Origin of the sequence: Sphingomonas sp. Sph1(2015) (assembly GCF_001970915.1) — a bacterium.
Classification (GTDB): Bacteria; Pseudomonadota; Alphaproteobacteria; order Sphingomonadales; family Sphingomonadaceae; genus Sphingomonas; species Sphingomonas parapaucimobilis.
On the sequence record NZ_MQUI01000001.1, the window covers coordinates 114116 to 225093 of the forward strand.

Below are 110978 nucleotides of genomic sequence, written 5' to 3' on the forward strand. Positions count from 1 at the left end.
TTCCTGACGGTGCTGGGCATGGGGCTGTTCATCCACTGGATGATTCCCGCCATGCCCTATGCGGTCGCCTTCGCGCTGGCCGCCGTGGTGTCGCCGACCGACCCGATCGCGGTGTCCGCCATCGCGCAGAAGGTGCCGATCCCGAAGCGGATGATGCACATCCTGGAGGGGGAGTCGCTACTGAACGACGCCTCGGGTCTGGTCTGCCTGCGCTTCGCCGTCGCCGCCGCGCTGACCGGGGCCTTTTCGCTGACGAATGCCGGGCTGACCTTCGTGTGGATGGCGGTGTCGGGCGTCGGGCTGGGCGTCGCCATCGCCTGGGGCACGATTACCGCCAAGAGCCTGTTCGCGCGGCGGTTCGGCGACGACAGCGGCTCGAACATCCTGGTCAGCCTGCTGATCCCCTTTGCCGCCTATCTGGTCGCCGAACATGTCGAAAGCTCCGGCGTGCTGGCGGCGGCGGCGGCGGGTATCGCCATGTCCTTCACCAATGTCTCGTCGGGGGCGAAGGCCGCTACCCGCATTCGGCGGCAGGCGGTGTGGGACATGCTGCAATTCACGCTGAACGGCATCATCTTCGTGCTGCTGGGCGAGCAGTTGCCGCAGGTGTTCGCGGGTGCGCGCGACACGGTGATGCTGACCGGCCATGACTCCTTATGGTGGCTGGGCCTCTATGTGCTGGCGATCGTCGCCGGGTTGGGGGCGTTGCGCTTCGCCTGGACCTGGGTCGCGCTGCGCCTGACCCTGTTCCGGCAGCGCGGGACGCCGGGCCGGACCAGCCCGCCGCGCCGGGTCATCACCGCCATGTCGGTGGCGGGCGCGCGCGGCGCGATCACGCTGGCGGGCGCACTGACCCTGCCGCTGACGCTGGGCGACGGCACGCCCTTTCCGGCGCGCGACCTGGTGATCTTCCTGGCGTGCGGCGTCATCCTGTCCTCGCTGGTCATCGCCAGCCTGACCCTGCCGCTGCTGCTGCGCGGCCTCGCCCTGCCCGTGCAGGACGGCATGAGCGAACTGGACCATACCCGCGTCGCCGCCGCCAAGGCCGCCATCGCCGAACTGGAGCGGCTCCAGCACGAAATGGCCGAGGGCCGCGACGATGCCGACCAATATGTCGAGATCGCCTCGCGCCTGATGGACGGCTATCGCAGCCGGATCGACACGCTGGAGGGTGATGTCGATCCCGATGCCAAGCGACTGGAGGATGTCGAAAGGCGGATGCGGCTGGCCGCGATCCGGGCCGAGCGGCGGGTCGTGTTCGAACTGCTCAACACGCGGGCGATCGGGTCCGAGACGGCGCAGCGGCTGGGGCGCGAACTCGATCTGGTCGACACCCGCCTGTCGGCGCAAGCCTGACCGCCGCCGCGATCTTTCGCCTTGCGTCGGGCCGCGAATTATCGTGTCACGGCAACGGGGTTTGCATCGACAAGGGGGTAAGATGCGGGAGGAAGAAATGCGGGGGGAAGAGGCAAGGGCCTGTCTGAATTGCGGCACGGCGCTGGTCGGCCATTATTGCCACGCCTGCGGCCAGTCGTCGCACATCCACCGCACGCTGGGCGCATGGTGGCATGATTTCAGCCATGGTGTCCTGCATATCGAGGGACAGGTGTGGCGGACGATGGCGATGCTGGTCACCAGGCCGGGGGAACTGACCCGTCGCTATATCGCGGGAGAGCGACGGCGTTTCCTGTCCCCGCTGGCGCTCTATCTGTTCAGTGTCTTCCTGCTGTACATCGCCTATTCGGCCCTCGGGGGCTTCGCGACCTTCCATGCGCCCGGCACGCAGGAGGCCGCAACCGAGCTGCGCGCCGAGGTCGCCAAGGTCGACCGGCGTATCGCGGCGATCGACCGCGATCGCGCCGCGGCCGTCGCCGCCAAACGCGACACCGCCCTGCTCGACAAGGAACGGGCGGAGCTGGTCGACCAGAAACAAGGCATGGACTTCACCGCCAGCGCCATGACGCTGGGCGCCGGAAACGAAACCCATTCCGGTCCGGGTGAACATCAGGAGCAGGTCATCACCGGCTGGAAATCGCTGGATGCCAAGATCGTCCATGCCGTTCGCGATCCCGAATTCCTCCTCTTCAAGATGGAGGCGAACGGTTACAAATTTTCCTGGGCGCTGATCCTGTTGTCGATGCCGTTCATGCGCCTGTTCTTTCTGTGGAAGCGCGGGCTGGCGATGTTCGACCATGCGGTGTTCGTCACCTATTCGCTCAGCTTCGTCAGCCTGCTGATGGTCGTGATGATCCTGTGGACGAAGCTGGCGCATCTGCCGGGCGTGGCGCTGCTGATGCTCGCCTTTCCCGTCCATCTCTTTCTCCAGATTCGCGGCGCCTATCGCCTGGGTCCGGTGTCGGGCCTGCTGATGACGCTGGTCGTCTCAATTATGGCGGCGGCCGTCTTGCTGCTCTGGATCATCGGCTTGCTGGCGCTGGGCATGGCGCACTGACCTGCCAATCCATTGCAGGCACAACGGGATAGACGATCATACCAGAAAATGGGTGGACGCCCCCCGTTCACCTCGCCATGATACCAAAACATACCATGAGAATACCGGCGCACGACAAGCCGGTGATGACGGGGGTGACGGATGGCGAGAAAGAGCCTGGCGCGATCGGGGACCTGCCCCGCCGTCGTCGCGCGTCCGCGCCATGCGCCCCTGTCTGGTCCAAGCCATAGTCCTGCATCCTGCTTATGGTCGGCCCGACCCGGCGCAGCGATGCCGCATTCGGGGAAATCGCTGTGAAACATCGTCTCGGTCTGATCCTGGCCGCGCTCGCCCTGCCCTTCCCCGCTTTGGCGGCACCCAAGACGGTGGCGACGCTCGACCGCTGGCAGGTGCGGATCGACCCGAAGGACGCCAGCGCCGCCAGCGCCCACCCGCAGGCAGCGAACTGGATGGCCGCGACCGTGCCGGGCAGCGTGCAGCAGGACCTGATCGCCGCCAACATCGTCCCCGATCCCTATAAGGGCGCGAACGAGGCCCCGATCCAGTGGGCGGGCCTGACCGGGTGGCAGTATCGCACCAATCTGGACGTGACGCCGGAGATGCTGCGCCGCGACCACCTGGATTTGGTGTTTGACGGGCTGGATACGTTCGGCACCGTCACGGTCAACGGGCAGCGCCTGTTGTCCGCAGACAACGCGCATCGCCGCTGGCGCACGGATGCCAAGCCGCTGCTGAAGGCGGGTGCGAACGAGATCGTCGTCACCTTCGCCTCGCCGATCAAGACGCTCCAGCCGATGGTGCTGGCCGAGAAGCATCCGCTGCCCGGCGAATATGACTCGCCCTATGGCGACGAGCCGAAGGGCGTTCAGACCTCCCCCTATATCCGCAAGCCGAAATACCAATATGGCTGGGACTGGGCACCGCGTATCGTCGATATCGGCATCTGGCGCCCCGCCCGCCTGGAAGCGTGGGACGCCGCGCGCATCGACAATCTGCGCATCGAGCAGGAGGCGCTGACCGATGCCGAGGCGCGCATCCTCGCCCGCGCCTCGGTCGTCGCGGACCGTGCGCAGACGGGGCGGATGGACGTGACCGTCACCGGCCCCGATGGCAAGCGCATCCGGGTGCGCCGTGATGTCGCGCTCCAGCCGGGCGAGAATGACGTGCTCGTCCCCGTCGCGATCACGAAGCCGCAGCGCTGGCAGCCAGTCGGCTTCGGCGCGCATCCGCTCTACACGGTCAATGCCGCGCTGGCGGGTGCGGATGCGGTCGAGAAGCGCACCGGCCTGCGCACCGTCGAGCTGGTCCGCAAGGACGGCAGCTTCGGCCTGAAGATCAACGGCAACGTCATCTTCGCGAAGGGCACCAACGTGATCCCGTTCGACGCCTTCCCGTCGCGCGTAGCCGCCGCGACCGAGCGTCAGATGCTGGAAAAGGCGGTGGCCGCCAACATGAACATCGTCCGCATCTGGGGCGGTGGCTATTATCCCGAAAACAGCTTCTACGACGCCGCCGACGAGCTGGGCCTGATGGTCTGGCAGGACTTCATGTTCGGCGGCGCCGTCACGCCCCCCGACGCGAAGTTCCGCGAGAATGTCCGTATCGAGGCCGAGGAACAGGTCGCGCGCCTGCAATCACACCCCTCGCTGGTCATCTGGGCGGGCAATAACGAAGTGCTGTCGGGTTGGGAAAACTGGTCGGATCGCAAGGCGTTCAAGAAGGCGGTCGGCCCGGACGAGCAGGAGCGGATCGGCACCGGCATGGCGGTGCTGTTCGACCGCGTGCTGCGCGATGCAGTCATCAAGAACTCGCCGGGCATCCCCTATTGGCCCGGCTCGCCCTCGACCGATTATGAGGGGCCGACCGACACCGACAAGGATGGCGACCGCCATTTCTGGGACGTGTGGTCGGGTTCCAAGCCGGTCGAGCGCTATACCGACAGCTGCCCGCGCTTCATGTCCGAGTACGGCTTCCAGGCCTTCCCGGACCTGTCGACCATCGCGACCTTCGCCGATCCGGCGGACTTCCGCATCGACAGCCCCGTCATGAAGGCGCACCAGAAGTTCCTGGCGGGTGAAGGCAATGACCGCATCACCTTCTATCTGAAGCAGAATTTGCGCGACCCTCGCGACTTCGCCGATCTCGTCTATCTGTCCCAGGCGATGCAGGCGCGTGCGATCGGCCTCGCCGCGCGTCATCACCGCGCCTGCCGCCCGGTGACGCTGGGTTCGCTCTATTGGCAGCTCAACGACAGCTGGCCCGCGATCAGCTGGTCGAGCATCGACTGGACCGGACATGACAAGATGCTCCAGCACGAGGTCCGCCGCTTCTTCGCGCCCCAGACCATCGTCGCGGAGACAAAGCCCGGCGCGACCCGCATCGCTTTGGTGTCCGACGCCACGGCGCCGAAGCCGCTCGGCTGGCGGGTCACCGGATACGGCATGGACGGCCGCAAGCTCGGCTCGCAATCGGGCAGCGTGACCATGGCGGCCGCCTCGGCCAGCGATGTCGCGATGATCCCCGACGTGACGCTGTTCGCGAACGCCGCGCCGCAGAGCAGCTATGCCGTCGCCGAACTGTTCGACGGCGAAAAGGTCATCGCCCGCCAGATCATCGAGCGAAAGGTGCCGCGCGACATGGCCTACCCCGCGCCGGGCATCACCGCGCGCTGGTCGGGCAAGCAGCTGACGCTGACGACGCGCAACCTCGCGCGGCAGGTACAGGTCAATTTCGGCACCATTGCCGCCGAACCGTCCGACGACGGATTCGACCTGTTGCCCGGCGAGAGCATCACGCTCACCATCCAGAGCGACGCGGACGCCGCCACTTTGGCGCGCGAGCTGAAAATCTACACCCTCGGTCCGAAGGACGCCCAGTGATCCCCTTCCTCCTCCTCGCCGCCGCCGGTCAGGCCGCCACTCCCGCCCTTCCCCCGGAAGCGCAGAAGCTGACCATCGCGCAAAAGGCGGCGCAGCTGGTCAACGAAGCCCCGGCCGAACCCGCGCTCAACCTGCCCGCCTATGACTGGTGGAGCGAGGGGCTGCACGGCATCGCGCGCAACGGGCCGTCGACCGTCTTTCCGCAGGCCATGGGCATGGCCGCGACCTGGGACCCCGCGCTGATCCAGAAGGTCGGCGATGTCGTCGCCACCGAAGCGCGCGCCAAGTTCAACGCTCAGCCGCTCAACGCCGATCGCGGGCTGTATCAGGGGCTGACCATCTGGTCGCCCAACATCAACATCTTCCGTGATCCGCGCTGGGGCCGGGGCCAGGAAACGTACGGAGAGGACCCCTTCCTCACCAGCCGCATCGGCATCGCCTTCGTCCGCGGCCTGCAAGGCCCCGACCTGAAGCATCCGAAGGTCATCGCGACCGTCAAGCATATGGCGGTCCATTCCGGTCCCGAGGGCGGGCGCGACAGTTTCGACGTGATGGTGAGCCCACGCGATCTGGAGGCGACCTACCTGCCCGCCTTCCGCGCGACCGTGACCGAGGGCAAGGCGCTGTCGCTGATGTGCGCCTATAACGCCATTCACGGCACGCCGGTCTGCGCCAATCCGATGCTGCTGACCCAGCGGCTGCGCACCGACTGGGGCTTTAACGGCCTTGTCGTGTCGGACTGCGACGCGGTCGGCAATATCTGGATGTTCCACCATGCCCAGCCCGATGCGCCTGCTGCGGCGGCGGCGGCGCTGCGCGCGGGCACCGACCTGAATTGCGGCAACGCCTATCGCTCGCTGCCCCAGGCTGTCGAGCGCGGCCTGATTACCGAAGGTGAGATCGATACCGCGCTCGCCCGCGCGCTGGCGGTGCGGCGGATGCTGACCGTGGATAGCCCCTGGAACCGGATCAAGGCGAGCGAGGTCGGCACGCCCACCCACCGCGCGCTGGCGCTGGAGACGGCCCGCAAGGGCATCATACTGCTCGACAATCCGAACGACCTGCTGCCGCTCAAGGGTAAGAGACTCGCGGTGTTCGGCGCGGATGCGGATGATCTGGGCGTGCTGGAGGGCAATTACCACGGCACCGCGATCAATCCCGTCACCCCGCTCGTCGGCATCCGCGCGAAGTTCGGCCGCGATGTCCGCTATGCGCAAGGCTCGGTGCTGGCCGAGGGCGCGTTCGTCGGCGTGCCTGAAACCGCGCTGTCGGCGAACGGCAAGACCGGCCTGACGGTCGAGACGATGGGCGCGAACGGCCAGTGGTCGGTTGCGGGGCAGGACCGCCGCATCGACTTCAACTATACCAAGACCGCACCTTTCCAGCGTCGCTGGACCGGCACGCTGACCCCGCCGGGGCCGGGCCAGTATAAGCTGCGGCTCGACGGCCCCGCCTGCTGGCACGCCTGCCCGGCGCATGACGCGGTGAAGCTCTATATCGACGACCAGCTGGTCGTGGACGATGTGATCGGCGGTAAGAAGCTGGAAACGACCATCGACGGTTCGGCCCCGCGCCGTATCCGAGTCGAGATCGACCATAAGGGTGGCGATGAGGGCCTGCGCCTGCAATGGCTGCCCCCCGCCGAGGCGCTGACCGCCGAGGCGTTGAAGGTCGCCGGGACTGCGGATGTCCTGATCGCGGTCGTCGGCCTGTCGCCCGATCTGGAGGGCGAGGCGCTGGGCGTCTCGGTCCCCGGCTTCGCGGGCGGCGACCGGACCGAGATCGTCCTGCCCGAGCCACAGCGCAAGCTGCTCACAGCACTTCAGGCGACGGGCAAGCCGGTGGTCGCGGTCGTCGTCTCCGGATCGGCGGTGTCGCTGGGTGACTTCAAGCCCGCCGCGACGCTGGCGGCCTTTTATCCGGGCACCGAGGGCGGCACCGCGCTGGCCGAGATTCTGGCCGGGGACGTCAACCCGTCGGGTCGCCTGCCCGTCACCATCTATCACTCGACCGCCGACCTGCCCGCCTTTGCCGATTACGGCATGAAGGAGCGCACCTATCGCTACTTTACCGGCAAGCCCGCCTGGGGCTTCGGCCATGGCCTGAGCTATACCAAGTTTGACTATGGCCAGCCGACGGTGACCGCGAGCGTCGCGGTCGGCCAGCCCGTGGATGTCGCGGTGCAGCTGCGCAATACCGGCCAGCGCGCCGGTGAGGAAGTGACCCAGGCCTATCTGGTCCCGCCCGCCACCGGCGAGAAGCTGGTGCTGACCGACCCCGTGCTGCAACGCCAGCTGGTCGGCTTCACCCGCGTCGCCTTGAAGCCGGGCCAGGCGGGCACGGCGCGCTTCACCATCGACCCGCGCATGATGAGCCAGGTCTGGCGCGACGGCACCCGCCGCATCCTGCCGGGCACCTACAAGCTCTACATCGGTGGTGGCCAACCCGGCGACGGTGCAGGGCAATGGACCCAGTTCACCGTGACCGGCCAGGCGCAGGACCTGCCCAAGTGACCCCGAACCGTCGTCAGTTGATGGCGGGGGCAGCGGCCCTCGCCGCCACCCCCGCCTTCGCCGCCAGCGGTTTTGTCAGCAAGCGCCCCGCCGTCGCCGAGCGCCGTTTCGTGTCCAAGGCGGTCGAGGCGGAGATCACCCGCGTCTCGAAGATGATCGCCGATCCCGAACTCCGCTGGATGTTCGGCAATTGCTATCCCAACACGCTCGACACGACCGTGCTGTCGCTGGCGCAAGTGAACGGCAAGCCGGACGCCTTCGTCATCACCGGCGACATTCCCTGTCTGTGGCTGCGGGACTCGGCGGCGCAGCTGCGGCCCTATCTACACCTCGTGAAGCGCGATCCGGCGCTGGGGCGTCTGTTCCGCGGGCTGATCGGACGGCAGGCGCGCTCGATCCTGATCGACCCTTACGCCAACGCCTTCATGCAGGACCCGACCGCCAAGACGAACCTCGGCTGGGCACTGCACGACGATACCGAGATGAAGCCCGGCGTCGCCGAGCGGAAATGGGAAATCGACTCGCTCTGCTACGCGATCCGGCTGGCCTATGGCTATTGGCGCGAGACGGGCGACACCACGCCGTTCGACGCCGAGTGGAAAGCCTCGGCACGGCTGATCGTGAAGACCTTCCGCGAGCAGCAGCGGAAAGAAGGCCCCGGCCCTTACCGCTTCCGCCGCTCCGCGCCCGAGCCGACCGAGACGCTCTATCGCGGCACCGGCCTGCCGACGCGTCCCAACGGCATGATCCATTCGGGCTTCCGCCCGTCGGACGATGCGTGCCTGTACGGCCAGTTCGTGCCCGCCAACCTGTTCGCGATGACGACGCTGCGCGAACTCGCCGCGCTGTCGAACGCGGTCGGCGAACCCGCCCTGGCGCAGGACGCCACCCTGCTCGCCGCCGAGGTCGAGGCCGCGCTCAGGCAATTCGGCACGATGACCCTGCCCAGCGGCGAACGCGTCTGGGCCTATGAGGTCGACGGCTATGGCAATGCCGTGTTCATGGACGACGCCAATGTGCCCTCGCTGTCGGGCCTGGCCTATCTCCGCTGCGTCGATGCGGCCGATCCCCTGTGGCAGCGGACGCTCGCGGCCTGCTGGAGCAAGGCCAATCCCTGGTATTTCGAGGGCAAGGCGCTGACCGGCATCGGCGGCCCGCACACCGGGCCGGGTCAGGTCTGGCCGATGTCGATCATCACCCGCGCGCTGACGTCGACCGATCCGACCTTGCTGCGGTCGAGCCTTGCCATGATCCGCCGCTCGCACGGAAATACCGGCTTCATTCACGAAGGGGTCGATATCGATGACCCCACCAAGTTCACGCGCGACTGGTTCGCCTGGGCCAATGGCCTGTTCGGCGAACTGATCGTCCATGTCGCGGCCACCAGGCCGGAAGTTTTGCGGGAGACGTTTGCATGATCCTGAGCCGCCGCTCGCTCCTTGCCGGAACCGCGCTTGCCGCCCTGCCCATTCGCGGCGTTCTGGCCCGCCTGCCCGCGCTCCCGACCGCGCCCAACCTGTTCGTCGGCACGGGCGGCGATGGCCATACCTATCCGGGCGCCGTCCTGCCCTTCGGCATGGTGCAGCTGAGTCCCGACACCGATGTCGAGCGCTGGGACACCTGTTCGGGCTATCATCACGGCGACGGCTCGATCATGGGGTTCAGCCATACCCACCTGTCGGGCACGGGGATCGGCGACATGCTGGACGTGCTGGTCGTGCCGACGCGTGGGGACCTGAAGCTGGTGCCGGGACCATTGTCCGATCCCGATGCGGGATATCGCCAGCGCTACTCCGAAGAACAGGCCCAGCCCGGCTATTACCGCGTCAAGCTGGAGTCCGGCGTCCTCGCCGAACTCACCGTGACCGAACGGACCGGCTGGCATCGCTATACCTATCCCAAGGGGCCGGGCCATGTCCTGGTCGACCTGTCGCACCTCGTCCTCGACAAGAGCGACGAGAAGCCGCTGATCACCGATGCCGAAATCACGGTCGAGCCAGACGGCACGATCACCGGCACGCGCCGCGTGTTCCGCTGGGCCAAGGGGCGGCGCATCTTCTTTGCGATGCAGCTGTCGAAGAAGCCGAGCCGCATCCAGCTTTATGGTGACGGCGACGCACCCGCGAGCGGCACCGCCGTCAAGGGCAACCGCCTGAAGGCCGCCCTGTTCTTCGACGAACTGGGCGATGCGCCGTTGCTGATTCGCTGCGGCATCTCCGCGGTCGACGTTGCGGGTGCCAAGGCCAATCTGGCGGCCGAGGCGAAGGACTGGAATTTCGACCGTGTGCGCGAGATGGCGCAAGGGCGCTGGATCAATATGCTGGGCGGCATTCGGGTCGAGGGCGGCACCGAGGACCAGCGCACCATCATGGCCTCCGCCAATTACCACACGCTGATCGCGCCGACGCTCTTTTCGGACGTGGACGGCCGCTATGTCGGGCTGGACGGGCAGGTTCATACCGTACCGGCCGGGCAGTCCGCCTACAGCACCTATTCCACCTGGGACACGTACCGGGCGCTTCACCCCTGGCTGATCCTGACCCAGCCCGCCCAAGCGCAGAAGCTGATCGAGGACGTGATCCGCCAGACCCAGCAGAGCGCCTATGGCCCGCCGGTCTGGACGCTGCAGGGCAAGGAGACGGGTATCATGATCGGCTGGCACGGCACGCCGATCATGGCCGAGGCGATGGTGAAGGGCATTCCCGCCGACTATGCCGCCGCCTGGCCGGGCATCGCCAAGCGCAGCTTCGACTTCGCCGCGCCCGACATGGACAACTCCAAGGGTCGCGACCTCTACGACGCCAAGGGCTATGTCCCCGCCGACAAATGGTGGGAAAGCGTCAGCCGGACGCAGGAATATGCCTATGACGACTGGGCCGCGTCGCACATCGCGCGCAAGGTAGGAAAGACGGCCGAGGCCGATCGCCTGCTCAAGCGCTCGGGCAATTGGCGCAACGTCATCGATCCCTCGATCAACTTCGCCCGGCCGCGCTTCAGCGACGGCAGCTGGTGGAAGGATTACGACCCCGTCCAGCTGGGCCATATGCCCAAGCCCTGGTGGCGCGACTATACCGAGGCCAATGGCTGGCAGGCGACCTTCCTCAACCAGCATGACGTCTATGGCCTGATCCGTCACATGGGCGGCGACGCGAAGTTCGAGGCCAAGCTGGACGAGCTGTTCAGTGCGCCCTCGACGCTCCCGAAAAATGCGCCACCCGACATTTCGGGGCTGGTCGGCCAGTATGCGCACGGCAACGAGCCGGACCAGCATGCCGCCTATCTCTATGCCTATGTCGGCGCGCCCTGGAAAACCCAGCGGATGGTCCGCCGCCTGCTGACCGAGATGTACAAGAACGCGCCCGACGGCATCATCGGGAACGATGACTGCGGCCAGATGAGCGCGTGGTTCCTGTTCTCGTCGCTGGGCTTCTATCCGGTCGATCCGGTCAGCGGCGCCTATGTCTTCGGCGGTCCGCTGTTCGACCGTGCGCAGGTGACGGTCGGCGGCACCAAGACGCTGGTCGTCGAGGCGAAGGGCAATCGCCCGGACACGCCCTACATCCAGTCGGTGACGTGGAACGGTCGCCCCTGGACCAAGAGCTGGATCGACCATGCCACCCTGTCGAAGGGCGGCACCCTGTCCTTCACCATGGGGGCCAGGCCGAACCCCGCCTTTGGCCGCGATCCCAAGGATCGCCCGCCCTCCTTCGACCACCAGCCCGCCTGATCCCTCCCGGAGCCGACCCGACAATGACCGATTTCTCCCGCCGCGCCGTCCTCGCCTCCGGGCTCGTCGCCTCCGCCACGCCAGCCTTTGCCAGGGGGCAGGCCGGTGCGCCCGCGCCCTATGGTGCGGTCCCCTCGGCGCGGCAGTGGCGCTGGCACCAGCGCGAGCAATATGCCTTCATCCACTTCGCCATGAACACCTTCACCGACAAGGAATGGGGGTATGGCGACGAAGACCCCAAGATGTTCAACCCGTCCGACTTCAGCGCGGACCAGATCGTCGGGGCGGCCAAGGCGGGCAATCTGAAGGGCATCATCCTGACGGCGAAACATCATGACGGCTTCTGCCTGTGGCCGACCAAGCTGACCGAGCATTGCATCCGCAACTCGCCCTATAAGAACGGCCAGGGCGATATCGTCCGCGAAATGTCGGACGCCTGCAAGCGCGCCGGGCTCGCCTTCGGCATCTATCTCTCGCCCTGGGATCGCAACCGGGCCGATTATGCCCGTCCTTCCTATGTCGACTATTTCCGCAAGCAGGTGGTCGAACTCTGCACCGGCTATGGCGAGTTGTTCGAATTCTGGTTCGACGGGGCCAATGGCGGTGACGGCTATTATGGCGGGGCGCGCGAGACGCGGCAGATCGACGCGCCCAAATATTACAACTGGCCCTCGATCATCGCGCTGGTCCACCAGCACCAGCCCATGGCCTGCACCTTCGATCCGCTGGGCGCGGATATCCGCTGGGTCGGCAATGAGGACGGGATCGCGGGCGATCCCTGCTGGCCGACCATGCCCAACCACCCTTATGTCCAGTCGGAGGGCAATTCGGGCGTGCGCGGCGGGGCGCTGTGGTGGCCCGCCGAGACCAACACCTCGATCCGGCCCGGCTGGTTTTATCACGCGGACGAGGACTCCAAGGTCCGCTCGCCGGAAAACCTGGTCGGCTATTTCGACACCTCGGTCGCGCGCGGCACCAATATGAACCTGAACCTGCCGCCCGACCGGCGCGGGCGCATCCCCGATCAGGACGTCAAGATCCTGAAGAGCTTCGGCGACGCGATCCGCGCCAGCTTCGCGACCGATCTGGCGCAAGGGTCGGTGGCGAGCGCCAGCCATGTCCGCGGCAAGGGCTATGAGGCCGCCAGGGTGCTGGACGGCCAGCGCGACACCTATTGGTCCGCCCCCGACGGCGTGACCACGCCCAGCCTGACGCTCGATCTGCCGCCGGGTCGCCGTTTCGATCTGATCCGCATCCGCGAATATCTGCCGCTCGGCGTGCGGGTCACGCGCTTCGCGGTCGATGCGGAAGTGAACGGCAAGTGGCAGCAGCTTGCCGAGCATGAGTGCATCAGCGCGCAGCGGATCATCCGCCTGCCCCAACCCGTCACCGCGCGCCGCGTCCGCCTGCGCATCGTCGACGCGCCGGTCTGCCCGGCGATCAGCGAGGTTTCGCTGTTCCAGAGTGTCGCGCCGGTCCCCGTCCCCGCCATCGTGTCGAGCGATCCGACCGTGCTGGCGACGACCGGCTGGACGATCGTCTCGGCCACGGCGCCGGGTGCGGAGAAGCTGCTCGACAACGACGCCAAGACCATCTGGGTTCAGCCTGCGCCCGTGGCGGGCAAGCCGGCCAGCGTGACCGTCGACATGGGCCAGGTGCGCGACGTCGCGGGCTTCAGCCTGACCCCCTCGCGCCAGGTCATGATCGACGCCGCCCCGCCGCGCGGTTACGTCGCGGAGACGAGCGTCGACGGCAAGAGCTGGACCCCGGCGGGCGCGGGCGAGTTCTCGAACATCGCCTATGCCCTTTCCACCCAGCGCCTGCCCTTCACCAGCGTCCGGCCCGTCCGCTATCTGCGGCTGACCTTCGCGGAAATGTCCAAGCCCGCCGCCAAGCTGGCGATCGCGGGGATCGGCGGCTTCACCAAGCGTTAGGCCCGGTTTCCTCCCCTTGCGGGGGAGGAATGGGTTCATCGATCACACACTCCCATAAAAATCCGCCGAAACGGGATGGCATTTGCCTTTTGTGCGTTGCAACATAACGCAACGCAGAAGGAGGTACGCCATGACCGACCGTCTCGAACCCCAGGTCCCGCCCCGCCCCCGCATCGCCCTCGCGCTGCAAGGCGGCGGCGCGCACGGTGCCTATGGCTGGGGCGTGGTCGAGAGGCTGCTGGACGAGGATATCGAGATCGTCGGGGTCAGCGGCGCCAGCGCGGGGGCGATCAACGGCGCGGCGGTTGTTTCAGGCTATGCGACCGGGGGCGCGGCCGGGGCGAAGGCGGCGCTGGAGCGGCTATGGGGCCATGTCGCCGATGCCTCGCCGCTCGCCCCGCTCGATGTCGGCGCGCTGGGCGGTCCGTTTTTCGAGCCGCTGCTGCGCAAGTCGCTGGACATCGCCAAGCTCTCCAGCCGCTATGTCGCGCCCTTCCTGCCCGGCGTTCGCGATATGCGTGCGCTGCGACAGGCGGTCGCGGAAAGCATCGACCTGGACCTGCTCGCCCGCCAGACGCGCCTGCCCTTCTATGTGGCCGCGACCCACATCGCGAGCGGATCGGCGCGGCTGTTCACCGGCGAGGACGTGACGCTCGACGCGCTGATGGCTTCGGCCTGCCTGCCTGAGCTGTTCGCGGCGGTGGAGATCGAGGGCGAGCAATATTGGGACGGCGGCTTCACCGCCAACCCCGCGCTGGAACCGCTATTGACCGAGGCGATCGACGCGACCGACATGATGATCGTCCAGATCACGCCCTTCACCGTCGAGGATATCGGCGGCTCGGTCGGCGAGGTCATGCGCCGGGTCAGCGATATCAGCTTCAACGCCTGTCTGCGCCGTGATCTGCGCACCTTGTCCGAAATCCAGGATGTCGCCCGCGCCGAAACGTCCCGCGATCCGCGGATGCAGGCGATCGCGCGGGTCAACCTGCACCTGCTGTCGCCGCCGGACGAACTGGCGGGGCCATCGGGGACGAGCAAGGTCGACACACGCTGGTCGGTGCTACAGGATTTGCGCGAAATGGGCCGCGCACAAGCCGAAGGCTGGCTGTCCGCCAACCGCGACATGCTGGGCCGCGCATCATCCTTCAAGGGGCTGCCCGAGGATATGGTGCGGCGCTGAACCGCATTTTCCCGCCTTTTGCGTTTTTACAGTGATGGCGGGCGGAACACTGGCCCGATGTGCCTGTTCTGACAGGCCGGGATGGGCGGACCAGTGATATAAGGACAGGAGCGCCCGACATGGCGAGGTTCCAAGGCAAGATCGTGATCGTCACCGGCGCCGCGTCGGGCATCGGCGAAGGGGCCGCCCGCCGCTTCGCACAGGAGGGCGCGACCTTGGTGCTGGGCGACACGGACGGTGCGGGCCTGCACAAGCTGGCCGACGAACTCGCTCCCGCGACGGTCGCGACGCGCGAAACCGATGTATCCAAGATGGCCGATTGCGAGGCCCTGGTCGCTCTGGCCATCGCGCGGTTCGGACGGATCGACGTGCTGGTCAGCAATGCGGGCGTCGATCATCTCGGCAAACTGGACGAGGGCGACTTCTCGGCCTTTGCCAAGGTCATCGAGACCGATCTTTACGGCGTGGTCCAGATGGCCCGCGCCGCGATCGCGCATTTGCGCCAGTCCACGGGCTGCATCATCAACATGTCGTCGGTGTCCGGGCTGGGCGGCGACTGGAATCACAGCTTCTATTGCGCCGCCAAGGGGGCCGTGACGAACTTCACCCGCGCGCTGGCGATGGACGAAGCGGCGAATGGCGTGCGCGTCAATGCGGTCAATCCGTCACTGACCTACACCCCGCTGACGGCGGGCATGAAGGAACAGCCCGAGTTGATCGCGAAGTTCGAGGAGCGCATTCCAATGGGCCGGGGCGCGCAACCCGAGGACATCGCCGGGGCCATCGCGTTCCTGGCAAGCGAGGATGCGCGCTTCATCACCGGCGTGAACCTGCCCGTCGACGGTGGCCTGAGCGCCTCGAACGGACAGCCACCGCTCAGCTGATCTTTGCCATTATTGATATTGATCAAGAAACCCCGGACAAACTGACAACCATGTCAGTCGGCTGCAATCTTTCCTCTATCCGGTTGGGAGCCAATCAATATTTATAACGTTGTCGCTCCATAACGAAAGGGGCGAGATTGTTTATCCTGCATCTGGCACTGGGTGGGTGCCTGAAATCGCCACCTGTCCATTATGGCATCACCGCCGATACGGGCGGCCATATTGCCTATATCCTGGACGCTGCCGCCGCGCAGGCAATGAATATTGATACGCATCAAGTCTCCATCGTTACCCGGCTGTTTGAGGAACCGGGCCTGCCGCTCGATCATGCCCGCGCCACCGAGCGGCTCTCGCCCAAGCTGACCATCGATCGGATCGCCACCGCCAATCGTCGCTATCTGGAAAAGGACGCGTTGGCCGACGACCTGGCCGCCTTCACCGAGTCCTTCTGCGCGCACCTCGCCCGACTGCCGCGCCTGCCCGATGTCATCCATGCGCATTTCTCCGACGCCGCCGCCGTGGCGGCCGAGGCACGGCGGCGCTTTGCCATCCCCTTCGTCTATACGCCCCATGCGCTGGGCATCGACAAGCGCCGCCATCACGGCCCCTCGCCCGCGCTGGACGGCCGCATCGCCGCCGAACGTACCGCCATCGCCAGCGCCGATGCGCTGATCGTCTCGACCGAGGACGAGGCGCAACGCCAGGTCCAGGCCTATGGCATTCCCGCTGGCGGACGGATCCATCGCATCGCGCCGGGCGTGCCGAACCATGAGGGCGGTCGCCCCGATGGCCCGACGCTCGCCGACCGGCTGGACGAATGGCTCGACGATCCGGCCAAGCCCATCCTGCTCGCCATCGCCCGCCCCGTCGCCAAGAAGAATCTGGGCGCGCTCGCCCGTGCCTATGCCGCCTCGCCTGCGCTGCGGCAGGCCGCCAATCTGGTGATCCTGGCGGGCCAGCATGACGGTCCCGGATCGGCGGAGGAACGCGCCGTACTGGCCGAGTTGCTGGTGCTGGCCGACACAGCCGCGCTTCGCGGCCGCATCGCCCTGCCGCCACGGCATGACGGGGATGACGTCGCCGCACTCTATGAGCGCGCGGCGACGGGTGGCGTCTTCGTCAACGCCGCGCTGCACGAACCCTTTGGCCTGACCCTGATCGAAGCGGCGGCGGCGGGCGTGCCCGTGGTCGCGACCCGTCATGGCGGCCCCAGCGAGATCGTCGCCGCGCTGGACCATGGCCTGCTGGTCGAGCCGCGCGACGAGGACGCCATCGCGACCGCCTGCCTGTCCATCCTTTCCGATCCCGACACCCATAAGCGGATGAGCGCGAATGGCCGATCGGGCTCCACCCTCTATGCCTGGGACCGTTACGCCATGGAATCGACCGCGCTCTACGCCCATCTGCCGCGCACCCCCGGCCTGCTCGCCAGCGATATCGATCATACGCTGACCGGATGCCGGGTCGGCGCGCACGACTTCGCGGCATGGCGTCAGGCGAGCGACCTTCCCTTCGTCGTCGCCACCGGCCGGTCCTTCGCGATGGCGCGGATCATCCTGTCGCAATGGGGCATTCCCGAACCCGATGCCTTCATCACCGATGTCGGCACGCGCATCATGCTGAAGGGTCAGCGCGGGTGGCAGGAATGCCCCGAGTTCGCCACGCGCCTGAACGAGGGTTGGGACCGCAAGGCGGTGGTCGCCGCGCTCAAGCCGCTACGCCTGCGCCCGCAGCCGCGCGACACGGCCGGGCCGCACAAAGTCAGCTATTTCGGCACCGCCGAGGATGCCGCGCGCGTGCGCGAGACGCTGGCCGAACAGGGGCTTTCCGCCAAGACCGTCTTTTCGCACGGACGGCTGATCGACGTGCTGGCGCCGCTGGGCGGCAAAGCGGCGGCGGTCGCGGCCTATGCGAAACGGCTCGACCTGCCGATGGGTGCGTGCGTCGCGGCCGGGGACAGCGGCAATGACGTCGATATGCTGGACGCCTGCGGCCATGCGATCGTCGTGGGCAATGCCGGGCACGAACTGGCCGACCTGCCCGAGCGTGACGGGCTGATGCGGGTCACCGCGCACCATGCCAATGGCGTGATGGAGGGGCTGGAGCGGCTGGGCCTGACCGCGCCGATGCCAAGCCAGGCGACGGCGGCGTGACGCGCCCCTTCGGCTATTTCGTCCATCATCAGGGGCGGGGCCATGCCGAGCGCTGCGCCGCCATCCTGAACGCGCTGCCGCCCGAGCGACCCGTCACCATCTTCTGCGCACGCGACGACATCTTCCCCCCGCTGCCGCCGCATGTCGAGATCGTCACCATCCCCTCGCTCTTCGAGCCGACCGGGCTGGAGGCGGGCGCGATGGACACGGTGCCGACGCCGGAGACGCTGCACTGCGCGCCGCTCGGTTGGCCCGGCATCCGCCATGCCATGGCGGTGATCGCGGGTTGGTTCGACCGCGCCGACCCCGCGCTGATGATCTGCGACGTGTCGGCCGAGATCGCACAGCTGGCGCGTATCTGCTCGGTTCCGCATGTGAAGATTCTCCAGCATGGCGACCGCAGCGATGCCGGGCACCGCGCCGCCTATGACGGCGCCGCCGGGCTGCTCGCCGCGTTCGACGAGGCGCTGGCCCAGCCCGAATGGGACCCCGCGATGCGCGCCAAGACCTGCTTCGTCGGCGGGCTGGGTGTCGACACCCGCATCCCCGAACGCGAGCTGGCGCGCCAGCGGATCGGCGTGGGCGCGGACGAGGAGATGATCCTGGTCCTGTCGGGCGGCGGCGGGGGCGGCTTCGCCCAGGCCCCGCTCGGCGTCGGGGCACGCAGCCGCCCCGGTGCGCGCTGGATCACCATCGGCCCGGTCGCGCGCGACTGGCATGCCACCGAGCCCGCCAATATCGAGCATCGCGGCTGGGTCGACAATCCGGCGGACCATGTCGCCGCCGCCGACCTCGTCATCGCCTCGACCGGCAACACCACCTGCCAGCAGATATTGGCCGCTGCCCGGCCCTGGCTCGCCATTCCCGAATGGCGGTATTTCGACGAACAGCATCGCAAGGCGGAGGCGCTGGCCACGGCCGGCGTGGCCTGTGTCCGTCCGCATCTCCCCTCCTCGGCCCAGGCCTGGAATGCGGCGCTGACCGAGACCCTCGGCCAGCACTGCCCCGTCCTGCAGCGCGCGATGATCGCCGACGCGCCCGCCCAGGCCGCTGCCGACTGGCTGGAGGCGCTGTCCACGCGGCTCTGGCCGATCGATATGAACCCATCTTCCCTGACCCAATCCACCGGAGCCCATTCATGATCTCGGTCGTCACGCTCGCCGGGGGCCGCCCCGAACATCTGCGCAATGTCGTGATCGGCCTGACCCGCCAGACGATGCGGCCTGCCGAGCTGATCGTCGCGGTCATTCAGGACACGCCCTATGACCTGCCGGACGCGCCCTTCCCCATCCGCCAGATGATGGTGTCCGGCCCGCGCCTGCCGCTGGCGACCGCGCGCAACATGGCAGCGAAGGCGGCGGTCGGTGACAAGCTGGTCTTCCTCGACATGGACTGCATCCCGACCCCCGACCTGCTGGCCGATTATGATCGCTACCTGGATCAGGAAGACGGGCTGTTGATGGGCGAGGTCATGTACCTGCCCGGCGGCGCGACGGCGGGCGAATGGCGGTACGAGGATTTCGCCGGGGTGGCGGTCCGCCACTCCGACCGGCGCGGGCCGCCGCCTCACGGCATCGAGCGGTGCGAGGATTATCGCTGCTTCTGGTCGCTCAACTTCGCGATGCGGCGCGACACCTTCCTCAAGACCGGCGGGTTCGACGAGCGCTATGCGGGCTATGGCGGCGAGGATACCGATTTCGGCAAGGTGGTGGACAAGGCGGGCGTGCCGATCGCCTGGATCAAGGGCGGGCTGGCCTATCATCAATATCACCCGCACCACATGCCGCCGGTCCATCATATCGACAGCGTGGTCCGCAATGCCGAGCTGTTCGAGGCGAAATGGGGATACCGCACCATGGGCCATTGGCTGCACGCTTTTCGCCTGATGGGCCTGATCGACGATACGCCCGGCCGCCCCATCCAGATACTGCGCCGCCCCGATGAGAACGACCTCGCCCTGACCGGGCAGCAGAGCCACCAGCCCTATGCCAATACGGCCAGCGTCATCCGTCTGCTGGAGGAGCGCGAGGCTGCCCGGGTCGCGGCATGAGGATCGCCCTTCTCGCCCATGTCCGCCAGCCCATCCGCCAGCCTTTCCTGGGCGGCATGGAAGCGCATGGCTGGTATCTGGCCGAGGGGCTGGCGGCGCGCGGACATGAGGTGGTGCTGTTCGCCAGTGGCGACAGCGACCCGCGCTTCACCCTCGATCCGGTCCTGCCGGTCCATTACGAAGCCGTCTTTCCCTGGGCCGAGCATCGCGGCAAGCCCGAGCTGATCGCGCATGTCGATGCGGGCTATGCCGCCGCCTGCGATCGAATCGCGCGGGGCGGGTTCGACGTGGTGCATAACAACAGCCTGCACCGCTTCCCGCTGGAGCAGCGCCGGACCGCGCAGGTCCCGACCGTCACCTCGCTACATGTGCCGCCCTATGACGCGCTCCATCATTTCGTGTCGATCAGCCCCAGCCCGACCCACAGGCTGACCGTCACCTCCGCCCGCCAGTTGCAGGCCTGGTGGCCGAACGGCGCGCCGCCCGAGGCCTCGGTCCTGCACAATGCCATCGACCCGGCCGCATGGCCCTTTGCCAAGCAGGGCAATGGCGAAGCGGTGTGGTGCGGGCGGATCACCCCCAACAAGGGCACGCATCTCGCCATCCGCGCCGCGCAGGAAGCGGGCGTCGCACTGACCCTGTTCGGCGCGGTCGAGGACCCGGACTATTTCGCCGCCGAGGTCGAGCCGCTGCTGGGCGGCGGCATCCGTTATGGCGGGCATCTCGACGGCACGGGCCTGGCGCGGGAACTGGGCCGCGCATCGGTGTTCCTCTTCACCCCCTGCTGGGACGAGCCGTTCGGACTGGTCGCGATCGAGGCGATGGCGTGCGGCCTGCCCGTCGCCGCATTCGATGCGGGCGCGGCGCGCGAAGTCGTGGGCGAGGCCGGATGCATCGCCCCGGCCGGGGATGTCACCGCGCTGGCCGACGCCTTGATCCGGGCCATGGCCATTCCGCGCCACACCGCCCGTCGCCGGGTGGAGGCGCATTTCGCCCGCGACCTCTGGCTCGACCGTTGCGAGGCGCTTTATGCCAGCGTCCGGAGCGCCTTGCCGAGTGCCATCGCGGCGTGAGCGAGGATGATGTGATCGCAGGCCAGAGAGAGGCACTGCTCGACCTGTATCGCCGCCATATCACGCCGGGAGAGCCCTATGCGCTGGTCGATTTCCCCGACCATCCCAATGTGGGGGACAGCGCGATCTGGTTGGGGGAGATCGCGCTGTTTCACGCGGTCGGCGCGGGTGATTCGGCCTATATCTGCCGCTGGGACGATTTCGACGAAACGGCCTTCCGCGCCGCCTGCCCCACCGGGCCGATCCTGATCCATGGCGGCGGGAATCTCGGCGACATCTGGCCGCATCACCAGCAGTTTCGCGAACAGCTGATCGAACGCTTTCCCGATCGCCGGATCGTCCAGCTGCCCCAGTCGATCCACTTTCGCGACCCAGCCCATCGCGACCGCTTCGCCGCGCTGGTGGACAGGCATCCGGACTTTCATCTGTATGTCCGCGACACGGCAAGCCTCGATCTGGCCCGCCGCCATTTCCATTGCCCCAGTACGCTCGCCCCCGACTCCGCCTTCGGCCTGGGCCGCATCGAGCGACCGGTTTCGGCGGATTGCCGCGCGCTGATGCTGCTCCGCTCCGACGCCGAACGCGCGGCGCGTGACGACACGCCGTTGTTGAGCCTGCCTGATACGGTCGCCTTGGACTGGCTCGACGAACCGCCGGTGGCGGCGTCCGCTCCGACCGAGCGGGCACGGGAGCGCGTCGAACGCGGGCTGAAGCTGCTCGCCCGCGGGGAGCGGATCGTCACCGATCGCCTGCACGGCCATATCCTGGCCCTGCTGCTCGGCGTCCGCCACGTCGTGCTGGACAATGACTATGGCAAGCTCGGCGCCTATAGGAGCGCGTGGACGGCGGAAAGCCCGCTCGTCCGACAGGCCCGGTCTTCGCAGGAGGCGGCGGAGATGATCGCGGGATGATCGATATCAGCCTGCTGATCTGCACCCGCAACCGCTGCCGCAGTCTCGCCGCCACGCTCGCCTCGGTCGATGCCGCCGCCCGGCATCCGGGCAGCGGCGCCGTCGAACTGATCCTGGTCGACAATGGCTCGACCGATGCCACGGCGGCGGTGATCCGGCACTGGGCGATAGACAGGCCCTTTCCCGTGCGTTTGCTGTCGGAACCGCTGCCCGGCCTAGCCCGCGCCCGCAACCGGGCGCTTCGGGCGGCGCGGGGGCGGATCGTCGCGATGACCGACGATGACTGCGTACTGCACCCCGATTATTTCGCGCAAGCGGCCCGGGCCTTTGCGGGGCAGCCCGCCCCCGTCATCATCGGGGGGCGTATCCTGCGCGGCGACCCCGCCGACCTGCTGCTGACCGTCAAGCTGGAGGATCATCCGATGATCGCCGAGCCGGGCAGCTTTCCCGGCGGCTTCGTCATGGGCGCCAACCTGGCCTTCACTGCCGATGTCGGGCGCATGGTCGGGCCGTTCGACGAACGCTTCGGGGCGGGTGCGCCATTCCGCGCCGCCGAGGATACCGACTTCCTGCTGCGCGCGCAGGCGCTGGACCTGTCGATCCGCTATGACCCCGGCTTCGTGGTCGACCACCATCATGGCCGCCGCCGGGAGGACGAAGCCGTCGCGCTTCTCGCGGGATACGGCTTTGGCGACGGAGCGCTTTACGCCAAGCATGTCATGACCGACAGCCGGGTCCGCCGCTGGCTGGCGGCGGACGTCCGCAACCTGCGCGAGCGCTTTGCCGGGCCGGTGCCGACGATCCGGCATTTCCACGCCTTTCGTCTGCGCCATGTGCTGGCGGGCCTTGCCGCCTATGGCCGCACGGCGTTCAGAAATCCGCGCTCAGCCTGACCCCCACGGTGCGCGGACGCAGCGGCGTCGAGACATTGCGCCGCCCCAGCAGGAACGGATTGCCATAGGCGAAGCGATTGCCCCGCTCGTCGAGCAGATTGTCGAGCGTCAGCGCCAGAGCATAGCCGCCCCGCCGTGCGGTCAGTCCCAGATTGGCGACACCGTAACCGCCCTGCCGCACGTCGAACATGTCACCGACGCCCAGCACCGACGGTCCCACAAAGGCCAGCTCCCCGCGCGTCGACAGCACCGTATCGCGGCCCAGCGAGACATTGCGGACCAGCCCCAGCCGGGCCGAGATGCTGGGCGTCTCCGGCAGGCGGTGGTTGCTGGCGCGGCTGAGCGCGGCGGTCGAACCCGTGACCTCGTTGTCGGTCACGAACATCGCCGCGGTCAGGTGCCAGTCGCGCTGCGGCACCCATTCGATCCAGCCCTCCAGCGCGTCGACGCGGGCGTCGCCGATATTGCTCGTCACCGGCTGCCCCGACCGGTTGAGCAGATCGGCCTGGATCGCCTTCCAGCGCGCGTGCGACAGGCTGACCGAGGCCGACAGTCCGGTCGCGCCGCGACGCACATGGCGCAGGCCCGCCTCGACCATCTGGATCGAGTCCGCCTCGAAGTTCGCGACCCGCCCGACGCCTGCCGCGACGGCCAGGCCGCCGGTGCGGAAGCCGGACTGATACCGCCCGAACGCGGTCCAGTCACCGCCCAGCGCCCAGGAAAATCCGAAGGTCGGATCGACCCGCGTGGTCGACCGCCCTCGTACGAAATTCCTGGATCGCGGCGTGATCGACGGTTCGCCGTCGACCCGCGCGGCGGTCACGCGCCCGCCCAGCGTCAGCCACAGGCGGCCGGTTACGGGCTGGGTCGCCTCGCCGAACACGGCACCGCTGCGCGTGACGTTGGTCACGCCGATCACCGGCCGCACCCCCTGCCGCAGGGTCAGTGACCGCCCCATCACCGACTGGTCCGACACGAAATTGATGCCGACCACCCAGGACCCGCCGCCGGGCAGCCGTCGCGACACACGGCTTTCGTGCGAGAACAGGGTCTTGCCGCTGTTCAGCTGATAGGATCCGCGCGGCAGGATGGTGCTGGCGTCGAACTGCTCGAACGACGCGCCTTTCACCAGGCCCGAGGCCGAGACGAATTGCAGCCCGCTTGCCCAGTGTTTGGACAGGAGCAGCCGCCCGAACCGCATATCGCTCCAGAATGGCTGGGCGATCGCCGAGCGGCTGGCCAGCACATCCTCGCCAAGCACATATTGTGCGTCGCGCGACACGATCGACTGGGTGCCGCCGCCCAGCTCGGCGTGCCAGCCGCCCCCGACATTCCAGGCCAGCGTGCCGCGCAAACCGCTGGTCAGGACCCGGTTGATGTTGCGCGCGCCGGTCCGCAGATTGTCGATATAGCCGCCATCGACCGCGTGATAGCCGACCAGCCGGACGCCCAGCGTATTCGCCAGCAGCACCTTGTTGGCGACCGCCGCCACGTCGTTGCTCGCCGCCCCGCCCCCGGTCAGCGCGCCACCCCATTCGATCCGTCCGCCGTCGCGGGTCAGCGAGACCGGGTTGGAGGTCAGGCGAATGATGCCGCCGATCGCACCCGAGCCGTGCAGCGCGCCCTGCGGCCCTTCGGCAATCTCGACCTCACCGATATCGTAGAGTTTCAGCCCCGGATCGGGTCCGGCAAAGGCAATCTGCACTTCGTCGAGATACAGGCTGGCGGTGGACTCGGTCGCACCGTTGAAGCTGCTGTCGGCAATGCCCCGGATGAACAGCTTGTTGCGCCCCGGCCCCAGCGCGGTGGTCTGAAGGATCGGCGTCTGGCCTGCGACATCGCTGAGGTCGATCGATCCGTTGGGCAGCGCAACGCCGCGCCCGATCACCGATACGCTGCCCGGATAGCGGGCCAGCTCGGTGCCCTGCTTGCTGGCAGTCACGATGATGTCGCCGGTCCGGCCGACAGGCGGCGGAGCGGCGGGCGGAGGACGGCTGGCGGATGGGGGACGCGGCGATCCGACGATACGGAAGCTGACGGCATCGATCGCGATGGCACGATAGCCGGTCCCGCGCAGCAATTGCGCCAAGGCTCTGGCGGGCGGCGCGCCGGTGGTCAGCGCGCGGGTGCGGACCTCCCCCAGGCGGGGATCGGTGGCGACGACGGTGATGCCACCCTGCCGCGCCAGTTCGCGCAGCGCGAAATCGAGCCGCGCCGGGGCCAGGACGATCCGACCGGGTGCCGCTGCACCGATGCTCTGCGCCCGACCGGCGACGGGCAAGGCAAGGGCAGTCGCGACCAACAGGCCGCGTTCAATGAACCCCGTCCGACGCCCGCAAAATCCAGTCCCCACCGCTCTGGCGCCACTCCGCTCCGATCAGCTTCGCAAGACGTGGAACGTCCCGGCTGGCGTCGCCCGTCACCCGGACCAGCCCGGTGACGCTGCGTTTCGCCAACGGCCCCTCCACCGCGATGCGCATGCCATAGGCGGATTGCAATCGTGCAGCAATCGTGTCGACCGTATCGCCGTCCAGATCCAGCAGGCCGCGACGCCAGCCGCCGACCATCGCCGGATCGACCTGCACGCGACGCAGGCTGCCCCGCGCCTCGTCCAGCCGTGCCCCCTGCCCGGCGGTCAACTGCACCGTCTGCCCACGGGGTGCGAACGCCACCGCCCCTTCCGCGACCGTCACATCCAGCCGAGCCCCCTCACGCCGGACGTTGAACACGGTCCCCACATCGCGGATGGCAACGTCGCCGGAGCGGAGTTCGAAAGGAGCGGAGGCGTCGTGCCGAACGCGGAACAGCGCCTGTCCGCTCTCCAGCGTCGCGACCCGCATGTCGTTGCGGTCGAGCCGAAGCCGCGATCCCCCCGCCAGTTCGACCTGCGTGCCGTCGTTCAGGGCAATGACCCGCGTCTCGCCCGGCCGGGTCTGTTCGACCCGGATGTCGGGGTGCGCCTGCATCAGCACCGGCCCCGCGATCAGAGCGACGGCGGCCGCGACGCCGCCGATCAACCACCAACGACCCCACCCCCTGTTGTCGTTGGCAGCGACCGGAGCCGCCAGCGGCGGCTCGGCGATGACGGGTTCCGGTTCGGCCACCGGGGCGACCAGCAAGGCATCGGCCATCGCCACCGCGTCATAGGCGCGCGCATTGGCCGGGCTGTCCTCCAGCCAGGTCGCAAAGGCATCCCATTCGGCCGCGCTCATGTCGCGCTGCCGGACGTGCCAGTCGATCGCCTGTTCCTCCCGCGTCACTCGTCCCCGCTCCTTCCACTGTCAGGACGACGCCGACACGCCTGATCCGCACCCTCCAATTCACGATTTTCTTGCAAAAATTGATAGGCGCGGCGGAGCAGCTTTTCGACGGCGCTGACGGTGATGCCCATCCGTTCGGCAATGTCGCGCTGCGGCCGTTCCTCGAAGCGGAACAGGGTAAAGGCCTCGCGCATCCGGTCGGGCATCCGGGCGATCATCGCATGGGCCTGGGCCAGCTCGCTGCGGCCAGATGCGATCCGTTCGGGATCGGCATATTCGGCGGATTGCGGCTGGACCTCTTCCCACGCCCCCTCCCGCACGCCGCGCCGGGCGGCGGCAATGCGGCGGTCGGTCGCCAGATTGGTCGCCATGCGGCAGAGAAAGGGAATGGGCTGCTCGATCTGTCCGGCGTCCAGCCCCGATACGCGCAGCCACAGGTCCTGAAGCGCATCCTCCGCTTCGTCGGGCGAGCCGAGCCGGGCGGCGAGCAGGCGACGCAGCAGCGGGCGCGCCTCCATGAACCGGCCTTCCAGACCCTGATTACCCAAAGACCGCCCTCGTGTCAGGCGGCGAAGGCCAGCCCGCGTTGCGCCGCCATGTCAGACACCGAAACGGCGCGCAAGACATCGGCTTCGTCGCGCCGCGCCGCCGCGATCACGTCGCCCGCCCGCTTGCCCGCACCGGGATGGCACATCACCAGATGCTCCGCCCCGCCATGGTCCAGAAAGCGCGGCAGTGCCTCGGCAAAGCGCCCGTCGAACCCGTAATGCCCGGCAAACCCCTCGTTGCAATGCAGGCCCGCCGCTTCCACCGCGCGGGTCAGGCCGCGCGAATGATAGGCGCTGCCGATCGCTTTGCCGCGCCAGGGCCGCCCCAGCAAGCCGATCAGCCGGTCTTCGCAGGTACGCACCCACGCGTCGGGCGCGCGCCGCCGGGTGATCGCCAGCACGATCGGGCGAACGCCGGGCAGCGCGTGCGAATGCTGATGCCCGTCGACAAAGGCGGGCGGACGGCCCATCGCCGCCTCGAAACGGTCGAACTGCGCCTCGACCTCGCGGGTGATCTCGGCCGGGTCGAGCTGCCCGCGCGACGCCAGTCGCGTCAATGGATCGATCCCCGGCATCACCCCGTCATGGGTAAAGCCATTGGGGTGGATCGGCGCTTCTTCGGTCAGGGTCAGGTGCAGGCCGATCTGCGCGCTCTCCGGCACCGAACGCAGCATCACGCTGTCCTCCATCCAGTTCGGACGGAGGGTCATGCAGCTCGTCGCGTTCAGTTTTCCCGAGCGCAACAGCTCGGCAATGACCAGACTGTCGTCGGTGGAAAAGGCGAAATCGTCAGCGCAGAGAATAAGCCGGTTCACCCACGACCCCCGCCAGTTGCTGATAGGCCCGCTCGCGCATCCGCTCGGTCGTGAGCCGCCGCGCGCGCAGTCGCTTCGCAAGGAAATCGTAGAAGAACCAGTCCCCCGCAAACGGCGCGGCCACGCTGTAGACCAGCCGCTCGGTCAGCGTCCAGCGGATCGACTCCCGGTCGCGCTCGCGGTCGGACGGGACGCACCAGAAGCCATCGGCATAGGCCATGGTGCCGTGGCGCATGACGCGGTGGATGACCTCATGATCCTCCAGCACGTAATTCCAGCGGCGCGCGTCGAACCCGCCCGCCGCCTTCAGCGCCTCGGTGCGAAAGGCCTGGCCCGCCCCGCCCGCATGGCACTGGCGCGGCAGGAAGCGCGCCGCCAGCCGGATCGCGGCGGACTCGCGACGACGCTCCGCTTCCCCGTCCTGGGGGGCGATGAAATAGGCCCCGGCGACGACGCAGCCCGGCCGCTCCAGCAGGGCTTGCGCCTGCGCCAGATAATCGGCCGGATAATAAGTGTCGGCATCGCAGGTCGCGACGAAGCGCGTATGCACATGGTCGAGGCCGAGGTGCAGCGCGTTGATCTTGCCGGGCAGGCCCTGGTGCAACAGGATATGATCGAGCCCCAGCCGCTCGCAGGTGTCGGTCGCCACCCGCGCGCTGGCGTCGAGCGAGCCATTGTCGACCAGCACGAGACGGAACCGCACCGTCTGCGCCGCCAGGCTCTCCAGCGTGGCCGCCAGATCGCGCTCTTCGTTGAAAAAGGGCACGACCACGGTCCAGCACGGCGCGACATAGGCGCCCGTCCGTTCCGTCTTCCCCGCCTGAGCCCAGGCTTTGGCATTCCGCCAAGCCGCGCCTTCCGCATCGAGCAGCATTACCCCACCCCGCCCTTAAAACGACCAAGTCACCCGGTTGCCGAAGCCCCCGCCCGGCGGCGGCCAGCGCCGCAGCCAGAGATGTTCATGGCTAAGACGGAGCAATCCCCACCAAACCGGACATGGTGGCTGAAAATATTTTCACTCGGCCGGGAACCATGTCGATTTTCTTTGCGAAGGCCCCGGTGTCGATGACATGGGCGAGCCGCACCGGGCGGATCCGTGGGGTTTCGTTTCGCCCGTCGCCCATTCTCCAACAGGGTTCGAGATGACGGAAATGACGCCCGCCCGCCCGGCTTTTTCGATGCCGCTTAGGTTCAATCTGTACCTGAACCGGCCGATCGGCGCGGCGCTGGTCCTGCTGGCCTTTGCCGTGCTGACCCGGATGCGCGACTTCGGCAATCCGGTCGCCCATGTCGACGAGCAATATTATCTGCTGGTCGGCGATCGCATCCTGCACGGCGCACGGCTCTATGTCGATCTGTGGGACCGCAAGCCGCCGGGGCTGTTCCTGTTGTTCGCCAGCTTCCGCCTGCTGCCGGGTGACGGGTTCCTCGCCTATCAGCTGGTCGGCGCGGCCTGCACCGCGGCTACCGGCTGGCTCGTCTGGCTGGCTGCGCGGCGCATGGGGCTAGGCTTTCCGGCGGGACTGGCGGCGGGGGCCGCCTATATCCTGTGGCTGCCGCTGCTCAGCGGGGGAAGCGGCCAGTCGCCGGTCTTCTACAATCTGGCGATGACCGCCGCTGCGGTGCTGACGCTGGAACTGCCGCGCCTGGCCGAGCGGCGGGCGGTCGGCGCGATCATCGTCAGCGGCGCCATCGCCTGTCTGCTGGCGGGCATCGCGATCCAGATCAAATATACCCCGCTGGTCGAGGGGGCGTTTTTCGGCCTTGCGCATCTCTGGTATCTCTGGCGGGCGCGGGCGGGCGTCGTGGTTGTGGTGCTGGCGGCACTGGCCTGGATGGTGCTCGGGCTGCTGCCCACCGCGCTGGTCGTGCTGTATTTCTGGCTTGGGGATACAGCGGCATTCGACGCCTTCTGGTTCGCCAATTTCACCTCGATCACGCTGCGGCGCGGCTATCCCGCGGCCAAGATCATCGGGCGGCTTGCCGGGATCGGCGGGCAGTTGCTGCCGCTGATCGCCTGTGCGCTCTATAGCTGGCGCCAGGGGCCGAAGCATCCGGCGCTGACGCTGACCCGCATCTGGCTGGGCTTCGCACTGGTTGCCTTTGCGATGATCGGGGCATTTTTCGACCATTATGCCCTGCCGCTGGTCGCCCCGCTGGCGCTCGCCGCCGCCCCGGCCTTTGCGCTCAGCCGAAAGGCGGTGGTTGCGGTGTTCACGATCGGGGCCGCGCTGTTCGTCTTCCACTCCGCCACCAACGACCCGGGCGAGGGCGACGGCATCCGCCGCATGGCGAAGGCGATGGCGGCGGTGGACGGGCGCGAATGCCCTTATGTCTTTGCGGGCGACTCCAGCCTTTACCATCTGTCGGGCGGCTGCATTCCGACCGCTTACGCCTTTCCCTCCTCGCTGGCCTATGAGGCGGAGCGCGGCGCGATCGGGATCGACGAAAGCGCCGAGGTCGCCCGCATCCTCGCCCGGCGTCCGCCCGCCATCGTGACGCTCGACGATCCCTTCTCGCCCTGGAATGCCGCGACCCAGGCCCAGGTCTCCGGCGCTTTGGCACGCGACTATCGGCTGGTCATGGCGGTCCCGCGCGAGGAGCGGCATGAAATGCTGTACGTCCGCCGCGACCTGCCCGTTCCGCCAGCGAAATAAAAGGCACGGTCGCGGTTGTTTTTGCCATCGCCGCCGCCCATCTCCCGCGCCGGACAAAGCTGGAGCCAAGAGCCATGAGCGACGACGCCTATACCCCGCCTGCCATCTGGACCTGGGACAAGGAGAGCGGCGGGCGCTTCGCCGCCATCAATCGTCCCGTCGCCGGGGCGACGCATGACAAGGACCTGCCGGTCGGTGAGCATCCGCTCCAGCTCTATTCGATGGGCACGCCCAACGGGGTGAAGGTCACCATCCTGCTGGAGGAACTGCTCGCCGCCGGTCATGCGGGGGCGGAATATGACGCCTGGCTGATCAGCATCGCCGATGGCGACCAGTTCGGCAGCGGCTTCGTCGCGGTCAATCCCAATTCCAAGATTCCGGCGCTGGTCGACCGGCGGGGGGCCGAGCCGCTCGCCATCTTCGAGTCCGGCGCGATCATGACCCATCTGGCGGAAAGCTTCGGCGCGTTCCTGCCGACCGAACCGGCGGCCAAGGCGCGAGTCCTGTCCTGGCTGTTCTGGCAGATGGGCAGCGCGCCGTTCCTGGGCGGCGGCTTCGGCCATTTCTATGCCTATGCGCCGGTGAAGATCGAATATGCGATCAACCGCTATGCGATGGAGGCCAAGCGCCAGCTCGACGTGCTCAACCGCCAGCTGGAGCATAACGCCTTCGTAGCGGGCGACGAATACAGCATCGCCGACATGGCGATCTGGCCTTGGTACGGGCAGTTGGTGCTGGGTGATCTCTACAACGCCGCCGAGTTTCTTCAGGTTCAGGAATACCCCCATGTCCTGCGCTGGGCGCGCGAGATGGCCGCCCGACCGGCGGTGAAGCGGGGACGGATGGTCAACCGCACCTTCGGCGAGCCGTCCGAGCAGCTGCGCGAACGCCATGACGCCAGTGATTTCGAGACGAAGACGGCGGACAAGCTGGGCTGAAACTTGTCCTCCCCTGCAAGGGCGAGGTGGCAGCCTGAAGGGCTGACGGAGGGGGATCTTCGCGAGGCGCATCATGTGCTGCACGCCCCCTCCACCATGCTGCGCATGGTCCCCCTCCCCGTAAGCGGGGAGGATTTGCAACGTGACGCCCGCATGTCATCTGCCGCGAATGGCTTGATCCCTGCCGCCGACTGCGCCTTAAGTCCTGCCATGCTCCCTCGCCTTCCCTTTCCGCGCCCGCTGATGGCGGTGGCGCTCGCGGCGGCCGCCCTGGTCGAAAGCCCGCTATGCGCCGCGGACCCCGCGCCCTTCGACCTGCCGGGGCCAGCCTTGCGTATTTCCGTCACGCGCGGCGACCGCACACTGCCCATCGCCGAGGTGCCCAACCTCGCCACCGGCGACCGGCTGACGATCGAGGCGGACCTGCCGCGCGACCAGCGGGCGCATTACATCCTCTTCTCCGCCTTCCTGAGCGGCGCGACCAATCCGCCGCCCAAGGACTGGGTGAAGTCGGCCGAGACCTGGAAGCCCAAGGACAAGGACCGCCGCCTGACCCTGACCGTGCCCAAGGGCGCACGGCAGATGGCGCTGTTCCTGGTGCCGGAGACGGGTGGCGCATCGGGCACCATCGTCGATGCGGTGCGCGACCGGCCGGGCGAGTTCGTCCGCGCGGTGCAGGACCTGAACCAGGCCTCGCTCGACCGTTCGCGGCTGAACGCCTTTGTCGCGGCGATCCGCGCGCAGGAGAACAGCCACCCCGAGTTTCTGCGCACCCTCGCGCCCGCCCTGTCCAACAGCCTGGCGATCAAGCTGAACCCCGACTGCCTGGCCAAGGTGATCGAGTTGCAGGCCGCCTGTCTGCTCGAAAACCAGGAAAATCTGGTACTGGCCGACATCCATAGCAGCTCGATGACCGACACGCTGATCGGCGCGCCGACCGATCTGGCCTTGCAGGTCAGCTATACGCGCGAAGCCGGACTGGGCTATTACAGCCCCTATATCGCCGTGGTCCGCGACATTGCGCGGGTGTTCGGCGCGTTCGGCAATCCGCAATTCGGCTATCTGCCCACATTGGCGACGCGCGACGGCGACCGGATGGCGCTGCTGCTCAACGCCGCGCCCTCCTTCGCCAAGCCCAAATCGGTGCTGGTCGCCGCCATGCCCGCCATCGACGCGGCCAGTCCGCCGCGTCTGCGCGTCACCGGCGACGTCCCGCTCTGCGGGGCGCGGCCGGGCCTGGTCCTGCCGGTCGAGGGTGCGCCGCTGATTTACTCGACCGCGTTCGCGCGCAACATGATGGTGTCGATCACCGCCGCCGACGGCAAGCGGCTCGACCTGCCCGTCCGCGCGCGCGCCGATCGCGGGGGTTATGTCCTGACCGATCCGCTGCCTTCGGGCGCCTTGTCCGGCAAGGTGTCCGCCAAGCTGCACGGCGAATGGGGCTTCGACAGTTTCGAGGGGCCGAACTTCACCCTGCAATTCCCGGGCAGCGGGGAGTGGCGCACGGACGACAGCGGACAGAGCCTGGTCGTCGGGCGTGACAACAGCGTCGCGCTGACCGGCCCGGCCGCCGCCTGCGTGACCGGCGTGACGATGCGCAGCGGCTCGGCCGCCCCGCAGTCGGTGCCCTTCACCTTGCGCGGCGCGGACGGGATCACCGTCACCCTGCCGTTGAAAGCGGCGCGGGCGGGCGACGTGACGCTGGAGGTCCAGCAGATCGGGGACGCCGCGCCGCGCACGGTCGGCTTGCGCGCCTTTTCACCGGCCAGCCGGATCGACACCGTGACGCTGGCCAGGGGAGACCGCTTCGCGACGCTGACCGGACAGCGGCTGGACGAGATTGCCGGGGCCGAGATCGGTGACGTCCGTCTCTCGCCCGACGGCCTTACGCGTGAGGGCGATACCGACCGGCTGGTCGTCACCGCCGCCGATGGTCGCCAGCCCTCGGGCACGAGCGCAAAAGTCCGGCTGACCGATGGGCGCACCCTGTCGGTGCCGATCACCACCGCCCCGCCCCGCCCCGCCGCGACGCTGATCGCGCGCAGCCTGACCCCCAAGGCGGCGGCGGGCGCGGTGACGCTGGCCACCAAGGACGAGACGATCCTGCCCGACAATAGCCGCCTGACCTTCTCGGTTCGGGCAGGCGAAGGCACCCGGCTGGCCCCGACCGACGCGATCGAGGTCGGCACAGCGGATGGCAGCGCGTCGGTGACGCTGGAGGGCGGACACGACGTGCGGCTGTCCTCGCCCGACATCGCTGTCGCGACACTCGATCCGGCACGGCTGGGTCCGGCGGCGGCGGGGGCCTTACGCTACCGGGTGGTGCGCGGGGGCATCAAGGGCGACTGGAGTCCGCTCGCCACGCTGGTGCGGCTGCCGGGGATCGATGCGATCACCTGTGCCGCCGACGGATGCCAGATGGCGGGGCGCGACCTGTTCCTGATCGACCGGGTGGCGGCGAGTGCCGATCTGGGCGCAGCGGTGAGTGTGCCGCCAGGGTTCACGGCGGCGCGGTTGACGGTGCCGCCGATGCAGAATGGGGTGCTGTACGTGACGCTGCGGGATGCGCCGGGGGTGGTGTTTACGCTGGTCCAGAGGCCATAAAGCGGAATGGCATGAGATGGCCCCCCTCCCCCGAAAGGGGCTCGTGGGATTCAAGGCAAAGCCACCCCGCTCCGGGGATTCCCCGGCCTTCGACTGTGCTCAGGCTAGAGTTGAAAGCGATCAGCATTGCACGGTTTTAGCCCCTCCCCTTCAGGGGAGGGGTTGGGGTGGGGCATCGCCATGGGCGTTTCGCTTGCGGAAGCGCCCCACCCCCGGCCCCTCCCCTGAAGGGGAGGGGTGAGCAGAGTTGATCGTTTTCGACTCTAAACGGGGTTTGGGGGCGTTGGAGCTTGGTACTGATTGCCGTTCAGCCTGAGCGAAGTCGAAGGCCAAGCCCCGAACCTCAACCCGGCCACGAGAACCGGATCGTATCCTCGCGCAACCCGTCCAGCACCACCGGCACCCCGCCCGAGCGGATCATCCATTCCAGCCGGTGGTCGCGATATTCGCGTCGTCGTCCGCCGCTGCGATAATGGTCGGCGGCCTGCGCCATATGCGCCGCCGCCGCATCGAACTCGGCAAAGGTCTCGGCCACCGCGGGCCGGGCCGAAACCCGCTCATGCCATGACGCCAGCGCCGATACCGCCACTGGCGCCAGCCCGTAATGCACCGAACGGTTGACCATCGGCGCGACCGCCGCATCGGCGCGCCCGAACGTCTCACCGCCGAACCAGGGCGCATCGCCCAATCGCTTCGTCAGCCACGCTTGAAGCACCCGCGTATCCGTCGCCGCGACATGGCGCATGTCATCCGCCAGCGCACCCTCGGCGCGGCGGAACCACAGGATTTCGCCATAGCCCCAGTTCACCGCCTCATAGGGGCCGTCGGCAATCTCCTCGACCTCGCGCTGGCGGGCGCGCACAAGCGGATAGCGGGGCATCAGCGGCGAGCCCGGCCAGCGTTCGTCGAGATAGTCGAGGATGATCGTCGAATCGAAGATCGCCTGTCCATCCTCGACGATCAGCACCGGGACTTCGGTCCGGGGATTGGCGGCGGCAAATTCGGTATCCTGCCGCCCCGTGCCGAAATCGTCGGGCAGCACGCATGTAAAGGCGATGCCCTTTTCGCGGAGCACGATCTTCACCTTCTGCCCATAGGAGGACAGCGGATGATCATAGAGGATCACGCCGCCGCGCCCTCGCGCCGTTCGAGTGCCTGGCGCAGCGCGTGAACCTCGGCCTTCAGCGCCTTGAGGTCATCGACCTCCATCCCCGACCGGGCGATCAGTTCCTCGCCCAGGCAGCCGCACCGGTCGCGCATCTCGCGCCCGGCGGGGGTCAGGCTGACGCGCACCTGCCGCTCGTCGTGCGGATCGCGTTCGCGCACCAGCAGCCCGGCGGCCTCAAGCCGCTTGACCAGCGGCGTGACCGTGCTGGACTCCAGCGACAGGCGTTGCGCGATCGCACCGATCGTGCGCCCGTCCTCCTCCCACAGGACATGCAGCGCCAGATATTGCGGATAGGTCAGGCCGAGCTGGTCGAGCATCGGCTTGTAGCTGCGCTGGATCGCCATGTTGGCGGCATAGACCGCGAAGCACAGCTGTTCGTCGAGCGGCCATGGGGCCGACATTCGCCATCTCCCTTTAGAGCGAAATGCATATCACGATAAAAGAACCGCTGGACAAGTCCGTTCCACCACCCCATATATTTATCGCGATAAATAGTATCGGAGACATCATCATGACGATCGACGTGAAGTATCAGACCCAGGCGCGGGCCACCGGCGGTCGTGACGGCCATGCCGCCACCCCGGACGGCACGCTCGACGTCAAGCTGTCGACGCCGAAGGAACTGGGCGGCGCCGGCGGCGACGGCACCAATCCGGAACAGCTGTTCGCGGCGGGCTATTCGGCCTGCTTCATCGGCGCGCTGAAGGTGGCAGGCCAGCAGCTGAAGGTGAAGATTCCCGATGCCGTCGCCGTGTCGGCCAAGGTCGGCATCGGTCCGCGTGCAGCGGGCGGGTTCGGCATCACCGCCGACCTGACCGTCGACCTGCCCGGCATCGATCGCGCCGAGGCCGAGAAGCTGGTCGAGGCCGCGCATCAGATCTGCCCCTACTCGAACGCCACGCGCGGTAATGTGGATGTCGGCCTGACGCTGGCCTGACACCCTTTGTTTCTTCCCTCTCCCCTGGATAGGGGAGAGGGTTAGCGAAGCTTGCCAGCTTGGCTGGCTAGCGCAGCTTGGGTGAAGGGTTGAGCGAGCCTTTGGCTCGCGCGCGCTCTGCGCGCCACCCCTCACCCAGCTCCGACTAAGCCTTTGCTCACGCAAAGACCAAGTCTGCGCAACCCTCTTCCCTCTGTGAGGGGCGAGGGAAGCAATACGCAAAAATCGAAGTTTTCTGCTCCTAAGCGGAATCGCGGACGATCAGGCGCGGTGGCATTTCCAGCCCCGGCGCGGCGGTCCCCTCCAGCCGTGTAAACAACGCCTCGACCATCGCCCTGGCCCCCGCCTCCAGATCCTGCCGGATCGTGGTCAGTCGGGGAATGGCGCGCTCGGCCAGTGGCAGGTCGTCAAAGCCCGTGACCGCGACATCGCCCGGCACCGACTGGCCTGCGGCGACCAGCGCCGCCATCGTCGCGAGCGCGATCATGTCGGACGCCGCGACGATGCCGTCGATCCCCTGCCCTTCGGCCTGCAACCGCGCCAGATTGCCCTCGATCTGGTCGGGCATCAGCTCGGGCGCGAGCGCCACGTCCAGTTGTTGGGGCGGCGGCAGTCCGGCATCGGCCATCGCCTCGCAAAGCCCCGCATGGCGCTGCGCCAGTTCCAGCGTGCGGACCTCGCCCATGAAGGCGATGCGACGGCGGCCGGTGGCGATCAGATGCTCGCCCGCCATCCGCCCGCCCAGCCGATTGTCGACGCCGACCGCGCAGTGGTGCTGGCCGGGCATGGTGCTGCCCCAGACGACGAGCGGCAGATAGGTTTCGGCCACCGCCTCGATCACCGGCAGTTGGTCCGACTGGCCGATCAGCAGCACGCCATCGACCATGCCCGACCGGGTGATGCGCGACAACCAGTCATCATCGTCCGGGATGATCCGCGACAGCATCACGTCATGGTCGCGCGCCGCCAGTTCGTCGGCCAGATGGCCGAGCAGCGACATGAAGAAAGGATCGGACAGCCGCTGCCGCCGCTCATGGCCCAGCGGAATGGCGACGCCGATCACGCCGGTCCGCTGTGCGCGCAGGCGGCGGGCCATCTGGTTGATCTGGAAATTATGCTCGGCGGCCAGCGCCTCGATCCTTGCCCGCGTCTCGGCATTGACGACGCTCTTGCCCGCCAGCGCGCGGCTGACGGTGCCGGGCGACACGCCCGCCAGCCGGGCAATGTCCTTCAGGGTTCGGGCGGGCGGAGCCGATTGGGTCATGGCCGTCCTCCTGAACGAAAAACGGGGCGGATGCCAAGTGGCACCCGCCCCAAGGGGAGTGGATCAGAAGCGGTAGCGGACCGAGGCCGTCACCGTGCGCCCATAGAGCGCGGTGTTGTTGAACACCCCTTGCGTCGAGGACAGGACCGGGAAGATGCCGCCGCCACCACGGAAGCCCAGCTTGTCGAAGATATTGTTGGCGTTCAGGCCCAGCTCCAGCTTGTCCATCGGCCGCACGGTGATGAAGCCGTTGAAGAAGGTCGACCCCTTGATCGTATAGAGGTTGAAGTCGTCCGACTTGGTGCTGGTCTGGCCGTTCATGCTGACGCCGAACGCGATCGGACCGGCGTCATAGGACGGCGACACCACGAACAGGAAGTCGGGCAGACCGCCGGGCTTTTTGCCGACCAGGCCGGGCGTCGCGCTGCTGGTGATCTTCGAATTCGCATAGGTCGCGTCGACCGCCAGGTGGAAGTCGCCATAGGTCACGCGGCTGGTGAACTCGATACCGTAGGAGCGATAGCCGTTCGAGATATTCGGGTTATTGTTCGGCGCCGGATTGTTGATCCGGGTGAAGTCGTAATTATTCTCGGTCAGGGTCGAGTGGAAGCCCGTGACTTCGACCGAATAGGACGCGCCGAACAGGCCGCCGCGCTGCTTCAGGCCGATTTCCTGCTGGTTGAGGAAGTTGACCGACGTCGCCTGCCCCTGTGCGTTCAGCGAGCCGTCGGCGTTGAAGTTGCCCGACAGGACACGACGATCGGCGTTGAAGCGACCGCCACGGCTGGCGCGGGCAAAGACGCTGGTCTTGCTGTCAAAGGCATAGAGCGCGCCCACCGACCAGCTGACATAGCCATCGGTATAGTTGATCTTCTCCACGTTCGGGCTGAGCACCAGCGAGGGGATCAGCGCCGAGCCCAGCGCGTCGGTCACGCGGGTCGTCGGACCGGCGACTCCGCCCTGCGCGGTGCCCTCGCCATGCACGCTGTCATAACGGACCGAGGCGTCGAGGTTCAGCCCGCCGACCTCGTAACCCGCCTGCAGGAAGGGCGCGACATCGGTATAGGTCAGGTCCACGCGACGCGCGCAGCAGCTGCCCCAATTGTCGTTGAACCCCGCCTGGCCCGCGGCGGTCAGCTGCGTGCCCGTGGTCGAGAACAGGTCGAGCGGCGCGGCGTTATTCCCGTTCAGCTCGCTATACTGGCGGTTGACATGCCAGTCCTGGACGATGTTCTGCCGCATCACGAACAGACCGGCGGTCAGCCGCGCCTTGCCCGGACCGACATCGAACTTACCGTTCAACGTCAGGTTGTTGGCAAAATTGTCCATGTTCTTCATGAACACGTTGATGTTCGGGTTGTTGTTCACATAGGCGCCCGTGAACAGCTGCCCGGTATTTGGCCCCGCCGCATAGCGGATCGAGCCGACCGTCTGGCCATTCACCGTCGAACCGATCAGGCCGCCGGTGCCGGTGCGCGTCTGGACGTTGATGAACTGGGTCGTGAAGTTTCCGCTGATCCACTGGTAACGGATCGTGTCGTCCAGCGAGATATTGTCGGTGATGTCGTAATGGACCTGACCGCTGATGCCGGTGACGCGCGGGTGGATGCCCTGCACCTCAGCCGACTTCACGCCGCCATTGTCATAGTCCAGATACTGGAAGTTGCGGTTGTAGATCGTGTAGGCCGACCCCGACCGCCCGTCGAAATTGGGCAGCGGGGTGAAGCCGGTCACCCGGTCGCCGTCCAGCGTGGCCAGCGTCGGCGTGGTGGTGTTGGTCGGAGCCTGTTCGTCCAACCGCTTGAAATACAGGCGAATGAAGCCGCGATTGTCGGGCAGATCCTTGGTGATGTTCGCCTTGATCTGATAGCCGCGCAGGATGTTGAAATTCTCGTTGGTGTAGCCGCCGCCGTTGCGCGCATAGCCGCCGACATGGAAGCGCGTCGTCTCGTCGATCGGGCCGCCATAGTCGAAATCGACACGATGCTCGCGGAAGCCCAGGCCGTTGGAATAGGCGATCTGGCCGCCTTCCACGTCGCCGGTCTTGCTGATGAAGTTGATGACCGCGCCCGGTGCCTGGCTGGCGAAGGTCGAAGCCGAACCGCCGCGCACCGCCTCGACCGTCTTGATATTCTGGTCGAAGCGCAGCCAATAGTCGTTATTGCCGAAGTTGATGTCGCCGAACAGGACGTCGGGCAGGCCGTCTTCCTGCAACGAGACATATTCGGAGCCGCCGGTCGATACCGGGATGCCGCGCACGCCGATATTGGCGTTGCCGCCCGGGCCTGCCGTATCGCTGGGCTGAAGGCCGGGGATGTTGCGCAGGATTTCGGCGGTCGAACGGGGCGTGAAGTTCTGGATCGCCTCCTGGCTGACCTGCGACACAGAGATCGAGCTGCGGAAGCGCGACCGCTCGCCGCTGGTCGCGGTGACGACGATGTCTTCGCTGGAGGCACCGGCGTCGGGGGTGGCCCCTTCCTGGGTCGCCGGGGTCGGAGCCTGCGCCGTCTGTGCAAAGGCCGGTGCGCTGACCAGCGCCACTGCCAAGGCCGCCATCGATCCGCAGGACCGCAGAACGCTCGTCGTCATATCCCTCTCCTGATTCGCCCCGGTGTCCGGGATGTCGTGCATTCTGGGTATCACACTAGCAATCGTTTGCAATGGCATTATGCAAACCTTTGCATGGAATTTTTGTCCAGTGTGATCGTAAAATCACAGCGGCGAGAGCATAGGAGACCGGATGGGATCGCAAACCTTTGCATGATATGGCGTGACAAGGGGCGCCCCCGCCAGCATCGGGGATGATGGAGAGGATGGCATGATGAACGACAGGTCCGCCGAAGCAATCCGGTCGGTCGTGATCGTCGGCGGCGGTACGGCGGGCTGGATGACCGCCGCCGCGCTGGCCCATGCGATGCCGCGTGGCCTGTCGATCACGCTGGTCGAGTCGGACGCCATCGGCACGGTCGGCGTCGGCGAAGCGACCATCCCGCCGATCCGCCTGTTCAACCAGACGCTGGGCATCGACGAAGCGGAGTTCCTGCGCGAGACGAAGGGCAGCTTCAAGCTGGGCATCGAATTCATCGGCTGGGGACGCGAAGGCCATCGCTATTTCCACCCGTTCGGCACCCACGGCAAATCCTTCGATCTGGTCGCGGTGCATCAGCATTGGCTGGCGGCGGGCGGCCCCGCCAGCGGCGTCGCGTTCGACGACCTGTCGATGGCCTGGGGCGCGGGCCAGCGCGGGCGGTTCGCCCAACCCATGGCCGATCCGCGCAGCGTGGCCTCGACCTTCGACTATGCCTATCACTTCGATGCCGGGCTCTATGCGCGGTTCCTGCGCCGCTATGCCGAGGCGCGCGGCGTCGTGCGGGTCGAAGGGAAGATCTCGGGCCACGCGCTGGAGGGCGCGCGCGGCCATGTCGCCTCGGTCACGCTGGACGATGGCCGGGTACTGGCAGGCGATCTGTTCGTCGACTGTTCGGGTTTTCGCGGGCTCTTGATCGAAGAGGCGCTGGGCACCGGCTATGAGGACTGGACGCACTGGCTGCCCTGCGACCGTGCGGTGGCGGCCCCGTGCGAAACCGGCGGCGACGGGCTGACGCCCTATACCCGCTCGACCGCGCGGGAGGCCGGATGGCAATGGCGCATTCCGCTCCAGCATCGGACCGGCAATGGCTATGTCTATTGCAGCCGCCATATCTCGGACGATCAGGCCGCCGCGACGCTGATGGCCAATCTGGACGGCAAAGCGCTGGGCGATCCGCGTTTCCTTCGCTTCACCACCGGGCGGCGCAAGCTGATGTGGAACCGCAACGTCGTCGCCATCGGCCTGTCGAGCGGCTTCATGGAGCCGCTGGAGTCGACCAGCATCCACCTGATCCAGGCGGGCATCGCCAAGCTGCTCGCCTATTTCCCCACGCGGGCCTTCGCCGCCGCCGGGATCGAGGAATATAATCGTGTCGCGATCACCGAATATGAGCGGATCCGCGACTTCCTGATCCTGCACTATAAGCTGACCGAGCGAACGGACGCACCGCTATGGCGCGAATGCGCAGGCATGCCGATCCCCGATACGCTGGCGATGAAGATCGCGCATTTTCGCGAAAGCGGGCGGCTGGTCGCGCGCGACATGGACCTGTTCGGCCCGGCCAGCTGGGCGGCGGTGCATATCGGGCAGTTCAACATGCCCGAGGGACTGGACCCGCTACTGGCCTATGCCGATCCGGCGCAGAGCCGGGGGTTCGTGGGCAAGCTGGCCAGCGCGATCGGGCAGATGGCGGAGTCTATGCCGAGCCATGCGGATTGGCTGAAGAAGATCGGGGCGACTGCCTGATCCTCCCCGGCACGGGGAGGTGGCAGCGCAAAGCGCTGACGGAGGGGAGCTTCGGCAAGGGCCTCCCTTGAGGCCCACCCCCTCCACCACCGCTTCGCGGCGGTCCCCCTCCCCGTTCCGGGGAGGAATGGTCAGAGCCCCTCGCCGCCGACCCATTGTGCGTGCGCCAGCCGCCGTGCCAGTTCCCAGTTCTGCTGCCGCAGGTCCGGCACCGCGACGACTTCCCACAATCCGCCGCGCGTCATCGGACCGATGCAATAGAGTCGCTCGGCCACTCCGCCATCCGCGGCCACGACATGGCTCTGCGCATCGACCTCCAGCCCGATGCGCAGCGCGTCCGGGCGGATCATCCCCTCGCCGATCAACTGCTGGATCAGCGGCTCGCGCGAACGAAGAAGGTCGCCCTGCGGCCCGGTGCAGTTGACGATCCGCGCGACCCGCAAGGTCTCGACGGTATCGCTCCCGCGCGGCCGCCAATGGACGACGGCCCCCTGCCCGTCCGGTTCCACCCGCACCAGCTTTCCGCCCGCGATCGACAGCCGCCCCACCTCGACCAGCGCCTCCACCCGGTCGGCGACCGAGGGCGCGAGGCGGTGGCGGTGAACATCCCAATAGGGCCGCACATGCCGCAGGAACCGCGCCCGGGTCGCGCCATCCGCCGCGCCCCACATCATCTGCGTCACCGGACGAAGCGCATCCACCGCGCCGCGCCATCCCTGCTCCAGGGCCGCACAGCGAACATGCCGGACCAGCGCCGACAGGCTGGCGGCGGGCCGTTCGCGTAGAGGGATGACCGGCGTCTCGGCATGGCGGCGCGGGGCGAGGCCCCGGCGCGAGATGGCGATGGTTCGCCCGCCAAAGCCACTGGCATCCAGCAGCAAGGCCGCATCGATCGCGGTCAGCCCGCTACCGACCAGCAGCACCCGGTCGTCTTCGCCCAGCCCTTCGGCGATATCGCCCGCCCAGGGATCCTCGCGATAGCATCCGTCCGCCAGCGTCGCCGGATCGATCCCCGGCGGGGTGTGCGGCGGCAGGTTGCCCAGCGCCAGCACCACCGCATCCGCCGTCACCCCGGCGCCCTCCGTCATTTCGAGGCGATAGCCCTGCCCGACCCGCTCGAGCGCGACGACCTCGCCGCTCGCCAGCGTCAGCCGGGCCGGGTCGGCTGCGATCGTCTCCATCAACAGGTCGCGCAGATAGTCGCCATAAACGCGGCGCGGTACGAAGGTCTTCGCATCCCCCGCCCCGCGCGCGACCAGCCAGCGGACGAAGTGATCGGGATCGTCGCGCAGCGCGCTCATATTGCCCGCCCGCACGTTCAGCAGATGCTCGGCATGCGCCGCGCTATAGGCGACGCCCCGCGCCAGCTGATTGGCGCGCCGCTCGATCAGCGTCGCGCGGGGGCCGCCATGCCGCACCAGATTGATGGCCAGCAACGTGCCCGCAAAGCCGCCGCCGATAATCGCGACATGCTCGATTCCTGCATCCATCAACCGACCCGTCCCTTCGTGATCGCCACCGCCGACGCCCTAATCCCATCACGGCCGATCTTCACGCAGATTTCAGTATACGATTTTGCGAGCTGCCGTTAGGCTTCCATGCTTCAGATCGAGGATTGGGTGGGTCGATGCGGTCGTGCTGGCGGAATTACGGACTTTCGGTTTCATTGTCGTGGGTCGCTCTGGCGGCCCCGCTCATGGCCCAGACGCCGGTGCCCGTGCCACCGCCGTCCGATGCCTCGGCCCCGACGCCGCCCGCCGCGCCTTCCGGTGCCTTGTCGGTCGAGGGGATTTTCGGCCCGGGAGCGGTGCGCACCGAGTCCGTTCGCGCCAGCCGCTGGGGCAAGGACGGCGAAAGCTACCTCGCGCTGGAGAACGCGCCCAGGGGCGGACAGGACATCGTCCGCTATGCGATCGCCGACGGACAGCGACAGGTCGTGGTCGCCGCCGCCGATCTGGTCCCGCCTGGGGCGAGCGCGCCGCTTGGCATCGACAGCTATGAATGGTCGCCCGACCGTCGCTGGCTGCTGATCCAGACCAATGGCAAGCGCTTCCGCCGAACCAATGCGCTGTCGGATTACTGGCTTTACGACACCACCGCCAAGCGGCTGCACAAGATCGGCGGCGACGCCGCGCCCTCGACCCTGCTCTACGCGATGGTCTCGCCGGACAGCCGCCACATCGCCTATGTCCGGGGCAACAACATCTATGTCGAGCCGATCGGGGGCGGCGCGGCGACCGCGCTGACCAGGGACGGCGACGATTATGTCGTCAACGGCCTGGCCGACTGGGTCTATGAAGAAGAGTTCGGCGTCCATCGCGCCTTCGAGTGGAGCCCGGATTCCCAGCGCATCGCCTTCCTGCGCTTCGATACGAAGGGCGTCGGCACCTTCGACATGATCAAGAACACCGGCGGCCAATATTCGCAAGTGATCCCGCTGCAATATCCCAAGGCGGGGACGACCAATTCGGCGGTGACGACCGGCGTGATCGATGTCGCCGATGGCGCGACCCGCTGGTTCAAGCTGACGGGCGATCCGCGCCAGAATTACGTGCCGCAGATCAGCTGGGCGGGCGGCTCCGACGCGCTGTTCATCCAGCAGTCCAACCGGCTCCAGAACACGTACAACGTCCTGCTCGGCGATCCGGCGACCGGCGCGGTCAAGCCGATCATGGTCGAAAAGGATGCCGCCTGGGTCGAGGCCAATCCCGCCCCCGAATGGCTGAACGGCGGGCGCAGCTTTACCTGGCTGTCGGAGCAGGACGGATGGCGTCACCTCTACACCATCGACCGCGCGAGTGGCCGCGCGACCCTGCGCACGCCGGGCAAGTTCGATGTGGTCGAGCTGCTGAACGTTGACGAGAAGGCGGGCTATGCCTGGTTCATCGCCTCGCCCGACAATCCGACGCAGCGTTATCTCTACCGCACCACCCTGTCGGGCACGCCGAAGGTCGAGCGACTGACCCCGGCGGGCCAGCCCGGCACGCACAGCTACGACATAGCGCCGGGCGAGCATTGGGCGCTGCACACCGTCTCGCGCTTCGACGCGCCGCCGGTCACGGACATGCTCGACATGACCCGCCAGCAACCGTTGCGGACGCTCGCCGCCAATGCGCCGCTCGCCAAGGTCGTAAAGGACACCGGCCTGCCCGCCACCGAGTTCTTCCGCGTCGATATCGGCGGCGGCACGCAGCTCGACGGCTGGCTCATCAAGCCGCCGCACTTCGACCCGGCCAAGCGCTATCCAATCCTGTATTTCGTCTATGGCGAACCCTGGGGCCAGACGGTCGCGGATCGCTGGGCGGGGGCGCAAGGGCTGTGGCACCGGATGCTGGCGCAGAAGGACTATCTGGTCGCCAGCCTCGATCCACGCGGCACCGCCACCCCGCGCGGCCATGACTGGCGCAAGATCATCTATCGCCAGGTCGGCATCCTCGCCTCCGCCGATTATGCGGCAGGCGTGCGCAAGATGCTGAGCACGCGCCCCTATATCGACCCGGCCCGAATCAGCATCTGGGGCTGGAGCGGCGGCGGCGCGATGACCCAGAATGCGCTGTTCCGCTATCCGGACCTCTACAAGACCGGCATCGCGGTGGCGGGGCCGACCGACATGAAGCTCTACGACACCATCTATCAGGAGCGTTACATGGGCCTGCCGCAGGACAATGCGGAAGGCTACAGGAACGGCTCGCCGATCACCTTCGCCGAGCGACTGAAGGGCAATCTGCTGCTGATCCACGGCACGCTGGACGATAACGTCCATTACCAGAATCAAGACCAGCTGGTGGACCGGCTGATCCACTTCAACAAGCCGTTCACGATGATGGCCTACCCGGACCGCAGCCACGGCATCTATGAGGGCGAGAATACCAGCATCCACCTCTATTCGCTGATGACCCGCTATCTGGAGACGAACCTTCCGCCCGGCGGGCGGTGAGCGGGGGATCAGTACATCCGCAGGACCCGGGGTTTGCCTTCCCGCCGCCAGCCACCGGTCGCGCGGATGTAGCGGCTGACCGTATCACTGCCGCAGGGGCCGCTGCACTCCCAACTGATCGCCACGGTTGCCGATTGGCCATCCGCCGCCATGACCGGCGCGTCGACCGTATAGATACCCGCCCAAGGCGGTGGCGGCGCCGACGTCGGATAGTGCTGGCTGGCGCGGGCGCGGGCATCGTCGTTCGCGGCGGCATAACCATCGGGCAGGCCGTGCCGCAATTGGGGGCAAAGCTTCATCAAGCCGCTGCGTTCAGGGGCTGTCTCGACATATTCATTCTTTGCACTCGTGGACGGCAGATCGACAAGCACGGCCCGTCCCACATCGCATAGCGCCCCGCTGCCCGGCTGGGCGGCCTGCATCATCATGCCGAGAATCATGAAGAACATGGCGGCTCGTTCCCTTCGCTGGAACATGATTCCACCGTTTCCAACTTAGGACAAGCTATCCTCGCGCCGCTTATGCAATCGTTTGTTGCAATCCGTCTTCGATCACGCCATGATGGTCCCAACGCGGCTAAACCGGCGCTAGATACGGACCTACCCCCCGCGTGCGAGAGGACCCGCATGACCCCCTCCACTCCTGTTGGTACGATGGCCTCGGCCAAGCCCCGCCTTTCGCTGACCCGCATCCTGGAGATGAATCTCGGCTTCCTGGGCCTGCAATTCAGCTTCGGGCTGCAACAGGGGAACATGGCACCGATCTACAGCTATCTCGGCGCGTCCGAGGCGCAGATCCCGTTGTTGCAGATGGCCGGGCCGATGACCGGGCTGCTGATCCAGCCGCTGATCGGCGCGATGAGCGACCGGACGGACAGCCGCTGGGGACGGCGGACGCCCTATTTCCTGATCGGGGCGGTGCTGTGCGCGCTGGGGCTGTTCTTCATGCCGCTCAGTTCGTCGTTGCTGATGGCGGTGTCGCTGCTCTGGATCCTCGACGCGGGCAACAACATCACCATGGAGCCGTACCGCGCCTATGTCTCCGACCGGCTCGACGGGGCGCAGCATAATATCGGCTTCCTGACGCAAAGCGCCTTTACCGGGCTGGCGCAGATGCTGGCCTTCCTCACGCCCTCGATCCTGGTCTGGGCGGGAATGAACCCGGACTGGGTGGACGGGCACCACATCCCCTACACCGCGCGCGTGGTCTTCATGATCGGCGCGGTCCTGTCCTTCGTCACCATCGTCTGGTCGATCAAGCGGGTGCCCGAGCTGCCGCTGGCACCCGAGGAGCGCGCCCGCATCGCCGCAGCCCCCAAGGGCATCGGCGCCACGCTGAAGGAGATCGGCGACGCGATCCGCGACATGCCATTGCCGATGCGCAAGCTGGCGCTGATGAGCCTGTTCCAGTGGTACGCCATGATGGCCTATTGGAACTACGTCATCTACGCGATCGGACGGTCGGTCTATCGCACTGCCGACGCAACTTCGTCGGGCTTCCATGCCGCGGTGCTGACCAATGGCGAGGTGGCCGCCTTCTATAACGGCGTCGCCTTCGTGGCAGCGTTCGCGATGGTGCCGCTCGCCAAACGGATCGGGGCCGCGCCGCTCCACGCCGCCTGTCTGGTCATCACCGGCATCGGCATGATGGTGATGCCGCACATGACCAGCAAGGCGATGCTGTTCCTGCCCGCGATCGGCATCGGCCTGGGCTGGGCGAGCATGATGGGCAACCCTTATGTCATCCTCGCAGGCTCGATCCCGCCCGAGCGCACCGGTGTCTATATGGGCATCTTCAACATGATGATCGTCATTCCGATGCTGATCTTCGGCGTGACGCTGCCACTCTTCTATCAAAGCTGGCTGGGCGGCGATCCGCGCAACGTGCTGACGCTTTGCGGCGTGCTGATGCTGCTGGCCGCCGTCTCCGTCTACACCGTGCGCGCCCGCAATGCCCAGGGGCTGCCGCTCGGTGCCGCCCCGCAAGCCTGATCCCCGTTTCGATCTTCCCTGAGGTATCATGACCGACACCCACGCTCCTACCCACTGGTCGGCCGACGCGCTGGCCGGGATCGCTGCGCAGACCGACGCGCGCCTGCCGGTGTTCACCGCCGCCGATATCGTGCCGATCCTGCCCGACCATGATTTCTGGGATATGTGGCAGATCGCCTATGCCGATGGCCGCACCGCCTTTCTCGGCGGGCGGAGCTGGTGGTTCTTCCTCGCGACGCCGCGCCTGTCCGATCCCGAGCTGCGCCATGACGAAGCGCGCATCCGGCTGACCAGCTATGGCGCGGATGGATGGCGCGATCATGGCGTGACCTTTGCCGATGGCTTTACGCCGGGCAGCCGCGAATGGTCGGGCTCGGCGGTGCTGGACGAGGACGATACGACGCTGACCATGTATTTCACCGCCTCCGGGCGGCGCGGCCAGCCCCGCACCTTCGAGCAGCGGCTGTTCGAGACGCAAGGGCGCTTCCTCATCCAGGGCGAGGATGCGCGCACCGAAGGCTGGAGCGAGCCGGTCGAAAGCGTCGCGGCGGACGGCCATCACTACATCGTCGCCAATCAGGCCGAGCCGGAAAATGGCGGCATCAAGGGCTTTCGTGATCCCGGCTATTTCCGCGATCCGGCGGACGGCGCGGAGTATCTGCTGTTTGTCGGCTCGGCGGGCTGGGTGAAGCAGGATATCGACGGCGTGGTCGGCGTCGCCAGGCGTGAAGGCGACCGCTGGACGATCCGGCCGCCGCTGATCGAGTCGCTGGGCGTCAACAGTGAATTGGAACGACCGCACATCATCGTCCGCGATGGCCATTATTACTGCTTCTGGTCGACCCAGGGGAAGCGCTTCGCCCCCGGTCTCGGCGCGCCGACAGGGCTGTATGCCATGGTCGCCGACAGCGTTGCGGGGCCGTGGCGGCCGGTCAACGGCACCGGGCTGGTCGCGGGCAATCCGGTGGAAGAGCCGACGCAAGCCTATTGCTGGTGGGTCACCGGCGAAGGCGATGTCACCAGCTTCGTGGACTATTGGGGCATGCAAGGCCGCGATGCGAGCGCTGACGCATCCTTGCGCCGGGAACGGTTCGGCGGAACGGCCGCCCCCTGGTTCAAGCTGGCGTTCGATGGCGACCGGGTGACGATCGCCTGAACTATTCCTCCCCGGCCAGCGGGGACCTGACGGAGGGGTTTCAACAGTTGCGAGGGTTTGTGCTCTTCCAACCAGCGTCACCCCCTCCTCTTGCGCAGGGAGGAATGACCTCAGGCCGTTTCGCGCAGGACCAGTTCGGGGTCGAGCACGACCGATCCCGCCTCGTCCCCGCCGATCCGGGCGAACAGCGCGTCGACCATCGCCTTGGCGCCTGCCGCAATGTCCTGGCGAACGGTGGTGATGCGCGGCACCGCCTGGGCGGCGAGCGGCAGGTCGTCATAACCGATGACCGGCAAGGTTTCGGGCACCGCGATCGCACGGTCGGCAAGCACCCGCACGGTGGTCATCGCGATCATGTCCGACGCCGCGACGATCCCGTCGATCGCGACACGCCCCCCGCCCTGCTCCAGCAAGGCGTCGATATGCGCGGCGATTTCCTGCTCCATCACATCGGAGGCGAGATGCGTGGCCAGCTGGACCGGATCGCCCTCCAGCCCGGCCTCGACCATGGCGCGCGCCAGGCCGTCATGGCGCTGGCGGATTTCAGGCGCGCTGATATCGCCCAGAAAGGCGATGCGGCGGCACCCCCGTTCGATCAGCCGCTGGCCCGCCAGATAGCCGCCCCTGGCATTGTCGGTGCCGACCGCCGCATGGATCTGATCCGGCAGGGTGACGCCCCAGGCGACCAGCGGGCGATAGCGGCTGGCGACGCGCTCGATCGCGTCATACTGGTTCGACTGGCCGATCAGCAGGACACCGTCGACCATGCCGCTATCGACCACGCGGTCCAGCCAGTCGGGCGCATCCGGAATCACGCGCGACAGCATCACGTCATAGCCATTTTCCGTCAATGCATCGGCCAGATGGCCCAGCATGGTCATGAAGAACGGGTCGGACAAATGCTGGCGCCGGTCATGGCCCAGCGGCACGACGATACCGATCACCCCGGTGCGACGCGTGCGCAGGCGGCTGGCCATCTGGTTGGGACGAAAGCCATGCAGGTCGGCGAGTGCCTGGATCCGCGTCCGTGTCTCGGCATTGACCAGCGACTTGCCCGCCAGCGCGCGCGAAACGGTGCCGGGCGAGACGCCCGCCATTTCCGCCAGATCCGCGATCGTCCGCACGCGGCGACCGCCCCCTCCCATGATATTGTCTGTCATATGCGAATGGTAGCCAAAGCTTCATGGCGCTAACAAGCAGGCAACGGAATTTGCAGGCTTTTCCTCACATAGATCAGCGATATTCGGCACTGACGTCCATTTTCAGGCCATGTAGCGCTACCACGCGCTTGCCCTGACATTGTGGTGCGCCGATGATCCGCATCCAGCGGGAGCCGCCCGGGGCCTGGACCTGCGCATCGATCGTAAAGCCGCGCCGGTGGCGGATCGCGTATGCGCGCAGCCGCTCGACCGCCGACAGGGATTCGGATCGATAAAGGGGCAGGACACCAAGCCGGTCCAGGGGACGATGACGCTGCCAGTCGAAGAGGCCATAGACACCCGTCGACCAGGATAGTCTTCCAGACGGCAGGTCGCAGGACCAGCGGCCCACGCCATGCGCGGCGAGCCAGGCATCGTCCACCTCGTTCAAAGCCGGATCGGGGGCGTCCGGTTGCCCCAGGTCGAAACGCAGGCCACGCTCGAACAGGGGCCAGCTATGGTTCAGCGCGAGCGGTTCGGCTGGTTTCATACGGCACTCCACGACAGCGCGTGAATGCTATGCCAGAAATCTTAACCCAGATTTAAAATTGCAATTTGTTTGGGATGGGAATGCCACGATATCGAAGGACATCGGATTGATCCGCGCCAGGCCCCTCCCCTTCAGGGGAGGGATTGGGGTAGGGCCTCACCGCGGGTTTTGCGCTTGCGGAAGCGTCCCACCCCCGGTCCCTCCGCTAAAGGGGAGGGGTGGATCAAGCCTGTCATCACGCTCCAAACGACAGGCCCCCCTCCGTCAGACCTTGCTCGTCAGCTCCGGCACGACGGTGAACAGGTCACCGACCAGGCCGATATCGGCGACCTGGAAGATCGGCGCGTCCTCGTCCTTGTTGATCGCGACGATGACCTTGGAGTCCTTCATCCCCGCCAGATGCTGGATCGCGCCCGAGATACCGACCGCGACATAGACTTCGGGTGCCACGATCTTGCCGGTCTGCCCGACCTGATAGTCGTTGGGGGCATAGCCCGCATCGACCGCCGCGCGGGAGGCGCCTACGGCGGCGCCCAGCTTGTCGGCCAGCGGGTCGATCAGCGCGTGGAACTGTTCTTCCGAGCCCAGCGCGCGACCGCCCGAGACGATGATCTTGGCGCTGGTCAGCTCGGGGCGGGCATTCTCGGCCTTTTCCGCGCCGACGAAGCGGGACTTGGCCGCATCGCCGGTGGAGGCTACCGCCTCGATGCTGCCCGCGCCGCCCTCGGCCGCCGCCTTCTCGAAGGCGGTGGTGCGCACGGTGAGGACGAGTTTCGTGTCGCTGGTCTTCACCGTCGCGATCGCGTTGCCCGCATAGATGGGCCGGGTGAAGCTGTCCGGTCCTTCGACCGACAGGATGTCGCTGATCTGCATCACGTCGATCAGCGCAGCGACGCGCGGCGCGATGTTCTTGCCCGTGGTCGTCGACGGCGCGAGGAAGGCGTCGTGATGGCCCATCAGCTGGGCGATCAGCGGCGCGACATTCTCGGCCAGTGCGTTCGCATAGGCCGCATCGTCGGCGACATGGACCTTGCCGACACCGGCGATTTTCGCCGCTGCCTGCGCCACGCCGTCCACGCCCTGCCCGGCGACGATCAGGTGGACCTCGCCCAGCTTGGCCGCCGCCGTGACGGTCGCCAGCGTGGCATCCTTGACGGACCCGCCGTCATGCTCGACCCAAACCAGCGTCTTCACTTGGCCACTCCCAGTGCTTTCAGTTTCTCGACCAGTTCGTCGACCGAGCCGACCTTGACGCCCGCCTGGCGCTTGCCCGGCTCGGCGACATGGGTGATCGTCAGGCGCGGAGCCACGTCGACGCCGTATTCCCCGGCGGTCTTGGTCGCCATCGGCTTGGACTTGGCCTTCATGATGTTGGGGAGCGACGCATAGCGCGGCTCGTTGAGGCGCAGGTCGGTGGTGACGATCGCGGGCAGCGTGAGCGCCACCGTCTCCAGCCCGCCATCGACCTCGCGGGTGACGTTCGCCGTCTGCCCGTCGATCTCGACCTTGGACGCGAAGGTGCCTTGCGCCCAGCCGAGCAGGCCCGCCAGCATCTGGCCGGTCTGGTTGTTATCGCCGTCGATCGCCTGCTTGCCCAGGATGACCAGGCCAGGCTGTTCCTCCTCGACCACCTTGGCGAGCAGCTTGGCAACGCCCAGCGGTTCGACCGGATGATCCGCGGTGATCAGCACCGCCCGGTCCGCGCCCATGGCGAGCGCGGTGCGCAGCGTGTCCGCCGCCTTGGGCTCGCCGATCGAGACGACGACGACCTCGGTCGCCGCCCCCTTCTCCTTCAGCCGGATCGCCTCTTCCACCGCGATCTCGTCGAACGGGTTCATGCTCATCTTCACGTTCGCCAGATCGACGCCCGTCCCGTCCGCCTTCACGCGCGGCTTCACGTTATAATCCAACACCCGTTTCACGGGCACGACGATCTTCATGTCCACTCTCTCAATCAGAAGCTGAAGCGGCCGCCGATCGACGCCACGAACGCCTTGGCATTCTGCACCTGACCATTGGTCAGGATCGGCGTCTGAACGGCCGTCCCCGCATAGGCGGCGGTACGACGGTCGATGGGCGCATTGGCGAAATCGATATAGCTGCCTGCCGCGTCCAGCGTCAGGCGCGGGGTTACCTTGTACGAGCCGCCGATCGAGTAGTTCCAACGGTTCGCGTCGGGCACGCGCGCGTCGCGATTGCCGTTCTGGGTCGGCGTGATACCGCGCTGCACGCCTGCGCGCACGGTCAGGCGATCCGTGGCCGCATAGTCGAAGCCACCCGCCAGCGAGAAGCTGTTCTTGTAATTTTCCGGGATGGCGGTGTTGATCGGCGCGCCCAGGCGGATCGCGTCGAAATCGGCCCAGGTAAAGCGCACCGCCTGCGCGTTCAGCGTCAGCTTGTCGGTCGCCCGGAAACGGCCCGCAACGATGATCTGCGCGGGCGTGTAGAAGGTCGCGGTCGCACCATCGATCGTCCGGTTCTGCGTGGCAAGCGGGCCGAGCAGGCCGCCGACTTCCAGGCTGCCCTTCAGATTATGCTTGATTCGCGACTTGTAGCTGATGCCGACCGTCGCCCAGTCATTGTGCAGCTGGACACCTGCGCTCCACCCGAGATCCCAGCCATCGCCCTTCAGCCGCTGATACCCGTCTGGCAGCGTCGCCAGCACGTTGGGCAGTGCATTGCCCAGTTCGGCCTTCGTGTATTCGACGTTCAGCGCGCCGCCGACGCGCAGCCAGTCGAGGACCGCGATGCCGATCGAAGGCTGGATGTCGATCGTGCGCAGTTCGGTCTTGAGCGCGCTGTAGCGAGCCCAGCTGGTCGTATTATACTCCGTGGTGAAGCTATAGGGCGAAGTAACCGCCAGGCCGACCGCGACCCGGTCGTTCAGCGGAATGGCGACCGCGCCCGACGGCACGACGCCGCGATTGATCGGGTCGCTCGACACCCGGTCGCCGCCGACCGGCTGGAAGGTCTGTACGGGACCACCGGGCAGGGTCGGACGACGGATCAGCGTACCATTGTCGACCACATCGCCCTTGGGGATGATCGCCGATGCGCCGATCACGGCCTCGCCGCGCTCCATGCCCGCAATCGCCGCCGGGTTCCACCAGAGCGAGGACGCGCCGGTATCGGCACCCTCACCCGAAAAGGCGCGACCCTGGCCACGGGTCGACTGTTCCTGAAGGTAAAAGGCCTGGCCATGCGCCGCGCCCGCAAAGGCGAAGGACGAGGACAGGATGGCAGAGACCAGAAGCGGCGCCTTGAGGGACTTGTTCATGAGCATATTCCCCGGGAATTTCTATATGATTGGGCAAGGATCAGCGGATGCGGGTCCAGGTCTGCGTCTTGCAGAGCGGCACGAAGACACAGCCGCGCACCTTCAGCGTGTCCGGCCCCTCGGGCGTCAGCTTGGCGCTATAGGTCTTGCCATCCTCGGCATTGTAGATGGTGCCGCTGCCCCAGGCCACGCCATCCTGCGAAAAGCCCTGCAGGATCAGCAGGTTCTTGAGCGGTCGATTACGCAGCTTGGGATCGCGGTTGGCCTGGTCGGTCAGCGCGGGATTGGTGCGCAGCTTTTCCGAGGACAGGATGCGACCGCACACCGAATTGCCGCACTTCTGGATCTCGACGATACCGCCGCGCGTCTGGGTCTGCCAGCGGCCGACCACCGAGTCCGCATTCACACCGGCCGCTGCAAGGGCCATGGCCGTCAGGGTCAACAACATGCATCTTCTCCTCTCCATGCCCGTCATAAGGGCCGGAGCGCCGGTTCTGACCGGTCGCCCCCGAATTACCCTATACGTTCATCATATGACGCATAGGATAACAACACGTCATGCCTACGATACCGGTTGACCGCAATCAAGCGTAACCGGCATCGCTTCGTTTCAAAATGCTTCCAGCTCCAGCGCCATGGTCGAGCGCTTGCCCGACTTGATCGCCAGGAACGCCGCCGTCGCCTGGGGCAGGATACGGTCGAAGAAGAACCCGGCGGTGGCGAGCTTGGCCTTGTAGAAGCCCGCCTCGTCGGTGCCCTCGGCCAGCCGCTCGGTCGCGATCCGCGCCGACTTCAGGAAGCAATGCCCGATGCCGACCAGGCCGAGCAGGCGCAGATAGTCGGTCGCCGCCGCACCCGCTTCTTCGGGGTCCTTCATGCCCTTCTGCGCGATCATGCCGGTGCTGAGCTGCAACGCACCGAACGCCTGCTGCATGCCCGCGGCCCAGCCTGTGATCGCCTTGTCCTCATGCTTCACGAGCGCCTCGACCTGCTCGGACACGGCATGGAAGAAGGGGCGCATATAGCGGCCCATATGCGCGGGCATCTTGCGGCCGACGAGGTCGAGCGCCTGGACGCCGTTTGTACCCTCGTAGATCTGGGCGATGCGGGCGTCGCGGACGAACTGCTCGATACCGTGGTCGCGGATATAGCCATGGCCGCCATGGACCTGCACCGCCATGTTGGCGGCGTCGAAGGCGAGGTCGGTGAACAGCGCCTTCACGACCGGGGTCATCAGCGCCACGAAATCCGCCGCGCGCGACTTGTCGGCCGGATCGATGGCGTTCGCTTCGGCATCCAGACCGCGTGCCGCCCATTGCCCCAGCGCCCGGCACCCTTCCGCATAGGCGCGCATGGTCATCAGCATCCGCCGCACGTCCGGGTGGACGATGATCGGATCGGCGGGCAGATCGGGGCGCGCCGCCCCGCCCAGCGCCCGGCCCTGCAAGCGGTCCTTGGCATAGGCGACGGCCGACTGGTACGCGACCTCGTTGATGCCCAGGCCCTGGATGCCGACCGAGACGCGCTCGGTGTTCATCATGGTGAACATCGCGGCCAGGCCCTTGTTCAGCTCGCCCACGACCCAGCCCTTGGAGTCGTTGAACTCCAGCTGGCAGGTGGCCGACGCCTTCAGGCCCATCTTGTGCTCGATCGCCGCGACGCTGACGCCATTGGCGGGGCCGACCGAGCCGTCATCCTTGGGCAGATATTTCGGCACCAGGAACAGGCTGATCCCCTTCACCCCCTTGGGCGCATCGGGCGTCCGCGCGAGGACGAGGTGGATCACATTGTCGGTCAGGTCATGGTCGCCCGCCGAAATGAAGATCTTGCCGCCGGTCAGCAGGTACGAGCCATCCTCCTGCGGCTCGGCGCGGGTGCGCAGCAGGCCCAGATCGGTGCCGCAATGCGCCTCGGTCAGGCACATGGTGCCGGACCATTCGCCCGAGATCATCTTGGGCAGATAGAAGCTCTTCAAGTCCTCCGAACCATGGCCCATCAGCGCGGTGGTCGCGCCGTGCGTCAGGCCGGGATAGAGGCTGAACGACAGGTTCGTCGCGCAGATCATCTCCTCGACCAGCTTGTTCACCGCCTCGGGCAGCCCCTGCCCGCCATATTCGACCGGCGAGGCGAGCGCGGCCCAGCCGCCTTCGCAGAACTGGCTGTACGCCTCCTTGAAACCGGCGGGGGTGCGGACGACGCCGTTTTCCAGCTTGCACCCTTCGATGTCGCCGGTGGCGTTGAGCGGCAGCAGGACCTCCTGCGTGACGCGCGCCGCCTCTTCCAGGATGGCGTCGTACAGTTCGGGACCGAATTCGTCCTGCCCTGCGACGGGGCCGAACTCGTCCTCCTTGAACAGCTCGTGGAGGACGAAACGCATGTCGCGCAGCGGTGCGTTATAGACTTGCATGGGATTATCCTCTCCCGATCAATTGCGCAGCGGCTTGCCGGTTTCGAGCATATGCTCGACCCGTGCCTGGGTCCGCGCGTCCTTGACGCTTTCCATGAAGGCGGCGCGTTCCAGCTTGAGCAGCTGTTCCTCGCTCACCTCGTCGATGATGTCGGCCTCGCCGCCGGTGACGATATTCGCCAGACGGCCCGCGACCACCACGTCGTACGGCGTGGCGACGCCCTTCTTGGCGAAGTCGGCGACCGCGCCGTTGAACGCGACCCGCCCCGCCGCACCCGGCAGGCGGAAGACCGGCTTTTCGGGCGCCTGATAACCCTCGACCAGCGACAGCGCCTTTTGCTTGGCATCGGCGAGCAGCCGGTCGCGGTTCATGGTGATGCCGTCGTCTTTGCGGAGATAGCCCATCTCCTTGGCCAGCGCCGCCGAGCGCGACACCTGCGCGGTCGAGATGGTCTCGAACGCCTTCATGACGGCGGGCATCGGCCCCTTGGGGCTTTTGGGCGACTTGGCGAGACGGTCGATCAGCTCGCCGTTTCCGCCCCAGCCCGGCACCAGACCGACGCCGGTCTCGACCAGCCCGATATAGCTCTCGGCATGGGCCTGGATCGCATCGGCGTGAAGCAGGATCTCGCAACCACCGCCCAGCGCCATGCCCGCAGGCGCGGCGACCACCGGGAAGGGCGCGTATTTCAGCGCCTTATAGGCCTGCTGCCCCGCGACGACCAGCTTGTCGACCTCGCCCCAAGCCGCGATGTTCACCGCGAACATGGCGAGGCCCAGATTGGCCCCGGCCGAGAAGTTGCTGCCCTCGCTATAGATGACCAGCGCCTTGTACTGGCTCTTCACCAGCGCGATGGTCTTTTGGAGGAGCGACAAGACCTGCTCGTCGAGCGCGTTCATCTTGCCGGTGAACTCGAACGCCACCACGCCGTCGCCAACATCCCAGGCGGCGGCTGAGCCATTCTTGAGCAGCGGTTCGGAGCGCAGCTTAATGTCTTCGAGCAGGACGACACCCTTGGCGCGGACCACATCGGCATAGTCGCCGCCCAGCGTCAGATACTGCCGCCTACCATCGACCACGCGGTAGAAGGGACGGTCGCCCGCCGTTTCCAGCAGCGCCGGGACCGGCTTGCCCTCGGCGCGCAGCCGCTCGGCCAGCTTGCCCGGCCCCATGCGGTCGATCAGCTCGAACGGGCCGAACTTCCAGTTATAGCCCAGCTTCATCGCGTCATCGATCGCGACCACATCGTCCGCCGCCTCGCCGACCAGACCCGCCGCATAAGACAGGACCGGACCCAGCACCGCCCAGGCATAGTCACCGACCTTGCCCGGCGTCGCGACCAGCGCGGCCAGGTCCTTCTCGGCGCGGCCCGGCAGACGTTCGGGCTTCTTCTCCGCGCGATATTCGCCGGTCTTCAGATCGATCGCCTGCTTGGCCTTGGTGCCGTCGGGCTTGCGATCGAGGCGGTAGAAGCCGCCCTTGCCCTTGCGGCCCGTGAACCCATCCGCGATCATCTTGTCGACCAGCGGCAGCGGGCGGATCGTGTCGAAATAGGCATCGCCCTCCGGCAGGGTCGAGGACAGCGACTTGGCGAGCAGCGGCATCAGGTCGATGCCGACCAGATCGATCAGCCCAAAAATGCCGGTCTTGGGCACGCCCATCGGACGGCCGCCGATCTGGTCGGCCTCCTCGACGGTCAGGCCCTGGTCCATCGCTGCGTTGATCGCGACCGCCAGCCAATAGGTGCCGATGCGGTTGGCGATGAAGCCCGGCGTGTCCTTGGCGCGGACGATCCGCTTGCCCATGCGGTGATCGACGAACTGCTCGACCTTGGCCGCGACACCGGCATCGGTGTGCTCCGAGGTCACGATCTCGATCAGCCGCATATAGCGCGGCGGGTTGAAGAAATGGGTGATGAGGAAATCGCGCTTAAACTGCTCCGACCGCCCCTCGACCAGATGGCCGAGCGGGATGGTCGAGGTGTTGGACGACACCGCCGTGCCGGGGCGCTTCAGTTCCTCCAGCTTGGCATAGAGCGCCTGCTTGATATCCAGCCGCTCGACCACCGCCTCGACGATCCAGTCGCATTCGGCGACGCGGGCCAGATGATCCTCGATATTGCCGGTTTCCACCAGCTTGGCGGCGGCGGGCGACATGAAGGGCGCGGGCTCGGTCTTGAGCATCCTGGCGACGGCGCCCTTGGCCACTGCATCACGGTCGCCGCCGTCCTTGGGCACGATGTCGAGCAGCAGGACAGGCACACCGGCATTGGCGACCTGCGCCGCAATGCCCGCGCCCATAACACCTGCGCCGATCACGCAAACCTTGTTGATCGTGTCAGCCATCATGCACGCTCCAATACCGTGGCGATGCCCTGCCCGCCGCCGATGCACTGGGTCGCCAGCGCATAGTGGCCGCCGTCGCGCGCCAGCAGCGCCGCCGCCTTGCCGACGATGCGCGCGCCGGTCGCGCCCAGCGGATGGCCGATCGCGATCGCGCCGCCGTCCTTGTTGATCGTGTCTTCCTTCAACCCCAGGTCGCGGATGCAGGCGATCGCCTGGCTGGCAAAGGCTTCGTTGATCTCGACCACGTCGAGGTCGCTGGCAGAGATACCCGCGCGCTCCAGCGCCTTCTTCGACGAACCGATCGGGCCGAGACCCATCGTCTCCGGCTCGCAGCCCGAAATGCCGACCGCCTTGATGCGGGCGAGGATCTTCAGGCCGTGGCGCTTGGCGAACTCCTCCGACGTGACCAGCACGGCGGCGGCGCCATCGGTCAGCGGCGAAGCGGTGCCCGCCGTCACCGTGCCGTCCTTGTCGAAGGCGGGCTTCAGGCCCGACAGGACTTCCTCTGTGGTGTCGGGGCGGATCAGGCCGTCCTCGGTCACGTCGCCCGCCTTGGTGTGGATCGGCACGATCTCGTCGGCCAGACGCCCGGCGGTGCGCGCCTCGGCGGCCTTCTTCTGGCTGGCGACCGCGAACTTCTCCTGCTCGGCGCGGGTGATCTGGTACTTCTCCGCGACGTTCTCGGCGGTCTGGCCCATGCCCATGTACGCGCCCGGCCGGGCGGCGGCGAGTTCGGGATTGGGCAGCGGGTTGTAGCCGCCCATCGGCACCCGGCTCATCGACTCGATACCGGCGCAGATGAACGCCTCGCCCGCGCCGATCTGGATCTGCCCCATGGCGATATGGATCGCCGACATGGACGATCCGCAGAAGCGGTTCACCGTCATGCCGCCGACCGACAGCGGCAGGTCCGCGAGCAGGCCGATCAGCCGTGCGACGTTCATGCCCTGCTCGCCCTCGGGAAAGGCGCAGCCCAGGATGATGTCCTCGATCTCCGACGCATCGACGCCGGTCCGCTCGATCAGGCCGCGAATCACCTGCGCGGTCAGATCGTCGGGCCGAACCCGTGCGAGCGCGCCCTTGCCAGCCTGGGTGAAGGGAGAGCGGGCATAGCCTGCGATCACGATGTTGGTCATCCAATCCTCTCTTTATGGGCTTGCGGCCTAACGTTAAGGTGCGTTACCTACCCTATACGTCAACACAATAAGCAACTCGACCACAATCGACAACAGGGTATGGTCGAAAAAAGATATAGGAGAGCGACGCGATGACGGCAGGAGCCATCGGGGAAACCACGACAGGCGGTGTACCGGGTCAGGCGACGGGACGCCCTCTGGTCTTCGAGCCGCGACTGCTGACCGATATGTTCGAGACCACGGTACGGCGCCATGGCTCTCGCCCCGCGATCGACTTCATGGGGCGAATCACCCGCTATGACGAGTTGGGCGCGATGGTCGACAAGGCCGCCGCCGGGCTACAGGCGCTGGGGGTGAAGCCGGGTTGTCGCGTGGCGCTCTGCCTGCCCAACATCATCTATTATCCGGTCCTATACTTCGCGACGCTCAAGGCCGGGGGCATCGTCGTCAACGTTAACCCGCTCTATGTCGAGCGCGAGCTGTGCCATCTGCTGGAGGATTCGGGCGCGGAGATCATCGCGACCTGCGACATTCCCGACATTTACGGCCGCGTCTCCCATGTCGCCGAGAAACTGGGCCTGCGCCACGTCATATCCTGCCCGGTCGCGGGTGCGCTGCCGACCGTGAAGGGCCTAGCCTACCGCCTGCTCAAGCGGTCGATGATCGCCGCCCCCGGCCCCTCGCCCCGTCACCTGACCTTCGCGCAGATGATGAAGCGCGGGGGCACCCTGGCCCCGGTGTCGGCGAAGCCCGACGATGTGGCGGTCCTGCAATATACTGGCGGAACGACGGGCAGCCCCAAGGCGGCGATGCTGTCGCACGCCAACCTCGTCGCCAATGCCGATGCGATGGTCATCCATACCGGCGGTGAGGAGATGATCGGAGAAGAGCGCATATTGGGCGTACTTCCCCTCTTCCATGTCTTCGCGCTGACGACCGTGCTCAGCTTCGCGATCCGGGTCGGGGCCGAGATGATCCTGCTTCCCCGGTTCGAGCTGGACCAGGTGTTGAAGACCATCGCGCGGAGCAAGCCGACCTATTTCCCCGCCGTCCCCACCATCTACAACGCGATCGCGGGCGCGGCCGAGGCGCGCAAGGTCGACCTGTCGGCGATCAAGGCCTGTATCTCGGGCGGCGCGCCCCTGCCCGCCGAGGTGCGTATCGCCTTCGAGACCACGACCGGCGGCAAGCTGGTCGAGGGATACGGCCTGTCCGAGGCGTCGCCGATCATCACCTGCAACCCGATCATCGGCGAGAACAAGGGCGGCTCGGCGGGCCTGCCCTTCCCCGGCACGGTCATCGAAATCCGCGACCGCGACAATCCCGACCGGCTGATGCCGCCGGGCGAGGTCGGCGAAATCTGCGCGCGCGGCCCGCAGGTCATGTCCGGTTACTGGAACAAGCCGAGCGAGAGCGAGCACGTCTTCATCCACGGCGCGCTGCGCACCGGCGATGTCGGCTATCTGGACGAGGACGGCTATCTGTTCATCGTCGACCGGATCAAGGACGTGATCCTGTGCGGCGGCTATAACGTCTATCCGCGCATGATCGAGGAAGCGCTGTACGAACATCCGGCGGTCGCCGAGGCGGTCGTCATCGGCATCCCCGACGCCTATCGCGGCCAGTCGCCCAAGGCCTTCGTGAAACTCGCCGCCGATCACCACGCCACGCCCGAGGAATTGCGTGCCTTTTTACAGGACAAGGTCAGCAAGATCGAACTTCCCCGCGAGGTCGAAATCCGCGAAAGCCTGCCCAAGACCCTGATCGGCAAATTGTCGAAAAAGGAACTGGTTGAGGAAGAATTGGCCAAGGCCGCCGCTGCGGCGGTGCGGCCCGTGGGGGAATAGACGGTGGGGGATGAAGAGGAGCTGCGCGGCATTCAGGATGTCGCGAACAGCTTGGGCGTGACGACGCGGACGCTGCGTTTTTACGAGGATCGCGGCCTGATCGAGCCGCGCCGCGTCGGCACCGCGCGTGTCTATTCCAGGCGTGAGACGGGCCGGATGCAGTTGATCCTGCGCGGCAAGCGGCTGGGCTTCTCGCTGCGCGAGATCGAGGAGTTCCTGCGGCTGTACGACGCCGACCCGCAGCATGTCGAACAGATGCGCGTGCTGGCCGAACGCTGTCGCGAGCGGGTCGACGAACTGCGCCAGCAGATGACCGCGCTGGTCCAGACGGTCGACGAGCTGGAGACGATCGAACGCGAAGCGCGCGAACGGATCGCGAAAGCGGGGGTGTAACCGCTTCTTATTCCTCCCCTGCAAGGGGAGGTGGCAGTCCGCAGGACTGACGGAGGGGTGTCACCATCAGCGGGGACACCCCTCCACCAGCTTCGCTGGTCCCCCTCCCCTTACAGGGGAGGAAGACGTGCCAGCCTTACGACTGCGGCGCTCGCCAGCCCAGGCCGAGCGCCTTTTGCAGTGCCACGTAATCGTTGGTCAGGCCCGCTACCGCCTGCGACAGCGACTGCTGCGCCGCGACCCGCTGGCGCTCGGCATCGAGCGTATCGATCAACGTCGCGGCCCCAGCACGATAGCGCTGTTGCATCAACACTGCCGAGCGATCCGCCGAAGCCTTCGCCCGCGCCAGCGTCGCCACCGTGTTCCGCCGCGCGCGGAAGCGCGACAGCGAGTCCTCGGCATCGCGCAGCGCCGACAGGACGGCACCGCGATACCGCGCCTCCGCCTCGTCACGCGCGCCCTCGGCCTGTCCGACCCGCGCATTGGCGCGACCGAAGTTCAGCACGTTCCACTGGAGCATCGGTGCGCCCAGCGTCACCAGATTGTCGAGATCGGTCAGCGAGTCGAGCGAGGTGCCGCCGATGCCGATGATCCCCATCAGGTTCAGGCGCGGGAACTTCGCCGCCTCGGCCACGCCGATCCTGGCGGTCTGCGCCGCCAGGTTGCGCTCGGCGGCGCGGATGTCGGGGCGACGCTGGAGCAGCGCGGTCGGATCGCCCACCGCGACCTGCGCGGGCGGGAGCGGCACCTGCCCCGCCTGGCTCAGGCGCTGGTCGAGCGTGCCCGGTGCCTCGCCGATCAGGATGGCGAGCGCGTTGAGATAGGTCTCGACCGACGACGATAGCGGCAGAATCTGCGCATCGGTGCTTTCCACCTGATTGCGCAGCCGCTCGACTTCCAGCTGCGAGGCGGTGCCGTTGTTGAACCGCTGGAGCGTCAGGTTGAGCGTGTCGCGCTGCATCTTCGACGCCTCGCGCGCCAGGATCAGCCGCTGCTGCGCATCACGAAGCCCGATATAGGCCTGCGCCACATCGGCGCTGAGCGACACCTGCGCATCGGCGACATTGGCCTCCGCCGCCTCGGCGCTGGCGCGCGCCGCCTCGACGGTGCGGCGACGGCCGCCGAACAGGTCGATTTCCCAGCTGGCGTCGAAGCCCAGGTTGAAGAAGTCGACATTGGTGCCGCCGCCCGACCCGCTTGCCGAACCACCGGACGCGCCGCCATTGGCGCCACCCTGCTCGGCGTTACCGCTGCCGAGGTTGAGTTCGGGCAGATTGGCGTGGAGATAGGTCGCGCTGGCATTCGCATTGGGCGCCTGGTTGGCGCGCTCCAGCCGCAGCGCCGACCGCGCCTGCTTCAACCGCGCCTGCGCCACCGCGACGTTGGGATTGGACTCGAGCGCCCGCTCCTCCAGCCAGGTCAGCATCGGATCGTTCAGCGTCGTCCACCAGTCGGCCACCGCGGGCGCGGTCGTCGCCAGCGTATCGTCGGCGCGCACGAACCCGGCGGGCGGGGTCGCCGCCGAGCCGATGGTCTTGGGCGGCCCGGCATAGTTCGGCCCGACAGTGCAGGCCCCCAGCAGGAGGAGCGGGATCAGGGAAAACTGCTTGCGCATCATGGTTCTCAATGCATCGCCACGGGGCCGCCCTTGGGCAGCGGGCGGAGGAACAGGACAAGCGGCATCACCATGATGATGCCGACGCACAGGATGAAGAACAGGTCGTTATAGGTCATGACCAGCGCCTGCTGCTTGACCGTATTGCCGATCATGCGCAGCGCCGCGTCGCTGCTGCCGAATTGCTGGGTCAGCGAGTCGATCCAGCCCTGGGTCGATCCCGAATTGGCCGACAGCGACTCTTCCAGTCGACGCTCGTGCAGGAAGCTGCGCTGGTCCTGTACGGTGGCGATGCCCGCCAGCGCGAACGAGCCGCCCAGGTTGCGCGCCGCGCTGAACAGTCCGGCCGCATCGCCCGCCTGCGACGGCGGCACCGACGAGATCGCCGCCTGGTTCAGGAACAACATGCCCAGGATCGTGCCGACCCCGCGCAGCAACTGGCTGTCGGTGAACGAGCCGCCGGTGGAATTGGCGGTCAGCACCGTGTCGATCCCGGCGCTCAGCGCCATGATGCCCAGCCCCAGGCCGACCGCGATGCGGATATCGACCTTCTTGATGAGGATCGGGGTGAACGGCATCATCAGCAGGCTGGGGATACCGCTCAACAGCACGACCTTGCCCGCCTGGAAGGCGTTATATCCTGCAATGGAGGCCAGGAACTGCGGGATCACATAGGAGGTGCCGTAGAGCACCATGCCCAGCACGATGCCCATGATGACCACGCTGCCGAACTGGCGGTCGAGCAGCAGCTTCAGGCGAATGACCGGGCGCGACGCGACGAACTGGCCCGCGAACAACAGGCCGAAGCCGAAGATCGACAGGATGGTCAGCTCGATGATCTCGCGCGACTCGAACCACTGCTCGCGCTGCCCTTCCTCAAGCACGACGGTCAGGCCGCCAAGTCCCAGCGCGAGGCCCGCGATACCCAGCCAGTCGGCCTTGGCCAGCTCGGACAGGTGCGGCTTCTGGTGCGGCAGGCCGACGAGCAGCAGCGTGACAAGCATCGCGCCGACGGGGATGTTCAGGAAGAAGGCATAGTGCCAGCTGACATTCTCGGTCAGCCATCCGCCGATCAGCGGCCCCATCACGGGACCCAGAATGGCGGTGACGCCGAAGAACGCCGTGCCGATCGGCTGCTGCTCGCGCGGCAATCGGGTGGCGATGATGGTCAATGCGGTCGGGATCAGCGCGCCGCCGGTGATGCCCTGCCCTGCGCGTCCGATGATCATCATCGTCAGGTTGGTCGACAGGCCGCACACGACCGAAAACGCGGTGAACAGGATCGACGCGATCAGCAGGAAGGTACGCAGGCCCAGCAACCGCTCCAGCCAGGCGGAGAGCGGAATGATGATGATCTCGGCGACCAGGTAGGACGTCGCGATCCACGTCCCCTCGGTCCCGCTCGCGCCGATCTCGCCCTGGATGGTCGGCAGCGCGGAGTTGACGATCGAGATGTCGAGCGTCGCCATCAGCGCGCCGATGCTGCCCGCCGCGACGGCGAGCCAGGCGGTCAGGTCGGCCTTTGCGGGTGCGCCGCCCCCCCGGCCGGCGTGCGCCGGCACATCACCAGAACGGGCAGGCGCTGCGCCTTTATTGCCCCGAGCGGGGGCGGCGGCGGCGCTCACCGGCCCTGCGCCCCCTGCCGCGCCTCGTTATGCTGGTCCTGCTGCTCGGCGATGTGCTTCAGCGCACCCTTGGCCGAGCGGGTGTCGACGGTCACCTCGACCGACATGCCCGGCACCATCAGCGCGCGGGTCTGCGCATCGGCGTCGACCGCGATGCGGACGGGCACGCGCTGCACGATCTTGGTGAAGTTGCCGGTCGCGTTCTGGGGCGGCAGCAGCGAGAATTGCGCGCCGGTGCCCGGTGCCACGCTCTCGACATGCCCCTTGATCTCGACCCCCGGCAGTGCATCGACATCGATCTTCACCGGCTGGCCGGGGCGCATCAGGCCCAGCTGCGTTTCCTTGAAGTTCGCATTGATATACAGCTGGTTGACCGGCACGATCGACATGGTCCGGGTGCCTGCCTGCAGAAACTGGCCGACACGCACCGTCTTGTTGCCGACACGACCGCCGATCGAGGCGCGGATCGTGGTCGAGCCCAGATTGACCTCGGCGGCATCAAGCTGCGCCTTGGCGGCCTGCCCCTGCGAACGGGCCTGCTGCACCTGCGCGTCGAGCGTGCCGATACGGCGACGCGACGCAGCCAGCGCGGCGGACGCCGCGGCGACCTTGGCATTGGCCTGACGCGCCTGGTTCTGAAGCTGCGACAGGCGCTCGCGGCTCTCCGCGCCGGATGCGGCAAGCGGGGTGTAGCGGACGACCTCGGCCTGGGCGAAGACGGCGTCGCTCTGCGCGGCGCGCAGATCGGCCTCCGCGCGGTCGATCGCCGCCTGCTGTTCCTTGATCTGCGCCTGCACCCCCTCGGCATTGGCGCGCGCGACACCGATCTGCGCCTGGATCTGCGCGGTCTGCGCCTGATAGTCGCGGGTGTCGATCTGGAGCAGCGGCTGCCCCGCCTGGACGTTCTGGTTCTCCGCCACGAACACCTTGTCGACATAGCCGGAGACCTTGGGCGCGACCGTGACCGCATCCGCCTGGATGAAGGCATCGTTGGTCGTCTGCATATACTGGCCGACGCTCTTGTAGTTCGCATACCAGAATACGCCGCCGATGACGGCGACCGCCGCCACGACCAGCAGGATGATGCGGATGCGCCGCTTCTTGGCGGGCGATACGGGGGTCTTGTCCTCGGCCGCGTCCGCGTCGTCGCGCTCTGCGTCCTGCCCCTCATTCACTTGGTTTGCGTCGGCCACACCGGCCTCCCTGTCGATGGAATCAAAAGAACTGGATGGTGCATTTGCTCGCACTTGCACAATAAGGCAAGACCATTTATTGAGCTACCTCATATTATGTTCGATCATGAAACCTTGGCGCTCCGCTACAGCCGCATCTATCTGCGTTTCCATCGGCTGCTCGACCGCCAGATGGCGGCGCAGGGCGCTTCGCTGGCGCGGACCAAGATGCTCCACTTCATTGCCAACAATGCGCCGGTTCGCGCCGCCGATGTGGCCGACTGGTTCGATCTGGCCCCCCGCACGGTGACGCAGGCGATCGACACGATGGAGCGCGACTCGCTGGTCGTGCGCGTTCCCGACCCGGACGACCGGCGGGCGAAGCGGCTCGATATCACCGAACATGGGCGGCAGGTCCTGCGCCAGACCGAGCCACTGCGCCGAACGTTGATCGCCCAGGCCTTCGGCTTGCTGAGCGATGAGGAAATCGAGCAGTTCGCGCGAATCCTCGACAAGATGGAACAGGCGATCGAAGGGTCGCCCGCTGATCAGATCCGCTGATCAGATCCGCTCGCCATAGAAACGCAGCGCAGCCGGCGGGTCGCTGGGCCGTCCACCCTGCGCCACCACATGCGCGGCACGGACGGCGGCGCCCAGGCTACCCGCGCGAAACGGCTTGGCGATGCAGCCGATGACCAGCGGATGGCCGCCGCGCTCCGGGCAATTGCCGCTCAGGAAGATGCAGGGAATGCCGCGCTCGGCGAGCAGTTGGGCGGCCGTCAACCCGCTGTCTCCGTCGGCCAGCTTGACATCGCAAAGCGCAAGGTCAGGCCGCTCCCGATCGACCAGCGCCACGGCGGCGGAGACGGTATCGGCAATGCCGATGACGCGGTGGCCATGCAGCGTCAGTGCGTCCTCGACCAGCATCGCGACCAGCGCCTCATCCTCAATGATGAGGAGGTTCAGCGGGGTCTCGTTATCGCGGTCGTCATCGACCAGTTCATCAGGATGCGGGGCGAACCCCATATGCGCCGCCGTCATGCGGCATGACCAAGATCAGGCACCCATCATCCTCGTTCGTCAATGTCGCGCGCAACTGATGGCAAAGCCTCACCACCAGTCGATCCCGGTCGACCACATCGGCGATACGTCCCCATCCGATCGCCTCAAACGCGATACGGAGCATTTCGTTCCCCGGCACCCCGTTCACCGTGAAACCGATGCGCGGCACCCCTGCCCCTTGTGCCATCAGCGCGTCGAGCAGCAGCGCGGCCGCCACGGCGCGCTCGATCGGCACCGCGACCGGGCTGTCGACCGTGATCGGCCCATGCCCCGTATCGCCGCGCAGCTGCGCGATCACGTCGCCGAAGAGCGCAGGCAGGTCGACCAGCCCGGAATCGGCGGTCGCGTAAAGCGGCCGATGTGCGCTGGCCAGCACCTGCAATCGCTCGGCCGCCCGCATCAGTGCGCGGCGCGTGCCTGCATCGGGGGCCTCGCGCCCCTCATGGGTGACCAGGCCGATCGCCACCTGTAGCGCGTTGCGGACCCGGTGGTTCAACTCGGCCAGCAACTGCGCCTGGGTGTCGAGCCCGCGCCGCAGCGCCTCCTCGATCCGCAAGCGATGTTGCGCCAGCGCGGCATAGTGGCAGAGCAGCAGCAACAGCCGCCGTTCCTCCTCGTCGAACGGCCGCGCCGCACGCCGCCCGAAACCGAGCGTACCCAGCAGCTCGTCCCCGTGCAACAACGGCATACACAGATAGACCTGCACGCCCAGCGACCGGACGAACGCCGTCCGTTCCTCCCCGCTGGTCTGGATATCGGTCAGGTGCAGCGTACGCCGCTCGCGCATCGCCTGCCCGCAGGCGGACGGGCCGATGTCCAGACCGGCCGCCGCCTGCCGCTCGGCCCGGGTCAGGCCGCCCGCGGTCTCCAGCCGGACGGCCTCACCATCGCGGCGGAAATGGAAAAAGACGTCAAGATGCAATTCGTCGCGGATCAGCGCGAACAGCGAGTCGATCATGGCAGCCGGATCGTCCGCCGCCATCAGCCGGTCGGTCGCCGCCGCCACGAGCGACAGATAGCGCTGTGCATCGGCAGGGTCGGCGACAGCCGTCCCGGTCGCTTCACCGGGCAGCGGCAAAGGCGGGAATGAAGGTGGTGGGAGAGCCACGGGCGGCAGAGTAACGCTACCGGCCCGTGGCTCCAAGGATTGTTTCGGACAAATCCATCATGGGGCGGGACGCCATCCCGCCCGCACGGGTCAGCGCGCCGCCACCGCCGACTGGTCGAGCGGCACGACCGGCAGCCAGACGCGGCTGGCATTGGCGCCGCCGCGCTCCAGCGTGATCGTCGCCTTCTTGTAGTCGCCCGCCTTGGCCGTGAAGATATTGGGCACGAAGGTCTGCGGATTGCGATCGTACAGCGGGAACAGGCTGGACTGGACCTGGACCATGATCCGGTGCCCCGGCTGGAACACATGGTTCACGGTCGGCAGGCGGAACTTGTATTCCTGCACCTTGCCCGCCGGGATGGCCGTGGGATTGGAGAAGCTGTTGCGATAGCGTCCCCGGAAGATGTCGAGGCTGATCGGCAGTTCATAGCCGCCCATCTTTTCATCGATCGCATTTTCCTGCGGGAAGACATCGATGATCTTCACCACGAAATCGCCGTCCGTGCCGGTGGTGCGCGCGAACAGGTCGGCGATCGGCGCGCCGGACACCCGCACCGCCTTGGTCAGGACCGGGGTGGTATAGGTCACGACATCGGTGCGGCCATCGACATGCCGCTGGTCGCTGACCAGCCAGTCGCCCCAGCGGCCGTCACCGAAGTTCACCGGACGCGACAGATGCGGCACCGGATTGGCCGGATCGGAGACATAGGCGTCCGCCCCCGCCCCCGGCTTGTCGAAGCTCAGCCCCTTGTCATTCGCCAGATAGAGCGGGGTCAGCGGCGCGGCGCACCCGCTCTGGCAGGCCAGCGGCCATTGGGTCAGCTTGTCCCAATGATTCTCGCCCGTGTTGTAGATGGCGGCGCTGGGCAGATTCGCCGCCGGACCGTCCTTCAGATACTGGTTGAACAGCGGCAGGACCATGTCCTCGCGGAACTGCTTCGCGGTGTCGCCATTCCACTGGAACGGCCCCAGGCTGGTGCCGGTCCGGTTGATCTGGCTGTGCCGCCACGGCCCCATCACCAGGAAATTGTTGCCCAGCTTGCCCTTGGCCTTCAGCGCTTCCCACGCGGTGATGGTGCCGTACATATCCTCCTGGTCCCACAAGCCCTGTTCCCAGATGGTCGGCACGTTGGAAGGGTTGGCCGCCAGCAGCTTGTCCAGCGCCTGGCCCTGCCAATAGAAGTCATAGGCCGGGTGCTGCACCACGCGCTGCCACATGGGCAGCTGGTCATAGCCGGACTTCTTCGCCCAGTCGTTCGCCGAGCCGTAGCGGAAATTCTCGTAATCGTCATAACCGCCGCTGGGCGGGGCCTTGCCCTCGCCCTTGTAGCCGGTCTGCGATCCGATCCAGCCGATATTGGCAAGGCGGAACGCGCCGTAATGGAACCAGTCATCGCCCATCCAGCCGTCGATCATCGGGCTTTCGGGCGCGGCGACCTTCAGCGCGGGGTGCGGGTGCAGCAACGCCATGACGACGGTAAAGCCCTCATAGGACGACCCGATCATGCCGACGCGGCCATTGGATTCGGGCAGGTTCGCCTTGTTCACCAGCCAGTCGATCGTGTCATAGGCATCGGTGACGTGATCGACCTTCGTCGCGTTCAGCGGGCCGATGACGGGGCGCGTCACGACATAGTCGCCCTCCGAGCCGTATTTGCCGCGGATATCCTGATAGACGCGGATATAGCCCGCCTTGACGAACGCCTCGTCGGCCAGCGGCAGCGCCTCGATCATCTTCGTGCTGTCCGACCGCTTGGCCCGGCCCGCCGCATTATAGGGCGTGCGGGTCAGGACGATCGGGGCGTTCACCGCGCCCTTGGGCACGACGATGACGGTGTAGAGCTTCGTCCCGTCGCGCATCGGGATCATGATCTCGCGCTTGTCGTAATCGCGCTCCGCGACATTGGTCGGCGGCGTGAAGCGGGCGGGGATGTCGCTGACCGTGGAGTCGGTGACGACCTTGACGGGCGACGGGCCGGGCGCGGGTGCCTGTTGCGCGGTGGCGGGCGTCAGGACGGCAATCGCGCTGGCGGCGAGCATAAACGAGCGAAAACGCATGGAAAACGGACCCCCTCTTGGATCGGTGGATGCCCCATCGTGCCGCGACATGGGGTCGGGAGCAACTGGCGCCATTTATGATACATGGTATCATCTGGAGTGCAACCGGGCGACATGTGACGCCTTGCGCTTCCCTTTCGACGCATCGCCCCATAATATGGTCAGACAACAACGGGGTATGGCCCCGCGATCCGGGGAGGACCCTACCGAGTGACGATCCTGAAGCGGCGCGGCCCCGCCCATAGTGCCTTGGCGCGGGACATCGGTGTTGCCATCGTGACCGGCCGCATCCCCACGGGATCGACCCTGCCCGGCGAGGTCGAGATCGCCGAACAGCGCGGCATGTCCCGCTCCGTGGTGCGCGAGGCGCTGCGGATGCTGTCGGCCAAGGGACTGGTGGTCAGCAAGCCCAAGGCGGGCACGCGGGTGCGCGAGCGGCTGGAATGGAATCTGCTCGACCCCGAACTGCTGGCCTGGATGTTCGAGGGCGAGCCGCCCGCCGGTTTCGTCACGAGCCTGTTCCAGCTGCGCCTGATCGTCGAACCCGCCGCCGCCGAGCTGGCCGCCGTCAAGCGCGACACCCGCCAGCTCTCGCGCATGGGCGCGGCGCTGGAGGCGATGGGCGAATATGGCCTGCATACCGAACAGGGGCGCGCCGCCGACCAGCAGTTCCACAACATCATCCTGGAGGCGACGGGCAACGAGCTGCTGATCAGCCTGTCGGGCAGCATCGGCGCGGCGGTCCGCTGGACCACGCTCTACAAGCACCGCAGCGCCAAACTTCCCCGCGACTCCATGCCCGAGCACCGCCACCTGTTCGCCGCCATCGCGGAGGCCGACGCCGCCGCCGCCCGCGCGGCGACCATCGTGCTGGTCGAACAGGCCCGCGAGGATACGGAACGCGCATTGGCGCGGTGATCTCCCCCTTCCCTTACATCCCCAGCTTCGCGTGCCATGCCATCGCGGCGCGACCCGCCAGGTTCCGCATGTCCTGCAACGCCGCCAGATCGGATCGGCGGTGGCTCAGCCGGTGCAGCCAGCCGCCCAGATCATGCGCTGCAATCTCCGCCTCGACGCTGGCGCGCCCGGCGGCGCGGCGCGCGGCCTCGATCGCGGCGAGTGTCTGGCCGCTTTCGACCGCCTGACCGTAAAGCCGGTTGGCAGCAATCCCGTCCGCGATCCGGCGCGGCAGGGGCGGCCCGAAGTCGGGACGGAAGGCAAAGACCGCCAAGAGCGCGGCGATGCTGCCCACGACATTGTCGATCACACGGGCCGAGGCGATCCCGACCCCCGGATGGAGCATGTCCGTCACCAGTACGAACAGCATCGTGAGGAAGATCACGAAGATGGTATAGTTGACCGAGCGCAATGCCATGGTCAGCGCCGTCAGCACCACCGCGACCAGCGCGGGCACCACCGGGCCGCCGCCCAGCAGCGGCAACGCCATCGCCAGGCTTCCGCCCAGCAGGCTCCCGGCGATGCGCTCCAGACAGCGCGCCCATGTCACCCGCACGCCGCCCTGCAGCACCACGATCACCGCCATTGCCGCCCAATAGGGATAGCCGAGACCGAAAACGGCGGCGGCGTAATAGACCATGACCAGCCCGCCCGCCTGACGCAGGCCCTGCTGGACCTTGACCACCGGCGTGGCCACGTCCGCACCGGCGTCCACCGTGATGGCGGTCGGATCGCCCTTGCCGTCCCGCGCGCACAACCGGGTCAGGGCGGCCTCGAATGCGGCCGCGCAGCCGCGGAACACATCCTCCGTCAGTTCGCCCCGGATATGCCGCATCGTTGCGCTGGCCTGCTCCAGCGGAGCCGTCGCCTGCGACGGTCGGCGCAGCGACACACGCCAACTCGCCACCGCGCCACGGCAGGCCTCGGCCAGGGCGGCACGCTGCCCGGCGCTACCCCGGCGATCGATACATGCCTGATCGAGCGCCAGCAGCGCGCCGAACATCGTCTCCGCCGCCGCCAGCTCGCGCCGGGCGGCCTGCGCTTGGCCCGGTTCCCCCGGGAAACGGACCAGGACCTCGCGAAAGCGTTCGATCGCCAGGCGCACCGCGCGGCGATGTTCGGCATGGTCACGATGCCAGCGTTCATCGCGATGGGGACGATCGCCCAAACCCGCCAGATAATCGGCCATGTCGAGCAGCCTCGCGCTCACCGCCCGGGTTGCACGGCGCAGCGGGTCGAAGGGATCGATCCGCCAAAGGCCGTTGATCAGCAGATAGCTCCAGGCCGCCCCGGCCAGAAATGCCGCCGACTGCCGGGACGCGGCGGCAAGGTCATGCGGAAAGCCGACCGCGACGACGGCGACGACCGCCAGCAATGTTCCGACCAGCCCGCCAAAGGCCAGCCGCCCGGCCGCCACGGTCACCAGAAAGACGAGCAACGGCCCGACGATCATTCCCCCATGCGGCGCGATCGAGGCCGCCCAGGACCCGACCAGCGCTACCGCCGCGCCGCCGACCACGAAGATGCCGAGCAAACGACGCCGCAGCCTGTCCGGTCCCGGCACGTCGCACAGGCAGGTCCAGAAGGCGGCATAGACCGCCCAGCCCCATTCGCTCCGCCCCGTCGCGAGCGCCAGCATCAGCGGCAGCGCGACCGCCACCGCGCCGCGATATCCCTCCGCGCGATTGAGATGCTCGGGAACCAGGCTGACCGACCGCAACTCCAGCCGACGCCCGAGCATCCGGATCGTCCGGGTCATCCCGTATCGATCGCCCAATTGCCCCTCGACACCGACCCGTTCCGTCACGCGACTCTCCCCTGCCCGCGCCCCATGACGGCCGACCGATCCTAACGCCCCGACCGGGTAGCCGGGTCGTGCTCGACCTGACCCAGATAGTCCCATCGATACCCTTCGAGTGCGCGGTGCATGCACAGGGCGCTGGGACGCACATCAGGTCCGGCGTCGACCTCCGCCGCAGGGATCAGATAGTCGCCATAAGGCAGCTTGCCGGTGCGCGAATAATGGACGCCCAGTGATTTCACATGGCATTTGGCGGCCGCTCGCGCGAGGACCCGATTGGTCAGCAACGGCGTCTCCTTCGGTGTGGACGCGCAGTTCGCCAGAAGCACGCACGCCGTCACGCCCCAACCCGTCCTTCGCATGGTTCTTCCCGCCCCCCGATCAGTTCACCGCCTCGAACACGAACGCGGTTCCCACATAATCCCCCTTCAGCGGCGCACGCAAACCCCGGTTCATCCAGTACGCCCCCGACGCCTGCGCAGGCACGCCCGCGGGCCGCGCCGAGCCGTCGAGCATCCGCACGCTATAGACCCGCGCCGGGTCCAGCCCCTGCGCATGGATCGCGGCGGGGTTGTCGCGCCACATCGACGAATGCAGCATCTGGAACAGCACCGCCTGGCGCTTGTCCTGCCCGACATACATCGTCGCGGACGTCGCATTGTCGCCGGTCGGCGATTCCAGCCGGTAGAGCGAACCGCGCTGCACGGTCTCGCGGATGGTCTTGTAGGCCGCGACCCATTTGCGCGCGGTGGCGAAGTCCGCGTCCGCCCATTTGTCGAGGTTCGCGCCGATCCCCAGCCCGCCCTGCATCGATGACAGGAAACGATAGTCCAGGCTGGTCACGCGCGTATTCGCCCAATTCGGGCTGTCCGTAACCCAGGCCATCATGACCGCGACCGGATAGGCGCGCGTGAAGCCGTCCTGGATGGTCAACCGGTCGGCCGGATCGGTATTGTCCGAGGGCCAGACTTCATCGGTCAGCCCGATGATCCCCAAGTCCACCCGACCGCCGCCACCCGAACACGCCTCGATCTCCAGCTTGGGGTGGCGCCGCCGCAGCTCGGAGAGGATGTAATAGAGGTTGCGGACATATTCCACATAGACACGCTGCTGGTCGGCGACCGGCTGCTCGGGCCAGCCCGCCTCGGTCCAGTTGCGGTTATAGTCCCACTTCAGGAAGACGATGTCATTCTCGCTGACCAGCTTGTCGAGCACGGCCAGCAGATGATCGCGGACATCGGTCCGCGCGAGGTTGAGGACCAGCTGGTTGCGCCCCTCGGTCCGCGGCCGGTCGGGGAAGTTCAGCACCCAGTCGGGATGCGCGCGGTAGAGGTCGCTGTCGACATTGACCATCTCGGGTTCGACCCACAGGCCGAAATCCATGCCCAACCCCTTCACCCGGTCGATCAGGGGTTTCAGGCCGTTCGGGAATTTGGTCGGATTGACTGTCCAGTCGCCCAGGCCCGCCTTGTCGTTGTTTCGCGCGCCGAACCAGCCGTCATCGACCACGAAACGCTCTACGCCGATCTTCGCCGCCTTTTCGGCCAGCGCCATCTGCCCCGCCTCGGTCACATCGAAGGCGGTCGCCTCCCAGCTGTTATAGAGGACCGGGCGCAACCGCGCCTTGGTGCCGTGCGGCAGGATGTGGGCGACCTCGAACTGGTGGAAGGTGCGCGACGCCCCGCCCAGCCCGTCGCCCGAATAGCCTGCATAGAAGACCGGCGTGTCCAGCGTCTCGCCCGGCTTCAGCGTCCACGAGAAGTCATAGGGGTTATAGCCGCCCGCGATCCGCACCCGGCCCAGATTGTCCGACGCCACACTGATGCGGAACGACCCCGACCAGGCGAGCGCGCCATACCAGACGGGACCATGCTCCTCGCTGGTCAGCCCTTCGCGGCCGATCGCGAACCAGGGGTTGTTGCCATGGCCGGTCGAGCCGCGACGGCTCTCCAGAACGGTAGCGGCGGCCTCGATCGGGACCGTCTTCTGCGTCCATTCGGCGGCGTGGCGGCCGGTCAGGTAATGGAGCCGGTAATCGTCGCCGACCGGCAGCGAGAGGACCGCCGCCGCCAGCTGGTCGACGCGCACCGGCCGGGCATCGCCGTTGCGCACCCTGGCGGAGCGGGCGACGATGCCGGTCGCGGGGTCGATCGTGTAGGTCAGCGTGACGAACAGCGGACGGCGGATATCGGCCAGTTCGACGGTCAGCGTCTCGCCGCTCACCTTGTGGCTGCGGTATTTGAGGACCAGATCGCGATTGCCGTCGGCGAACAGCGCCTTGACGCCCGGTTCGCTGACCAGCCCCTCGCCCTGCCCCGGATATTCCTGAAGCGTCACCGAACCGGCGGGATCGAAGCCGGACAGCTCGCCCGGTGCCTTCAGAACGATCGGGTCGCCCGTCTTGACCGGATCGCCCGAGATCAGCGGATCGCCCGCCGCCAGCGCGGATCCCCAGTAGAGCGGCTGAAGATAGCCCTTCTCGTCCACCCCCATGGCATAGGTGACCCCGCCGCCATCGAGGCGGAACACCTTCGCACCCGCTGGAGCCGTCACCTTCGCCGAGACGGGCGCCGCCAGCGCAACCAGACCCACACCTGCCAGAATCGCGTTCCGCCAGCGCATCAAACCCCTCCTGCAAACCTTTGCATTAAGTCTGACATAGCGTAGGGCTGTGATGCAAGCGCTTGTTTTGAAAGCTCAAGAGATGGGTAGCGGCCAGAGTGTCTTGAGCGGACGGCCAGCGTCGGCCAGCGCCTCGACCGGCACGGTGGCGCCATCGGCCACCAACGCCTTGCCCTGCACGAAGTCGCGCATCGCGTTGACGCAGTCGAGCGCGATCACCCGCCCCTGTCGCAGATAGACCACCGAGAAGCTGCGCGTGGCCGGGTCGCCCCGCAGGATGGCCTGGTCATGCCCGGTCGACAGGCCGACCGTCTGCAGTTTCAGGTCATACTGGTTCGACCAGAACCAGGGCACTGCATGATAGGCGACCTCGCGCCCCATGATCGTGCGCGCCGCTACCGTCGCCTGGTCATGCGCATTCTGCACCGACTCCAGCCGGATGACCGCGCCGTCGGCAAAGGCGTTGGCATGGGCCGCGCAATCACCGACCGCATAGATATGGGGCAGACTGGTGCGCCCCTGCGCATCGACGGTGACGCAATTGCCGCTTGCCGCTCCGGCCGCCATCAACGGCTCGACGGCGGGTATGATGCCGATGCCGACGATCGCCATCTGCGCAGGCAGCACCGTGCCATCAGCCAGTCGAACGCCGCTGACGCGCCCCTCGCCCTCGATACACGCAACGCTCTCGTTGAGCCGCACCGTCACACCATGCGCGCGGTGTTCCGCCTCGTAGAAGCGCGACAGCGCCGCGCCCGCGACGCGCGCCAGCACGCGGTCCTGCGCCTCGATGATGGTGACGGCCTTGCCGAACTTGCTCAGCACGGCCGCTGCCTCCAGCCCGATATAACCGCCGCCGATCACCACCACCTCTTGCACCGCAGGCAGTTCGGCGATCAGCCGGTCGACATCGGCACGGGTGCGAACGGAATGCACGCCGGTCAGGTCATGACCACCACAGTCCAGCCGCCGGGCATGGCCGCCCGCCGCCCAGATCAGCGTACCATAGTCGATCACGATACCCGCCGCCATGGTCAGGCACCGTGCCTCGGCATCGACCGCGACGACCCGCTCGCCCAGCCGCAGCGTGATTGCGCGGTCTTCCCAGAACCGCTCGGGGCGGATCAGGATACGCTCGAACGGCTTGTCCCCGGCCAGATATTCCTTGGACAGCGGCGGGCGTTCATAGGGCGGCCAGGCCTCTTCGCCGATCATCGCGATCGTGCCCTCGAATCCTTCCTGGCGCAGCGCGATGGCGGCCTGCGCGCCGGCATGGCCGGTGCCGACGATAACGATGTCGTAAGAGGGATTGTGCATATCGGTCATGGCCTATCCCCTAGGATGGATCGACGGCCGGTGCCAATGACCATGCCCCCATGACGATGACAAAGCGTTGCCTTCGCGAAAGAGCGTCTTCAATCGCGGCGCAGTTGCCGCTAGGGGAAAGCGCAAATCCTCAGGAGACACCATGAGCAAGCTGCACCTCGTGTTCGGCGGCCGCGTCAGCGATCCGCAGACCCTTGATTTCGTCGATCCCGCCGGTCTGGAAGTGGTCGGCGTGTTCCCCGATTATGCCAGCGCCGAAAAGGCCTGGCGCGCCGCCGCGCAGCGCACCGTCGACGATGCCGAGATGAAGTTCGTGGTGGTGCATCTGCACCGCCTGCTGGAACCGAAGCTCGATTGATGTGCGGCTTAGGGCGAAGTTGGGGGCATAGCCTTCGACTTCGCTCAGGCTGAACGGGCGTTGGGATTACAGTCCCGCCACACGTCCCTCACTCCGTTCGCACTGAGCGAAGTCGAAGTGGATGGGAAGACGGCCGATACCGGGCGAGGCTGGAGCGTGGCCTTCAACTTACCTGAGGCGGAACGGGGCGGGATTCCCCTCTCGTCAAGCGTTGCGATAGCGCCACAGCAGCAGCGGCTTGGCAAAAACCAGCCCGGCGATGAACCCGCCGATATGCGCGGCGACCGCGATCGCGCCCATCCCCATACCGGCATAGCCCAGCAGCAGCTGGATGCCGATCCACCCCGCGGCCAGCCACAGGACATGGGTGAACTCTGCCGACAGTCCGGCAATGCCCTTTGTCGCACGCCGCCGCCCGAACAGCAGCGCATAGGCCCCGACGATGGCCGAGATCGCACCGCTGGCGCCGATCATCGGCATGGGCGACGCGGGATCGGGAAAATATTGCGCCATCGCGGCGGCATAGGCGCCCACCACGTACAGCACGGCGATCCCGCGCGGCCCCAGCGCGCGTTCGGTCTGCGCGCCGCAATAGACCAGCATCACCAGATTGAAGGCGATATGCGCGAACCCGCCATGGATCAGCGTCGCGCTCAGCGGGGTCAGCAGCGTCGGCACCGCAAAGCCGAAATCGGGCGGCAGCACCGCGCCCTCGAAACGCAGCGGGATGAAGCCGCCCGCGACCGCCGCATCCGGCACCATGCCGGTCAGGATAAGGATCAGCGACACGGCCGCCGTGACGACCGCGATGGCCGTCGTGGCCCGTGCCGCTGCCCAATTCATCGGATCAGATGAACTCGATCTTGCTGACGACGTAATAACGGTCGCCCGACGGCACCGTCACCTCGACCTCTTCGTCCAGCTTGCGCCCGATCAGCGCGCGGCCCAGCGGCGAGTTATAGCTGATCCGGCCGGTCTTGGCGTCCGCCTCGGTCTGGCCGACGATCTGGTACTTGACCGGCTTGTCGTCCTCGTCGAGCAGCGTGACGGTCGCGCCGAACACGATCTTGTCGCCCGACAGATCCTTCGGGTCGATGATCTGCGCACGGCTCAGCTTGTCCTCGATGTCGGCGATCGTCGCCTCCACCTGACCCTGCCGTTCCTTGGCCGCATGATATTCGGCGTTTTCGGACAGGTCGCCGTGCGCCCGTGCTTCCTCGATCGCGTCGACGATCAGCGGCCGCTCTTCTTTCAGACGCCGCAGGTCCTGGGTGAGCTTGTCATAGCCCTCCTGGAGCATCGGCATCTTTTCGACGGTCGCCATATTCCTAGTCCCCAATTCTTACGCATTCCCGGTACGGACCGCCCTCCCAAACCGGGAGGGCAGCCCGCCAGCACATCATGTTCTCATGTCGGGATCAGTTGTGCGAACGCGAATAGTAGGATTGCAGGGGACGTACTTCAAGACCACGGGTCGCCGACGCCGCAATCGCCTTCGCCGCCTCGACGCTGGCGGGCGCCGTGGTGAAGTACGGAATCTTCTGGCCAAGCGCGGCTTCGCGGATCGGCTTGGAGTCCTTCAGGCTCTGCCACCCCTCGGTCGTGTTGAAGATCAGGGTGATGCCGCCGTCCTTGATCCGGTCGACGATATGTGGACGGCCTTGCGCCACCTTGTTGATCTTCTCGACCTTGACGCCAGCGCGGTCGAGATAATCGGCGGTGCCCCCCGTGGCGACGATGGCGAAGCCCGCCTCGGCCAGCATCCGGGCGGCGGGAACGACCTGTTCCTTGTCGCCGTCCTTGACGCTGATGAACACCGCGCCCTCGGTCGGCAGGACGGTGCCCGCCCCCAGCTGCGACTTCGCAAACGCCGTGGTGAAGTCGGGGTCGATGCCCATGACCTCACCGGTCGACTTCATCTCCGGCGACAGGACCGGATCGACGCCGGGGAAGCGCGCGAAGGGGAAGACCGCTTCCTTGACCGCATAATAATCGATGTGACGATCGATCTGGGGCAGGTCGGCCAGCTTCTCGCCCGCCATGACGCGCGCGGCGATCTTGGCGATGGGCGTGCCGATCGCCTTGGCGACGAAGGGCACCGTGCGGCTGGCGCGCGGATTGACCTCGATGAGGTAGACCGTGCCGTCCTTCACCGCGAACTGGATGTTCATCAGGCCGCGCACGTTCAGGCCGCGCGCGAGCGCCTCGGTCTGACGCTCGATCTCGGCGATGATCTCGGCCGACAGGCTGTAGGGCGGCAGCGAGCAGGCGGAGTCGCCCGAGTGAACACCCGCTTCCTCGATGTGCTGGAGCACACCCGCCACGACGACCTGATCGCCGTCGCAGATCGCGTCCACGTCCACCTCGATGGCATCACGCAGATACTGGTCGATCAGCACCGGCGCGTCGCCCGACACCTGCACCGCCGTCTGGATATAATCCTCCAGCTGCTGCGGCCCGTCGACGATCTCCATGGCGCGGCCGCCCAGCACGAAGCTGGGGCGCATCAGCACCGGATAGCCGACGCGCTCGGCGACGATCAGCGCTTCCTCGCGGCTGCGCGCAATGCCGTTCTTGGGCTGGTGCAGCTTCAGCTTGTCGACCAGGGCGGCGAACTGCTCGCGGTCCTCGGCCAGGTCGATGGCATCGGGGCTGGTGCCGAGGATCGGGATACCCGCCGATTCCAGCGCGCGGGCGAGGTTCAGCGGGGTCTGGCCGCCGAACTGGACGATCACGCCGACCAGCTCGCCCTTCGACTTCTCGACGTCGAGAATGGCCAGCACGTCCTCGGCGGTCAGCGGCTCGAAATAGAGCCGGTCCGAAGTGTCATAGTCGGTGCTGACCGTTTCCGGGTTGCAGTTGACCATGATCGTCTCATAGCCCGCATCCGCCAGCGAGAAGCAGGCGTGGCAGCAGCAATAGTCGAACTCGATGCCCTGCCCGATCCGGTTCGGACCGCCGCCCAGGATGACGATCTTCTTGCGGTCGCTCGGCACCGCCTCGTCCTCGGGCTCGCCGAAGGTCGGGGCCTCGTAGGTCGAGTACATGTACGGCGTCTTGGCGTCGAACTCGGCGGCGCAGGTGTCGATCCGCTTGAAGACCGGACGCACGCCCAGCTTCTGGCGATGCTCGCGTACCTCCTGCTCGGTCACGCCGCCGGTCATCATCTTGACGACCTCGTGGATCAGGCCCGAGCCGCGGGCGATGCCGCGATCCATGCCGCGCAAATTCGCCGATTGCAGCGCCAGCCAGGCCAGCCGCTTGTCGGAGAAGCCCATTGCCTTCAGGCGACGCATTCCCGCCGCATCCTGCGGCAGGCCGTTCTGCATGACCTCGGCCTCGGCCGCGACGATCTCGGCGATCCGTTCCAGGAACCAGGGATCGTATTTGGCGATCGCATGGACCTCGGCGACGGTGAAGCCTTCGCGCAGCGCCTGGGCGGCGACCAGTAGCCGGTCGGGGGTCGCCTTAGCGAGCGCCGCCTCGATCTCGGCGCGCGGGGCGCCCGCCAGATGCTCGACATTGTTGAAGCCGCTCAGGCCCGTCTCCAAGCCGCGCAACGCCTTCTGCATCGATTCATGGATGTTGCGACCGATCGCCATCACCTCGCCGACCGACTTCATCGCGGTCGAGAGAATAGGCTCCGAGCCCTTGAACTTCTCGAAGGCGAAGCGCGGGATCTTGGTGACGACATAGTCGATGGTCGGCTCGAACGAGGCCGGGGTCGCGCCGGTGATGTCGTTCTCGATCTCGTCCAGCGTATAGCCGACCGCCAGCTTGGCCGCGACCTTGGCGATCGGGAAGCCGGTCGCCTTCGACGCCAGCGCCGAGGAGCGCGACACGCGCGGGTTCATCTCGATGACGATCAGGCGGCCGTCCTTCGGATTGACCGCGAACTGCACGTTCGAGCCGCCCGTCTCCACGCCGATCTCACGCAGCACCGCCAGGCTGGCGTTGCGCATGATCTGATATTCCTTGTCGGTCAGGGTCAGCGCGGGCGCGACGGTGATCGAGTCGCCGGTATGGACGCCCATCGGATCGATATTCTCGATCGAGCAGATGATGATGGAGTTGTCGTTGCGATCGCGCACGACCTCCATCTCATATTCCTTCCAACCGAGGAGCGATTCCTCGATCAGCACCTCGGTCGTCGGCGAGGCGTCGAGCCCGGCGCGGACGATCGCGATGAACTCCTCGCGATTATACGCGACGCCGCCGCCGGTGCCGCCGAGGGTAAAGCTGGGGCGGATGATCGCGGGCAGGCCGACCTTCTCGAGGCCCTCCAGCGCTTCCTTCTCGGAATGCGCGATCGCCGAGCGGGCCGATTCCAGCCCGATCTTCTCCATCGCGACCTTGAACTTCTGACGGTCCTCGGCCTTGTCGATCGCCTCGGCATCGGCGCCGATCATCTGGACGCCGAACTTCTCCAGCGTGCCGTCATGGAACAGCGCCAGCGCGGTGTTCAGCGCGGTCTGGCCACCCATGGTCGGCAGGACCGCGTCGGGGCGCTCCTTCTCGATGATCTTGGCGACGACGGCGGGCGTGATCGGCTCGACATAGGTCGCGTCGGCCAACTCGGGATCGGTCATGATCGTCGCCGGGTTCGAATTGACCAGGACGATGCGATAGCCCTCTTCCTTCAGGGCCTTGATCGCCTGCGTGCCCGAATAGTCGAACTCGCACGCCTGACCGATGACGATCGGACCAGCGCCGATGACGAGGATGGAGGAGATGTCGGTGCGTTTTGGCATTATCCATCAATTCCAATATGCTTAGCAAGCGCCGCGATAAGAGCCGAAGCAAGCCCACCAATGGCTTCCCGTTCATAACGCTTCGCTAGAAATTTGAGAGTTTCTATGAGGGTAAGCTCAAGAAAATAAAGCCTGAACGTACCCGCCCTGATTAATTCTCGCCCCGCCTTTAACTGACCAAGAATAATTTCTCTTAAGCCCGGATCGCCATCAATCTGATTTTGAGCCGCAACCTCATCAATTATTTCGCCAGTCTTCTTTTCTAGTTCAGAGACCTGATTATCGGAAAAAGATACAATCCTATCCGAGCCTGGCGCAACCTCCGCTTCGACCAATGATCCAAAGGCAGATTCGGAAGGAACACCGTCCTCTTCAACCTTTCGCCGAAGCCCGTCGATTGCACGCTTCAGCCAACCGGAACCAAGCTCGTGATAATCTTCGAACAGCTCATGTTTCAAAAGCGCGGAGGCGTTCGGATAATCTGATGGCCTTGCCATGACAGCGAGAGGTCCATCCTCTTCCTCGGCCTTCGCCTCTTCCTCCCTTGCCCTTCGAATGAATTCAGCAAAACCTTTGCTTTTTATTTTTACAAACGTTCCCGAAAAATCGTCATCGGTCACTCGAATCAATTTACAGTCTGCCATAGCCCTGATGACCTTCCCAAGCAGATCATCAGAGATGGCAAAACCAACAGCTAACTGAGCTCGAGATTTTAATTGCTCGAGATCGCCGCTAAACTCGCCTTGAACTGCGGTTAGCCAGTCGCTGTCCTCTTGCAGATCGGCGATTAGCGCGAGTGCAATATAGTCAGCGACAGCCCGAGGCATTAAAGCGACCCCACAAACCGCTCGAACAGATAGAAGCTGTCCTGCGGCCCCGGCGAGGCTTCGGGGTGGTACTGGACCGAGAAGGCCGGACGGTCGGTCAGTTCCAGACCCGCATTCGACCCGTCGAACAGCGACACATGCGTCTCGCGCGCATTGGCGGGCAGCGTCTCACGCTCGACCGCAAAGCCGTGGTTCATGCTGGTGATCTCGACCAGGCCGTCGGACAGGCGCTTGACCGGGTGGTTCGCGCCGCGGTGGCCCTGGTGCATCTTGCTGGTCTTGGCGCCGACCGCCAGACCCAGGAGCTGGTGGCCCAGGCAGATGCCGAACAGCGGCTTGCCGGTATCGAGCAGCTGGCGGATCACCGGCACGGCATATTCGCCCGTCGCCGCCGGATCGCCGGGGCCGTTGGACAGGAAGATGCCGTCGGGGTTCAGCGCCATCACATCCTCATAGGACGCGGTGGCAGGAACCACCGACACCTTCGCGCCTGCCTGAACCAGGTTGCGGAAGATGTTGTGCTTGCTGCCATAATCGATCGCGACGACATGCGGGCGATCCTCGCCCTCGGCACCGGCATAACCGAAGCCCAGCCGCCACAGGCCGCCTTCACGCGTCTCGCCCCAGCCATAATGCAGCTCGGTCGACACGCCCTTGGCGAGGTCCATGCCCTCCAGACCCGGCCAGGCGCGCGCCTTTTCGAGCAGTGCGGCGATGTCGAACTCGCCGGCAGACGAATGCGCGATCACGCCGTTCGGTGCCCCTGCCGCACGGATACGGCGGGTCAGCGCGCGGGTGTCGATGCCCGCCAGGCCGATGCGGTTGTGCCGCGCCATCCATCCGGCCAGGTTCTCCATCGCGCGGAAGTTGGACGGGGCCGTCGGGTCCTCGCGGACGATCATGCCCAGCGCGTGCGGCGCGTCCGCCTCGATATCGTCGGGGTTCGCGCCGACATTGCCGATATGCGGGAAGGTGAAGGTGATGATCTGGCCCGCGAAGGACGGGTCGGTCATGATCTCCTGATAGCCGGTCATCGCGGTGTGGAAGCACACCTCTCCGACGGCATCACCCTCGACGCCGAAACCGCGCCCCCATAACACGTCTCCGCTTGCCAGAACGAGAACGCCCGTGGCGCCTTCAGGCTTTTCGGGCATGGCGAATGGCTTGGCGTCGGCCATGATCGGCGGGCACTCCTGCTAAAATGTCTGCAATGTCGCTAAGTGGCGTCCGCTAGGGCCATCGGGCGTTCGCGTCAACCGGTTCACGGAATTGGTTCCATCGGCTATCGTCCCCGCCTTTCAGACAAGACGGAAAAAACATGATTCGCGACGACATCAAGGCCGCGCAGCTGGCCGCCATGAAAGCGGGCGACAAGGAAAGCCGCGCGGCGATCAGCCTGATCCAGGCCGCCATCAAGAACCGCGACATCGAACTCCGCACCGGCGAAGCCCCCGCCGATGACGACATGGTCGTGATCGAAGTGCTGCAGAAGATGGTCAAGCAGCGCCGCGAATCGATCGCCATGTACGAACAGGGTGGCCGCCAGGAACTGGCCGACGCGGAGAAGGCCGAGGTCACGGTGATCGAACGCTTCCTGCCGCAAACGCTGACCGAGGACGAGACCAAGGCCGCGATCGAGGCGATCAAGGTTGAGATCGGGGCGAGCGGCATGAAGGACATGGGCCGCGTCATGGCGGAGTTGAAGGCGCGGCATGCGGCGGTGCTGGATATGAGCAAGGCGAGCGGGTTGGTGAAGGCGGCGTTGGCGTAGTTCAGGATGGGGAGTGGGGCTGGTGGATCGTTCTGATCGGAAACGTGGTCCCCTCCCCCAACCCCTCCCGCCTGCGGGAGGGGAGCCTGGCACGCCTGGGGGCGAGGGATGCCCGCCGCCCAATGCGCTTCCCCTCCCGCAGGCGGGAGGGGACCGAGGGGAGGGTCCCCGGCCCTTCCGCGAAGACCGACCGACGAGGAAGGCGCGGGAACTCCGCCTCAATCCGACGGATGCGGAACGGCGGTTGTGGCGGGCGCTGTCGAGACGCCAAGTCGCGGGCGCTCGCTTCAACCGGCAAGTGCCGGTCGGCCGGTATATCGCGGACTTCGCCGCGCGCTCCGAAAAGCTGATCGTCGAGGTGGACGGCGGCCAGCATGACGAACGTGCCGCCTATGACGAAGCCCGAACCCGCTATCTCGAAGCGCAAGGCTGGCGCGTTATCCGTTTCTGGAACAACGACGTCCTGCAAAATCTGGAAGGCGTTGTCGCGACCATCGAGCGCGCGCTTGCGGAAAAGCCCTCCCCCAGCCCCTCCCGCCTGCGGGAGGGGGGCCTGTAGCGCTCCGGGGAAAGGGCTGCGCTCCACCCCACGCGCATCCCCTCCCGCAGGCGGGAGGGGACCGAGGGGAAGGCCGTCCCGGACCATTCGCACCCTCCGCCCCTTGCCAAAAACCCCCTCTTCCGCTACCCATTATAATCGCGAGGACGCCATGAGCCTGACCCCGCAATTCCTTGACGAGCTTCGCGCTCGCACCAGTCTGTCGGCGCTGATCGGCAAGTCGGTGAAGCTGCAAAAGGCGGGCCGGGAATATAAGGGCTGCTGCCCTTTCCATAATGAAAAGACGCCCAGCTTCTACGTCAATGACGACAAGGGCTTTTACCATTGTTTCGGCTGTTCGGCGCATGGCGATGCCATTCGCTGGATGACCGACCAGCGTGGCCTGCCCTTTATCGATGCGGTCAAGGAACTGGCGCAGGTTGCCGGGCTGGACATGCCCGAGCAGGACCGCCGTGCCGCGCAGAAAGCGGAGCGCGCCAAGGGGCTGCACGACGCGATGGCCGATGCCGCCGCATGGTTCTCCGAACAGCTGGGCGGCCTGTCGGGCGGCGACGCACGCGAACTCCTGACCCGCCGCCGGGTCACGCCGGAAACGGCGCGCACCTTCGGCCTGGGCTTCGCGCCCGACAGCCGGGGAAAGCTCAAGGCCGCGCTCAAGGACTATGGCGACCCGGCGCTGATCGAGTGCGGGCTGCTCATCAAGGTCGACGGCAAGGACCCGTATGACCGCTTCCGCGGCCGGTTGATGATCCCGATCCGCGACGCGCGCGGCCGGGTGATCGCGTTCGGCGGCCGGATCATCGGCGACGGCGAGCCCAAATATCTGAACTCGCCCGACACCCCGCTCTTCGACAAGGGGCGCACGCTCTACAATCTCGACCGCGCCGCGCCCGCCGTGCGCAAATCCGGCCGCGTGCTGGTGGTCGAGGGTTATATGGACGTGATCGCCCTCGCCCAGGCCGGGATCGCCGAGGCGGTCGCGCCGCTCGGCACCGCGTTGACCGAGCATCAGCTGGAACGGCTTTGGCGGATGGTCGATGTGCCGACGCTCTGCTTCGACGGCGATGCGGCGGGGCAGAAGGCCGCGATCCGCGCCGCGCACCGCGCGCTGCCACTGCTCCAGCCGGGCAAGAGCCTGTCCTTCGTCACCCTGCCGCAGGGCCAGGACCCCGACGACCTGATCCAGGAAAAGGGCGCGGCGGGCTTTGAGGACGTACTCACCCGCGCAACGCCGCTCAGCGACCTGCTCTGGCAATCGGAGATAGCGCAGGCCCAGACCGACACGCCCGAGGGCCGCGCCGCGCTGAAACAGCGGCTGGAGGAACTGGCGCAGCAGATCCCGCACAAGGATCTGGCCTACGAATATAAGCGCGCGATGATGTCGCGCTATTTCGACATTTTCGGCATCCGCCGGGTCAATGCGGCGGCGGTGCATCAGGCGGTGGCGGAGGCCAATCGCCATGTCGGGCGCGGGGTCGAATACAGCCTGAAGCGCGCGGTGCTGCTGGGTCTCATGCGCTATCCGCATGTCCTGTGCCGCTACATGGACGAGATCAGCCGGTTGGACATGGGCGACCGCTATCTCAACGACTGGCGGCACCATCTGCTCGACGCGGCGGTCAACGACCCGCATCTGTCGCGCAAGGATGCGGCCGAGGCGGAAAGCCTGATCGAACAGATCATGGCGACCACCGACGTCCACCCGATCGACGCGCGCGACTATACCCGCGACCTGGCGTTCAGCTTCTTCAGCAAGGCGAGCGATCCAGCGATCGCCGTGCGCGATCTCGAAAAGATCATCGAGGTCATGCTGGAGGAAAGCGAAACGCGCGCGAACCGCGAACGCGCGGTGCAGGCCTTCCAGACCGACATGACCGAGGATCGCTTCGCCGAGCAGACGCGGTGCCATGCCGCGCACGCGCAATCGCGCGACGAGCTCTATCGCTGGCTGGAAGCGGCCCATGAGTTGGCCGACAAGCAAGCCGGGGAGGCCGCTTGATACAGCACCTCTCCCGCCCCATATCCGGGGCATATTGGGCGACCCACGTCCACACTGGAAAATTACGCATGGCCCCCTCACCCGCTTGCATCACCTGCGAGCGGTGTGACAGAGGCCGGGCACGGAACCCTGAGGGCATTTGATGGCGAAGGCGAATATGGCGGCGGACACGACCGATACCACGGAAACGGGCGATGCGCCGCTGATCGACCTGAACGAGGCGTCGATCAAGAAGCTGATCGCGCGCGCCAAGAAGCGCGGCTACATCACGTACGACCAGCTGAACGAAGCGCTGCCGCAGGACCAGATGTCCTCGGACCAGCTCGAGGATATCATGGCCGCCCTGAACGAGATGGGCGTCAATATCGTCGAGAATGAGGAGCAGGGCGAGGACGGCGAGTCCGAGGAAGAGGCCGACGACGCCGAAACCGCGGATGCCGACGCCGATGGCGGTCCGCAGCCCGAGGCCAAGAAGAAGGAAACCGTCGATCGCACCGACGATCCGGTCCGCATGTACCTGCGCGAGATGGGCGCGGTCGAGCTGCTGTCGCGCGAGGGCGAAATCGCCATCGCCAAGCGGATCGAGGCGGGTCGCGACACGATGATCCTGGGGCTGTGCGAAAGCCCGATCACCTTCAACGCGATCATCGACTGGTCGACTGCGCTGAACGAAGGCACGATGCAGTTGCGCGAGATCCTCGATCTCGACGCCATGCTGTCCAAGGACGCCGGCCCGGAAAATCTGGGCGAGGAGGACGAGGACGACAATGGCGAGATCAGCGCCAAGAACGCCGGCCCCCAGTTCAAGGAAGAGGAAGAGCCCGAGGAGCCCTCGGTCGATGACGAGGATGGCGAGGGCGGCGAGCGCCGTGGCCCGCGCGCCGAGGACGAAGAAGAAGACAATACCCTGTCCCTCGCCCAGATGGAGGAGACGCTCAAGCCGCAGGCGCTTGAGAAGTTCGCCAACATCACCGCGATCTACAAGAAATTCTCGAAGATCCAGCAGCAGCGCCTGGAATCCATGGCGCTGGGCGGCGAGCTGTCGGCGGCCGAGGAGCGCAAGTACCACAAGCTGCGCGAAGAGCTGACCGCCGAGGTCGAGAGCGTCCAGTTCCACAACGCCAAGATCGAATTCCTGGTCGACCAGCTCTATGCCTATAACCGCCGCCTGACCGCGCTGGGCGGCCAGATGCTGCGCCTGGCCGAGCGGCACAAGGTCAATCGCAAGGACTTCCTCGACCGCTATCTGGGCCACGAGCTGGACGAGAACTGGCTCGATACCGTGCGCGGCGTGGACAAGAAGTGGGGCAACTTCGCCACCAACGAAGCCGCCACCGTCGACCGCATCCGTAGCGAGATCGCCGACATTTCGCAGCAGACCGGCATGGCGCTGACCGAATTCCGCCGCATCGTGAACATGGTGCAGAAGGGCGAGCGCGAGGCGCGTATCGCCAAGAAGGAAATGGTTGAGGCCAATCTGCGCCTCGTCATCTCGATCGCCAAGAAATACACCAATCGCGGCCTGCAGTTCCTGGACCTCATCCAGGAGGGCAATATCGGCCTGATGAAGGCGGTCGATAAGTTCGAATATCGCCGCGGCTACAAGTTCAGCACCTACGCCACCTGGTGGATTCGCCAGGCGATCACCCGCTCGATCGCCGACCAGGCGCGGACCATCCGTATCCCGGTCCATATGATCGAGACGATCAACAAGCTGGTCCGCACCAGCCGCCAGTTCCTGCACGAGCAGGGCCGCGAGCCGACCCCGGAGGAGATGGCCGAGCGCCTCTCCATGCCGCTGGAGAAGGTGCGCAAGGTGATGAAGATCGCCAAGGAGCCGATCTCCCTCGAAACGCCGATCGGCGACGAGGAAGACAGCCATCTGGGCGACTTCATCGAGGACAAGAACGCGGTCATCCCGGTGGACGCGGCGATCCAGGCGAACCTCAAGGAAACGGTCACCCGCGTCCTCGCCAGCCTGACCCCGCGCGAGGAGCGTGTGCTGCGCATGCGCTTCGGCATCGGCATGAACACAGATCATACGCTGGAAGAGGTCGGCCAGCAGTTCAGCGTGACCCGCGAACGCATCCGCCAGATCGAGGCCAAGGCGCTCCGCAAGCTGAAGCACCCCAGCCGCAGCCGCAAGATGCGCAGCTTCCTCGACCAGTAAGGTCGGGTCGCAAGTATCATCCAAGGGGCCGCCGGTCGCAGGATCGGTGGCCCCTTTGCTTTTGAAGGGCTACGCCTCGGGCAGGATTGAGCTGCGAACAGTGATCGGGCCATCCTCTGAACCGGGGGATATGGGCCATGATCATCGCAGTTTTCCTGTCGACGGCGGAGATCGTGCAGAGCCCTGCCCCGATAGCGCCAACCATACAGGGCGTGGTCGGTGAGGTGATATTGCGCCCGCTGTCGCCGACCCACGCGACGTTGACGATCCGTGCGTCCGAAGGCGAACGCGTCGTCGATATCGCCCTTGCCGTGCTGGCGGACCGTCGCCTCGCCGCCATCTGGCCACAACTGCTGAGATGGACAGGTCCCTCGCTGGTAGGCCGGCGCAATGCCCGGGTCGCGGATGCAAGGGCCGTCTTTGCGAAGGGGCGCACCAAGCAGGCGGAAAGCGCGATCACCTCGATCGTCCGCCCGCGTCTTCGTCCGAATTTCCAACTGGCCGATGCGCTGTTGGCCGCGGGACAGGTCGCAGAGGCGACCCGGTTGATGGAGGACGCCCGCCTCGCCGAACCACAATTGGGCAACTCGTTTTGGTCGATCCATTGGGCGGCGATGTCGCAATGGTTGGCCAAGGCCAGCAACGTTCGTGGCGACCGCCAAGGGGTGCTGGACGTTCTGGAAGCCGCTATCCCGCCACTGGGGAAGGACCTTGCAAAGCTCGATCTCGGTGCTGCTTGACCTGCACCGTCCAGCCAAGGCGCTGGCCGCGATCGATGCGGTCGAAGCGCGCTTCCAGGCACCCGGCGGTCTTTTCGCGGGGGACGTTCGGGTCAAGGGCAGCGATCGCCAGTTCGCCTGGATTCGCGCCTGTGCGCTTCAACAACTGGGCCGGACGGCAGAGGCCAAGGCCGCAGCCGCCCCGCTCTACCCGATCGCCGAGCCGCAGGACGGCCTTTCAGGATCGATCCGACCGCGAAGTTGCGCAAGCAGTTGGGGCTTTGCACGCGCGACGCCGCCCTCATGGCACAAAGCTCTACCGAGATGCTCCGTGACGATCCTTATGGCGGGGAAGCACTGGTGGAGCTGCAACCCGCATTTCGAGGCCGGGGGTATGACGCACGCTTCATGGACGAGGTTCGCCACCATCCGCCGCTCGCTCCCGTCCTCGCCGAACGGCTGAGGGCTTTGGCGGACGATCTGGTGCCTGCACTGAACGGCTGGGGTGCGATGGCTTCGGGTAAATGACATCGGTCGTGGCAGCCGCTAGAATACGGCCATGAAGTATGCGTTGCCGTTTCTCGCCCTGCTGATCGCAGCTGCTCCCGCCACCCAGAATGTCCCCCGCCCCGGCACCATCCGGGTGCAGCTCAACACGTCGGAGGGGCCGATCGTCGTGGCGCTCGACACACGCCGGGCGCCTGCCACCACGAAGAACTTCCTTGCCTATGTCGATGACGGCCGGTTCGACGGCACCAGCTTCTACCGGGCGGCGCGGGACAAGCGCGATCCGAAAAAGGGCTTCGTACAGGGCGGCATCCGCACCGATGCGCGCCGCATCCTGCCCCCCTTCCCGCTGGAGAAGACGACCCAGACCGGGATCAAGCATCTCGACGCCACCATATCGATGGCACGGGGAACGACGCCGTCCTCGGCGGGCGGCAATTTCTTCATCACCGTCGGCCCGACACCCGGCATGGACGCGCGGCCGGGCTATGACGGCTATGCCGCTTTCGGGCGCGTGATCGCAGGGATGGACACGGTGAAGAAGATCCTCGCCAAGCCCTCGGGCGGTGGGCAGGACGCGATGAAGGGGCAGATGATCTTCAAACCCGTCACCCTGATCAACGCCAAGCGACTGGACGGCAAGCTGCAGCCGACCAAGGAACCGCGCATGTGGCTGTATAATTTTGGGGGGTGATCCCACCCTCCTCTGTTCAGCCTGAGCGAAGTCGAAGGCCAAGGGATGGCCTAACCCAACAGGGTCCGGCCCGCTCGCGGTCGCCGCCTGGGCGCGGCCTTCGACTTCGCTCAGGCTGAACGGAGCGCGAGGTGCTCCCTCCCGCAATCGAAATATGCCCCCGCTGAACGGATGTGGGGGCCTTCGTAAAGAAAAAGGGCGGCGGCACCGTCTGGTGCCACCGCCCCTTCCCTGTCGAACCACAAAGGGTCCGCCGCACCGATTACTCGGCGGCTGCGGTGCCCTTGGCCGGACGCGGATCGCGACGCTCGGCGATACGCGCCGACTTGCCGGTGCGACCACGCAGGTAATAGAGCTTCGCACGACGCACGGCGCCGCGACGAACCACTTCGATCGAGTCGACGTTCGGCGAGTAGAGCGGGAAGACGCGCTCCACGCCCTCACCGAAGGAGATCTTGCGAACGGTGAACGACGATCCCATGCCCTTGTTCGAGCGGGCGATGCAGACGCCCTCATAGAACTGGACGCGGGTGCGCTCGCCTTCGACGACCTTCACACCGACCTTCAGCGTGTCGCCGGGGCGGAATTCGGGGATCTTCTTCGTCTCGTTGAACTTGGCGATCTGCTCAGCTTCGATCTGCTGGATCACGTTCATGACTTCATTCCTCAATCGTCGCCGCGCGCCAGAGGGCGACCGACCCGAACGCCCTCATGACGTTCCCAAAGGTCCGGCCGCCTTGACCGTGTATCCTCGCAAGCCCTGGCATGACGCCATTTTGCGATTTTCGCATGATCCCCCGATCGCAGCACTTCAGGGATCGTGCGCCCTTCCCACTCGGCGGGACGGGTATATTGCGGATATTCGAGGAGGCCGCTTTCGAAGCTTTCCTCGACTCCACTGGAAGCCGCGCCCATTACGCCGGGAAGCAGCCGAACGCAAGCGTCGAGCAGCACCAGCGCGCCCATCTCGCCACCCGACAGGATATAGTCGCCGATCGACACCTGTTCGATGCCGCGCGCCTCGAACAGACGTTCGTCGAACCCCTCGAACCGGCCACACAGCACGGTGATGCCCGGCCCCGCCGCCAGCTCGCGCACGCGCGGCTGAGTGAGCGGGCGCCCCCGCGGCGTCATCGCCAGCACGGGCCGGTCGTCGGCGACCGAATCCACCGCCGCGGCCAGCACGTCGGCGCGCAGCACCATGCCCGCCCCGCCGCCCGCAGGCGTATCGTCGACCGAACGATGCTTGTCGGTGGCGAAGTCGCGGATCTGCACCGTCTCCAGCGCCCACCGCTCCTCGCGCAACGCCCTCCCCGCCAGCGAATGGCCCAGCGGTCCGGGAAACATCTCGGGGTAGAGCGTCAATATCGTCGCGCGAAAGGTCACAGCGTCCAGTTCTCGATGGTCAGGCCGGGGATGTCGGCGAAGTCGGCTTCGTTGTTGGTCACCAGCGTCAGGCCCGTCGCCAGGGCATGGGCGCCGATCAGGCGATCGAACCGCCCTCGCTGGAACGGGATTTCCGCATAAGCCGATGCTGCGTGCCGGTCGAACGGCAATATCGGCACCCGATCGAAAAAGCGATCGAACGCCGCCACTGCCTCTGTGCCATGGCGCTCCAGTCCGCGCATGATCTCGGCATAGGTGATCGCAGAGGCCACGGCGCGGCCCGGTTCGCAGGTTGCGAGTCGCTGTGCCGCACGGCCGCCCGCATCGCGAAGGACGTAGATGCAGATATTGGAATCGAGCAGATAGCGCGGCTCAATCACGGCCAAGCATCTTCCCTTCCCAATCCAGCGCGCGTGGTTCCATTTCGAAATCTTCCCGCTCGATTGGCTTCAGCCACGGCATCGACCCGGCGATGCCCGTCAGGTCGATCGTCTTGCGCGGCGCTTCCACCGGCTCGAACACATAGCGCCCCTGCTCTTCCCGCAGGGTCATCTCGGTTCCTTCCGTCAGCCCCAGCGCGGCGGGCAGCCGCAGCGCCAGCGAATTGCCGGAGCGGAAGACCTTTGCCTGATAGACCTTGCTCATAACGCCTCCGTATATACGCCATGTATATACATGGTTCGCGACATGCTGCCAAGGAACGTTGCGGACGCTCGCGCTTTGCCCCGCCATGGACGATTGCATCATCATCGGCGCGGGGCCTGCTGGCTTGACGGCGGCGATCTATCTGGCCCGCTATCATCTGCGCATCCATATGTTCGACAGCGGGTCGAGCCGGGCGGCGATGATCCCGTGTACGCACAATCATGCCGGTTTCCCGGAAGGGATCAGCGGCAAGGCGCTGCTGTCACGCATGCACGACCAGGCGCGCCGTTACGGAGCGCATTGCACGCCGCACCGCGTCACGGCGATCCACCCAGAAGGCGGCCATTTTCGCGTCATGGCCGATGATGCCGAATATCAAACGCGCACCGTCCTGCTCGCCACCGGCGTCGTCAACCATCGCCCCCGCAAGCTGCTGCCCGAAGTCCATGACCCGGCGCTGGAGCGCGGGCTGATCCGCTATTGCCCGGTCTGTGACGGCTATGAAGTCACCGACAAGCGTGTCGGCGTGATCGGCACCAGCGACCATGGGATGCGCGAGGCGCTGTTCCTGCGCGGCTTTACCAGAGACGTGACGCTGATCGCGCCCGATGCCGGGCATGACCTCGATCCCGGCTGCGCCAAGGCACTGGACGAAGCGGGCGTAGCACGCGTGGATGGTCCGTGCGGCGGCTGGGCCATCGAAGGCGAACACATCGCGCTCGACACGGCGAGCGGGCGGATGCGGTTCGACAGCGTCTATCCGGCGATGGGTTCGCGCATCCGGTCCGAACTGGCGGTATCGGCGGGCGCGAAGGCCGACCCGAGCGGATGCCTGGAGGTCGACGACCATCAGCGCACCTCGGTCCCCGGCCTGTTCGCGGCGGGAGATGTGGTGAAGGGGCTGGATCAGATCAGCCACGCCATGGGCGAGGCCGGGGTCGCAGCGACGACGATCCGCAACCTGTTGAGCGAGCAGTCGCCGATCAGGCGATGAAGCTGCGCTCGACGATCAGGCGGTCCTGATCCCATTCGGGCACGGCCTGGGCGTTCATCGGCACCATGAAACGGCGGCCATCGGGGCGCTCGATCTCGAGCACGTCGCCCGCTCCGAAATTCTCGATCAGCGCGACATGGCCCAGTTCTTCGCCATCGCTGGCAATGGCGGACAGGCCGATGATATCGGCATGATAATATTCGCCCTCCTCCAGCGGAGGCAGAGCAGAGCGCGGCACCGTCAACTCCGTACCGCGCAGTGCCTCGGCGGCGTTGCGGTCGGTGACTTCGGCGAAGCGCGCGATGACGCCGTTCGAACCCTCACGCGTCGACTTCAGGGTCAGCGCGCCGTCATTGAACGAGCGATAGTCCGACAGGTCGTCGGCAAAGACCTTCAGCCGAACCTCGCCCGTAATGCCATGCGCGCCGATGATGACGGCCAGCGTGACGTGCGGCTCACCCGCTGGGCGAGTTGCCGTCGCCATCAGGGCTGTCGTCTCCGCCTTCGGCGGGGTCTGGCGCGGAGACGCCTTGGTTGGTCGCGTCGTCATGATCGTCGGGTGCGGTCCGGGGATCGGGTTCGGTCGGCGGGGTCATGCGCATATCTCCTGAAGCCATTGGCCTTGGGAAACGCATGACCCCGTATCCGGTGCCTTGCGCTGCCCCGATCGCGATCGACCGGGGCAGCGCAAAGCCGAAAGCCATTAGGCCTCGGCGGTTTCTTCGGCCGGAGCGTTGGCGGCTTCCTGCGCGGCCTTCAGCTTCTCGGCACGCTCTTCGGCGCGCTCGGTGGCCTTTTCGCCCGGCTTCGCCTTGTTCGGGTTGTTGCGAGCGGCGCGCTCACGAACGCCGGCGGCGTCCAGGAAGCGGGCGACGCGGTCGGTCGGCTGTGCGCCATTGGCCAGCCAGTGCTTCGCGCGCTCGGCGTCGAGCTGCACGCGCTGGTCATTGTCCTTGGCGAGGAGCGGGTTGTAGTTGCCGATCTTCTCGATGAACTTGCCGTCGCGCGGCGCACGGGCGTCGGCCACCACGATGCGGTAGTAAGGGCGCTTCTTGGAGCCACCACGCGACAGACGAATGCTGAGAGCCATATTTCAGTCCTTGAGTTAAAACGTTCAAATCCACCGGCATTCCGTCCGGCGCGGGGGTTATTTCTTCTTCAGGAGATTCTCGAAGCCGGGCGGCAGCTTGGGCATGCCCTCGGGCAACTTGCCGCCGCCCGCACCCATGCCGCCGATGCCCGGCAGGCCGCCTCCGCCACCCGCCTTGTTGAGCATCTCGCCCATCTGCGGACCGCCCAGTGCATTGCCCAGGCCGCCAAGGCCGCCCTTGCCGAGCATGGACATCATGCCCTTGATGCCGCCCATCTTCTTGATCTTCTTCATCGCCGTGGCCATTTCCTGATGCATCTTCAGGAGCTTGTTCACGTCCTGCACCGTGGTGCCGGAACCCTTGGCGATGCGGATCTTGCGCTTGGCGTTGACCAGTTCGGGCTTGGCCCGCTCCTTGACGGTCATCGAGGTGATGATCGCGTCCATGCGGAGCAGGATCTTGTCGCCACCGGCATCATTGAGCGCGTTCTGCGCCTTCTTCATGCCCGGCATCATGCCCGCCAGCGCTCCCAGCCCGCCCATGCGGCGCATCTGGGCCAGCTGGCCGCGCAGATCGTTCAGGTCGAACTGACCCTTGGCCATTTTCATGGCCATGCGCTCGGCATCTTCCTGCTGGATCGTCTCGGCGGCGCGCTCGACCAGCGACACGACGTCGCCCATGCCGAGGATACGGCCCGCGACACGCTCCGGGTGGAAGGCTTCCAGCGCGTCCATCTTCTCGCCGACACCGGCGAACTTGATGGGCTTGCCGGTGACCGCGCGCATCGACAGCGCCGCACCACCGCGCGCATCGCCGTCCATACGGGTCAGCACGACGCCGGTCAGCGGCACCTGCTCCGAGAAGCTGGTCGCGACGTTCACCGCGTCCTGCCCGGTCAGCGAGTCGACGACGAGCAGGATTTCCTGCGGCTGGGCGATTTCCGCCACCGCCTTCATCTCGTCCATCAGCGCCTGGTCGACGTGCAGACGACCGGCGGTGTCGAGCATCAGGACGTCATAGCCCTGGAGCTTGGCCGCCTGCATCGCGCGACGCGCGATCTCGACCGGCTGCTGGCCCTGGATGATCGGCAGGGTCGCGACCTCGACCTGGGTGCCCAGCGTCGCCAGCTGCTCCTGCGCGGCGGGGCGATTGACGTCGAGAGACGCCATCAGCACCTTCTTGCGATCGCGGCCCATCGCCCCGCTCGACAGGCGGCGGGCGATCTTGGCGGTGGTCGTGGTCTTGCCCGAGCCCTGAAGGCCGACCATCATCACGACGGCGGGCGGCGTGACGTCGAGCAACAGCTCGCTGGCATCCGCGCCCAGCATCTCGACCAGCGCGTCGTGAACGATCTTGACGACCTGCTGGCCCGGCGTGATCGAACGCAGGACGTTCTGGCCGATCGCCTGTTCGGTGACCTTTTCGACGAAATCGCGTGCGACGGGCAGCGCGACGTCGGCTTCCAGCAGCGCCACGCGCACTTCGCGCATCGCGGTGCGGACATCCGCCTCGGTCAGCGCGCCACGGCCGCGGAGGCGGTCGAATACGCCGCCAAGCCGATCGCTCAAGCTGTCGAACATCGCCTCACCTCGTCAAACCCGAGCCGGAGAGCCCGGCCCAAAAACCCGTGTCGCACCGCCAAACGCAAAAGCGCCGGCGGGCGAAACCTCGCCGGCCAGCGTGCACCCTTGGGCGCTTCACTTTCACATTCCGAAACGGAACTTGAGGACGCTCTTATGGGAAAATGCGGACGGGCGCAAGCCGGGCGCGCCCGGGCCTGATCGGGCAGCGGCGTTAACCTATTGTACACTCCTGACATGCGACCGCTAGGTCATGTCCGGGTCGCGTCAACCTGTTGCCAATATCCCTGTTTCTGCGGGCCTTACGGGCGCGGCGGTGGCGATTGGCATCGCGTTGCTGGCCACTGCGATCATCCTGATCCAGCTGGGCCTGACCTTGCCCGCGAAACTCCTGCTGTCCGCAACGGCCGTCGCCGCCATCCTTGTCCATTGGCGTCTGCCCGCCTCTGCCGCGCGTGCGCCCGATGTCGAGCAGATCGATCCCCTGACCGGGCTGACCAATCGCCGCTATTTCCACGATGCCGGGCAGGCGATGATCGACAATATGCAGCGCCGCCACCGCGGCATTGCGCTGATGCTCGTCGATATCGACCGTTTCCGTGCCATCGCCGGGTCACTGGGCCATGAGGCGGGCGACCTGCTGCTCCGCCATGTCGCCAAGACCATCCGCGACGAGGCCCCGTCCGACGCGATCGTCGCGCGGTTCGAGAGCGATTGCTTCGGCTGCCTGATCCCCTTCGACCCGCGCGGTCGTGATCGGATCGAGCGGCTGGCCGAACGGCTGGCGGTGCGACTTGGCCAGCCGGTGAAGCTGATCGACCAGGAATTGACGCCCCGCGCCGCCATCGCGCTGACCCGCATCGATGACGGGGCCGCGACGGTCGACCGGCTGGTCCGCCAGGCCGATCTGGCGCTGATCGCCGCCAAGGCGCGCAGCGACGGCAAGCCGCTCTGGTTCGCGCCTGCGATGGAAGAGGCGATGGCCGAGCGCAACGCCATCATCACCGACCTGCGCGCGGCGCTGGCGCGCGGCGATATCCAGCCCCGGTTCGAGGCGCAGGTCGATCTGGGCACCGCGCGCCTGACCGGGTTCGAGGTATCGGGTTATTGGGATCATCCCACCCTGGGCGCGATGACCGCCGAGCGCTTCATGCCCGTCGCCGAGGCCTGTGGCCTGTCGGGCGAGGTTTCGCTGGCGCTGATGCGACAGGCGATGGCGGCCGCGCGCGACTGGGACCCGTCGATCACCCTGTCGGTCCCGCTGGCGGCGTCGCAATTCCAGGATGCCTGGCTGGCACAGAAGGTCATCAAGACGCTGACCGAGTGCGGCTTCCCCGCACACCGGCTGGAGATCGAGATCACCGAGAATGCGCTGTTCGCCAATCTGGCGCTGGCGCAGTCGATCGTCATCAGCCTGAAGAACCAGGGCATCGCGCTGGCGCTCGACGCGTTCGGGCGCGGCTATTCCAGCCTGGCGCATCTGCGTGCCCTGCCCTTCGACCGGGTGCGGATCGACCCGAATTTCATCCGCAACATGGCCGCCGACCCCGATTGCTGCGCCATCGTCACCGCGATCGTCCATCTGGGCGACAGCCTGCACCTGCCGATCGCGGCCAAGGGCGTGCGCGATCTGGATATCGAGATGCGGCTGCGCGACATCGGCTGCTCGCACGGGCAGGGCTCGCTCTATGGTCCGCCGCTCGATCTGGCGCAGGTGCGTCAGATGCTGGCGGAAAAGCGGCTGCTCGCGGGTATCTCTCCCTCCTCGCTCACCACCCCGCGTCTGGCCGGCTGAGATAGTCGCGCTCCGCCTCGGTCGAGGCCCGGCCCAGCGCCGCATTGCGGCTGGGGTAGCGACCATAAAGCCGGATGACGTCACGGTGGTCGCGGGCGAAGGAGAGGTTTTCCGGGCGTCCCAGCTCGGTGAACTTCGCGACGCTCAGATCCTGCATCGCACGCGACTCGGCATGCATCAGCGGCATATAGACAAAGGCCAGCCGGTCGGGCGGATAGCGATCCTCCCACCCGGCATCGATCGCCGTCAGGCACAGGTCCAGCGCCAGCGGATCGGCGGCATAGGCCTGCGCCGATCCCCGGTGCAGGTTGCGCGAAAACTGGTCGAGCAACAGGATCGCCGCCAGCAGCGTATCGGGATCGTCGCGCCAGCCGATCGCATCGGTCGCCAGCACCTGATCGCGCAAAGCCCCGAACCGCTCGGCGATCACGCGGTCGAGCGCATCGTCCTTGGCGAAATGCTTTTCGGGGTCCAGTCCGAACCAGAAGTCGAGCACCGCTTTCGCGTCCGCGTGGACACGTCGTTCATCCATCCCTAGATCGGCGGTCATGTCGTCCCTCCCTGGACCCGAGATTATAAGTTTGGGCTGCCGCCTGAACATCGCCGAGAGCGAAACGATCCGCGCACTGGCTGCGGGGCGGGAGGACATGGTCGTCGTGAACAGTTGCGCCGTCACCAACGAAGCCGTCAAGCAGACCCGCGCCGCGATCCGCCGCGCGGCCAAGGCGAGGCCCGATGCCCAGATCGTCGTGACGGGCTGCGCCGCGCAGATCGACCCGGCCAGCTTCGCCGCCATGCCCGAAGTCGCACGCGTGCTGGGCAATGCCGACAAGCTGCGCCCCGAGGCCTGGGCCTCGGCCGAACCGATGCTGGTCACCGACCTGTCGCGGGTGGTCGAGACGGCACCGCATCTGGTATCGGCCTTTGCGGGTCATGCGCGGGCGTTCGTCGAGGTGCAGAATGGCTGCGACCACGCCTGCACCTTCTGCATCATCCCGACCGGGCGAGGCCCCAGCCGTTCGGTCCCCGCCGGGCTGGTGATCGAGCGCATTACGCGCGCGGTCGAACTGGGTCACCGCGAGGTGGTGCTGACCGGCGTCGACCTGACCAGCTATGGCCACGACCTGCCCGGCGCGCCCAGCCTGGGCCTGCTGGTCGAGCGTATCCTGACCCATGTGCCTGCCCTGCCCCGGCTGCGTCTGTCGTCGCTCGACTCGATCGAGATCGACGACCGCCTGTTCGAGCTGGTGACCGGCGAGGCGCGGGTGATGCCGCATCTCCATCTGTCGCTCCAGGCAGGCAACGACCTGATCCTCAAGCGGATGAAACGCCGCCACAGCCGCGCGCAATCTGTCGCGATCGTCGAACGCCTGCTGACAGCGCGGCCCGAGATCGCGATCGGCGCGGACCTGATCGCGGGCTTCCCGACCGAGAATGAGGCGATGGCGGCGGATACACTGGCGCTGATCGACGACGCCCGCATCGTCCACGCGCATATCTTTCCCTATTCGGCGCGCGACGGCACGCCCGCCGCGCGGATGCCGCAGGTGCCCCACCCGCTTCGCCGCGAGCGCGCCGCTACCTTGCGCGAGGCCGCCGCGCGCCGCCGCCGCGACTGGCTGGCGTCGCAGATCGGCCAGACCCGCGACGTGCTGGTCGAGCGGCCGGGCACGCGCGGCCATGCGCCGGACTTCGCCGACATTCATTTTACCCCCACCGCCGAACCGGGCCGCATCGCCCGCGTTCGGGTCACGGCGGCGACCGAAACCCATCTGATCGGACAATTGGCATGAGTTCTTCCTCCTCCTGGCACGAAAAGCTGCTCGGCGGTTTTCGTCGCACCTCGGACCGGCTGGTCGGCAATCTGGCGGGCCTGGGCACCGCGCGTCTCGACGACGATACGCTCGACGAGATCGAGGAAGCGCTGATCGCCTCCGACCTTGGGCCGGAGACGGCGGGCCATATCCGCACCCGCCTGGCCGAGGGCAGCTTCGAGCGGAACATGGAGGATCTGGGCATCCGCCTGGTCGTCGCCGAAGAGGTCGAAAAGGCACTGGCCAAGGTCGCCACCCCGCTGGAGATAGACGCCTTTCCCCGGCCGCAGGTGATCCTGGTCATCGGCGTCAACGGTTCGGGCAAGACCACGACCATCGCCAAGCTGGCGCATCTGTTCATGGAGCAGGATTACGGCGTGATGCTGGCGGCGGGCGACACCTTCCGCGCCGCCGCCATCGGCCAGCTCGCCACCTGGGCCGAGCGGGTCGGGGTGCCGATCGTATCGGGCAAGGAAGGCGGCGATGCGGCGGGCATCGTCTATGAAGCGGTGAAGCAGGCGACCGCGACCGGCATCGACGTGCTGATCGTCGACACTGCGGGCCGCCTCCAGAACAAGCGCGAGCTGATGGACGAACTGTCCAAGATTCGCCGCGTGCTCGGCCGCCTGAACCCGGAAGCGCCGCATGACATCCTGCTGGTGCTCGACGCCACCACCGGCCAGAACGCGCTCAACCAGATCGAGGTGTTCAAGGACGTGGCGGGCGTCACCGGCCTGGTCATGACCAAGCTGGACGGCACCGCGCGCGGCGGCGTGCTGGTCGCGGCGGCGGAGAAATACGGCCTGCCGATCCACGCCATCGGCGTCGGCGAAGGCATGACCGACCTGCGTCCCTTCGACGCCAACGAGGTCAGCCGGATCATCGCCGGGATCGAAGGGGGCCGCAAGTGAGCGCCGCCCCCAAGACGGAGGCCGGCCCCGGCCTGAAGGCCGGTATCGAATATGGCCCGCTGATCCTGTTCTTCGCAGTCAATTTCCTGGCGCCGATCGGCCCGCTGACCCGCGTGCTGGTCGCAACCGGTGTCTTCATGGCCGCAACCGTGGTGGCGATGATCGTCAGCAAGGTGAAGCTCGGCCGCATCTCGCCGATGCTATGGCTGTCGGGCGTGCTGGTCGTCGTGTTCGGCGGCCTGACCCTGTATTTCCACGATGAACGCTTCATCAAGATGAAGCCGACCATCGTCTATGCGATGTTCTCCGCGCTGCTGTTCTTCGGGCTGGCGACCGGACGGCCGCTGATCCAGATGGTGCTGGGCAATGTCTATCCGGGGCTGACCCAACTCGGCTGGCGCAAGCTGACGCGCAACTGGGCCTGTTTCTTCGCCTTCATGGCGGTGCTGAACGAAGCGGTATGGCGCAATTCGACCTGGGATTTCTGGGTCGGCTTCAAGCTGTGGGGCGCGATGCCGCTGACCATCGCCTTTGCGATCGCGAATATCCCGATGCTGTTGCGCCATGGGCTGAATGCGGAAGGCGCGAAGGTCGACGAACCGCCGGTGGAGTGAACCCCAATTCCGCCCTGCAAGGGGAGGAATAGGAATGAGAAAAGGGCGGCTCCAGTGGAGCCGCCCTTTCCCTTATCCGAAACGGATCGGCGTAGGAATTACGCGACCGCCGCCTCGTACCGGCGACCGGCCTCGTCCCAGTTCACGACGTCCCACCAAGCCTTCAGATAGCCCGGGCGGTCGTTCATGTAGGTCAGGTAATAGGCGTGCTCCCACACGTCGTTACCCAGGATCGGCGTGCCCTTGTCGGCGACGACGTCCATCAGGGGGTTGTCCTGGTTCGGGGTCGAGGTGACCTTCAGCTTGCCCTCGGCATCCGCGATCACCCAGGCCCAGCCCGAACCGAACTGACCCGCGCCCTTGGTGTTGAACTCGTCCTTCAACTTGTCGAGACCGCCGAACGCCTCGATCGCCTCGGCCAGCTTGCCCGAAGGCTGGGTCGTGCCGGGCTTGGTCATGATCTTCCAGAAGAAGTCATGGTTCCAGAAACCGCCGCCATTGTTGCGGACGGCGGCCGGAGCCGACGAGATGTTCGCCAGGATGTCCTCGATCGACTTGCCCTGAAGCGACGTGTCGGCTGCCACCGCCTCGTTCAGCTTGTTGGTGTAGGCGGCATGATGCTTGTCATGGTGGAAGGTCATCGTCTCCTTGGAGATGACCGGCTCCAGCGTGTCATAGTCGTACGGAAGGGGCGGCAGTTCGAAAGCCATCGTGATTGCTCCTTTGGGGTTTGCCTGTGGCAACGCCGGGCGCCTCAAATGGCTCCCCGAACGCGGTTACGCAACCGTTCCGATCAGATCGTGACGACGAAGCGCATGACGAAGCTGGTCATAGGACAGGCCCAGCGCCTCGGCCGTGGTCCGCTGGTTGAAGCGGTTGTCGGCCAGCGCCTTGGTCAGCAATTCCCGCTCGAACCGGGCGACGCGCGACTTGAAGTCGGATGGGCCGACGTCGCAGGCCGCCACCTCGTCGCCGTCGCTCACCGGCTCGGCGGAGGCGGGCGGATTCCCCTGCTCACTCCGCGCGGCGGCAGGCGACTGGCCCTGCGGGCGATAGGGCGAGCGGAACGGATCGATCTCGATCGCATCGACCGGTCCCTCGCGGTCCCAGCGATAGACGGCACGCTCGACGACGTTGCGCAGTTCGCGGACATTGCCGGGCCAGCGATGCTCCATCAGCGCATCGGTCGCCGCCGCCCCGAAACCGGGCCACTCGTTCCAGCCGATCTCGGCCGCCATGCGCCGCCCGAAATGATTGGCCAGCACCATGATATCGCTCTTGCGCGCGCGAAGCGGCGGCAGCGTCACCACCTCGAAGCACAGCCGGTCGAGCAGGTCGGCGCGAAACTGATGCGCGGCAACCTTGTCAGGCAAATGCTCGTTGGTCGCCGCCACGATGCGCACATCGACCCGCAGGGGCCGTGACGATCCGATCCGCGTCACCTCGCCATATTCCACCGCGCGCAGCAGCCGGTCCTGCGCCGCCATCGACAGCGTGCCCAGCTCGTCGAGGAACAGGGTGCCCCCGCTCGCCTCCTCGAACCGCCCCGCCCGCGCCTTGGTAGCGCCGGTGAAGGCGCCCGCCTCATGGCCGAACAGCTCGGCCTCGATCAGTGTCTCCGGCAACGCGGCGCAGTTCATGATGACCAAAGGCTGGTCCCAGCGCCCGCTCAGGCGGTGGAGGCGTTCGGCGACCAGTTCCTTGCCGGTCCCGCGCTCGCCGATGACCAGCACCGGACGGTCGAGCGCGGCGGCGCGGCTGGCCCGTTCCAGCGCGTCCAGAAAGGCCCCCGACTGGCCGATGACCTGACTCGTTCGCTCCATTCCCAACAGGTGGCGGATTTTCCCAAGGCTTGGCAAGAGTGCAATCGTTGTTTTGCCGCAACTATTCTACAAGCCGTTGTATTTCCGCATTTTTTGAAACTGGCACGCCTCCTGCAAAGCTTCTGGCATCCCGCCGACGAGCGGATCGAAACAAAAGAATTCAGGGAGTTTCCACCATGTTCGCCACCGACATCACCCGCCAGATCGCCGCCATCGCCTGCACCGTCGTGATGAGCGCCACCTGCCTGATGGGCGCCCTCGCCCCCGCGCATGTCGCTCCTGCACAGACTTTGGTTGCGGCGATCGAGGCACCGACCGCATAATCCCCGAATAGCCGCCATCAAGGAGTATCCGATGGGCATTTTCTCCCGCACCCGCGACATCGTCGCCGCCAATTTCGCCGACCTGCTGGACAAGGCGGAAGACCCCGCGAAGATGATCCGCATGATCATCCTCGAAATGGAGGAAACGCTTGTCGAGGTGCGCGCCTCCGCCGCCCGCACGATCGCCGATCAAAAGGAAATCCGCCGCCACATCATGAAGCTGGACCAGCTTCAGGACAGCTGGACCGAAAAGGCCGAGCTGGCGCTGTCGAAGGACCGCGAGGACCTGGCCAAGGCCGCGCTGATCGAACGCCAGAAGGCCGCCGACATGGCCGACCAGCTAAAGGCCGAAGTCCAGGTGCTCGACGATGCGCTCCGCGCGTCGGAAGAGGATATCGCCAAGCTGCAGAACAAGCTGCGCGAGGCGCGGACCAAGCAGAATGCGGTCCAGACCCGTCTGGAAAGCGCCAACAACCGCTATCGCCTGCGCGAGATGTGGAACGGGCCGAAGACCCACGACGCGTTCAGCCGCTTCGACATTCTGGAGCGCAAGGTGGACGAGGCCGAGGGCCGCGCGGAAGCGCTGGGCCTGGGCGCCAACCCCAAGACGCTCGAGGACGAGATCGCCGAACTGCGCGCCTCCGACCGGGTCGATGCCGAACTCGCCGCGCTCAAGGCGCGCCTGAACAAGGGAGAGTGAGATGGAAGACATCGTCGTCCCCTTCATCGCCATCACGTCCATTTTCATCGGCCTGCCCTGGCTGTTCCTCCACTATATGACCAAGTGGAAGCAGGCGCCGAAGATCACGCATGAGGACGAGCAGTTGCTCGACGAGCTTCACCTGCTCGCACGCCGCCTGGAAGACCGCCTGAACACGGTCGAACGGATCGTCGCCGCCGACAATCCCGACTTCAAGCCCAGCCTGTCGCAGCCCGAATGGCGCCCCGAAGGTCGCCTCGGCCGCACCGACTACAGCCTCGATCGGAGGAACTGACATGACCGCCAGCCGCACCCAATTCTACCTCGACAAGCAGAATGCCAAGTTCAAGGGCGTGTGTTCCGGTATCGCCGACTATACCGGGGTCGACGTCCTGTGGGTCCGCATCGCCGCGGTCCTGCTGACCGTCACCGGCGTCGGCATGCCCTGGGTTCCGCTTGCCTATATGCTGGTCGCCTGGATGGCGATCGCCAAGCCGATCGGCCTCTACCAGTCGGACGACGACGCCAAGTTCTGGCAGGGCGTGCGCAGCAACCCGCGCCGCTCGACCGCCGAGGTCCGTTCGAAGTTCCGCGACATCGACCGTCGCCTCGCCGATATCGAACTGCATTACACCAGCCGCAACCGCCAGCTCGCCGACGAGATCGACAGCCTGCGCTGAGACCGCGCTGACACATCAACTATCCTATGGGAGTATGGATTATGGCATGGGGAGGACCGGGTTTCGTCCTGGCGATCATCGCAATGTCGACGATCGGTTGGGTCGTGACCACCTGGATCCGTGCAAAGCACGGCTACAGCCTGGAAAATGACTGGGGCGGGATGACGCACAAGAGCGACATCGCCGATGGCCGCAAGGTCGAATTGTTGACCGCTGAGAACCAGAAGCTGGTCGGCCAGGTCTCTCGACTGGAAGAGCGCATCGCGGTGCTGGAGCGCATCGCCACCGACCCCGCCGAGCGGACCGCGCGCGAAATCGACGCGCTGCGCGATCGCTGAGCGGTCCCGGCACCGAATATTCGAAACTTTAGAGGGGAGCTATCGCCATGTCCGGATCACAGTTCATGGTCGTCATGATCGTCGCCATCGTGATGATCGCCAACATCGTCAAGGCCAAGCACAAGCAGCGCGGCACCTTCGGCCCGGATATGGTCGAGCATCTGCGCGGCGATAGCGCCCGCGACAGCCAGGCGCTGCGTGGCGAAATCCAGCAGCTGAAGGAGCGCATCCAGGTCCTGGAGCGCGTCATCACCGACGAACGCAAGAGCATCGATCTCGACCGCGAGATCGAGCGGCTGCGCGACCGTTAAGCCACCCATTGATACGGACAGGGAGCCCGGATCATGACCGACACCAATCTCTACATCGTGATCGCGACCGCCGGCCTGGCGGGCCTGGCGATGATCGTCACCGCCGGTCTTGCGGGCTGGCGCGGCTGGCTGCAGCTTAAGAATCGCGAGTTCGAGCGCAGCCACGACATGCCCTACCCCCCCGCCGCCTCGGCCGCGTCGCGGATCGAGATGGCGGACCTGAAGGAGCGCATCCGCAAGCTCGAAGCCATCGCCGCCGGCGTCGACCTGTGAGCCGCTTCGTCACCCTTCGTCGATGGACGACCCGGATCGCCTGTGGCGGCGCGGTCGTCGTCGCCGGGGTGGTCCACGTCCCCGCCGCGCTCGCCTTTCCCTATCGCGCCGATTTCGGGCGGACGACCGTCCTGTCCGAACAGCCGATCGACCGGGCGGCGATGGGGCAGGTGCTCGCGCGTGCCGACGGATTGCTGGCGGCCAGCCCGCTCTACCGGCCGGGACTGTCGCGGCAGGTGGTGCTGACCGATGGTGGCTGGCGCTGGGACATGCTGTCGATCGGGGCGCGGGGATCGATCGCCTTTCGACGCCCCTTTGCCCAAGCGCTGATCTTCAACCGCAGCTCGGTGGCGGCGGACCGGGTGACGAACGGCGCGCCGCTGGGCGGTGTGCGCACCCTGTCGGGCACCATCGCGCATGAGATGACCCACCGGCTGGTCGCCGACCATATCGGCGAATGGGCCGCGCTGCGCCTGCCCGCGTGGAAGCGCGAAGGCTATCCCGATTATGTCGCGCGGGAAACCAGCACCCGGCCGCAGGACGAGGCGCTGATCCGCGCACGCGATCCGAATGCGCGGGTGCTGGCCTATTATGAAGGGCGTCGCCGCGTGGCAGCCGAACTGGCGCGCAACGGCGGATCGGTCGACGCGCTGCTGGCGGACTGAACGGTTGTCGTGACGCATCGTTCGCGGTAGCGCGAGCGCCATGTCCGATCTTGCCGAAATCCGCGACGAATATGAATTTCTCGACGCCGACGATCGCTATCGCCTGCTGATCGACCTCGGCCGCGCGCTGGAGCCGATGCCCGAGGCGTTGAAGACCGATGCGACGCTGGTGCGGGGTTGCTCGGCCTCGGTCTGGGTCTATCCGACCCAGGGCGACGCGGCGGGCCTGCATTTCCTGGCGGACTCGAACGCGGCGATCACCAAGGGCATTATCGCGCTGGTGCTGAAGACGGTGCAGGACAAGACGCCTGCCGAGATACTGGCGACCGATATCGAGGGCGAGCTGGCCCCGTTCGATTTGCGGAACCAGCTGAGTTCGAACCGGACGCAGGGGATACCGAACATGATCGCGCTGATCCGGGAGACGGCCGGGCGGTATTGATCGGGAGGGAGGGCTCGGTGAGACACCCTGCCCTCCCCCATCCCCTCCCGCTTGCGGGAGGGGCGTGCTTCTTGGCAGGCCCAAACCTATTTCAACAACGTCTGCCCCATCCCTGAGGATCAACAAAGAAACCAGTCCGCGCCTCTGGTCGCTCCCCTCCCGCAGGCGGGAGGGGATGGGGGAGGGATCGGAGTCTCACTGAGCCCACGCCCGGAACCTTAAGCCCCCCGCCCCAACCGCGCCGCGATCGCCTCGACATCCTCGTCCGGCGTCACCACCAGCCACTCGCCCGGCCGCCGCCCATCGACCAGCGTCACCGCATTTTTCGGACAGAGGCCCAGGCATTTGGTCTCGACCACCCCGATCGATGCCTTGCGCCCCTTGCCAAAAATCCGCTTGAGTGCCTTGGCCAGCGAGGTCTTGCCCTTCGGCCCGAACCCGCCGCCGACCTTTTTCGAGCATTTGCCGCAGACCAGGACCGTCACTTCCCAATCCGCCTTGGCGCGACGGATCATTCGGGCTTCCAGCTGCGCCGTTCCTCGGCGGCGCGAAGCACCTCGTAAGCGGCCTGCACCTGCTGGAACTTGGTCGCCGCTTCCGGATCATTGGGGCGGATATCGGGATGGTTCGCCTTGGCCAGCCCGCGCCAGGTTGCGCGGATCAGGTCGAACTCGGCATCCGGCTCCAGACCCAGCGCGTCGAGCGCGCGCATCTCGTCGCGCGACCGGCTGCCGTCGCCCGGCCCGGCCCAGGCCTGGTGCTTGGACTGGGCATAGCCTGCACTGGTCTGCCGTTCCGAGGCTTCGCGCGCAGCGGCTTCCTCGGCGCTGAGCCCCTGAAAATAATCCCAGCCGCGATTATACTCGGCGGCATGGGTCTCGCAGAAATACCAGCGGTCGGGGCTGTTGGGGGACTTGGGGGCCGGGCAATTGCCCGGCTCGTCGCAACCATGCCGGTCGCAGATACGCACCGGCTTGGCCTCGCGCGACGCACCATAGCTGCGCCAGCGGGGAAAGCCCCAGTCATTGGATCGGGTAGAAGAACGCGCCACGCGGGTCGATTTAAGCCACTTGCGCGCCGGTGCAAGCATCGACGCCGCGCTTTGCGGGACATAGCCCTCAAATGCCCGCTGAATCGCTTGACCGCCAATGGTTCCCTCGTTCATGAAATATACGTCATCATATAGTCATGTCCGTACCGGACATATGCGGACGCCCAGTTTTGACAGGAGCCATCGTGGCCCAAAGTCGTTCCTTCCTGGCCACCGCAAGAGCGGACATACCGGCCTCCATCGTGGTGGCGCTGGTCGCCCTGCCCCTCTGCCTCGGTGTTGCGGTCGCGTCCGGCGCACCGCCCTTTGCGGGCATGATCGCCGGGATCGCGGGCGGTCTGGTCGTCGGTTTCCTCTCCAAGTCGCCCTTGTCGGTCGCTGGCCCCGCCGCCGGTCTCACCGTCATCGTGTTCGAGGCGATCGAACGGCTCCCCAGTTTCCAGGTCTTCCTGCTGGCGGTGATGCTGGCGGGCGTGCTCCAGCTGGCCTTTTCCTTCACCCGTGCGGGCGTGCTGGCGGAATTCGTCCCCTCCTCGGTCATTACCGGGATGCTGGCGGCGATCGGCCTGATCCTGATCCTGAAGCAGATTCCCCACGCCATCGGCTATGACGGCGATTTCGAGGGCAGCTTCGAATATGCCAGCCGCGCGGGCGGCAACACCTTTACCGACCTGTGGACCAGCGTCAGCAACGACATCGCGCCGGGCGCGGTGCTGATCGGCGCGGTGTCCCTCGCCTTCCTGTTCTGGTGGGATCACGCCAAGCCCAAGCAAGGCCCGCTGCGACTGCTGCCCGGACCGCTGGTCGTGGTCGTCATCGGCGTGGTCGGCAACATGATCCTGGGTGCGCTGCGTCCCGACTGGCAGCTGGCGGGCGCGCATCTGGTGCGGGTGCCCGTCGCTGGCAGCGCGTCGCAGTTCCTCGGCCAGTTCCAGCTTCCCGACTTCTCGGCGATCGGCATGGGCGCGGTGTGGACTACCGCGATCACGCTCGCCATCGTCGCCAGCCTGGAATCGCTGCTGAGCGTCAAGGCGGTGGACGAACTCGACCCACGCCGTCGCACCACCGACAAGAATTGGGAGCTGATGGCGCAGGGCGGTGGCAATATCGTCTCCGGCCTGCTTGGCGGCCTGCCCGTCACCTCGGTGATCGTCCGCTCCTCGGCCAATGTCGATGCGGGGGCGGAGAGCAAGCTGTCGACCATGCTGCACGCCACCTGGCTGCTGATCTCGGTCGCGTTGATCCCGGTCGTGCTGAACCAGATTCCGCTGGCCGCGCTAGCCGCCGTGCTGATCGCCACCGGCTACAAGCTGTGCAAGCCCAAGCTGTTCACCGAACGCTACAAACAGGGGTGGAGCCAGTTCATCCCGTTCATCGTCACCATCCTGGCGATCCTGCGCACCGACCTGCTGATCGGTATCCTGGTCGGCTTGGTCGTCGGCTTCGTCTTCGTGGTGGCGCGTAATTTCCGCCCGGCGCTGACCTATGCCTATGACGATGGCGACTGCCTGATCCGGGCACGACGCAACCTGTACTTCATCCACAAATACGAGCTGCAAAAGGCGCTGGCCAAGGTGCCGGACGGTGCGAACCTGCTGATCGACCTGTCCTCGACCTCCTATGTCGACCTGGACAATATCGACATCATCAACGCCTTCATCAAGGGCGCCCACTTCCGCGGCATCAGCGTGATCGTGCGCGGCGACATCGCCGAGCGGACCGCCCCGCTCATCAATGCCCCATCGACGGGAGTGCGCTACGCATGAGGGAATATAAGCAGCTCCTGCTCGCCAATAAGGCCTGGGCGACCGAACTGCTGGAGGAGAAGACCGACTTCTTCCAGCGGCAGACGGTGGGGCAGAAGCCCGACTTTCTGTGGATCGGCTGTTCCGACAGCCGGGTGACGCCCGAGCAGATGACCATGACTCCGCCGGGCGGCATGTTCCTGCACCGCAACATCGCCAATCTGGTCCATGACGACGACCTCAACCTGCTGTCGGTCGTGCAATACGCGGTCGATGTGCTGAAGGTCCGTCATGTCATCCTGTGCGGCCATCATGGCTGTGGCGGCGTGCTGGCGACGCTGGAGGGCGGGACGCAGGGGCCGGTCGACCAGTGGCTGGGCAATGCCCGCGACGTGCTGCACCGCCACCGGGACGAGATCGACGCGCAGCCGGATCAGGCCGCACGCGTCAACCGGCTGGTCGAGGTGAACGTGATGGAGCAGCTGCGCCACTTGGCCCGGCTCGACACGATCCAGAAGGCGTTCGCCGAGAAGCGCGAGCTATGGCTGCACGGCTGGGTCTATGACATTCGCGACGGGCATATCAAAACCCTGCTGGAGATCGACGCGAACACCGATCTCGACAGCCTCGCCCGACCCGACAAGGTTTTGATGTAGGGTTAAGCAGAACTTTTGTTGCCCCCCTCCCCTTCAGGGGAGGGGCCGGGGGTGGGGCGCTTCGGCAAGCATAAAGCCTGTG

At 66.5% G+C, this 110978-nt stretch carries 98 protein-coding genes and 1 pseudogene (1 of these 99 cut by a window edge); 51 read left to right on the forward strand and 48 right to left on the reverse strand.

Annotated features, from left to right (window positions below; translation table 11 throughout):
* From BSZ14_RS00525 to BSZ14_RS00595, 15 genes are all read left to right on the forward strand, one after another.
* Window positions 1–1356, forward strand: the 3' portion of a protein-coding gene (locus BSZ14_RS00525; protein ID WP_076709188.1) for a Na+/H+ antiporter. Its footprint begins 276 nt before the window's first position; 1356 of the gene's 1632 nt are visible here — the last part of the coding sequence; its start codon lies off the left edge, out of view; it ends in the stop codon at window positions 1354–1356.
* An 82-nt stretch (window positions 1357–1438) separates the two neighbouring features.
* Window positions 1439–2452 carry a DUF3667 domain-containing protein gene (locus BSZ14_RS00530; protein ID WP_083748013.1) on the forward strand — a complete coding sequence of 338 codons (1014 nt, stop codon included), beginning with the start codon at window positions 1439–1441 and terminating at the stop codon, window positions 2450–2452.
* Between the two features lie 293 nt (window positions 2453–2745).
* Window positions 2746–5331: a beta-mannosidase gene (locus BSZ14_RS00535; protein WP_076709337.1), complete on the forward strand. Its 2586-nt coding sequence runs from the start codon at window positions 2746–2748 to the stop codon at window positions 5329–5331.
* On the forward strand, window positions 5328–7844 hold the full coding sequence (locus BSZ14_RS00540; protein WP_076709193.1) for a glycoside hydrolase family 3 N-terminal domain-containing protein: 2517 nt from the start codon (window positions 5328–5330) through the stop codon (window positions 7842–7844). Before BSZ14_RS00535 ends, BSZ14_RS00540 begins: the two co-directional genes overlap by 4 nt.
* A gap of 20 nt (window positions 7845–7864) precedes the next feature.
* Window positions 7865–9262 (forward strand): glycoside hydrolase family 125 protein, encoded by a 1398-nt coding sequence (locus BSZ14_RS00545; protein ID WP_076709336.1) that lies wholly within the window; start codon window positions 7865–7867, stop codon window positions 9260–9262.
* On the forward strand, window positions 9259–11571 hold the full coding sequence (locus BSZ14_RS00550; RefSeq protein ID WP_076709195.1) for a GH92 family glycosyl hydrolase: 2313 nt from the start codon (window positions 9259–9261) through the stop codon (window positions 11569–11571). The genes BSZ14_RS00545 and BSZ14_RS00550 overlap by 4 nt, the downstream gene beginning before the upstream one ends.
* A 23-nt stretch (window positions 11572–11594) precedes the next feature.
* Entirely contained in the window at window positions 11595–13505 is a 1911-nt protein-coding gene (locus BSZ14_RS00555) for an alpha-L-fucosidase (RefSeq protein ID WP_076709198.1), read from the forward strand.
* A gap of 130 nt (window positions 13506–13635) precedes the next feature.
* Window positions 13636–14688, forward strand: a complete 1053-nt coding sequence (locus BSZ14_RS00560; RefSeq protein ID WP_076709200.1) for a patatin-like phospholipase family protein — start codon at window positions 13636–13638, stop codon at window positions 14686–14688.
* A 119-nt stretch (window positions 14689–14807) separates the two neighbouring features.
* Window positions 14808–15572 (forward strand): SDR family NAD(P)-dependent oxidoreductase, encoded by a 765-nt coding sequence (locus BSZ14_RS00565; protein ID WP_076709203.1) that lies wholly within the window; start codon window positions 14808–14810, stop codon window positions 15570–15572.
* 137 nt (window positions 15573–15709) lie between these two features.
* Window positions 15710–17725: an HAD-IIB family hydrolase gene (locus tag BSZ14_RS00570; RefSeq protein WP_083748014.1), complete on the forward strand. Its 2016-nt coding sequence runs from the start codon at window positions 15710–15712 to the stop codon at window positions 17723–17725.
* Window positions 17722–18867, forward strand: a complete 1146-nt coding sequence (locus BSZ14_RS00575; RefSeq protein WP_076709204.1) for a glycosyltransferase — start codon at window positions 17722–17724, stop codon at window positions 18865–18867. The genes BSZ14_RS00570 and BSZ14_RS00575 overlap by 4 nt, the downstream gene beginning before the upstream one ends.
* A complete protein-coding gene (locus tag BSZ14_RS00580) occupies window positions 18864–19775 on the forward strand; it encodes a glycosyltransferase family 2 protein (RefSeq protein WP_076709207.1) in 912 nt (303 codons plus the stop codon). The genes BSZ14_RS00575 and BSZ14_RS00580 overlap by 4 nt, the downstream gene beginning before the upstream one ends.
* A complete protein-coding gene (locus BSZ14_RS00585; protein ID WP_076709209.1) occupies window positions 19772–20848 on the forward strand; it encodes a glycosyltransferase in 1077 nt (358 codons plus the stop codon). The genes BSZ14_RS00580 and BSZ14_RS00585 overlap by 4 nt, the downstream gene beginning before the upstream one ends.
* Window positions 20845–21759 carry a polysaccharide pyruvyl transferase family protein gene (locus BSZ14_RS00590; protein ID WP_076709212.1) on the forward strand — a complete coding sequence of 305 codons (915 nt, stop codon included), beginning with the start codon at window positions 20845–20847 and terminating at the stop codon, window positions 21757–21759. Before BSZ14_RS00585 ends, BSZ14_RS00590 begins: the two co-directional genes overlap by 4 nt.
* Complete coding sequence (locus tag BSZ14_RS00595; protein WP_076709214.1) at window positions 21756–22652, forward strand: glycosyltransferase family 2 protein; 897 nt, start codon at window positions 21756–21758, stop codon at window positions 22650–22652. The genes BSZ14_RS00590 and BSZ14_RS00595 overlap by 4 nt, the downstream gene beginning before the upstream one ends.
* On the opposite strand, the gene BSZ14_RS00600 is transcribed toward BSZ14_RS00595, so the two are convergent.
* From BSZ14_RS00600 to BSZ14_RS00620, 5 genes are read right to left on the reverse strand one after another with little or no spacing between them, the layout of a single operon-like run.
* Window positions 22630–24954 (reverse strand): TonB-dependent receptor, encoded by a 2325-nt coding sequence (locus BSZ14_RS00600; RefSeq protein WP_076709217.1) that lies wholly within the window; start codon window positions 24952–24954, stop codon window positions 22630–22632. The genes BSZ14_RS00595 and BSZ14_RS00600 overlap by 23 nt on opposite strands.
* A gap of 10 nt (window positions 24955–24964) precedes the next feature.
* Window positions 24965–25912 (reverse strand): FecR family protein, encoded by a 948-nt coding sequence (locus BSZ14_RS00605; RefSeq protein ID WP_076709220.1) that lies wholly within the window; start codon window positions 25910–25912, stop codon window positions 24965–24967.
* Window positions 25909–26460, reverse strand: a complete 552-nt coding sequence (locus BSZ14_RS00610; RefSeq protein ID WP_241823575.1) for an RNA polymerase sigma factor — start codon at window positions 26458–26460, stop codon at window positions 25909–25911. Before BSZ14_RS00610 ends, BSZ14_RS00605 begins: the two co-directional genes overlap by 4 nt.
* A gap of 14 nt (window positions 26461–26474) precedes the next feature.
* Window positions 26475–27275 (reverse strand): ChbG/HpnK family deacetylase, encoded by an 801-nt coding sequence (locus tag BSZ14_RS00615; RefSeq protein ID WP_076709222.1) that lies wholly within the window; start codon window positions 27273–27275, stop codon window positions 26475–26477.
* Window positions 27250–28149, reverse strand: coding sequence for a glycosyltransferase family 2 protein (locus BSZ14_RS00620; protein ID WP_241823576.1), 900 nt, complete (start codon window positions 28147–28149; stop codon window positions 27250–27252). The genes BSZ14_RS00615 and BSZ14_RS00620 overlap by 26 nt, the downstream gene beginning before the upstream one ends.
* 268 nt (window positions 28150–28417) lie before the next feature.
* Here BSZ14_RS00620 and BSZ14_RS00625 point away from each other — a divergent pair, with 268 nt between their 5' ends.
* From BSZ14_RS00625 to BSZ14_RS00635, 3 genes are all read left to right on the forward strand, one after another.
* Complete coding sequence (locus BSZ14_RS00625; protein ID WP_338012060.1) at window positions 28418–29932, forward strand: ArnT family glycosyltransferase; 1515 nt, start codon at window positions 28418–28420, stop codon at window positions 29930–29932.
* A gap of 74 nt (window positions 29933–30006) precedes the next feature.
* The gene (gene yghU / locus BSZ14_RS00630; protein WP_076709225.1) at window positions 30007–30870 is read left to right on the forward strand and encodes a glutathione-dependent disulfide-bond oxidoreductase; all 864 of its coding nucleotides are present in this window, start codon (window positions 30007–30009) and stop codon (window positions 30868–30870) included.
* Between the two features lie 210 nt (window positions 30871–31080).
* The gene (locus BSZ14_RS00635; RefSeq protein ID WP_076709227.1) at window positions 31081–33474 is read left to right on the forward strand and encodes a hypothetical protein; all 2394 of its coding nucleotides are present in this window, start codon (window positions 31081–31083) and stop codon (window positions 33472–33474) included.
* Between the two features lie 343 nt (window positions 33475–33817).
* On the opposite strand, the gene BSZ14_RS00640 is transcribed toward BSZ14_RS00635, so the two are convergent.
* Window positions 33818–34600, reverse strand: coding sequence for a glutathione S-transferase family protein (locus BSZ14_RS00640; RefSeq protein ID WP_076709230.1), 783 nt, complete (start codon window positions 34598–34600; stop codon window positions 33818–33820).
* Window positions 34597–35043, reverse strand: coding sequence for a MarR family winged helix-turn-helix transcriptional regulator (locus tag BSZ14_RS00645; protein WP_042483414.1), 447 nt, complete (start codon window positions 35041–35043; stop codon window positions 34597–34599). Before BSZ14_RS00645 ends, BSZ14_RS00640 begins: the two co-directional genes overlap by 4 nt.
* Before the next feature lie 110 nt (window positions 35044–35153).
* Between BSZ14_RS00645 and BSZ14_RS00650 the strand changes: the two genes are divergently transcribed.
* A complete protein-coding gene (locus BSZ14_RS00650) occupies window positions 35154–35579 on the forward strand; it encodes an organic hydroperoxide resistance protein (RefSeq protein ID WP_042483415.1) in 426 nt (141 codons plus the stop codon).
* A gap of 241 nt (window positions 35580–35820) precedes the next feature.
* On the opposite strand, the gene BSZ14_RS00655 is transcribed toward BSZ14_RS00650, so the two are convergent.
* Entirely contained in the window at window positions 35821–36843 is a 1023-nt protein-coding gene (locus BSZ14_RS00655; protein WP_076709232.1) for a LacI family DNA-binding transcriptional regulator, read from the reverse strand.
* Window positions 36844–36906: 63 nt separating this feature from the next.
* Window positions 36907–39432: a TonB-dependent receptor domain-containing protein gene (locus BSZ14_RS00660; RefSeq protein ID WP_076709342.1), complete on the reverse strand. Its 2526-nt coding sequence runs from the start codon at window positions 39430–39432 to the stop codon at window positions 36907–36909.
* A 229-nt stretch (window positions 39433–39661) separates the two neighbouring features.
* Here BSZ14_RS00660 and BSZ14_RS00665 point away from each other — a divergent pair, with 229 nt between their 5' ends.
* Window positions 39662–41179 carry a tryptophan halogenase family protein gene (locus BSZ14_RS00665; protein ID WP_076709235.1) on the forward strand — a complete coding sequence of 506 codons (1518 nt, stop codon included), beginning with the start codon at window positions 39662–39664 and terminating at the stop codon, window positions 41177–41179.
* Window positions 41180–41310: 131 nt separating this feature from the next.
* On the opposite strand, the gene BSZ14_RS00670 is transcribed toward BSZ14_RS00665, so the two are convergent.
* On the reverse strand, window positions 41311–42669 hold the full coding sequence (locus BSZ14_RS00670; RefSeq protein WP_076709237.1) for an FAD/NAD(P)-binding protein: 1359 nt from the start codon (window positions 42667–42669) through the stop codon (window positions 41311–41313).
* 206 nt (window positions 42670–42875) lie between these two features.
* On the opposite strand from BSZ14_RS00670, the gene BSZ14_RS00675 reads away from it, so the two are divergent.
* Entirely contained in the window at window positions 42876–45116 is a 2241-nt protein-coding gene (locus tag BSZ14_RS00675) for a S9 family peptidase (protein ID WP_241823577.1), read from the forward strand.
* Window positions 45117–45124: 8 nt separating this feature from the next.
* Here BSZ14_RS00675 and BSZ14_RS00680 read toward each other — a convergent pair whose 3' ends face one another.
* Entirely contained in the window at window positions 45125–45565 is a 441-nt protein-coding gene (locus BSZ14_RS00680; RefSeq protein ID WP_042483426.1) for a hypothetical protein, read from the reverse strand.
* A 177-nt stretch (window positions 45566–45742) separates the two neighbouring features.
* Here BSZ14_RS00680 and BSZ14_RS00685 point away from each other — a divergent pair, with 177 nt between their 5' ends.
* Complete coding sequence (locus BSZ14_RS00685; protein WP_241823580.1) at window positions 45743–47107, forward strand: MFS transporter; 1365 nt, start codon at window positions 45743–45745, stop codon at window positions 47105–47107.
* Window positions 47108–47135: 28 nt separating this feature from the next.
* Window positions 47136–48263: a glycoside hydrolase family 68 protein gene (locus BSZ14_RS00690; RefSeq protein WP_076709245.1), complete on the forward strand. Its 1128-nt coding sequence runs from the start codon at window positions 47136–47138 to the stop codon at window positions 48261–48263.
* Between the two features lie 110 nt (window positions 48264–48373).
* Here BSZ14_RS00690 and BSZ14_RS00695 read toward each other — a convergent pair whose 3' ends face one another.
* The 9 genes from BSZ14_RS00695 to BSZ14_RS00735 all read right to left on the reverse strand — a co-directional run bounded on the left by BSZ14_RS00695 (window position 48374) and on the right by BSZ14_RS00735 (window position 59118).
* Window positions 48374–49423, reverse strand: a complete 1050-nt coding sequence (locus BSZ14_RS00695; RefSeq protein WP_076709248.1) for a LacI family DNA-binding transcriptional regulator — start codon at window positions 49421–49423, stop codon at window positions 48374–48376.
* 73 nt (window positions 49424–49496) lie between these two features.
* The gene (locus BSZ14_RS00700; protein WP_076709249.1) at window positions 49497–49952 is read right to left on the reverse strand and encodes a hypothetical protein; all 456 of its coding nucleotides are present in this window, start codon (window positions 49950–49952) and stop codon (window positions 49497–49499) included.
* 264 nt (window positions 49953–50216) lie between these two features.
* A complete protein-coding gene (locus tag BSZ14_RS00705; protein ID WP_076709251.1) occupies window positions 50217–51146 on the reverse strand; it encodes an electron transfer flavoprotein subunit alpha/FixB family protein in 930 nt (309 codons plus the stop codon).
* Entirely contained in the window at window positions 51143–51892 is a 750-nt protein-coding gene (locus BSZ14_RS00710) for an electron transfer flavoprotein subunit beta/FixA family protein (protein WP_076709252.1), read from the reverse strand. Before BSZ14_RS00710 ends, BSZ14_RS00705 begins: the two co-directional genes overlap by 4 nt.
* A 14-nt stretch (window positions 51893–51906) precedes the next feature.
* On the reverse strand, window positions 51907–53229 hold the full coding sequence (locus tag BSZ14_RS00715) for an OmpP1/FadL family transporter (RefSeq protein WP_076709344.1): 1323 nt from the start codon (window positions 53227–53229) through the stop codon (window positions 51907–51909).
* Between the two features lie 40 nt (window positions 53230–53269).
* Window positions 53270–53677, reverse strand: a complete 408-nt coding sequence (locus BSZ14_RS00720) for a DUF2147 domain-containing protein (protein ID WP_076709255.1) — start codon at window positions 53675–53677, stop codon at window positions 53270–53272.
* 162 nt (window positions 53678–53839) lie between these two features.
* Window positions 53840–55636, reverse strand: coding sequence for an acyl-CoA dehydrogenase C-terminal domain-containing protein (locus tag BSZ14_RS00725; RefSeq protein ID WP_076709257.1), 1797 nt, complete (start codon window positions 55634–55636; stop codon window positions 53840–53842).
* Between the two features lie 18 nt (window positions 55637–55654).
* Window positions 55655–57982, reverse strand: a complete 2328-nt coding sequence (locus BSZ14_RS00730) for a 3-hydroxyacyl-CoA dehydrogenase/enoyl-CoA hydratase family protein (protein ID WP_076709345.1) — start codon at window positions 57980–57982, stop codon at window positions 55655–55657.
* Window positions 57982–59118 (reverse strand): thiolase family protein, encoded by a 1137-nt coding sequence (locus BSZ14_RS00735; protein ID WP_076709258.1) that lies wholly within the window; start codon window positions 59116–59118, stop codon window positions 57982–57984. The genes BSZ14_RS00730 and BSZ14_RS00735 overlap by 1 nt, the downstream gene beginning before the upstream one ends.
* Window positions 59119–59249: 131 nt before the next feature.
* Between BSZ14_RS00735 and BSZ14_RS00740 the strand changes: the two genes are divergently transcribed.
* Window positions 59250–60965, forward strand: a complete 1716-nt coding sequence (locus tag BSZ14_RS00740; RefSeq protein ID WP_076709260.1) for a long-chain-fatty-acid--CoA ligase — start codon at window positions 59250–59252, stop codon at window positions 60963–60965.
* Window positions 60966–60968: 3 nt separating this feature from the next.
* A complete protein-coding gene (locus BSZ14_RS00745) occupies window positions 60969–61358 on the forward strand; it encodes a MerR family transcriptional regulator (protein ID WP_042483452.1) in 390 nt (129 codons plus the stop codon).
* 136 nt (window positions 61359–61494) lie between these two features.
* On the opposite strand, the gene BSZ14_RS00750 is transcribed toward BSZ14_RS00745, so the two are convergent.
* Genes BSZ14_RS00750 through BSZ14_RS00760 form a run of 3 tightly spaced genes read right to left on the reverse strand, consistent with a single transcriptional unit; the run spans window position 61495 to window position 65791 of the window.
* Window positions 61495–62973, reverse strand: coding sequence for an efflux transporter outer membrane subunit (locus BSZ14_RS00750; RefSeq protein ID WP_076709347.1), 1479 nt, complete (start codon window positions 62971–62973; stop codon window positions 61495–61497).
* Between the two features lie 8 nt (window positions 62974–62981).
* Complete coding sequence (locus BSZ14_RS00755) at window positions 62982–64535, reverse strand: MDR family MFS transporter (RefSeq protein WP_076709261.1); 1554 nt, start codon at window positions 64533–64535, stop codon at window positions 62982–62984.
* Window positions 64536–64594: 59 nt separating this feature from the next.
* The gene (locus BSZ14_RS00760) at window positions 64595–65791 is read right to left on the reverse strand and encodes an HlyD family secretion protein (protein WP_076709263.1); all 1197 of its coding nucleotides are present in this window, start codon (window positions 65789–65791) and stop codon (window positions 64595–64597) included.
* Window positions 65792–65905: 114 nt separating this feature from the next.
* Between BSZ14_RS00760 and BSZ14_RS00765 the strand changes: the two genes are divergently transcribed.
* Complete coding sequence (locus tag BSZ14_RS00765; RefSeq protein ID WP_241823581.1) at window positions 65906–66331, forward strand: MarR family winged helix-turn-helix transcriptional regulator; 426 nt, start codon at window positions 65906–65908, stop codon at window positions 66329–66331.
* Here the strand turns inward: BSZ14_RS00765 and BSZ14_RS00770 are convergent, their stop codons facing one another.
* From BSZ14_RS00770 to BSZ14_RS00780, 3 genes are all read right to left on the reverse strand, one after another.
* Complete coding sequence (locus BSZ14_RS00770) at window positions 66332–66811, reverse strand: response regulator (RefSeq protein WP_076709266.1); 480 nt, start codon at window positions 66809–66811, stop codon at window positions 66332–66334. It lies immediately after the preceding gene.
* A complete protein-coding gene (locus BSZ14_RS00775) occupies window positions 66774–67910 on the reverse strand; it encodes a GAF domain-containing protein (protein WP_076709267.1) in 1137 nt (378 codons plus the stop codon). Before BSZ14_RS00775 ends, BSZ14_RS00770 begins: the two co-directional genes overlap by 38 nt.
* 120 nt (window positions 67911–68030) lie before the next feature.
* Window positions 68031–69998 carry a CocE/NonD family hydrolase gene (locus BSZ14_RS00780; RefSeq protein WP_076709269.1) on the reverse strand — a complete coding sequence of 656 codons (1968 nt, stop codon included), beginning with the start codon at window positions 69996–69998 and terminating at the stop codon, window positions 68031–68033.
* A gap of 210 nt (window positions 69999–70208) precedes the next feature.
* Here BSZ14_RS00780 and BSZ14_RS00785 point away from each other — a divergent pair, with 210 nt between their 5' ends.
* On the forward strand, window positions 70209–70916 hold the full coding sequence (locus tag BSZ14_RS00785; protein ID WP_076709270.1) for a FadR/GntR family transcriptional regulator: 708 nt from the start codon (window positions 70209–70211) through the stop codon (window positions 70914–70916).
* A gap of 13 nt (window positions 70917–70929) precedes the next feature.
* Here BSZ14_RS00785 and BSZ14_RS00790 read toward each other — a convergent pair whose 3' ends face one another.
* The 4 genes from BSZ14_RS00790 to BSZ14_RS00805 all read right to left on the reverse strand — a co-directional run bounded on the left by BSZ14_RS00790 (window position 70930) and on the right by BSZ14_RS00805 (window position 76704).
* Window positions 70930–72762: an FUSC family protein gene (locus tag BSZ14_RS00790; RefSeq protein ID WP_158069147.1), complete on the reverse strand. Its 1833-nt coding sequence runs from the start codon at window positions 72760–72762 to the stop codon at window positions 70930–70932.
* Between the two features lie 41 nt (window positions 72763–72803).
* Complete coding sequence (locus BSZ14_RS00795) at window positions 72804–73043, reverse strand: hypothetical protein (protein WP_139330240.1); 240 nt, start codon at window positions 73041–73043, stop codon at window positions 72804–72806.
* Window positions 73044–73137: 94 nt separating this feature from the next.
* Window positions 73138–75378 (reverse strand): alpha-galactosidase, encoded by a 2241-nt coding sequence (locus tag BSZ14_RS00800; RefSeq protein ID WP_083748016.1) that lies wholly within the window; start codon window positions 75376–75378, stop codon window positions 73138–73140.
* 75 nt (window positions 75379–75453) lie between these two features.
* Entirely contained in the window at window positions 75454–76704 is a 1251-nt protein-coding gene (locus BSZ14_RS00805; RefSeq protein WP_076709273.1) for an NAD(P)/FAD-dependent oxidoreductase, read from the reverse strand.
* Window positions 76705–76846: 142 nt separating this feature from the next.
* Between BSZ14_RS00805 and BSZ14_RS00810 the strand changes: the two genes are divergently transcribed.
* Entirely contained in the window at window positions 76847–77062 is a 216-nt protein-coding gene (locus BSZ14_RS00810; RefSeq protein WP_042483471.1) for a DUF4170 domain-containing protein, read from the forward strand.
* A gap of 204 nt (window positions 77063–77266) precedes the next feature.
* Here the strand turns inward: BSZ14_RS00810 and BSZ14_RS00815 are convergent, their stop codons facing one another.
* From BSZ14_RS00815 to carA, 5 genes are all read right to left on the reverse strand, one after another.
* Window positions 77267–77905 carry a rhomboid family intramembrane serine protease gene (locus BSZ14_RS00815; protein WP_076709275.1) on the reverse strand — a complete coding sequence of 213 codons (639 nt, stop codon included), beginning with the start codon at window positions 77903–77905 and terminating at the stop codon, window positions 77267–77269.
* Between the two features lie 4 nt (window positions 77906–77909).
* The gene (gene greA / locus BSZ14_RS00820; protein ID WP_042483476.1) at window positions 77910–78386 is read right to left on the reverse strand and encodes a transcription elongation factor GreA; all 477 of its coding nucleotides are present in this window, start codon (window positions 78384–78386) and stop codon (window positions 77910–77912) included.
* Between the two features lie 94 nt (window positions 78387–78480).
* Entirely contained in the window at window positions 78481–81813 is a 3333-nt protein-coding gene (gene carB, locus BSZ14_RS00825; protein WP_076709276.1) for a carbamoyl-phosphate synthase large subunit, read from the reverse strand.
* Complete coding sequence (locus tag BSZ14_RS00830; protein WP_076709278.1) at window positions 81813–82640, reverse strand: hypothetical protein; 828 nt, start codon at window positions 82638–82640, stop codon at window positions 81813–81815. The genes carB and BSZ14_RS00830 overlap by 1 nt, the downstream gene beginning before the upstream one ends.
* The gene (gene carA, locus BSZ14_RS00835; RefSeq protein WP_076709279.1) at window positions 82640–83818 is read right to left on the reverse strand and encodes a glutamine-hydrolyzing carbamoyl-phosphate synthase small subunit; all 1179 of its coding nucleotides are present in this window, start codon (window positions 83816–83818) and stop codon (window positions 82640–82642) included. Before carA ends, BSZ14_RS00830 begins: the two co-directional genes overlap by 1 nt.
* Window positions 83819–83958: 140 nt before the next feature.
* On the opposite strand from carA, the gene BSZ14_RS00840 reads away from it, so the two are divergent.
* The 7 genes from BSZ14_RS00840 (at window position 83959) to BSZ14_RS00870 (ending at window position 91059) form a co-directional block, all read left to right on the forward strand.
* Complete coding sequence (locus tag BSZ14_RS00840) at window positions 83959–84411, forward strand: GatB/YqeY domain-containing protein (protein ID WP_042483483.1); 453 nt, start codon at window positions 83959–83961, stop codon at window positions 84409–84411.
* A 244-nt stretch (window positions 84412–84655) separates the two neighbouring features.
* Window positions 84656–84970 (forward strand): endonuclease domain-containing protein, encoded by a 315-nt coding sequence (locus BSZ14_RS19945; RefSeq protein WP_241823582.1) that lies wholly within the window; start codon window positions 84656–84658, stop codon window positions 84968–84970.
* Window positions 84971–85121: 151 nt separating this feature from the next.
* Window positions 85122–86969 carry a DNA primase gene (dnaG, locus tag BSZ14_RS00850; RefSeq protein ID WP_076709281.1) on the forward strand — a complete coding sequence of 616 codons (1848 nt, stop codon included), beginning with the start codon at window positions 85122–85124 and terminating at the stop codon, window positions 86967–86969.
* Between the two features lie 142 nt (window positions 86970–87111).
* A complete protein-coding gene (gene rpoD / locus BSZ14_RS00855; RefSeq protein WP_076709282.1) occupies window positions 87112–89139 on the forward strand; it encodes an RNA polymerase sigma factor RpoD in 2028 nt (675 codons plus the stop codon).
* Window positions 89140–89276: 137 nt separating this feature from the next.
* Window positions 89277–89879, forward strand: a complete 603-nt coding sequence (locus BSZ14_RS00860; RefSeq protein ID WP_076709284.1) for a hypothetical protein — start codon at window positions 89277–89279, stop codon at window positions 89877–89879.
* A 240-nt stretch (window positions 89880–90119) separates the two neighbouring features.
* Window positions 90120–90386 carry a hypothetical protein gene (locus BSZ14_RS00865; protein ID WP_076709285.1) on the forward strand — a complete coding sequence of 89 codons (267 nt, stop codon included), beginning with the start codon at window positions 90120–90122 and terminating at the stop codon, window positions 90384–90386.
* A gap of 31 nt (window positions 90387–90417) precedes the next feature.
* Window positions 90418–91059, forward strand: coding sequence for a peptidylprolyl isomerase (locus BSZ14_RS00870; RefSeq protein WP_076709287.1), 642 nt, complete (start codon window positions 90418–90420; stop codon window positions 91057–91059).
* A gap of 262 nt (window positions 91060–91321) precedes the next feature.
* On the opposite strand, the gene rplS is transcribed toward BSZ14_RS00870, so the two are convergent.
* The 4 genes and pseudogenes from rplS to BSZ14_RS00890 form a co-directional block, all read right to left on the reverse strand.
* A complete protein-coding gene (gene rplS, locus BSZ14_RS00875) occupies window positions 91322–91714 on the reverse strand; it encodes a 50S ribosomal protein L19 (protein ID WP_042483560.1) in 393 nt (130 codons plus the stop codon).
* Window positions 91715–91729: 15 nt separating this feature from the next.
* A pseudogene (gene trmD / locus BSZ14_RS00880) lies at window positions 91730–92445 on the reverse strand (tRNA (guanosine(37)-N1)-methyltransferase TrmD); the annotation flags it as partial.
* Entirely contained in the window at window positions 92442–92825 is a 384-nt protein-coding gene (locus BSZ14_RS00885) for a type II toxin-antitoxin system VapC family toxin (protein WP_042483563.1), read from the reverse strand. The pseudogene trmD and the gene BSZ14_RS00885, both read right to left, overlap by 4 nt.
* A complete protein-coding gene (locus BSZ14_RS00890; protein WP_076709288.1) occupies window positions 92818–93090 on the reverse strand; it encodes an AbrB/MazE/SpoVT family DNA-binding domain-containing protein in 273 nt (90 codons plus the stop codon). Before BSZ14_RS00890 ends, BSZ14_RS00885 begins: the two co-directional genes overlap by 8 nt.
* An 85-nt stretch (window positions 93091–93175) precedes the next feature.
* Between BSZ14_RS00890 and BSZ14_RS00895 the strand changes: the two genes are divergently transcribed.
* Window positions 93176–94084, forward strand: a complete 909-nt coding sequence (locus BSZ14_RS00895) for an NAD(P)/FAD-dependent oxidoreductase (protein ID WP_076709290.1) — start codon at window positions 93176–93178, stop codon at window positions 94082–94084.
* On the opposite strand, the gene rimM is transcribed toward BSZ14_RS00895, so the two are convergent.
* The 4 genes from rimM to ffh form a co-directional block, all read right to left on the reverse strand.
* Window positions 94074–94568, reverse strand: coding sequence for a ribosome maturation factor RimM (gene rimM / locus BSZ14_RS00900; protein ID WP_076709291.1), 495 nt, complete (start codon window positions 94566–94568; stop codon window positions 94074–94076). The two genes, BSZ14_RS00895 and rimM, sit on opposite strands and share 11 nt — an antisense overlap.
* Window positions 94540–94680, reverse strand: coding sequence for a hypothetical protein (locus BSZ14_RS19810; protein WP_167334667.1), 141 nt, complete (start codon window positions 94678–94680; stop codon window positions 94540–94542). The genes rimM and BSZ14_RS19810 overlap by 29 nt, the downstream gene beginning before the upstream one ends.
* Window positions 94681–94787: 107 nt before the next feature.
* A complete protein-coding gene (rpsP, locus tag BSZ14_RS00905; protein ID WP_007404083.1) occupies window positions 94788–95174 on the reverse strand; it encodes a 30S ribosomal protein S16 in 387 nt (128 codons plus the stop codon).
* Window positions 95175–95231: 57 nt separating this feature from the next.
* Entirely contained in the window at window positions 95232–96755 is a 1524-nt protein-coding gene (gene ffh, locus BSZ14_RS00910; protein WP_076709293.1) for a signal recognition particle protein, read from the reverse strand.
* Window positions 96756–97008: 253 nt separating this feature from the next.
* Here ffh and BSZ14_RS00915 point away from each other — a divergent pair, with 253 nt between their 5' ends.
* Window positions 97009–98550 (forward strand): putative bifunctional diguanylate cyclase/phosphodiesterase, encoded by a 1542-nt coding sequence (locus tag BSZ14_RS00915; RefSeq protein ID WP_076709294.1) that lies wholly within the window; start codon window positions 97009–97011, stop codon window positions 98548–98550.
* Here BSZ14_RS00915 and BSZ14_RS00920 read toward each other — a convergent pair.
* Window positions 98525–99100, reverse strand: coding sequence for a DUF924 family protein (locus BSZ14_RS00920; RefSeq protein ID WP_198930422.1), 576 nt, complete (start codon window positions 99098–99100; stop codon window positions 98525–98527). The two genes, BSZ14_RS00915 and BSZ14_RS00920, sit on opposite strands and share 26 nt — an antisense overlap.
* Between BSZ14_RS00920 and mtaB the strand changes: the two genes are divergently transcribed.
* The 3 genes from mtaB to BSZ14_RS00935 are packed head-to-tail and all read left to right on the forward strand — an operon-like array spanning window position 99099 to window position 101889.
* Complete coding sequence (gene mtaB / locus BSZ14_RS00925; RefSeq protein ID WP_076709297.1) at window positions 99099–100343, forward strand: tRNA (N(6)-L-threonylcarbamoyladenosine(37)-C(2))-methylthiotransferase MtaB; 1245 nt, start codon at window positions 99099–99101, stop codon at window positions 100341–100343. The two genes, BSZ14_RS00920 and mtaB, sit on opposite strands and share 2 nt — an antisense overlap.
* Entirely contained in the window at window positions 100340–101275 is a 936-nt protein-coding gene (ftsY, locus tag BSZ14_RS00930) for a signal recognition particle-docking protein FtsY (protein ID WP_076709299.1), read from the forward strand. The genes mtaB and ftsY overlap by 4 nt, the downstream gene beginning before the upstream one ends.
* Complete coding sequence (locus BSZ14_RS00935) at window positions 101272–101889, forward strand: septation protein A (protein WP_076709301.1); 618 nt, start codon at window positions 101272–101274, stop codon at window positions 101887–101889. Before ftsY ends, BSZ14_RS00935 begins: the two co-directional genes overlap by 4 nt.
* Before the next feature lie 98 nt (window positions 101890–101987).
* On the opposite strand, the gene BSZ14_RS00940 is transcribed toward BSZ14_RS00935, so the two are convergent.
* Entirely contained in the window at window positions 101988–102599 is a 612-nt protein-coding gene (locus BSZ14_RS00940; RefSeq protein ID WP_056433929.1) for a superoxide dismutase, read from the reverse strand.
* Between the two features lie 66 nt (window positions 102600–102665).
* The gene (gene pspF, locus BSZ14_RS00945) at window positions 102666–103712 is read right to left on the reverse strand and encodes a phage shock protein operon transcriptional activator (RefSeq protein WP_076709302.1); all 1047 of its coding nucleotides are present in this window, start codon (window positions 103710–103712) and stop codon (window positions 102666–102668) included.
* A 176-nt stretch (window positions 103713–103888) separates the two neighbouring features.
* On the opposite strand from pspF, the gene BSZ14_RS19815 reads away from it, so the two are divergent.
* Genes BSZ14_RS19815 through BSZ14_RS00985 form a run of 9 tightly spaced genes read left to right on the forward strand, consistent with a single transcriptional unit; the run spans window position 103889 to window position 107444 of the window.
* On the forward strand, window positions 103889–104035 hold the full coding sequence (locus tag BSZ14_RS19815) for a hypothetical protein (RefSeq protein ID WP_167334669.1): 147 nt from the start codon (window positions 103889–103891) through the stop codon (window positions 104033–104035).
* 31 nt (window positions 104036–104066) lie between these two features.
* The gene (gene pspA, locus BSZ14_RS00950) at window positions 104067–104735 is read left to right on the forward strand and encodes a phage shock protein PspA (RefSeq protein WP_042483728.1); all 669 of its coding nucleotides are present in this window, start codon (window positions 104067–104069) and stop codon (window positions 104733–104735) included.
* A gap of 1 nt (window position 104736) precedes the next feature.
* Window positions 104737–105030 (forward strand): envelope stress response membrane protein PspB, encoded by a 294-nt coding sequence (gene pspB / locus BSZ14_RS00955; protein ID WP_042483731.1) that lies wholly within the window; start codon window positions 104737–104739, stop codon window positions 105028–105030.
* Between the two features lies 1 nt (window position 105031).
* Window positions 105032–105415: an envelope stress response membrane protein PspC gene (gene pspC, locus BSZ14_RS00960; RefSeq protein WP_042483734.1), complete on the forward strand. Its 384-nt coding sequence runs from the start codon at window positions 105032–105034 to the stop codon at window positions 105413–105415.
* A 41-nt stretch (window positions 105416–105456) separates the two neighbouring features.
* Window positions 105457–105753 (forward strand): hypothetical protein, encoded by a 297-nt coding sequence (locus BSZ14_RS00965; protein ID WP_076709304.1) that lies wholly within the window; start codon window positions 105457–105459, stop codon window positions 105751–105753.
* Between the two features lie 47 nt (window positions 105754–105800).
* Window positions 105801–106064 carry a hypothetical protein gene (locus tag BSZ14_RS00970; RefSeq protein WP_042483739.1) on the forward strand — a complete coding sequence of 88 codons (264 nt, stop codon included), beginning with the start codon at window positions 105801–105803 and terminating at the stop codon, window positions 106062–106064.
* A gap of 33 nt (window positions 106065–106097) precedes the next feature.
* The gene (locus BSZ14_RS00975; RefSeq protein WP_042483743.1) at window positions 106098–106337 is read left to right on the forward strand and encodes a hypothetical protein; all 240 of its coding nucleotides are present in this window, start codon (window positions 106098–106100) and stop codon (window positions 106335–106337) included.
* A complete protein-coding gene (locus tag BSZ14_RS00980; protein WP_076709305.1) occupies window positions 106334–107002 on the forward strand; it encodes a hypothetical protein in 669 nt (222 codons plus the stop codon). Before BSZ14_RS00975 ends, BSZ14_RS00980 begins: the two co-directional genes overlap by 4 nt.
* A 40-nt stretch (window positions 107003–107042) precedes the next feature.
* Window positions 107043–107444, forward strand: coding sequence for a SufE family protein (locus BSZ14_RS00985; protein ID WP_076709307.1), 402 nt, complete (start codon window positions 107043–107045; stop codon window positions 107442–107444).
* 218 nt (window positions 107445–107662) lie between these two features.
* Here BSZ14_RS00985 and BSZ14_RS00990 read toward each other — a convergent pair whose 3' ends face one another.
* Both BSZ14_RS00990 and BSZ14_RS00995 read right to left on the reverse strand, forming a co-directional pair.
* Complete coding sequence (locus BSZ14_RS00990; RefSeq protein ID WP_076709308.1) at window positions 107663–107959, reverse strand: hypothetical protein; 297 nt, start codon at window positions 107957–107959, stop codon at window positions 107663–107665.
* Window positions 107956–108495, reverse strand: coding sequence for a J domain-containing protein (locus BSZ14_RS00995; RefSeq protein WP_042483800.1), 540 nt, complete (start codon window positions 108493–108495; stop codon window positions 107956–107958). Before BSZ14_RS00995 ends, BSZ14_RS00990 begins: the two co-directional genes overlap by 4 nt.
* Before the next feature lie 185 nt (window positions 108496–108680).
* Between BSZ14_RS00995 and BSZ14_RS01000 the strand changes: the two genes are divergently transcribed.
* Window positions 108681–110261 carry a SulP family inorganic anion transporter gene (locus BSZ14_RS01000; RefSeq protein WP_076709310.1) on the forward strand — a complete coding sequence of 527 codons (1581 nt, stop codon included), beginning with the start codon at window positions 108681–108683 and terminating at the stop codon, window positions 110259–110261.
* On the forward strand, window positions 110258–110896 hold the full coding sequence (locus BSZ14_RS01005; protein WP_076709311.1) for a carbonic anhydrase: 639 nt from the start codon (window positions 110258–110260) through the stop codon (window positions 110894–110896). Before BSZ14_RS01000 ends, BSZ14_RS01005 begins: the two co-directional genes overlap by 4 nt.
* The last annotated feature ends 82 nt before the right edge of the window (window positions 110897–110978 follow it).

What these genes read in the sequence shown, in the direction of transcription:
- BSZ14_RS00890 (WP_076709288.1), bottom strand. Translation starts at nt 93,090, where the DNA reads ATGAGCAAGGTCTATCAGGCAAAGGTCTTCCGCTCCGGCAATTCGCTG.
- BSZ14_RS01005 (WP_076709311.1), top strand. Translation starts at nt 110,258, where the DNA reads ATGAGGGAATATAAGCAGCTCCTGCTCGCCAATAAGGCCTGGGCGACC.
- BSZ14_RS19815 (WP_167334669.1), top strand. Translation starts at nt 103,889, where the DNA reads ATGTTCGCCACCGACATCACCCGCCAGATCGCCGCCATCGCCTGCACC.
- pspF (WP_076709302.1), bottom strand. Translation starts at nt 103,712, where the DNA reads ATGGAGCGAACGAGTCAGGTCATCGGCCAGTCGGGGGCCTTTCTGGAC.
- BSZ14_RS00730 (WP_076709345.1), bottom strand. Translation starts at nt 57,982, where the DNA reads ATGGCTGACACGATCAACAAGGTTTGCGTGATCGGCGCAGGTGTTATG.
- BSZ14_RS00965 (WP_076709304.1), top strand. Translation starts at nt 105,457, where the DNA reads ATGGCATGGGGAGGACCGGGTTTCGTCCTGGCGATCATCGCAATGTCG.
- BSZ14_RS00870 (WP_076709287.1), top strand. Translation starts at nt 90,418, where the DNA reads ATGAAGTATGCGTTGCCGTTTCTCGCCCTGCTGATCGCAGCTGCTCCC.
- BSZ14_RS00550 (WP_076709195.1), top strand. Translation starts at nt 9,259, where the DNA reads ATGATCCTGAGCCGCCGCTCGCTCCTTGCCGGAACCGCGCTTGCCGCC.
- BSZ14_RS00695 (WP_076709248.1), bottom strand. Translation starts at nt 49,423, where the DNA reads ATGACAGACAATATCATGGGAGGGGGCGGTCGCCGCGTGCGGACGATC.
- BSZ14_RS00860 (WP_076709284.1), top strand. Translation starts at nt 89,277, where the DNA reads ATGATCATCGCAGTTTTCCTGTCGACGGCGGAGATCGTGCAGAGCCCT.
- BSZ14_RS00580 (WP_076709207.1), top strand. Translation starts at nt 18,864, where the DNA reads ATGATCTCGGTCGTCACGCTCGCCGGGGGCCGCCCCGAACATCTGCGC.
- BSZ14_RS00645 (WP_042483414.1), bottom strand. Translation starts at nt 35,043, where the DNA reads ATGTCGGCCCCATGGCCGCTCGACGAACAGCTGTGCTTCGCGGTCTAT.
- BSZ14_RS00990 (WP_076709308.1), bottom strand. Translation starts at nt 107,959, where the DNA reads ATGATCCGTCGCGCCAAGGCGGATTGGGAAGTGACGGTCCTGGTCTGC.
- pspA (WP_042483728.1), top strand. Translation starts at nt 104,067, where the DNA reads ATGGGCATTTTCTCCCGCACCCGCGACATCGTCGCCGCCAATTTCGCC.
- BSZ14_RS00620 (WP_241823576.1), bottom strand. Translation starts at nt 28,149, where the DNA reads ATGCTGCTCGATGCGGAAGGCGCGGCTTGGCGGAATGCCAAAGCCTGG.
- dnaG (WP_076709281.1), top strand. Translation starts at nt 85,122, where the DNA reads ATGAGCCTGACCCCGCAATTCCTTGACGAGCTTCGCGCTCGCACCAGT.
- rpsP (WP_007404083.1), bottom strand. Translation starts at nt 95,174, where the DNA reads ATGGCTCTCAGCATTCGTCTGTCGCGTGGTGGCTCCAAGAAGCGCCCT.
- yghU (WP_076709225.1), top strand. Translation starts at nt 30,007, where the DNA reads ATGAGCGACGACGCCTATACCCCGCCTGCCATCTGGACCTGGGACAAG.
- ffh (WP_076709293.1), bottom strand. Translation starts at nt 96,755, where the DNA reads ATGTTCGACAGCTTGAGCGATCGGCTTGGCGGCGTATTCGACCGCCTC.
- BSZ14_RS00895 (WP_076709290.1), top strand. Translation starts at nt 93,176, where the DNA reads ATGGACGATTGCATCATCATCGGCGCGGGGCCTGCTGGCTTGACGGCG.
- BSZ14_RS00625 (WP_338012060.1), top strand. Translation starts at nt 28,418, where the DNA reads ATGACGGAAATGACGCCCGCCCGCCCGGCTTTTTCGATGCCGCTTAGG.
- BSZ14_RS00915 (WP_076709294.1), top strand. Translation starts at nt 97,009, where the DNA reads ATGTCCGGGTCGCGTCAACCTGTTGCCAATATCCCTGTTTCTGCGGGC.
- BSZ14_RS00545 (WP_076709336.1), top strand. Translation starts at nt 7,865, where the DNA reads ATGGCGGGGGCAGCGGCCCTCGCCGCCACCCCCGCCTTCGCCGCCAGC.
- BSZ14_RS00920 (WP_198930422.1), bottom strand. Translation starts at nt 99,100, where the DNA reads ATGACCGCCGATCTAGGGATGGATGAACGACGTGTCCACGCGGACGCG.
- BSZ14_RS00725 (WP_076709257.1), bottom strand. Translation starts at nt 55,636, where the DNA reads ATGCAAGTCTATAACGCACCGCTGCGCGACATGCGTTTCGTCCTCCAC.
- BSZ14_RS19810 (WP_167334667.1), bottom strand. Translation starts at nt 94,680, where the DNA reads ATGACCCCGCCGACCGAACCCGATCCCCGGACCGCACCCGACGATCAT.
- ftsY (WP_076709299.1), top strand. Translation starts at nt 100,340, where the DNA reads ATGAGTTCTTCCTCCTCCTGGCACGAAAAGCTGCTCGGCGGTTTTCGT.
- BSZ14_RS00530 (WP_083748013.1), top strand. Translation starts at nt 1,439, where the DNA reads ATGCGGGAGGAAGAAATGCGGGGGGAAGAGGCAAGGGCCTGTCTGAAT.
- BSZ14_RS00715 (WP_076709344.1), bottom strand. Translation starts at nt 53,229, where the DNA reads ATGAACAAGTCCCTCAAGGCGCCGCTTCTGGTCTCTGCCATCCTGTCC.
- BSZ14_RS00555 (WP_076709198.1), top strand. Translation starts at nt 11,595, where the DNA reads ATGACCGATTTCTCCCGCCGCGCCGTCCTCGCCTCCGGGCTCGTCGCC.
- BSZ14_RS00585 (WP_076709209.1), top strand. Translation starts at nt 19,772, where the DNA reads ATGAGGATCGCCCTTCTCGCCCATGTCCGCCAGCCCATCCGCCAGCCT.
- BSZ14_RS00675 (WP_241823577.1), top strand. Translation starts at nt 42,876, where the DNA reads ATGGCCCAGACGCCGGTGCCCGTGCCACCGCCGTCCGATGCCTCGGCC.
- BSZ14_RS00720 (WP_076709255.1), bottom strand. Translation starts at nt 53,677, where the DNA reads ATGTTGTTGACCCTGACGGCCATGGCCCTTGCAGCGGCCGGTGTGAAT.
- BSZ14_RS00685 (WP_241823580.1), top strand. Translation starts at nt 45,743, where the DNA reads ATGACCCCCTCCACTCCTGTTGGTACGATGGCCTCGGCCAAGCCCCGC.
- BSZ14_RS00740 (WP_076709260.1), top strand. Translation starts at nt 59,250, where the DNA reads ATGACGGCAGGAGCCATCGGGGAAACCACGACAGGCGGTGTACCGGGT.
- BSZ14_RS00565 (WP_076709203.1), top strand. Translation starts at nt 14,808, where the DNA reads ATGGCGAGGTTCCAAGGCAAGATCGTGATCGTCACCGGCGCCGCGTCG.
- BSZ14_RS00805 (WP_076709273.1), bottom strand. Translation starts at nt 76,704, where the DNA reads ATGACCGATATGCACAATCCCTCTTACGACATCGTTATCGTCGGCACC.
- carB (WP_076709276.1), bottom strand. Translation starts at nt 81,813, where the DNA reads ATGCCAAAACGCACCGACATCTCCTCCATCCTCGTCATCGGCGCTGGT.
- greA (WP_042483476.1), bottom strand. Translation starts at nt 78,386, where the DNA reads ATGGCGACCGTCGAAAAGATGCCGATGCTCCAGGAGGGCTATGACAAG.
- BSZ14_RS00595 (WP_076709214.1), top strand. Translation starts at nt 21,756, where the DNA reads ATGATCGATATCAGCCTGCTGATCTGCACCCGCAACCGCTGCCGCAGT.
- BSZ14_RS00975 (WP_042483743.1), top strand. Translation starts at nt 106,098, where the DNA reads ATGACCGACACCAATCTCTACATCGTGATCGCGACCGCCGGCCTGGCG.
- BSZ14_RS00635 (WP_076709227.1), top strand. Translation starts at nt 31,081, where the DNA reads ATGCTCCCTCGCCTTCCCTTTCCGCGCCCGCTGATGGCGGTGGCGCTC.
- BSZ14_RS00750 (WP_076709347.1), bottom strand. Translation starts at nt 62,973, where the DNA reads ATGCGCAAGCAGTTTTCCCTGATCCCGCTCCTCCTGCTGGGGGCCTGC.
- BSZ14_RS00680 (WP_042483426.1), bottom strand. Translation starts at nt 45,565, where the DNA reads ATGTTCTTCATGATTCTCGGCATGATGATGCAGGCCGCCCAGCCGGGC.
- rimM (WP_076709291.1), bottom strand. Translation starts at nt 94,568, where the DNA reads ATGGCGACGGCAACTCGCCCAGCGGGTGAGCCGCACGTCACGCTGGCC.
- BSZ14_RS00700 (WP_076709249.1), bottom strand. Translation starts at nt 49,952, where the DNA reads ATGAAACCAGCCGAACCGCTCGCGCTGAACCATAGCTGGCCCCTGTTC.
- BSZ14_RS00810 (WP_042483471.1), top strand. Translation starts at nt 76,847, where the DNA reads ATGAGCAAGCTGCACCTCGTGTTCGGCGGCCGCGTCAGCGATCCGCAG.
- BSZ14_RS00660 (WP_076709342.1), bottom strand. Translation starts at nt 39,432, where the DNA reads ATGACGACGAGCGTTCTGCGGTCCTGCGGATCGATGGCGGCCTTGGCA.
- BSZ14_RS00650 (WP_042483415.1), top strand. Translation starts at nt 35,154, where the DNA reads ATGACGATCGACGTGAAGTATCAGACCCAGGCGCGGGCCACCGGCGGT.
- carA (WP_076709279.1), bottom strand. Translation starts at nt 83,818, where the DNA reads ATGGCCGACGCCAAGCCATTCGCCATGCCCGAAAAGCCTGAAGGCGCC.
- BSZ14_RS00780 (WP_076709269.1), bottom strand. Translation starts at nt 69,998, where the DNA reads ATGCGTTTTCGCTCGTTTATGCTCGCCGCCAGCGCGATTGCCGTCCTG.
- BSZ14_RS00985 (WP_076709307.1), top strand. Translation starts at nt 107,043, where the DNA reads ATGTCCGATCTTGCCGAAATCCGCGACGAATATGAATTTCTCGACGCC.
- BSZ14_RS00770 (WP_076709266.1), bottom strand. Translation starts at nt 66,811, where the DNA reads ATGACGGCGGCGCATATGGGGTTCGCCCCGCATCCTGATGAACTGGTC.
- rplS (WP_042483560.1), bottom strand. Translation starts at nt 91,714, where the DNA reads ATGAACGTGATCCAGCAGATCGAAGCTGAGCAGATCGCCAAGTTCAAC.
- BSZ14_RS00655 (WP_076709232.1), bottom strand. Translation starts at nt 36,843, where the DNA reads ATGACCCAATCGGCTCCGCCCGCCCGAACCCTGAAGGACATTGCCCGG.
- pspB (WP_042483731.1), top strand. Translation starts at nt 104,737, where the DNA reads ATGGAAGACATCGTCGTCCCCTTCATCGCCATCACGTCCATTTTCATC.
- BSZ14_RS00815 (WP_076709275.1), bottom strand. Translation starts at nt 77,905, where the DNA reads ATGAATTGGGCAGCGGCACGGGCCACGACGGCCATCGCGGTCGTCACG.
- BSZ14_RS00690 (WP_076709245.1), top strand. Translation starts at nt 47,136, where the DNA reads ATGACCGACACCCACGCTCCTACCCACTGGTCGGCCGACGCGCTGGCC.
- rpoD (WP_076709282.1), top strand. Translation starts at nt 87,112, where the DNA reads ATGGCGAAGGCGAATATGGCGGCGGACACGACCGATACCACGGAAACG.
- BSZ14_RS00830 (WP_076709278.1), bottom strand. Translation starts at nt 82,640, where the DNA reads ATGCCTCGGGCTGTCGCTGACTATATTGCACTCGCGCTAATCGCCGAT.
- BSZ14_RS00840 (WP_042483483.1), top strand. Translation starts at nt 83,959, where the DNA reads ATGATTCGCGACGACATCAAGGCCGCGCAGCTGGCCGCCATGAAAGCG.
- BSZ14_RS00800 (WP_083748016.1), bottom strand. Translation starts at nt 75,378, where the DNA reads ATGCGCTGGCGGAACGCGATTCTGGCAGGTGTGGGTCTGGTTGCGCTG.
- BSZ14_RS00670 (WP_076709237.1), bottom strand. Translation starts at nt 42,669, where the DNA reads ATGGATGCAGGAATCGAGCATGTCGCGATTATCGGCGGCGGCTTTGCG.
- BSZ14_RS00940 (WP_056433929.1), bottom strand. Translation starts at nt 102,599, where the DNA reads ATGGCTTTCGAACTGCCGCCCCTTCCGTACGACTATGACACGCTGGAG.
- BSZ14_RS00665 (WP_076709235.1), top strand. Translation starts at nt 39,662, where the DNA reads ATGATGAACGACAGGTCCGCCGAAGCAATCCGGTCGGTCGTGATCGTC.
- pspC (WP_042483734.1), top strand. Translation starts at nt 105,032, where the DNA reads ATGACCGCCAGCCGCACCCAATTCTACCTCGACAAGCAGAATGCCAAG.
- mtaB (WP_076709297.1), top strand. Translation starts at nt 99,099, where the DNA reads ATGTCGTCCCTCCCTGGACCCGAGATTATAAGTTTGGGCTGCCGCCTG.
- BSZ14_RS00735 (WP_076709258.1), bottom strand. Translation starts at nt 59,118, where the DNA reads ATGACCAACATCGTGATCGCAGGCTATGCCCGCTCTCCCTTCACCCAG.
- BSZ14_RS00710 (WP_076709252.1), bottom strand. Translation starts at nt 51,892, where the DNA reads ATGAAGATCGTCGTGCCCGTGAAACGGGTGTTGGATTATAACGTGAAG.
- BSZ14_RS00560 (WP_076709200.1), top strand. Translation starts at nt 13,636, where the DNA reads ATGACCGACCGTCTCGAACCCCAGGTCCCGCCCCGCCCCCGCATCGCC.
- BSZ14_RS00970 (WP_042483739.1), top strand. Translation starts at nt 105,801, where the DNA reads ATGTCCGGATCACAGTTCATGGTCGTCATGATCGTCGCCATCGTGATG.